Below are 111482 nucleotides of genomic sequence, written 5' to 3' on the forward strand. Positions count from 1 at the left end.
GCGCGTCTTCGACGAGGTGATGGCAGAGCGCAACCTCACGCGCGCCGCCCGCAACCTCGCGATCACCCAGCCGGCCGTGAGCAACTCGCTGCGCCGCCTGCGCGAACTGCTGGGCGACGAGCTCGTGCGGCGTTCCGGTGCGGGCGTGGAGCCCACGCCGCGTGCGCAAGCCCTCTGGCCGACCGTGCGCGACGCCTTGCGCCAGTTGCAGCACACGCTGGCGCCCGGTGAATTCGACGCCGGCACCGCCGACACGACCTTCCTGCTGGCCATGGCCGACGCCACGGCCGCCGAACTCATGCCGGGGCTGGTGAAGATTGCAGAAGAAGACGCGCCTGCCATTTCGCTGCGCGTGCTACCGCTGACCACACGCGACCCGCGCCGCATGCTGGAGCACGAAGAGGTCGACATGGCCGTCGGCTACTTTCCAGCGGTGATCGCGAGCCTGGCGGCGCGCGGCCAATCCGGGGTGGGGGTGCCGTTCGAGACCCAGCGGCTCTACCTGGGCCAATATGTATGTGTGATGCGGCGCGGCCATCCCCTGGCGGGGGCGCCGTTGACGCTCGACAGCTATTGCGCGGCGCGTCACCTGCTGGTGAGCTTTTCGGGCCGCCCCTATGGCTTCATCGACCAGACGCTGGGCGCCATGGGGCGCGAGCGGCGGATTGCGGTGACGGTGAACCAGTTCTTCACCGCCGGGCGCGTGGTCGCGAATTCAGACCTGCTGGCGGTCCTGCCGCGCCACTTCGTGAGCGTGACCGGCATCGAGGAGCAACTGGTGGTGCACGACCTGCCGTTCGACCAGCCGCCGGTGCACGTGGATGCCATCTGGCATCGGCGCGCCCAGCACGGGCATTCCCACGAGTGGCTGCGAACGGCGCTGTTGCGCTCGGCGGCCGCGGCGTTCGCGGGCTCGGTTCATGGACAGGCGTGACGTGCCCCCTTGAACCAGGTGCGCCGCTCGAGGCGGCGCGGGCCCGTCAGTTACCTGACGACGCTGAGCCAGGCGGAAGCCGCAGCACGCAGTTCTTGTGCGTGGTGCGCGCCACGGCCGGCACGGCTGTCGGCGCTTTCCATCAGCGCAGCGGCGTGGCTGGCGGGGGTCTGGGTCGGCGACGAACGGAAGAAACGGGCCACTTGGGCAAGAAGACTGAACATGACGGTGCGCGGCTTGTGGCTGCGACGGGGTTGATTAACGATGGATGTAGATTAAGGGTAATCCCTAGTAAAGCAAGCCCCAAGTTATGCATCTCACGCATGATGGGATTCACCTAGACTGATCCGACGATGAAGTTGCAACTGCTCTCCGACCTGCACCTGGAATCCCACCCGCGCTTCCATGCCGACCCGATCCCGGGTGCCGACCTGCTGGTGCTCGGCGGCGATATCGGCTCTTACCAGGAAGGCTCCCGCCTGACAGACACCGACTTCGGCCTGGGCCGCTTCTCGCCGCGCAAGGGCTGGCCGACGCCGGTGGTCTATGTGCCGGGCAACCACGAGTACGACAACCTCGATTTCGACGCCACGCATACGCGCCTGCGTGCGCTGTGCGAAGAACTCGGCATCCTCTGGCTGGAGCGCGAGACGCTGGTCATCGGGGGCATCCGCTTCATCGGCACCACGCTGTGGGCCGATTTCGACGCGCTGGTCGAGCCCCGCGACGGCCTTGCCGAGGCGCTCAAGAAGCGCGGCAAGGCGATGCGCGCGGCCGACTTCTATCTCGAGAAAATGGCGGGCACGCGAAACGGATTGCCCTTCATGGCGGCCGAAATGCGAGAGCAAGCACTCACATGCCAGGCTTGGCTGCGCGACGCGCTGGCCCAGCCCTTCGACGGCACGACGGTGGCCATCACCCATTTCGCACCCAGCCTCGCGAGCGCCGATCCGCGCTACGGCCTCACGCCCGGTACCGCGGGCTTCTGCAATTCACTCGATGAGTTGCTGCCTCACGCGCAGCTGTGGCTGCACGGCCATCTGCATTGCCCGTTCGACTATGTAAAGGACGGCTGCCGCGTGGTCGCCAATCCGCTGGGCTACCGCAGCAACGGCGAACAAGAGGGCTACCAGCCCCAGCTGCTGATCGAGGTCCGCTGACCGGCTGCTTCGCCCGTCAGGCGCTGCGGCCCTTCGCCACGAGGCGAATGCCGGGCATGAGTTCGGCGGCGAGTTCGGGCCGTTCGAGCGCGTAGTCGAGGTTCATGCGCGCGATCTCGACATGCTCTTCGCCGAGCGCCTGCGCCCGCGAACCCTGGCCGCGCTCGATTGCCTGCACCATCGCGTGGTGCGTGCGGTGCGCCTGCCGCATCCATTGCTGGCCCTCTTCCATCGACGACTGCATGGGCAGCATCGCGCTGGGCGCGGCAAAGGGCTGGCCGCCGAGCATGTCCATCACGCGCTTGAGCGCGAGGTTGCCGCAGCCTTCGAGGATCAGCTTGTGGAAGCGGTCGTTCATCTCGACGTACGCGGCGTAGTCGTCGATCTCCATGCTGGGCTTGTTGACGGCGCGGTCGCCCTCTTCCAGGCAGTCTTTCAAGTCGCGCAGCAACTGGCGCGACACGCCGTCTTCGGCCAGCAAACGGGCGGCAAAACCTTCGATCACCCCGCGCACGCGGATCGCGTCGGCCACTTCCTGCGAGGTGAAGCGGCGCATCTGGTAGCCGCCGCTGGGCGACTGCTCGATCAGGCCTTCGTGCTCGAGGCTGGCCAGCGCCAGGCGCACCGGCGTGCGCGAAGCCCCGAGTTTCTCGGCCAGCGGGATCTCGGCCAGCCGCTCTCCGGGCACGAATTCGCCCTTGAGGATCAGGTCGCGCAGTTGCACGAGCACGCGGGATTGTTGGGAGTCCATCGGGAGGCGCCAGGGCAGCAGGGAGAGGGATGAATGGGCGGATTCTAGGAGAAGCGCCCGCCGCTGCACGCAGCATAGCCAAACGGGCGCGTTTGTTGCATGCAGTGCAAACAGATGTGTGTCAAAAACCCACAAACACCTCAGAGCTAACCCTATATATGGCGCCTCACAGCCCCAAAACAGGGCGAGTAAGCCGATGAAAGTTTGACCTTTGTCAAAAATCACCAAGACAATGCATACAACTGCATGCAATGCCTGCAGGCCTTCTGACAAAGACCTCTCGATGGAGCCCGCACGATGATCAGCGCCGAGCAAAACGATTTCATCACCCGCGTCGGACCCGGCGCGCCCGCCGGCAAGCTGCTGCGCCGCTACTGGCAGCCGGTGGCCTTGGCCGACGAACTGGCGGGCCCGCGCCCGGTCAAGCCCGTGAAACTCATGGGCCAGGATTTCGTGCTGTTCCGCGACGAGAGCGGCCAGCTCGGCATGCTCGACCGCGACTGCCCGCACCGCGGCGCCGACCTCGCCTTCGGCCGACTGGAAAACGGCGGCATCCGCTGCGCCTTCCACGGCTGGCTGTTCGACGCCAAGGGCAACTGCCTGGAGACGCCGGCCGAGCCCGCCACCAGCAAGCTGTGCAGCCGCATCAAGCAGTCGGCCTACCCGGTGGTCGAGAAGGCCGGCGTGGTCTTCGCGTACATCGGCGAGGGCGAGCCCCCGGCCTTCCCCGACTTCGACTGCTTCGTCGCGCCCGACACCCACACCTTCGCGTTCAAGGGCCTGTTCGAATGCAACTGGCTGCAGGCGCTCGAAGTGGGCATCGACCCTGCGCACGCCTCGTACCTGCACCGCTTCTTCGAGGACGAAGACACGTCGGAAAGCTACGGCAAGCAGTTCCGCGGCGCCTCGGCCGACTCCGACATGCCCATCACCAAGGTGCTGCGCGAGTACGACCGCCCCGACATCAGCGTGGAACCCACCGACTACGGCTTCCGCCTCAAGGCGCTGCGCAAGCTCTCGGAAGACACGACCCACGTGCGCGTGACCAACGTGGTGTTCCCGCAGGCCTTCGTGATCCCGATGAGCGCCGAGATGACCATCTCGCAATGGCACGTGCCGGTCGATGACACGCACTGCTACTGGTACGCCGTGTTCACCAGCTTCACGGGCCCGGTCGACAAGCAGCAGATGCGCGACCAGCGCCTGAAGCTGTACGAGCTGCCCGACTACACCTCGCGCAAGAACAAGCGCAACAACTACGGCTTCAGCATCGAAGAGCAGCTGACCGAAACCTACACCGGCATGGGCGACGACATCAACGTGCACGACCAGTGGGCGGTGGAGTCGCAGGGCGCCATCCAGGACCGCACGCGCGAGCACCTGGGCAGCACCGACAAGGGAATCATTGCCTACCGCCGCGTGCTGGTGAAGGCCATCGAAGCCACCCTCGCCGGCGACAGCGCGCCGATGCTCATCGACGCCGCACAGGCCAGCGCCATGACCGGCCCGCCCTCGATCGACGGCATCGGCAAGGTCGTCGACGAAGCCGCCACCGAGGCCTACTGGCAGGACGCCGACCGCGCGCGCCGCCTGAAGTCCGACTGGGCCTCCGCACGGCTTGCCACCTGAGCGCACACGCGATGAACACCAACACATTCGTCGACCGCTTCGGCCTCTGGTCCGACGACCAGCATGCGCAGGCGCGCGAACTCGTGCGCCGCATCGACAGCGGCGAGGTGGACACCGTCCGCTTCGCCTGGCCCGACCAGCACGGCCTGCTGCGCGGCAAGACCCTGGTCGCGGGCGAGGCGCGCTCGGCCCTGTGGGAGGGCGTGAACCTCACCTCCACCCTGCTGGCCAAGGACACCTCGCACAAGACCGTGTTCCCCGTGTTCTCGCAGGGCGGCGGCTTCGCCATCGAGGGCCTGCAGGGCGGCGCCGACTTCACCATCGTGGCCGACCCCGCCACCTTCAAGGTGCTGCCCTGGGCGCCGCGCACCGGCTGGATTTTGTGCGACGCCTACATGGCCGACGGCCGGCCCTGCCCCTTCGCGACGCGGCAGATCCTGCAGCGCGCGGTGGCGCAGCTCGACGAACTCGGGCTGGACTTCATCGCCGGCCTCGAGGTCGAGTTCCACGTCTTCAAGCTCGAAGACGCGCGCATGGGCCTGGGCGACTCGGGCCAGCCCGGCGAACCGCCGCGCGTGTCGCTGCTGTCGCACGGCCACCAGTACCTGACCGAGCTGCGCTACGACCGCGTCGACGGCCTCATGGAGCTGCTGCGCTCGCAGCTCGTGGCGCTCGGCCTGCCGCTGCGCTCGCTCGAGATCGAGTTCGGCCCGAGCCAGTTCGAGCTCACCTTCGGGCCCACGGCCGGCGTGACGCCCGCCGACACCATGGTGCTGTTGCGCAGCGCCATCAAGCAGATCTGCCAGCGCGCCGGCCTGCATGCCACCTTCATGTGCCGCCCGAAGATCCCGAACGTGATGTCCAGCGGTTGGCACCTGCACCAGTCGCTGCGCCGCAAGAGCGATGGCGTGAATGCCTTCATGCCCGAGCCCGGCGGGCGCGACCTCAGCGAGATCGGCATGCACTACCTCGGCGGCCTGAAGGCGCACGCCTGCGGCGCGGCGGCACTGGCCAGCCCGACGATCAATGGCTACCGCCGCTACCGCCCCTTCTCGCTGGCGCCCGACCGCGCGATCTGGGCACGCGACAACCGCGGCGCGATGCTGCGCGTGCTCGGCGGCCCGGGCCAGAACGCCTCGCGCATCGAGAACCGCGTGGGCGAGCCGACGGCCAACCCGTACCTGTACCTCGCGTCGCAGCTGTTCTCGGGCCTGGACGGCATCCGCCACCAGACCGACGCCGGTCCTTCGGCCGATGCGCCGTACGAAACACCGGCCGAACAGCTGCCGCGATCGTTGAGCGACGCCCTCGCCTGCCTGCGCAAGGACGAGATGCTCAACGCACAGATGGGCAAGGTCTTCGTCGACTACCTGTGCCACATCAAGGAAGCGGAAATTGCCCGCTTCAACCTCGAAGTCTCGGAGTGGGAACACCGCGAGTACTTCGACATGTTCTGAACCCCATGCCCACGATCCACTACATCCTCAAGGACGGCACCACACGCGAGGTCGACGCCAAGGTCGGCGCCAGCGTGATGGAGACCGCCATCCGCGGCAACGTGCGCGGCATCGACGCCGAGTGCGGCGGCTGCTGCTCGTGCGCGACCTGCCACGTCTACGTCGACGACGCATTCCTCGAGCTGCTGCCGCCGCCCGACGACATGGAAAGCGCGCTGCTCGATGCCGTCGCGTCCGAGCGCCGGCCCGGTTCGCGCCTGAGTTGCCAGCTCAGCGTGAGCGCCGCGCTCGATGGCCTCACGGTGCGTGTGCCCGATACACAGGTCTGACCAGCGCGTCGGGCATCATCGCCCGCTGCCAAACATCCAGTTACAAGCCAGCGGCGCCCGCGCGGCGCATTCCACTCCCACAGAAAGGCGTTTTTTCATGACGACGACGATGACCAAGCGAACCCTCCTCTCGACCCTGCTGCTCGCCGGTTTCGGCATGGCGGGTGCGGCCCAGGCACAGACCACTGAGCCGCTGCGCATCGGCCTCATCGCGACCTACTCCGGCCCCTACGCCGACTACGGTCGCCAGTTCGACGCAGGCATCGCGCTGTACCTGAAGGAGCACGGCGGCAAGGTGGGCGGGCGCACCGTCGAGATCATCAAGAAGGACACCGCCGGCCCCGCGCCCGACGCCGCCAAGCGCATCGCGCAGGAACTCATCGTGCGCGACAAGGTGAACGTGCTCACCGGCCTGGACTTCAGCCCCAACGCGTACGCCGTGGGCGCCATCGCCACGCAGGCCAAGATCCCCACGCTGGTGATGAACGCCGCCTCTTCGGCCATCACCACCAGCTCGCCCTACGTGGCGCGCCTGTCGTTCACCGTGCAGCAGGTCACCGACCCGATGGCGCGCTACATGCTCAAGCAGGGCGTGAAGGACGCCTACACCGTGGTCGCCGACTACGCCTCGGGCGTCGATGCCGAGACCGCGTTCAAGAAGGCCTTCACCGCTGGCGGCGGCAAGGTCTCGGGCGAGGTGCGCACGCCGATGAACAACCCCGACTTCTCGGCCTACGTGCAGCGCATCAAGGACGCCAAGCCCCAGGCCGTGTTCTTCTTCTTCCCCTCGGGCGTGATGCCGCCGGCCTTCCTCAAGGTGTGGAAGGAGCGCGGCATGGAGCAGGCCGGCATCAAGCTCTTCGCCACCGGTGAAGCCACCGACGACAGCTACCTGGACGCCACCGGCGACGTGGCGCTGGGCCTGGTCACCAGCCACCACTACTCGTTCGCGCACAACTCGCCGAAGAACCAGAAGTTCGTCAAGGACTTCGCCGCCGACAACGGCACCAAGCTGCGCCCGAGCTACTTCGCCGTGACCGCCTACGACACCATGGCCGCCATCGACCTCGCACTGGCCAAGACCAAGGGCGACACCGGCGGCGACAAGTTCATGGACGCGCTCAAGGGCCTGAGCTTCGAGAGCCCGCGCGGCCCGATCGAGATCGATGCCGCCACACGCGACATCGTGCAGACCGTCTACATCCGAAAGACCGAGCGCGCCAATGGCCAGCTGGTGAACGTGGAGTTCGACAAGTTCGAGCGCGTCAAGGACCCGGCCAAGGAAGCCGCCGCCGCCAAGTAAGCCAACGCCAGCCAACGCCAGCCAACGCCAGCACGCAGCAGCAGCAAGCAGGAAATTCATGGGTATCGTGATCTTCGATGGGGTGGCCTACGGCATGCTCCTGTTTCTCATCGGCGTGGGCCTGTCCATCACGATGGGACTCATGAATTTCGTCAACCTCGCGCACGGCAGTTTCGCGATGGTGGGCGGCTACGCGGCCAGCGTGCTCATGAACCAGTGGGGCATCGGCTTCGGCCTCTCGCTGGTCGCGGCCTTCGTGGCCGCAGCGCTGGTGGGCGCGGTGCTGGAATTCGTGTTCTACCGGCGGCTGTACCGCGCGCACCCGCTGGACCAGGTGCTGCTGTCGATCGGTGTGGTGTTCGTCTCGATCGCCGCGTTCACCTACTTCTTCGGCCCGACGATGCAGCCCTTCACGCTGCCCAAGGCGCTCGAAGGCCAGGTGTCGTTGCTGGGCCTCGAAGTGGGCCGCTACCGCCTGTTCCTGATCGGCTGCGGCGTGGCCGTGCTGGTCGCGCTGCTGCTGGGCCTGGGCAAGACGCGCTACGGCGCGATGGTGCGCGCCGCGGTCGACAACCAGCGCGTGGCCGGCGGCACGGGCATCCACGTGCAGCGCCTGTTCTTTCTCACCTTCTCGCTGGGCTGCGGCCTGGCGGGCCTGGGCGGCGCGCTGAGCCTGGGCATGCTGGGGCTGGAGCCGTCGTTCCCGCTCAAGTACCTCGTCTACTTTTTGATGGTGGTGTGCGTGGGCGGTGCGGGCACCGTCACCGGGCCCTTCATTGCGGCGCTGCTGGTCGGCATCGTCGACGTGGCGGGCAAGTACTACCTGCCTGAAACGGGCGCCTTTCTCATCTACGTGTTCATGATCGTCATGCTGCTGGTGCGCCCGAACGGCATCGTCGCCAAGAAGGGGCTCGCATGAAGCCGCTGAGCCTCTCTCCCGCGCAACTGCGCGGGGCCGAAATCGCCTTCTGGCTCGCGCTCGCGTCGAGCTTCTTCCTCTTGCCCGACAAGCTCACGCTGATGAGCCAGATCATGATCTTCGGGCTCTTTGCCGTGTCGCTCGACATGGCGCTGGGCTACGCGGGCATCCTCACCGTGGGCCACGCGGCCTTCTTCGGCGCGGGCGCCTATGCGGCGGGCCTGCTCGCCAAGTACGGCTGGAGCGAGCCCTTCAGCGGCCTGCTGTTCGCGCTCGCCGTGTGCGCCCTGCTGGGCTACGTGCTGAGCTACCTCGTGGTGCGCGGCGCCGACCTCACGCGGCTGATGATCACCATCGGCGTGTGCGTGCTGCTGTTCGAGCTGGCCAACCGGCTCTCGGGCATCACGGGCGGCACCGACGGCCTGCAGGGCGTGGTGATCGCGCCCGTGCTCGGCCTGTTCGACTTCGACCTCTACGGCAAGACCGCGTTCGGCTATGCCTTCGGCGTGGTGCTCGCGATGTTCCTGCTCGTGCGGCTGGTGCTGCGCTCGCCCTTCGGCCTCGCGCTGCGCGGCATCCACGACAGCCGCAAGCGCATGACGGCCATCGGCTCGCCGGTGGAAGCGCGGCTGCGCATGGCCTACGCGATGTCGGCCGCGGTGGCCGGCGTGGCGGGCGCGCTGCTGGCGCAGACCACGCAGTTCGTCGGCATCGAGTCGATCAGCTTCAACCGCTCGGCCGAAGTGCTCATCATCCTCGTGCTCGGTGGCACCGGGCGGTTGTACGGCGGCCTCATCGGCGCCATCGTCTACATGCTGGTGCACGACTGGTTCGCCGACATGAACCCGCAGTACTGGATGTTCTGGCTCGGCATCTTCCTGATCGCGGCCGTCATGCTGGGACGCGGCGGGATCATGGGCGCGCTCTCGCGCGTGGTTCGCACGGGGAAGGCGCGATGAGTTCCACCCCCACGAACACCACGCACGCGCTGCGCACGCAGAACCTGGGCATCCGCTTCGGCGCCTTCCAGGCCGTGAGCGAGGTCAACCTGTCGCTCGAACCCGGTGCGCGGCAGGCGCTGATCGGCCCCAACGGCGCCGGCAAGACCACGCTCATCAACCTGCTCACGGGCGTGTTCAAGCCCACCAGCGGATCGATCCGCCTGGGCGAGCGCGACATCACGCGGCTGCCCGGCGACAAGCGCGCCCGCATGGGGCTGGCACGCACCTTCCAGATCAACACGCTGTTCCCCAGCCTCACGCCACTCTTGTCGGTGGTGCTCGCCATCAGCGAGCGCGAAGGCCTGGGCGCCACGTGGTGGCGGCCGCTCAAGGGCTGCACCGCCGTGTTCGACGAAGCGCATGCGCTGCTGGCCACGCTGAAGCTCGACGCCCTGGCCGACGTGCCCGTGGCCGAGCTGGCCTACGGCAAGCAGCGGCTGCTCGAGATTGCGCTGGCGCTCGCCGCCAAGCCCCGCATCCTGCTGCTCGACGAGCCCGCCGCCGGCGTGCCGGAAGACGAGAGCGGCGAACTCTTCGAAGCCATTGCGGCGCTGCCGGCCGACATCAGCGTGCTCTTCATCGAGCACGACATGAAGCTCGTGTTCCGCTTTGCGCGCCGCATCTCGGTGCTGGTGGGCGGACGCATCCTCACCGAAGGCACGCCCGCCGAGATCGGCGCCGACCCGCGCGTGCGCGAGGTCTACCTGGGAAGCTCGCACCACCATGGCTGAAATCGCCGCACTTGCCTTCGACCGCGTGACCGCCGGCTACGGCAACGCCGTGGTCCTCGACCGCCTCGATTTTTCGCTGCGGCCTGGCGAAAGCCTGGCCATCCTCGGGCGCAACGGCGTGGGCAAGACCACGCTGCTCGAAACGCTGATGGGCAACACCCGCGTGATGCAGGGCGCGATCCGCTGGCAGGGCGCCGACATCACGCGCTGGCCTTCGCACCAGCGCGTGCGCGCGGGGCTGGGCTGGGTGCCACAGGAGCGCGAGGTGTTCCCTTCGCTCACGGTGGAAGAAAACCTCACGGTGGTCGCCCGCCCGGGCAGCTGGACCTTGCAGCGCGTGTACGAATTCTTTCCGCGTCTGCGCGAACGGCGCGGCAACTACGGCAACCAGCTCTCGGGCGGCGAGCAGCAGATGCTGGCCATCGGCCGCGCGCTCATGACCAACCCGAAGCTGCTGCTGCTCGACGAGCCCATGGAAGGCCTCGCGCCGATCATCGTGGAAGAGCTGGCGGCAGCCATCCGGCGCCTGTGCGAATCGGAAGGCCTGGCCTCGATCGTGGTGGAGCAGCACCCGGTGCTGGCGCTGGACATGACGCACCAGGCGATCGTGCTGGAGCGCGGCACCGTCGTGCACGCCGGCCCGAGCGCGGCGCTGGCGGCCGACAAGGAACTGCTCGAAGGCTTGCTGGGCGTCGGCATCGCCGAGGCGCCGGCCGATTGAACCGTCAGGCCAGCAGACCGATCTTCTTGGCGCCGGCAAAGAAACGCCACGACGCCAGCCCCCCGGCGATCAGGCTCACGCCCCACGACAGCCACAGGCAGGTGTAGAGAATGAAGGCCAGGCCGACGTCCACCACGCGTGAGAGGAAGGTTGTGTCCTTCCCGAACAGCACATGGGTGCCCAGGCCCCACCACACGAAGTAGGGCAGCGCGGCCAGGCACAGGCCGTAGACGAGGGTGGCCGCCAGCGGGCCAAGGTGCTCGCGCAGCACCGCCCAACGCACGAGGAAGAACAGGGCCAAGTCCAGCAGCACCAGGGCCAGCAGGCCGAGGCCCAGGATGAGTTCGAGGGTCATGGCCGCACTGTAAGCACGCTCACCAAGAAAGGACCGTGCTGGCGACGGCGTACCGGCAGGCGCTACCGCACGCCGCAGCGCGCGGTACGCCTCACCGGCATCAGCTCAGCATCTGGCCGCGGCTGCCGATCACGGCCACGTCCACGAACTGGCCGCCTTCGCGGTTCGAACGGCCGTAGTTGATCTTCACGCCGCCCAAGTCGAAGTTCTCGATGCTCGCCATGCCGCCGAGCACGGCGGCGCGCGTCGGCGAGGGGCCGGCGCGGCGCAGGCCTTCGGCCAGCACGGCGGCGTTCATGTAGCCCTCCAGGCTGGTCAGCGAGAAGTCCTTGGTGCCGTTGGCGGTCATGTCGGCCTGGTAGCGGCGCACGATCTCGAACTTGGTCGAGTACGGCGACGGCACCACGATCACGAAGCCCAAGCCGCGTGCCAGGTCGCCCATGGCCGACAGCGCGCTGGCCGTGATCGACAGACCGTAGGCCGAGCTGCTGTTGCCCGCGCCGCGCAGCGCCTTCAAGAACACCGGCGCCGTGCCGGCCAAGCCGACCACCACCACCTGCGGCTTGGCCTTGGCGATGGCCTCGGCGGCCGGGCCGACTTCCATGCTCGTGGTGTTGGGCGTGGTGGCGATCACCGCCGGCTCCAGCTTGGCCTTGGCCAGCGCGTTCTTGAACGCCGCCAGCACCGACTGGCCCAGCGGGTCGTTCGAATGCACGAGGCCGATGCGGGTCTGGCCCAGCACGGCGGCCGTGCTCACCAGCTTGTCGACCTCCTGGTCGTAGTTGGCGCGCACCCAGAAGGTGTTGGGCGAGGTCTTCTTGCGCAGCGCGATGGTGCCGGTGATCGGGCCGACCACGGCCATGCCGGGCACCGCGTCCATCACCTCGGCGGTCTGGCGCGTGCCCAGCGGGTGCACCAGCGCGAGCACCGAGCTGTCTTTTTCGAAGGCCAGCGCGTTGGCCTTGGCCACGTCGGGCTTGAAGGTGTCGTCGGCCATCACGAGTTCGACCTTGCTGCCGTGCAGGCCGCCGGCCTTGTTCAGCGCGTTGAAGAACGCGCTGGAGCCCTGGTACAGCCCCTGGCCGTTGGCCTTTTCCACGCTGCTGTTGTCGAAGGTCGTCCCGATGCGGATCGCACGGTTCTGCGCGAACGCCGGAAATCCCAGCCCGACGCCGGCCGCGGCGGCCGTCGTGGCGGCCAGCCCGGAAAGGGCGCGGCGGCGGCTGGTGGAAAGCGGCGCGGTCGACTCGCGCGGCACGGGGACGGTCATGATCAAAGCCTCCAATAGTCGGTGACAAAAGTTCACATTTCAAACAGAAATGTAACGCACCTCGCTGGATCGGTCATGACAAACCCGAATGCCTAGAGCAACTCCTCTCCCACGATCGGCAGCAGCAGCCAGTTCTTGAAGCGCAGCCAGAGGAACTCCCCGGGTTCGTCCTCGTGCACGATGTCCCCGCCGGCATCGTCGTATTCCAGCCACTGCACGCGCCGCCCGCCGGGCGCAAGCCGCAGCCGGTAGCCCAGGTTGACGCGCTCGCCGTGCATGAGCTTGTCGTAGTCCTGCACCAGCCGCGGGCTGTCGATGAGCAGGCCCATTTCGGTGTTGACGGCAGCCGAGCGGTGGTCGAGGTTCATCGAGCCGACGAAAAAGCGCTCGTTGTCCAGGATGGCCAGCTTGGCGTGCAGCCGGCTGATCGACTTGCCGAAATCGCCGAAGCGCCCCGAACGCCCGGTGAGCGTGGGCGCGATCTCGAAGATGGTGACGCCGATCTTCAGCATGTCGGCGCGGTAGCGCTCGTAGCCCGCGTAGGCCAGCGGCTCGTCGGTGGCGCCCAGGGAGTTGGTGACCACCGTGATGCGCCCGCCGCGCTCGATGGCCGTCTTCATCATCGCCATGCCGCGTGCGCCCGGAATGAAGTACGGCGAGCCGATCTTGACCTCGTGCTTCGCCGCCTGGATCGCGCCGAGCGCGCCCTCGGTCACGCTGCCGCCGTAGGCCGCCTCGGCCTTGCGCGTGATCTTGTCGGGGTCGTCCACGAACAGCGTGGCGCTGGCCCAGTAGCGGTCGATGCGGCCGGTGGTGAGCTGCTCGCCGAGCGGCGACTTTCCCAGCACGTCGCGCTGCTGCATGGGCACGTCGGGCACGGCCGCGCGCGCCAGGGCGTCGAACCGCCGCTGGGCTTCCTCGACCGGCACGCGCCGCGGCACGATGCGCTCGATGGGCCAGGCGTGGTCGCTGTTCCAGTAGCGGTCGAAGCCCTCGGACATGCGCCGCACGATCGGGCCGCTGGAGAGCACGTCCATGTCGATGAAGTTCGCCGCCGTGCTGCGCATGAAGTACTCGTTGGCGATGTTGCGCCCGCCCGAAACCGCGAAGCTGTTGTCGGCCACCAGCAGCTTGTTGTGCATGCGGTGGTTGATGCGGCGGAAGTCGCCCAGCGACAACAGCAGCCGCGTCGGCAGCGACGCCGCGCGCGAAGGCAGCGGATTGAACAGCCGCACCTCGATGTTCGGAAAGGCCGACAGGCTGCTGAACACCTCGTCCTCGCCGCCCGCGTAGAGGTCGTCCACCAGCAGCCGCACGCGCACGCCGCGCGCGGCGGCCTCGCGCAGCTCCTTGAGAAACAGCAGGCCGACGTCGTCGTTGCTGATGAGGTAGTACTGCACGTCGAGCGACTTCTCGGCGTGCCGCGCCAGCGAGATGCGCGCGTCGAACGCGAACGCCGCCTCGGGCAGCAGCCGGAAGCCCGACAGCGGCACCGCGCTGCCTTGCGGCGCGTCCTTGGCGGCCAGCCGGCCCAGGTCGGTGTCGGCCACGTCGGTGACCGCACTCGTGAACACCGGGTGCGGTTGCGGCGACGGCAGGCTGGCGCAGCCCGCGAGCCAGGCGATGGCCAGCCCCGTCGACACCAAGGCGACGAATCGAGGGAGGCGGGAGCGCGCGGCGGCCATGGGTCGCACTGTAGCTCCGCCCTATGATCAACGGCACACACGGCAGCCAACGAAAAGAAGGAAAAAACGCGTGCTCAATGGGTTGTGGCTGGGGTTCTTCGGGATGGCGGCGCTCGCAGCGCTGGGACGCTGGCTCGTCGGCGGCGACCCGACCGTGTTCGCGGCGCTGGTCGAAAGCCTGTTCACCATGGCGCGGCTGGCCGTCGAGGTGATGGTGCTGCTGTTCGGCACGCTCACGCTGTGGCTGGGCTTCCTGCGCATCGCCGAAGCCGCGGGCCTCGTCGGCTGGCTCGCGCGCCTGCTCGGGCCGCTGTTCCGGCGCCTGATGCCGGGCGTGCCGGCCGGGCACCCCGCGCTCGGGCTCATCACGATGAACTTCGCGGCCAATGCGCTGGGGCTGGACAACGCCGCCACCCCCATCGGCCTGAAGGCCATGCGCGAGCTGCAGCGCCTGAACCCCGACCCCGTGACGGCCACCAACGCACAGATCCTGTTCCTGGTGCTCAACGCCTCGTCGCTGACCTTGCTGCCCGTCACCCTCTTCATGTACCGGGCGCAGCAGGGCGCGAGCGACCCGACGCTGGTGTTCCTGCCGATCCTGCTGGCCACCAGCGCCTCGACGCTGGTGGGCCTGCTCACGGTGGCGGTCGCGCAGCGCCTGCGGCTGTGGGACCCGGTGGTGCTGGCCTACCTCGTGCCGGGCGCGCTGCTGCTGGGCGGCTTCATGGCGCTCCTGGGCACGCTGTCGGCCGCGGCCATCGCTTCGCTGTCGTCGCTGCTGGGCAACCTCACGCTGTTCAGCGTGATCATCGTGTTCCTGGCGGCCGGCGCGATCCGGCGCGTCAAGGTCTACGAGACCTTTGTCGAAGGCGCGAAGGAAGGCTTCGACATCGCGAAGAACCTGCTGCCCTACCTCGTCGCGATGCTGTGCGCGGTGGGCGTGCTGCGCGCCTCGGGCGCCCTCGACTTCGCGCTCGACGGCCTGCGCTGGCTGGTGCAGGCGGGCGGCTGGGACGCACGCTTTGTCGACGCGATGCCGACGGCGCTCGTCAAACCCTTCTCGGGCAGCGCGGCCCGCGCGATGCTCATCGAGACCATGAAGACCCAGGGCGTCGACAGCTTCCCCGCACTCGTCGCCGCCACCATCCAGGGCAGCACCGAGACCACGTTCTACGTGCTGGCGGTGTACTTCGGGGCGGTGGGCATCCAGCGCGCGCGGCATGCGGTGGCGTGCGCGCTGCTGGCCGAACTGGCGGGCGTGGTGGCCGCCATTGCGGTCTGCTACTGGTTCTTCGGATAGCTCAGGGTCATTCAGGGCGACGCTCCCGCCGACGGGGAGCCTTGCTCCGCGAATGTCCTCCGCCCTTCGGGCTCCCCCTTGATTTCGCTGCGCAAGGCACCCCATCGACGTGAGCGTCTTCAGTGCGGTCGTTGATCGGGCCAGCACAACGACAGCGCCCTGCGTGCGCAGGACACTGGATGCTTCCCGCAGCGAAATCAAGGAGGAGGCCGCAGGCCGGGGGACATTCGCGGAGGGAAGTACCCGGTGGCCTGTGCACGCGCCCTGAACAACTACTTGCGCGGCTCCACCACCGGAAACATCAGATCGAAGTTATCGAGCATCCCGAACAGCTCCCCGAGCTTCGCGCGGTTGCCATCGATCTTCACCTGCCCCGACTGCACAGCCTCAGGAAAAGTCGTCTGCTTCAAGGTGATCGCATCGAGCGTCGCCCGGCTCAATGTGACGGTAGCGTCCGCGCCGGCAACCTGCTGGTTCTTCACATGCGTGAGCGCCGAGTTCTCCAGCGTCAGCACGAACTTCTGGTTCGAATCAGTGAAGTTCCAGTTGATCACCATCGTCTTGCCTTCGGCCTTGGCCGCATCGAGCCGCACGCCGAGGTAGTCGAAGAACAGCTCGTTGCTCACCGCCTTCAGCGTGTCGCCGTTCGCGCTGCTGCCGCCCGGGATCTTCGGCACGCCGTTGCGCAGTTCCATCGCGCCCACCAGGTAGGCGCTGCGCCAGGTGCCCGCTTCCGACTGATAGCCCAGCTGCTCCAGCGCGTCGGCGCCGAGTTCGCGTGCCGCGCGGTTCGCCGGGTCGGCGTACACCACCTGGCTCATCGCGCTCGCCACCCAGCGGTACTCGCCCTTCTTGAAATCTTCGCGGGCGCGCGCCACCACTGCGTCGGCGCCGCCCATGTACTCGACCGTCTTCTTCGCTTGCGCCACCGGCGGCAGCGGGTTCAGGTTGGCGGGGTTCGCGTCGTACCAGCCCAGGTACTTCTGGTAGACCGCCTTCGCGTTGTGGCGCAGCGTGCCGTAGTAGCCGCGCGTGGACCACTCCTGCTCCAGGCTCGCGGGCATGCGCAGCGTCTCGGCGATCTCGGGCGCCGTGTAGCCGTGGTTCAGCAGGCGCAGCGACTGGTCGTTGATGAACTTGTACATGTCGCGCTGCTTCTTCAGCAGGTCGACGATGCGCGCACGCCCTGTGGTGGGCCAGTGGTGCTGCGCGATGAGCACGTCGGTCTTGTCGCCGAAGGCCACGCGCGCTTCGTCGATGTACCTGGCCCACAGGTTGCCGTCGCGCACCTCGGCGCCGCGGATCGTGTACAGGTTGTGCATGTTGTGCGTCACGTCCTCGGCCATGTTGAGCACGCGGAACTGCGGCATGTACATGAGCATCTCGGACGGCGCCTCCGAGCCCGGCACCAGCTGGAACACGATCTGCACGCCGTCGATGGTGCGCTCCTCGGTGGTCTTCTCGATGGTCGAGGTGGGCGCGATCAGCGTCACGCTGCCGCGCGCCAGCGCCTTGCCCAGTCCCGTGTCGACCTGGCCGCGCGCGCCCGGCGGCAGCAGCGTGCCGAACTGGTACTGCGAGCGGCGGTTCATCGCGTTGCCCGCGAGGATGTTCTCGGCCACCGCCGATTCCATGAAGCCCGAAGGCGCGATCACCTGCACCTTGCCCGCCGCCACGTCGGCCTCGCTGACCACGCCCTTCACGCCGCCGAAATGGTCGGCATGGCCGTGCGTGTAGATCACCGTGCCGACCGGCTTCTTCGGGCGGTGCTGGTAATACAACTCGAGCGCGGCGCGCGCGGTCTCGGCGGCCAGCAGCGGATCGATCACGATCAGCGAGGTGTCGCCTTCGACGATGGTGATGTTCGCCAGGTCGAAGCCGCGCACCTGGTAGACCCGGTCGGTGACCTTGAACAGGCCGTGAATGGCATTGAGCTGCGCCTGGCGCCACAGGCTCGGGTTGACCGTGTCCGCCGCCTCGTTCGCCTTCAGGAAGTCGTAGGGCTTCATGTTCCAGACCGGGCGCGGGCCGCTGCCGGTCACCAGCGCGTCGGGCACGGTGCCGATGAAGCCGCGCATCGCGTCCTCGAAATCCTGCCTGTTCGCGAACGGCAGCGCCTTCGCCATGTCGGCGTTGGCCTTCAGCGTGACGGGCTCGGCCGCCTTGGGCGCCACCACCGGCTGCGCCGTGGCGGTGAAGGCACAGGCCCAGGCGACGAGGGCCAGGGAGAAACGGGTAGGCGCGGAAGCAATGCGGGTCATCGATGTCTCGGGGTTGTTGTCTGTCGAACGACGGGGCACGGAAAGGGAGCAACGGCCAATTCTCGGAAGCAAGCAACCCCTTGGCCAATGCAAAATGTGATCTTGCTTTTGAACGAAAACGCAAAATGCAGCTGCGCCACCTCCAGCACCTGATCGCCCTCGCCGAACAAGGCAGCTTCGGGCGTGCCGCGCAGGCCGTGCACCTGTCGCAACCCGCGCTGTCGCGCAGCATCGACGCGCTCGAACAGGCGCTGAAGACCCGGCTCATCGACCGCGCCTACGGCACCGTGCGCTTCACGCAGGCCGGCGAATTGGTGCTGGCGCGGGCCCGCGAGCTGGTCGCCGACGCGCGGCAGATCCAGCGCGAGGTGCAGCAGCTCGAAGGCCTCACGCTCGGCAGCCTCGACGTGGGCCTGGGCCCGTTTGCGGCCGGCCTGCTCGGGCGCGCGGCGCTGTCGCTCATGACGCAGCGCCACCCGCAGCTGCTGATGCGCATGGAAGTGGCCGACACCGTCACGCTCTGCGAGCGGCTGCACAAGCGCCAGATCGACCTGTTCATCGCCGACACCCGCGACCTGAAGAAACCGTCGGGCCTGAAGCTCGTGCGGCTGCCCAACGTGCCGGTGTCCTTCTTCGTGCGGCCCAGGCACCCGCTGCTGAAGCAACCGGCGCCGCTCACGCTCGAACAGCTCATGGACTACCCCGTGGCCGGCCCGCACCTGCCGACCGAGGTGGCGGCGTATTTCGACAAACAGATCCGCCGCACCGACCGCGGCGTGTTCAACGTGACCTGCGACGACGCCGACACGCTGCGGCACCTCGCGCTGACCGCCCACGCGGTGATCCTCGCGCCCCACGCACCCGGCCTCACGCCCGAGACCGCCGCGCTCGCGCCGCTGGCGGTGACGGGCCTGTCACGCATGCGCACCCACTACAGCCTCGTGACGCTGGCGGGCCGCACGCCCACGGCCGCCGCCACGGTCTATACCCGGCTGGTGACCGAGTTGCTCGGGCCCGCCAAGCAGGCCGCCGGGGCCTGAGCCAAAATGGCCCCTCCTCCGCCGCTCACCGCCTTGCCGTCCGTTCTCCCGTGACCACTTCCCGCCGGGCCCAGCCCCCCACCTTCTCGCCCGGCGAATTCCGCAAGGCACTCGGCATGTTCGCGACCGGCGTGACCATCGTCACCGCGCGCGCGGCCGACGGCAGCCTGGTCGGCCTCACGGCCAACTCGTTCAACTCGGTGTCGCTCGCGCCGCCGCTGGTGCTGTGGAGCCTGGCGCGCGCGGCCGCGTCGATGTCCGCGCTGCGCGCCGGCTCGCACTACGCGGTCAACATCCTGGCCGCCAACCAGAAGACGCTGGCGGAGCGCTTCGCCACCAAGAACATCGACCGCTGGGCCGACGTGGCCTACACCGAAGGCCTGGGCGGCGCGCCGGTGCTGCAGGGTGCGGCGGCGAGCTTCGAGTGCTTCAACCGCAGCCGCTACGACGAAGGCGACCACGTGATCTTCGTGGGCGAGGTGGAGCGCTGCATGCACGACCCCGACGCCTCGCCGCTGCTGTTCCACGGCGGGCGCTTCTACACCGAGCACCCGTTGTGAACCGCCCCGCGCTGCTGGCCGTCCTGCTGCTCGCCGCGCGGATTGCCACGGCGCAGGGCACGCCCGAGCCGCCATCACCATCGCCGCCGCTGCGGCAGAACTGGTTCGACGACCCCTTCTTCCAGGTCGCCGCGGGCCTGCCGGCTTGCCCCATGCCGCAGGGCCCCTACTACACCGCCGAGGAACGCCGCGCGCAGACCCACTCGCGGCTGGAGCGCGGCACCAGCTGCTGGCTCGCAGGCCAATGCACCGACAGCAACGCCTACCGCTACGACAAGCCGCTCGCGCCCAAGGTGCGCGCCGCGCTGCTGGCCGTGCCGGGCGTGCGCCGCAGCAGCGTGTGGGTCACAGTGCAGCGCCGCTGGGTCTACCTGCAGGGCTGTGTGCCCGATGCGGCCCTGGCCCGGAAGCTCGAACGCGCGGCGCGCACCGTGCCCGACGTCGAGACCGTGGTGCCCGACCTGATGGTGGGCACGCGCGGCAAGCCGCCCTACCCGCTGGCCGGGCACTGAGCGGCGCCGCACGGCCTTGGCGCCGGCGCGATACGATCATCGGATGAATTCGGCGGCCCTTCCGCCGCCCCTGCCGCCACCGATTGACCGCGAATGATCCAGCGCAAGACCCACCTCGACTCCCTGGCCATCGGCCTGCTCATCGTCTGCTGCGCGTTCTGGGGCCTGCAGCAGATCCTCATCAAGACCACCGTGACCGAGGTGCCGCCGCTGTGGCAGGCCACGGTGCGCATGGTCGGCGCGGTGGCGCTCCTGTGGCTGTGGTGCGCGGTGCGGCGCGTGCCGCTGTTCGAGCGCGACGGCACGCTGTGGCCCGGGCTGCTGGCCGGCCTGCTGTTCGCGGGCGAGTTCGCCGGCATCTACCTGGGCCTGCAGCACACCAGCGCCTCGCGGCTCACGGTGTTCCTCTACACGGCGCCCTTCTGGGTCTCGCTGCTGCTGCCGCGCTGGGTGCCGGCCGAGCGGCTGCGCGGCTTCCAGTGGCTGGGCCTGTTCATCGCCTTCGCGGGCGTGGTGCTGGCCTTCAGCGAAGGCTTCGGCCACATGAGTTCGTCGCAGCTCATCGGCGACGGCATGGCCCTGGCGGCCGGCATGCTCTGGGGCCTGACCACGCTCACGCTGCGCACCACGCGCCTGGCCACGGCCAGTGCCGAGAAAACGCTGTTCTACCAAGTGGCCGTGACCGCGGCCGTGTGCCCCCTGCTGTCGCTCGCGCTCGGCGAGCAATGGGGCTTCTCGTACTCCGCCTGGGCCTGGACCTCCATCGGCCTGCAGACGGTGGTCGGCGCCTTCGCCAGTTACCTCACGTGGATGTGGCTGCTGCGGCACTACCCGGCCACGCAGATGTCGTCCTTCACCTTTCTCACGCCGCTGTTCGCGCTGATCTTCGGCGTGGCGCTGCTGAAGGAGCCGCTCACGCTGCAGCTGGTGGTGGCGCTGATCGGCGTGGCGCTGGGCATCGTGCTGGTGAACCGGCGGCCTGCGGTACAACGCCCGGCATGAGCACGAAGACCCCGACCGGATTCCAGCCCGTCCTCGACGAGATCGTCGCCACCCTGCGCCTGCAGCTCGGCCAGGGCGGCACCGTGGCCAGCTACATCCCGGCGCTGGCGCGCATCGATGCGCGGCAGTTCGGCATCGCGCTGCGCACCTGCGACGGCGAAGAAGCCGGCGCGGGCGACTTCGAAACGCCCTTCTCGATCCAGAGCGTGTCCAAGCTCTTCACGCTCACGCTCGCCATGCAGCGCATGGGCGACGCGCTGTGGGAGCGCATCGGACGCGAGCCCTCGGGCAATCCGTTCAACTCGCTGGTGCAGCTGGAGAACGAGCAAGGCAAGCCGCGCAACCCCTTCATCAATGCCGGCGCCATCGCGGTGGCCGACCGGCTCGTGAGCCAGGCCAAAGCCAAAAGTGGCAGCGCCAAGGCCGACATCCTCGCGCTCATGAGCAGCCTGTGCGGCGAGCGCATCGACTTCGACGGCGAGGTGGCGCAATCGGAGGCCGACACGGGTTTTCGCAACGTCGCGCTGGCCAACTTCATGAAGAGCTTCGGCAAGATCGACAACGACGTGGCCGAGGTGCTCGACACCTACTTCCACCAGTGCGCACTGCGCATGAGCTGCCGCCAGCTCGCGCGCGCCGCCGCCTTCCTGTGTCGCGACGGCGCGCATCCGATTGCCGGCGAGCCCGAGGTCACGGGCGAGCGGCAGACGCGCCGCATCAATTCGCTGATGCTCACCTGCGGCACCTACGACGCGGCCGGCGACGTGGCCTTTTCGATCGGCCTGCCCTGCAAGAGCGGCGTGGGCGGCGGCATCGTCGCGGTGGTGCCCGACCAGCTCACGCTGTGCGTGTGGTCGCCGGCACTCGATGCGACCGGCAATTCGCTGCTGGGCATGAAGGCGCTGGAGATGTTCGTGGCGCGCACCGGCCTGTCGGTGTTCTGACGCGCGTTCAGGCCGCCACGGTCTGCGGCGCCACGGGCAGGCATCCCATGCCGTCGAGCGCAGCCTCCACGGCGTCTTCAAGCGGCGTGTGCGGCTCGCGCCTCAGAAAAGCCACCAGCTTCGCGTTGTCCATGGCCACGGGCGTGCGCCACAGGTAGCGCATCTCGCGCAGTTCGCGAAAGGTCGCGACGAAGGGCGAGGCCAGCGTCAGCAGCCCCCACGCAAAGGCGCGCACGGGCACCTCGGCGCCGGTGCGGCGCGCCACCACGCTGCGGATGGCGTTGCTCATGCGCGTGCCGTCGGCGTCCCAGTGGCCGGCCATGTGGAAGCGCGCGAAGGCCTCGAGCCGATCGCGCCGCGCCAGCAGCTCGACCATCGTGCGCGCCACGTCCGGCAGGTACGACCAGAGATGGCCGACGCCTGCATCTCCCGGGTAGCTCACGGCGCGCACCGGCTGCCCCGCCTTCACCAGCCCCTGCGAGAACCAGTTGTTGCCGGCCTTCGGGCCGAAGAAGTCGCCGGCGCGCACGATCAGCACGCGCGCGCCCTCGCGGCTCGCGGCCTCGAGGCGCCGCTCCATCTCGACGCGGATCGCGCCCTTGCGCGTGACGGGATGCTGCGGCGATTCTTCGGTGAGCAGCGGGAAGGCGTCGGGCCCGAAGTTGTAGACGTTGCCGGGCAGCACGAGGGTCGCGCCTTCGGCCTTGGCGGCGGCGATGCTGTGGTCGAGCATCGGCAGCACCAACTCCGACCAGCCGCGGTAGCCCGGCGGGTTGACCGCATGCACGATGACCGCGCAGCCCTTCGCGGCTCGGCGCACGGCCTGCGCATCCATCGCGTCGCCGGCCAGCCAGGTGATGCCGTCGTACTTTTCTTCGGTGGCGCCACGCTTCAGCGCGCGCACCTGCCAGCCTGCATCGCGCAGCTGGCGCGCCACCTCGCCGCCGATGCCGCCCGTGGCGCCCAGCACCAGAACCGTGTTGTCGTTGCCTGCCATGAAATGCTCCAGAAGAGTGATCGATGGACGAATTCTGGGCAGGATGGGGTTCGAATGGAATTGCCGAACATGCGCCATCAGCCATACATTTCTGTATGGCATGGAATATCAGCTGGGAGCTGTACCGCTCCTTCCTCGGCGTGCTGCGCGAGGGTTCGCTCTCGGGCGCGGCGCGCGCACTCGGCATCACGCAACCCACCGTCGGGCGCCACGTGGCGGCGCTCGAAGAAGCGCTGGGCGTGGTGCTCTTCACGCGCTCGCAGGTGGGCCTGCTGCCCACCGAAGTGGCGCTGGCGCTGCGCACGCACGCCGAGGCCATGGAAAGCACCGCCGCCTCGCTGCAGCGCGCCGCCAGCAGCCAGGGCGACGGCGTGCGCGGCGTGGTGCGGGTGTCGGTCAGCGAGGTGGTCGCGGTGGAGGTGCTGCCGCCCGTCGTGGCGCGGCTGCGCGAGGCGCACCCGGCGCTGAAAGTCGAGCTGGTGGCGACCAACCGCGTGCAGGACCTGCTGCGGCGCGAGGCCGACATCGCCGTGCGCATGGTGCGGCCCCGGCAGGCGCAGCTGGTGGCGCGCCGCATCGGGAACATCGAGCTGGGCTTTCATGCGCACACCCGCTACCTCGCGCGCCACGGCACGCCGCGCACGCCCGACGACCTGGCGGCGCATGCGCTCATCGGCTACGACCAGCCCTCGGCCTTCGTGCGCGAGGCAATCAAGTCATTCAAGGGCTTCACGCGCGACGCCTTTGCACTGCGCACCGACAGCGACCTCGCGCAGTTGGCCCTCATCCGCGCAGGTGCGGGCATCGGCGTGTGCCAGGTGGGCCTGGCGAAGCGCGACGCCGCGCTGGTGCGCCTGCTGCCGCGCGCTCTCTCACTCAAGCTCGACACCTGGGTCACGATGCACGAAGACCTGCGCCACAGCCCGCGCTGTCGCGTGGCCTTCGATGCGCTGGTCGAGGGCTTGCAACAGTACATTGGCGTGGCGGCCGCCCCCGCGCCCCGGGCGACAATGCCCCGCGCAAGACCCAAAGCTTCTCCCTGAATGACGACGACCGATTCCCCCGACCACATCCCCCTGCAGGAACCCCGCCTCTGGCGCGACGACCTCTGGACCGCCCGCATCATCAAGAACGAGGAAGACGACGGCTGGGCCGTCGAGATGACCCGCCACGGCGACCCCGAGCCCGCGCTCGTCGGCCCCTGGACCATGGGCCGCGACAAGAAGAACCCCAAGCCGCTGGACACGCCCGCCTTCCACACGCTGGTGAAGACCGCCACCGAGGTGATCCGCCGCCACGAACAGCAGCTGCACGCCACGCTCAACAAGAGCGTGACGGTCACCGCGCGCAACGACCAGCGCGTGCGCGTGGCCCTGTCGATCGTGCCCGACGAAGACAACCCCTCGGCCACGCTCACGGCGTATGACGATGCCGACGATTCGGAACTGGCGAGCGTGAACGTGTCGCCCGCGTTCCGGCTCACGACCTCGAGCGCGACCGCGTGGATCGAGTCGGACTACGCACGCCCGCGCAGCTAGCCGCCTCTGATTCACGCAGGCGCTGCGCGCGAATAGCACACGCGCCGCCCTTTCGCCAATTAGCGAAACAGCGTATGTTCACGCCGGGGTGAGACGAGAAGAATCCGCCCCAACGAGCAATCGTTCCCAGTCATACGACGCCCGCTGCCAGTGCTGCCAGCGAGGTGTCGGGCAATAAAGCCCGAATCGGTTTCACCACCGGTTCGGGCTTTTTTGTTTTTTCGGTCGCAACAACGCCTTTTCAAAACGGATGCGCGTCATCCGGTGGCGCAGCTTTGCCCGAAGAAAAAGCACTGGCAGCACAGCGCTCGTTTGCAGGGGCCGCGCGGCGGGAGGAGACACCCAAGGCGCGGTTCCGAAGGTCGGAGGTTCCTGATGACTCGCACAAAACCAAAGCAAAGGAATTTGACATGACGAACGCTTTCAACCGCCGCCAGATCGTGAAGACGGGCGGCTCGATGATCGTGCTGGGCGCCGCCGGCGGCGTGGCCGGCCTGGCCCGCGCGCAGGACGGCGCCACCGTGAAGCTCGGCCTGCTGCATTCGCTCTCGGGCACCATCGCCATCGCAGAGGCCTCGCTGGTCGATGCCGAAAAACTGGCCATCGAAGAGATCAACGCCGCCGGTGGCGTGCTGGGCAAGAAGATCGAGGCCGTGGTCGAAGACGGCGCGAGCGAGAACTCGGTGTTCGCCGAGAAGGCGCGCAAGCTGCTGGAGCGCGACAAGGTCGCGGCCATCATCGGCTGCTACACCTCGGCCTCTCGCAAGGCGCTGCTGCCGGTGCTCAACCAGGCCAAGGGCCTGCTGTTCTACCCGACCTACTACGAGGGCCAGGAGCAGGACAAGCGCGTGTTCTATCCCTCGCAGGAAGCCACGCAGTCGGTGATCGCGGCCGTGGAATGGATGGCGCGCGAGAAGGGCAAGAACTTCTTCCTCGTCGGCTCCGACTACATCTACCCGCGCACCTGCAACAAGATCGCCAAGCCCGCCATCGCCAAGGCCGGCGGCAAGGTGCTCGGCGAAGAGTACGCACCGCTGGGCCACACCGAGTTCTCGTCGATCATCAACAAGATCAAGGCCGCCAAGCCCGACTGCATCTACAGCACGGTGGTGGGCGGCTCCAACGTGGCTTTCTACAAGCAGCTGCGCGCCGCGGGCCTCGATGGCGCCAAGCAGGTGCTGCTGTCGACCGTGGTGTCCGAGAACGAGATCGACGGCATCGGCAAGGACAACGCCGCGGGCTACTACGCCTGCATGGGCTACTTTCAGAGCATCAAGTCGCCGGCCAACGAGAAGTTCGTGAAGGCCTTCAAGGCGAAGTACGGGCAGGACCGCGTGATCGGCGATCCGATGGAGGTGGCCTACAACAGCGTGTACCTCTGGAAGCTGGCGGTGGAAAAGGCCAAGTCCTTCGAGGTCGACAAGGTCACGGCCGCCGCCGCGGGCGTGGAGATCGAGGCGCCCGAAGGCACGGTGCGCGTGCACGCCACCAACCACCACGTGTGGAAGAAGGTGCGCGTGGGCCGCGCGCGGCCCGACGGGCAGTTCGACATCGTGTGGGAATCGCCGCAGCCGGTCGAGCCCAACCCCTTCCCGAAGGTCTGAACGCGATGAACTTCGACATCGCGGTGATGCAGGTGTTCAACGGCGTGAGCCTGTTCACCATCCTGCTGCTCATGGCGCTCGGGCTGGCCATCGTGTTCGGCCTGATGGGCGTCATCAACATGGCGCACGGCGAGCTGATGGCGCTGGGCGCCTACATGACCTACCTGGCGGCGCGCTTCTTCGCGCACTTCGCGCCGGGTTTCATGGACCTGTACCTGTTCGCCGCGATTCCGTTCGCGTTCGCCGTGACCTTCGCGTTCGGCTATGTGCTGGAGCGGGGCTTCATCCGCTTCTTCTACGACCGCCCGCTGGACACCCTGCTGGCCACCTGGGGCCTGAGCCTCATGCTGCAGCAGGCCTACCGCTCGATCTTTGGCGCGCAGGAAGTGAGCGTGCCGCTGGCCTCGTGGCTGGCGGGGGCATGGGAGCCCACGGCGGGCATCCAGCTGCCGCTGAACCGCATCTTCATCGTCGGGCTCACGGCCCTCGTCGCGGTCGGCGTGTACCTGCTGCTGTACCGCACGCCGTGGGGGCTGAAGGTGCGCGCGGTGACGCAGAACCGCGCCATCGCCGGTGCGGTGGGCATCGACACGCACCGCGTCGACGCGATGACCTTCGCGCTGGGCTCGGGCCTGGCGGGCATCGCGGGCGCGGTGTTCACGATGATCGGCTCGACCAACCCCGGCACGGGTCAGCTGTACATCGTCGACTCGTTCATCGTGGTGGTGTTCGGCGGCGTGCAAAGCCTCATCGGCACCGCGCTCTCGGGCTTTGCCATCGCGCAGTCGCAGACCTGGCTCGAGTACCTCATGAGCGGCTCGATGGCCAAGGCCACGATCCTGCTGCTGGTGATCGCGGTGCTGTACTTCCGGCCCAACGGCCTGTTCGCCACGCGATCGAGGAGCTGACGCATGCACGGTCTTTCTCCTCAACGCACACGCGACATCGGCGCGATGGTGGCCGTGCTGGTGCTGCTGGCCGTGGTGCTGCCGCTCACGCTCGACCCGTTCCGCCTGAACCTCATCAGCAAGTACCTGGCCTTCGCGTTCGTCGCGGTGGGCGTGGTGCTCACCTGGGGCTACGGCGGCGTGCTGAGCCTGGGCCAGGGCATGTTCTTCGGCCTGGGCGGCTACATGATGGCGATGTTCCTCAAGCTCGAAGCCTCCGCACCCGAGCTGCCGGACTTCATGGTGTGGAGCAGCGTCGAGCAGCTGCCCGCGTGGTGGCAGCCCTTCCACTCGCTGGGCTGGACGGTGGTGGGCATCCTCGTGATTCCCGCCGTGCTGGCCTACGTGTTCTCGTACGCGATCTTCAAGCGGCGCGTGAGCGGCGTGTACTTCGCGATCGTCACGCTGTCGCTCGCGCTCACGCTCACCGTGGTGGTGGTGGGCCAGCAAGGCGACACGGGGGGTGCCAACGGCATCACCGATTTCCGCACGCTGCTGGGCTGGGACATCGCCACCGACGAGGCCAAGCGCACGATGTACTTCGTCGAGGTCGCGGCCATCGCGCTGGTGATGATGGTGTCGCTCGCCATCGTGCGCAGCCGCTTCGGCAAGCTGCTGATCGCCATCCGCGACAAGGAAGACCGCGTGCGCTTCAGCGGCTACAACACGGCGCACATGAAGGCCTTCGTCTTCGCAGTGGCAGCGGTGCTGTCGGCCATCGGCGGGGCGTTCTACAGCCTGCAGGTGGGGCTGATCGCGCCGGGCGTGATCGGCGTGGTGGCCTCGGTCGAGATGGTGATCTACGCCGCGGTCGGCGGGCGGCTGTCGATCCCGGGCGCAGTGATCGGCGCGCTGTTGATCGGCTTTCTCAAGTCGTACCTTTCGGAGACCTTTCCCGAAGGCTGGCTGTACTTCCTGGGCGCCGTGTTCATCCTCGTGGTGTGGGCGATGCCGAACGGGCTTGCGGGCCTGGGCGAGAAGCTGATGCGCCGCCGTGGCACGGAGTTGGCGCCATGAACGCGACGATGACGATGCCCAACGGCGGGCTGCCTCAGGCTGCTTCGGCCGTGCCGCCGTCGAACGAACAGATCCTGCGCATCGAAGACCTCACCGTGTCCTTCGACGGCTTCAAGGCCGTGGACGGGCTCAGCCTCTCGGTCGAGCGCAACGAGCTGCGCGTGATCATCGGCCCGAACGGCGCAGGCAAGACCACGCTGCTCGACATGGTGTGCGGCAAGACCAAGCCGAGCGCGGGCCGCGTGCTGTTCAACGGCCAGGACCTCGGCCGCCTGAACGAGTACGAGATCGTGCGCGCCGGCGTGGGCCGCAAGTTCCAGACGCCCTCGGTGTACGAAGACCTCACGGTGCTGGAGAACTTCGAGATTTCGCTGCCGCGCATGCACGGCCTGCTGCAGTCGCTGACCTTTCGCCGCACGCCCGCCGTGCGCGAGCGCATCGACGCGATGGCCGAGCAGGTCTTCCTGAGCGAGCGCCTCGGCCATCGCGCCGGGCAGCTCAGCCACGGGCAGAAGCAGTGGCTCGAGATCGGGATGCTTCTGATGCAGGAGCCCGAGCTGCTGCTGCTCGACGAGCCCGTGGCCGGCATGAGCCCGCGCGAGCGCGAGCAGACGGGCGACCTGCTGCGGCGCATCTCGGCCGGCAAGTCGGTGGTCGTCATCGAGCACGACATGGACTTCGTCAAGCGCATCGCGCACCGCGTCACGGTGCTGCACCAGGGCAAGTTGCTGAGCGAAGGCACAGCCGCCGAAGTGCAGGCCGACCCGCGCGTGATCGACGTGTACCTCGGCCATTGAACGAAGGAGAAATTCACATGCTCGAAGTCTCCGAACTCAACGTGGCGTACGGCGAATCGCACGTCATCCGCGATGTGTCGCTGCGCGTCGCGCCCGACGAAGCGGTCGCCATCATGGGCCGCAACGGCATGGGCAAGACGACCTTGCTGAAGTCGCTCATCGGCTTGCTGCCCGCGCGCGGCGGCCACATCCGCCTGGGCGGCGCCGAGCTCACGAAGCTGCCCAGCTACCAGCGTGTGGCGCAGGGCCTGGCCTTCGTGCCGCAGGGGCGTATGGTGTTTCCGTTCCTCACGGTGGAGCAGAACATCCTCGCGGGTGCCGCGAGGTCGGGCCACCGCACGGTGCCCGACTACCTCTACACCTTCTTCCCCGTGCTCAAGGACATGAAGCAGCGCAAGGCCGGCAACCTCTCGGGCGGCCAGCAGCAGATGCTGGCGATTGCGCGCGCGCTCATCTCGGAGCCGAAGGTGCTGATCCTCGACGAACCCACCGAGGGCATCCAGCCTTCGATCATCAAGGAGATCGCGCAGACGCTGAACGTGCTGCGCGCCGAACGCGGCTTCGCCGTCGTGGTGTCGGAGCAGGTGCTGAGCTTCGCACTCGACCTGGCCGACCGCTTTCTCGTCATCGACCGCGGCCGCATCGTGCACGACGAAGCACGCGCGAGCCTTGACCAAGACAAGGTCCGATCCTTTCTGACCGTGTAGCCCTTCCTCTTTTTTCCTTCAACCACCCTTCAGGAGCAGCGTCATGAGACATGGTGATATTTCGAGCAGCAACGATTGCGTCGGCGTCGCGGTCGTCAACTACAAGATGCCCCGCCTTCACACCAAGGCCGAGGTGCTGGACAACGCACGCAAGATCGGCGAGATGCTGGTCGGCATGAAGCGCGGCCTGCCGGGCATGGACCTGGTGATCTTTCCCGAGTACTCCACGCACGGGATCATGTACGACGCCAAGGAGATGTACGACACCGCGTCGGCCATCCCCGGCGAGGAGACCGCGATCTTCGCGGACGCGTGCCGCCGCGCCAACGTGTGGGGCGTGTTCTCGCTCACCGGCGAACGCCACGAGGAGCACCCGAACAAGGCGCCCTACAACACGCTGATCCTCATGAACAACCAGGGCGAGATCGTCCAGAAGTACCGCAAGATCATGCCGTGGGTGCCCATCGAGGGCTGGTACCCGGGCGACTGCACGTATGTGAGCGAAGGCCCCAAGGGCATGAAGATGAGCCTCATCATCTGCGACGACGGCAACTACCCCGAGATCTGGCGCGACTGCGCGATGCGCGGCGCTGAGCTCATCATCCGCTGCCAGGGCTACATGTACCCGGCCAAGGAACAGCAGATCCTGGTGTCCAAGGCCATGGCCTTCATGAACAACACCTACGTGGCCGTGGCCAACGCGGCCGGCTTCGACGGCGTGTACTCGTACTTCGGCCACTCCGCGCTCATCGGCTTCGACGGCCGCACGCTCGGCGAATGCGGCGAGGAAGAGATGGGCATCAACTACGCCGAACTCTCGATGAGCCTCATCCGCGATGCGCGCAAGAACGGCCAGTCGCAGAACCACCTGTTCAAGCTCGTGCACCGCGGCTACACCGGCACCATCAACTCGGGCGACGGCGACAAGGGCGTGGCGGCCTGCCCCTACAACTTCTACACGCAGTGGATCAACGACCCCGAAGGCACGCGGGAGATGGTGGAGTCGTTCACGCGCACCACGGTCGGCACGCCCGAGTGCCCGATCGAGGGCATTCCGAACGAGCCGGCGAAGCATCGCTGAGCGACCGCACCCCGCCCCTTCAACGCAAGAAAAAGAGGTATGCCATGAGTCAGACGCATGTCGACGACACGGTACTCGGCGACGAGTACGAGCACGACCCGGTGCCGCTCTCGAAGCGGCGCAGCACCTTCTCGGTCTCGATGGTGTGGCTCGGGTTCCCGATGATCATCACGGGGGCCATGACCGGCTCCATCCTGGTGGCGGGCATGGGCTTCCGGTCCGCGCTGCTCGCGATGGTCGTGGGCAACCTGCTGATGTTCGCGTATGTCGGGGCGCTCGGCGCGCTGGGCACGGCGCGCGGCCACAACTTCGCGCTGCTGGCCAGTGCCAGCTTCGGCAAGAAGGGCTACGTGTTCGCGTCGGGCCTGCTGTCGACCTTGCTGCTGGGCTGGTACGCGGTGCAGACCGGCATCACGGGCAACCTGATGCACACGGCCTTCAAGTTCGACTACCTGACGATGACGATCGCGGCCGGCGTGCTGTACCTGGGCATCACCTTCGTCGGCATTCGCGGCCTGCACTGGATCGGCATGGTGTCGGTGCCGCTGTTCGTGGTGCTGGGAGGCTGGGTCGCACTGCATTCGGCCGGCGCTGCGGGGTGGGACAAGGTGCTCTCGTACGCCGGCACGCAGCCCGCGCTGCCGATGTCCTTCGGCATCGGGCTGACCATCGTGGTGGCGCTGTTCATCGACGCGGGCACGGTCACGGCCGACTTCAACCGCTGGGCCGCCGACCGCAAGAGCTCGCTCATCGCCACGGCCTGCGCCTTTCCCGTTGCCAACCTCGTTGCGATGCTGGTCGGCGGTGTCATGACGGCCGCACTGGCGCTGCCGCAACCGCAGCCCTTCGGCCTGGACAACATGTTCGGCTACCTGCTCGCGCAGAACGCGCCATGGCTGGCCGTGGTGGCCTTCGTGTTCCTGCTGTGCAACCTGGGCTCGGTGTGTGCGCACTGCCTCTACAACTCGGCCGTGGGCTGGTCGCGCATCGGCAACGGGCGCATGCGCGTGTTCGCCGTGGCGCTCGCCGCGGTGGGCATCGTGATTGCCGCAGCCAACGTGTGGGCGCTGTTCATTCCGTGGCTGTCGCTGCTCGGCATCCTGGTGCCGCCCATCGGCGCCGTGCTGATCGCCGACCTGTACTTCGTGCGGCCCGGCGCCGCCATCGGTGCCGACTGGCGCCCGCGCGCCTTCATCGCCTGGGGCGTGGGCTCGCTGGTGGCCTACGCCACGGAGACGATGGCGCCGCAGCTGTCGACGGCGGTGGCGGCCTTCATCGCGGCAGGCGTCTGCTACTTCGTGCTGCACATCGGCAGCGCAGCGCCGGTGGCGGCAACCGCGCCTTCCATCAAGAACTGAACACCTCCTTCGAAAGCGATCACCCCATGGACTACGACATCTTCGACCTCGGCGACGTGCCCCTGCAGCGGGGCGCGACGCTGCGCAACGCGAAGCTCGCCTACAAGACCTACGGCAAGCTCAACGCCGACAAGAGCAACGTGATCGTCTACCCGACCTGGTACTCGGGCCAGCATTACGACAACGAATGGCTGATCGGTCCGGGCATGGCGCTGGACCCCGAGAAGTACTTCATCATCGTGCCGAACATGCTGGGCAACGGCCTCTCCTCGTCGCCGAGCAACACGCCCGAGCCGTACAACCTGTCGCGCTTTCCGGACATCACGCTCTACGACAACGTCACGCTGCAGCACCGGCTGGTGACGGAAAAATTCGGCATCGAACGCATCGCACTGGTGGTCGGCTGGTCGATGGGTGCGCAGCAGACCAACCAGTGGGGCAGCCTCTACCCCGACATGGTGAAACGCATCGCGCCCTTCTGCGGCTCGGCGAAGACGGCACCGCACAACATCGTGTTTCTCGAAGGCGTGAAGGCTGCGCTCCAGGCCGACGCCGCATGGAACGGCGGCTGGTACACCACGCCACCGAGCAAGGGCTTGCGCGCGGTAGGCCGCGTGTACGCGGGCTGGGGTTTGTCGCAGCCCTTCTACATGCAGGAACTGTGGCGCGAGCTGGGCTTCAGCTCGCTCGAGGACTTCCTGGTCGGCTACTGGGAAGGCTTCTTCCTGCAGAAGGACGCGAACAACCTGCTCGCGATGCTGTGGTCGTGGCAGCACGGCGACATCAGCGACAACCCGGTGTTCAAGGGCGACATCAAGAAAGCACTGGGCGCCATCCAGGCGCGCGCGATCGTGATGCCGGCCGAGCGCGACCTGTACTTTCCCGTGGCCGACAACGAATGGGAGGTGTCGCACATGCCGAACGCCGAGTGCCGCCCGATCCCGGGCGTGTGGGGCCACTTCGCGGGCGGCGGCAGCAGCCCGGTCGACACCCGCTTCATCGACGACGCTCTCAAGGAACTGCTCGCCACGCCATGAACGCCCCCGTCCACGACCCGCTCGCCAGCTACCGCATCGAGACTGAGCCCTTCTACCGGCCCGCCGGAAATGAAGTGGCGCTCTATGAACACGCCTATCGCCATCGCATGCCGCTGATCCTGAAAGGGCCGACCGGCTGCGGCAAGACGCGCTTCGTGGAGCACATGGCGTGGTCGCTCGGGCGGCCGCTGGTCACGCTCGCGTGCAACGAGGACATGACGGCCTCGGACCTCGTGGGGCGCTACCTGCTCGACGCGAACGGCACGGCTTGGCACGACGGGCCGCTGACGCTCGCGGTGCGCCACGGCGGCATCTGCTACCTCGACGAGGTGGTCGAGGCGCGGCAGGACACCACGGTGGTGATTCATCCGCTGACCGACGCGCGCCGCATCCTGCCGCTCGACAAGAAGGGCGAGCTGGTGCACGCGCACCCCGACTTTCAGCTCGTGGTGTCGTACAACCCCGGCTACCAGAGCAGCGCGAAGGACATGAAGCCGTCGACGCGCCAGCGCTTCGCGGCGCTGGAGTTCGACTACCCCGACGGCGCGCTCGAAGCGGAGATCGTTTCGCACGAAGCCGGCATTGAACCTGCGCTCGCCGCGAAGCTCGTGGCCATCGCGCATTGCTCGCGCGAGCTCAAGCACCGCGGGCTCGACGAGGGCGTGTCGACGCGCATGCTGATCTACGCGGGCGTGCTGATCCGCGACGGCGTGTCGCCGCGCGACAGCTGCGACATGACGATGACGCGCGCGCTCACCGACGACCCCGACATGGCCAGTGCGCTGCAGGGCTTTGTCGAGGCGCAGTTCGGATGAACGACGGGCACGGCGCCCTCTCGTTGCTGGCCCGCGGGCTGGCCGGCCTCGATGTCGACGTGCAGCCGCTGGCCGGAGCACGCGCTGTGCTCACGGGCCGCCGGCTGCTGTTGCCCGAGGGCGACGAGGCCGTCGTGCGCCTGCACCGGGCGATGGTGGCGCATGCGGTCGCGCACCTGCGCTACTCGACGCCCGCGCGGCCGGCGCGCACGCTCAAGCCGATGGGCATCGCCGTCGTCTCGGCCCTCGAAGATGCGCGCGTCGAGCGGCTGCTGTGCCGCGACTTTCCCGGCCTGCACGGCTGGTTCGTCGCCGCGCTGCCGCCCGCGCCCGATCCGCTGGACCTGCGCTTTGCCGCACTGGTCGCGCGCATGGACCGCATGCTGCTGCGCGCCGACACGACGGACGACAACCACTGGGTGAACAAGGCGCGCCGCCTGTTCGACGAGACCGTCGCCCGCGCGGGGCTGGAAGACTGCGACGCCTTCCGCGCCGTCGCCTCGATCCTCGCCAACGACCTCGGCCAGATGCGCGTGCGCTTCGAGCCGCAGGACTACGCCGTGCCCGCGCCCTGGCGCGACGACAACAGCTACCTGTGGGATTTCGGCGAGACCGAGACACCGCCCGACGAAGCGATCGCGCTGCAGCAGACCGGCGCGCGGCCACCGCCACCGCCGGAGGCACCGAGCGAGAGCAACGACGCGCCCCCCGAAGGCGACGCCGACATGGAGCTCGGCCGCAACACCTATCCCGAATGGGACCGCACGCAGGAGCGCCTGCGCCCCGACTGGTGCACGGTGATCGAGAAACTGCCCGCGTGGCAGGGCCTGGGGGCGGCGGGCACTTCGGGAGCGGCGGGCCATGAGCGCATCGTGCCGCTCGCCCTGCCCCGCGCGCGCCACCTCGATCGCACGCACCGCCTGCGCCGGCAGTGGGAAGGCGACGACATTGACCTCAATGCGGCCATCGAAGTGCTGGTCGATCGCCGCCTGCGCCTGCGGCCCGATGCGCGGCTGTTCATGCGCCTAGGCAAGGGCCCGCGCCCATCGAGCGTGTTGGTGCTGCTCGACCTGTCGGAATCGGCCAACGATGCGGGCCACGGCGATGGTGCTGTTTCACTGCTCGACCTGGAAAAACAGGCCGCGCTGCTGCTCGCCGCTTCGAACGCGCGCGGCATCGACCGGCTTGCCATCCACGGCTTCTCGTCGAACACGCGCGCCGAGGTGTATTACTACCGCCTGCTCGAATTCGGTCAGCCGCTCGCTGCGCCCTCGCGCGCCATGATCGGCGCGGTGCGCGGGCGCTACTCGACGCGCATGGGCGCCGCGCTGCGCCATGCGGCATCGCACCTGCAGGCCGAGCCGGCGGGGCCGCGCGCGATCCTGCTGGTGACCGACGGTGCGCCGTCGGACATCGACGTGCACGACCCGAAGTACCTCATCGAAGACGCCCGCCAGGCCGTGGCCGAGGCGCGCGATGCCGGCGTGCGCAGCGCCTGCATCGCGGTAGACGGCGCGGCCGATGCGTATGTGCGGCGCATCTTCGGCTGGCGCAACTATTGCATCGCCGACGATGCGCGCAGCCTGCCCGCACGGCTGGCCCGCATGAGCACGCGGCTGGCCGCCGCCCATTGACCGAACGACGGAAGAAAGACACGGAGGAGCACACAATGAGGGCCTACACATCCAGGAGACACCCCAGTGGCTGACAGGGACCCTCTTCGCGTCGGCATTCTGTATTCCGAGACCGGCGTCACCTCGACCATCGGCCTGTCGCAGCTGCAGGGCGCGCTGCTGGCCATCGAGGAGATCAACGCGGTCGGTGGCGTCGACGGCCGCGAGCTCGTGGGCGTGCGCTACGACCCGCAATCGGACCCCGTGCGCTACGCCCACCTGGCCGAAAAGCTCATCGTTCAGGACCGCGTGAACGTGATCTTCGGCTGCTACATGTCGAGCAGCCGCAAGGCCGTGATCCCGGTGATCGAGAAGTGGAACAAGCTGCTGTTCTACCCCACGCTGTACGAAGGCTTCGAGTACTCGGGCAACGTGATCTACACCGGCGCGGCGCCCAACCAGAACAGCGTGCAGCTGGCCGAGTTCATGACCACGAACTTCGGTTCGCGCGTGTACCTGATCGGCTCCGACTACATCTACCCCTACGAGTCGAACCGCATCATGGGCGAGCTGGTGATGCAGCGCCCCGGCAGCGAGAAACTCGGCGAGCGCTACGTGGCACTCGACGCCACCGAGAAGGATTACCGCGCGATCATGGACGACATCCGCGACAAGCGGCCCGACTTCATCTTCTCGACGGTGGTGGGCGACTCCACCGCCAGCCTGTACCGCGCGTATGCCGAGGCGGGCTTCGACCCGAAGACGATGCCCATCTCGAGCCTCACGACCTCGGAGGCCGAGATCTCGCAGATGGGCCCCGGCGTGGCCACGGGCCACTTCACGGCGGCGCCGTATTTCCAGTCGATCGACTCGCCCGCCAACCAGCGCTGCCTGGCGCGGCTGCGTGCGCGCTTCGGCGACGGCTGCGTGCCCAACCTGTGCTGGGAAGCGTCGTACTTCCAGATGCACATCTTCGCCAACGCCTTCCGGCAGGCGGGCACGGACGGCATCGCGGAGATCCTGCCGCACATCCTGGGCAGCGAGTTCGATGCGCCGCAGGGCCGCGTGAAGATCGACCCGACGAACCACCACACCTGCCTGTATCCGCGCATCGGCCGGGTCGATGCGCACGGCCAGTTCACCATCGTGCGGCAGGCGACGCGCGCGGTGTACCCGGACCCTTACCTGGTCACGCACTCGCTGGGCGACTGGACGGCGCGGCTCGATACGCTGGAGCTGTAGGAGCTGACCGTGGACAGCAGCACAGCCCCCAAGCGACACACCCTGCGGGTGACGCCACCGCAGCTCAAGGAGCTGCGGCTGCTGAAGATCGCGGTGATCCACCCCGACGACGCAGACGGCCGGCAGCTCACCCAGCAACTGCAGCGCATCGGCTGCCAGGTGCAGGCCTTCTGGCCGCCCGTGCAGCACCTGCCCGAGGGCATCGACGTGGCCTTCATGGCCGTGCTGCCCGACTTCATCAACCTGCGTTTCGAGTGGACCCAGAGCGAGGACGCACCCGCCGTCATCGCGGTCGTCACGTACGAGAACCCGACCATCGTCGAGGCCGTGCTCGAGATCGGCGCCAAGGCGGTGCTGCCGTCGCCGGTGCGCTCGTTCGGCTTGCTCTCGGCACTCGTGGTCGCGCGCGAGGCGCACAAGGAAAGCCGTTCGCTCGCGCGGCGCCTGCGCAAGACCGAAGCCAAGCTGCTCGGCGTGCGGCAGCTGGCCGAGGCCAAGTCCATCCTCATGAAGACGCACGACGTGTCGGAAGGCCAGGCGCACGACCTGATCCGCGAACAGGCCATGAGCAAGCGCACCACCATGGAAGACATTGCCGCGGCCATCGTCAACGCCAACGAGATTCTTTCGCTCGGCGCGCGCGGCAACAAGCCCGGACCGGGCTGAACGAACTCAGAGCTGGCGAAAGCCCGTCAGCACCTTCAGCACGCTCTGCGTGGCACCGTCGAGCACCGCATGCTGGCGGTGCGCAATGCCCACGCGCCGCGTGAGCTTGGGCGTCACCGGCACGATCTGCATGCGGTCGTTGCGCGCCATGTCGGTGGACTTCTGCAGCGGCAACAGCGCAGCGCCATAGCCCGCCGCCACGAGGCTGCGGATGGCGGCGTCGTAGTTGAGTTCGATGCGCGCACGCGGCGCAAAGCCGGCGGCGGCAAACCACTCCATCGTGAGGCGGTACATGTGCGTGGTCGCCTCGTTGAAGATCAGCGGCTGCGCCGCCAGCCACGCCGGCGTGACGCGCTTCGGTGCCTTCCAGCGCTGCGGCACGAACGCCATCATGGGCTGCTCGCACCACGGCGTGACCACGATGCCGCGCACCGGCGGCTGCGGGATGGCGACCAGGCCGATGTCGAGCGTGCCCGCCGCGAGCCGCTCCATGGCCTCGTACGAGCCGCGGATGCTCACCTCGACGTCGATGCCCGCGTGCTCCGCGCCCAGCGCCTCGAGCACCTGCGGCAACAGGTCGACCAGCACGCCGGTCGAGGTGCCCAGCCGCACGCGGCCCGTGCGGCCTTCGGCCTGGCGCTTGACGGCGTCCACCGCGTCGTCGGTGTCGCGCAGCAGCTTGCGCCCGCGCTCCACCAGCGCCGCACCGGCCGGCGTGGGCAGCACGCGGCGGCTGCCGCGCACCACCAACGGTGCGCCCAGGCGCGATTCGAGTTCGCTGATGTGCAGGCTCACCGTCGGCTGCGCGAGGTGCAACGCCTTGGCCGCGGCCGAGAAGGTGCCCAGGTCGGCAATGGCGATGAGCGTACGCAGTTGGTCGAGGTTGAGCTGTCTCATCAGGAATACTGATTGAAGGTGTCAGAAATCTCAACTTCCACAATAGCACGCGCCGCCCGAAGATGAGCGCTCCCCTACCAGGAGCCCACCGTGACCGCGCCGAAGCCACCGTCTTTTCATCAACGCCTGCTGCACGCCCTGCACGACTGGCGCCGCCGCGCCGTGACACGCCGCCGCGCCCGCGACGACGTGCAACTGTTGGCCGGCATGAGCGACCACGACCTGCGTGACCTGGGCATCGGCCGCAGCGAAGTGCCCGAGCTGCTCGACAGGCACCGCTACTGATTCACCGAAACGCGCGTGCGGTTTCTTCAGGGACCGCATGCGATTTGAGGTTCAATCCAGGGCGTGCCTTCCTCTGCCACCCCTGCCCTTCTCTCCATCGAACTCACCTCCCCGCAGTCCGTCAACGGACGGCGCGCGGCCTTCCAGTCGCTGTGGCTGCTGGTGCGCATGCAGCACGCCCATGCCCACGGCGGCGGCAGCGGCGTCGTGCGGCTGGCCGACCTGCGCGGCGAGGTGTCCGACGCCAGCACGCTGCGCATGGTCGTGAGCCGCGCGTTCCGCGACTTCAAGGCCTGGGGCCTCGAGGTCGGCTGGGGCGAAGACCTGCAGCGCGAGCCGCGCTTTCTCAACGCCGAGCGGCGCAGCCAGGGTCCGTTCTGGCTGCCGGCTTCTGAAGCGAAGCGCCTGCGCCTGCTCGTGGACAACCGCCCGGCCACCGCCGCCGAGGTGGCGTCGTTCCTCGGCCTGCGCTCGCGCAAGGCGCAGGCCGCCGGCACGGTGACACCGCCCGACGCCGTGCACCTGCAGGACGCCGCCTTCTGGAAACAGCTGGTCGCTTCGCAGCAGGCCGCGCGGCAGGGCCGGCTGATGTCGCCGGTGGCGGGCGGCAACGGCAGCGCGCTCGAGTCCATCCGACTGGCCGGCACGCTGGCCGCCAGCGATTTCCAGCGCGCGCTGGTCACGCTCAACGAAGCCATGCTGTGGCGCCGGCTCGGCGACAACGAGCAGGCACGCCGCCGGCTGCAGGCGCTCAAGAAGCAGCGGCTCGCGCACCACGTGGCCGGCAACGACTACCTGGGCGCGATGGAGTGCATCGTCTCGGCCTGGTGCGCCTACACCGCGCGCGACCTGCCACTGGCGCAGTCGCTGCTGGGCGGCATGGCCGAAGACCCGGCGCGCGCGCTGGTGCTGCGCCACCACCCCGACGTGCGCTTCGAGTGGTGCAACCTGTGGGCGCTGGCCTGCCGCTCGCGCGCTCTTGCGCTGGCCGCCGACGACCGCTCGGCCGCTGCGGCGCTCGCCGAAGAATCTTTGCAGCGCTTCGGCGAGGCGCTGGCGGCGGCTTTCGAGTCGCACTCCTTCGACGCCGCGCAGCACGTCGCGGCCAACATGGGCATGGCCGCGTGGCTGTTCGACCGCGTGGGCCTGGGCGATCTGCCGGCGCTCGCGCACGATGGCCACCGCGCCGACACCACGCGCCGCGCGGTGCAATGGATCGCCTTCAGCGAATGGCTGTGCGGCCACACCGACGGCCAGGGCCGCTCGGCATGGAACGCGATCTACCTGATGCGCATCGCACGCGGCCACTGCAAGCCAGAGACGCAACCCACGCTCGCGCAGTTCCGCGCACAGAAGCCGCTCGACCCGGCCGCAGTCTCGAAGCTCGCGGGCCCGCTCGCCGATGCCTTCGACGCCGCCAACTGGCCCGCGCGCTGGGTCGACGTGGCGCAGGCGCGGCTGGCCGACCACCAGGCCGGGCGACGCCGCTACCCCGGGCTGCAGCAGGGCAGCCTGCTGTTCGAGCACGCGTGGTACGCGGCGCATGCGGGCGACCTGAAAGCGGCCGAGCACTCGCTGGGCCTGCTGCGCGAGGTGCTGCCGCAGCTGGTGCCGAGCGACCGCGCCTACTTCACCGAGTCGTGGAACGATGCGCTGCCTGCGGAGCTGGTGCTGGAGGCGAAGCCGCCGCGGCGGCCGTCGGCCCCTCGGAAGAAGGCGCGCTGAGCGCCTGCTGCACGCGCTCGCGCAGCACCGGCAACATATCGCGCTCGAACCACGGGTGGTGCTGGAACCACGCGGTGTTGCGCGGTGACGGATGCGGCAGCGGGATGAAGCGCGGCGCGTAGTCAGCAAAGGCCTCGACGGTTTCCGTCACACCGCCGCGCGCGGTCTTGCCGAGGAAGTGGCGCTGTGCGTACTGGCCTATGAGCAAGGTCAATTCGATGTGCGGCATCTGCGCCAGCAGGCGGTTGTGCCACAGCGGCGCGCATTCCTTGCGCGGCGGCAGGTCGCCGCTGGTGCCGCGGCCCGGGTAGCAGTAGCCCATCGGCATGATCGCGACGCGCGCCGCGTCGTAGAACACTTCGCGGTCGATGCCGAGCCAGCGGCGCAGCTGGTCGCCGCTCTTGTCGTTCCACGGCACGCCGGTCTGGTGCACCGTGAGGCTGGGCGCCTGGCCGACGATCAGCAGCCGCGCGCTCGCACTGGCCTGCACGATCGGGCGCGGCCCGAGCGGCAAATGCGCCTCGCACGCACGGCAGGCGCGGATCTCGGCGAGCAGCGCATCCACGGTGCTGACAACTAATCTGCGAACGGGCGGAAGAAGGCGTTCAGCTCGATGCCCGGCGTGGCATCGGCAAAGCCGTCGAAGCGCCCTTGCTCGGCCAGCGTGCGCGCGGCGCGGATGAAGCCGCCCCAGGCCGCGCGGGCCATGCCGCCGCCCACGCTCACGCGTCGCACGCCGAGCGCGGCGATGTCCGCCATCGTGAGTTCGCTGGTCGCGCCGACCAACAGGTTGACCGGCTTGGGCGCAACGGCGGCCACCACGGCCGCGATCTGCTCGCGCGTCTTGATGCCGGGCGCGTAGAGGCAGTCGGCGCCGGCCTCGGCGTACGCACGCAAGCGCGCGATGGTGTCGTCGAGATCGGGTCGGTTGGCAAAGAAGTTCTCGGCGCGGCCCACGAGCAGCGTGTCGCCGCCCGCCGCGTCGATGGCCCGGCGCGCGGCGCGCAGCCGCTCGACCGCGACGTCGATGGGAAACAGCGGATCGTCGGGGTTGCCCGTCGAATCCTCGATCGACAGACCCGCCACGCCGGTCTCGACCGCGAGCCGCACGCTCTCGGCCACGCCCTGTGCATCGGCGGCAAAGCCGTTCTCGAAGTCGGCGTTCACCGGCAGGTCGGTGGCGGCCACGAGTTCACGCAGGTGCGCAAGGATCTGGTCGCGCGACAGCGCCCCGTCGGCATGGCCTTGCGACCACGCGAAGCCGGAGCTGGTGGTGGCCAGCGCTTTGTAGCCCAGGCCTTCGAGGTAGCGCGCGCTGCCCGTGTCCCAGGGGTTCGGAATGACGAAGCAGCCTTGTGCGTGGAGGGCACGGAAGGCGGCGCGTTTTTCGGCGACGGTGCGGGTCATGGGGCCTCGGCTTTCTGTGTTCAAGACAGTGAGCCGGTCATTCTGACGCAGCGGGCTCAGCACTCCACCACGTTCACCGCAAGCCCCCCCAGCGAGGTCTCCTTGTACGTGGACTTCATGTCCTCGCCGGTTTGCTTCATGGTGCGGATCACGGCGTCGAGCGAGACGTAGTGGCTGCCGTTGCCGCGCAGCGCCATGCGCGAGGCGTTGATGGCCTTCACGGCCCCCATCGCATTGCGTTCCACGCAGGGAATCTGCACCATGCCGCCGACCGGGTCGCAGGTGAGGCCCAGGTTGTGCTCCATGCCGATCTCGGCCGCGTTCTCGACCTGCGCGGGCGTGGCGCCGAGCACGGCGGCGAGCGCGCCCGCTGCCATCGAGCAGGCCACGCCGACCTCGCCCTGGCAGCCGACCTCGGCGCCCGAGATGGAGGCGTTGGTCTTGTAGAGCATGCCGATGGCGGCAGCGGTGAGCAGGAAGTCGACGATGCCTTCGTCGCTCGCCTGCGGCACGAAGCGCTGGTAGTAGTGCATCACGGCGGGCACCACGCCGGCCGCGCCGTTGGTGGGCGCGGTGACGACACGGCCGCCGGCCGCGTTCTCTTCGTTCACCGCCATCGCGAAGGCGTTGACCCAGTCCATGGCCGCGAGCGGATCGGCGGCGCCGGCCTGCGCCAGCAGCTCGCGGTGCAGCTCGGGCGCACGACGCCGCATGCGCAGCGGGCCGGGCAGCGCGTGCGCGGCCAGCGGGTTGTCGATGCCGAAGCCGCGCTGCACGCACTGCTGCATCACGCCCCAGATGCGCAGCAGGCCCGCGCGCACCTCGGCCTCGGGCCGCCACACGCATTCGTTGCGCATCACCAGCGTGGCGACGGAGATGCCGTGCGCATGGCACTGCGCCATGAGTTCGTCGCCGGTGGTGAAGGGATGCGGCACAGCGGCTGCGGCGGCTACCGTTTGCGCCACCGCCTGCCCGCCTTCGACGACGAAGCCGCCGCCGACCGAGAAGTAGGTGCCTTCGGCGAGCACGGCGCCGTCGGCCGCGAAGGCCGTGAAGCGCATGGCGTTCGGGTGCTCGGGCAGCGACTCTTCGCCGCGAAAGGCGATGTCGCGCACGCGGTCGAAGGCGATGGGCGTGGTGCCCAGCAGGCTCAGCTGGCCGCTGCGGCGCAGCGCGTCCAGGCGCGGCTGCACGGTCTCGGGCCGCACGGTGTCGGGGGCGTCGCCGAAGAGCCCGAGGATCACGCCCTGGTCGGTCGCGTGGCCGTGGCCGGTGGCGCCGAGCGAGCCGAACAGGTCGACGTGCAGCCGTGCCGCCTGCGCGAGCAGGCCGCGCCGCTCGAGCGATTGCGCGAACAGCAGCGCGGCGCGCATCGGCCCGACGGTGTGCGAACTCGACGGCCCGATGCCGATCTTGAAGATGTCGAAGGCGGAGAGCATCAGCGCATCATGCGACCGGAAGCTGCTGTTTGACCAGCGCGACCCAGTAGGCCGCACCGAGCGGCAGGATGTTGTCGTTGAAGTCGTAGTAGGGGTTGTGCACGTTCGGGTCGTTCGGGCCCTCGCCCGCGCCGATGCCGATGTAGGCGCCGGGGCGCTTCTGCAGCATGAAGGCGAAGTCTTCCGAGCCCATGGCCGGCGGGATGTCGGTGTGCACCTGCTCGATGTCGACCAGGCTGGCCGCCGCCGCGATGGCTGCGTCGGTCTCGGCCGGCGTGTTGACCACGCCGGGGTAGCCGCGGCGGTACTCCAGCGCCACCTTGGCGCCGTGCGTGGCGGCCACGCCGTCGCAGATCTGCTGCATCGCCGCCTGGGTCTTGTCCTGGATGCCGGCGTCGAGCGTGCGCACGGTGCCGCGCAGCACCACGGTCTCGGGAATGACGTTCCACGTGTCGCCACCGTGGATCTGCGTGACGCTGACCACGGCCGCGTCGGTGGCGCCGGTGCGGCGGCTCACGATGGTCTGCAGCGCGTTGATGAGCTGGGCCGAGATCACCACCGAGTCGATGCCGGTCTCGGGCATGGCGCCGTGGCTGCCCTTGCCGGTGATGACGATCTCGAAGGTGTCGAGAAAGGCCGTCATCGTGCCCTTGCGGATCGCGAAGCGCCCGCGCGGCAGGCTCGGAAAGTTGTGCATGCCGTAGACGGCGTCGGCCGGGAACTGGTCGAACAGGCCCTCTTCCACCATCACCCGACCGCCGCCTTCGTTTTCTTCGGCAGGCTGGAACACGAAGTGCACCGTGCCTTTGAAGGGCTTGTGGCGCGACAGGTGCTCGGCCGCACCCAGCAGCATGGCCGTGTGGCCGTCGTGGCCGCAGGCGTGCATCTTGCCGACGCATTTGGAGGCATGCGCCTGCGTGCCGAGCTCCTGCATGTTGAGCGCGTCGAGGTCGGCGCGCAGCGCGATGCTGGGGCCGTCGCCGTTCTTCAGCGTGCCGACCACGCCGGTGCCGGCCAGGCCGCGGTGCACGGGCAGGCCCATGAGCATCAGCGCATTGGCCACCACGTTGGCCGTGCGGTGTTCCTCGAAGGCGGTCTCGGGGTTCGCGTGGATGTCGCGGCGCCAGCTGAGCATGCGGGCGCGGGTGTCTTCGGCAATCTCGGGGTCGCGGTACATGGCGTGAATCTCTCGTGGGATGGAATCAGTGGAAGAACTCAGCGATGAACGTGGCGCCGAGGAAGGTGCCGGCCGTCGCGGTGAGCGACACCACCACGATGCGCCAGCCGAGGCGGCGGAACACGGGCAGGTCTTTCGCGACCGAGAAGCCGGCCAGCGCCAGCACCGGCGTGGTGAAGGCCAAGAAGTTGAGCTTGGCGGTGATCGCGATCAGCGCGTCGGAGAACGGGAACAGGCCCGGGATGCCGACCACGGTGGCCACCACCGACAGCACCAGCACCATCGGCAGGCGGGGCACGAAGCGCTTGATGGCTTCGACGGCACCGGCGATCGCCACCACGGCGAGCACGCCTTCGAGCGACACCAGCACCGGCACCTTGTAGGTCACGGCATTGCCGATGAGCACGCCGCCGCCCACCACCAGCCAGGCCAGCAGCGTGTCGCGCAGCGAGGTCGGCGCGGCGTGGGCCACGTCGGCGCTCGAGACGTTCGCGCCCCCGTCCACGCCCGCGCCTTGCTGCGCACCGTGCTTCGAGAAGCGGCCCAGCACCGGCTCCAGCTTGCCGTAGAGCCACGAGCACAGCGGCAGCGACAGGAACAGCGTGAAGTAGAAGCCGGCCACGGTGGTCAGCAGGTTCGATGCGGCGGCAATCGCCGTGAGCTGCGGCAGCATCTCTGGCGGGCTCTGCGCGGCGATGGCGCCCAGCGCCGCCGCCATCAGGCTGCCCGAGCCCACGCCGGCGCCCATGGCCAGCGAGCGCGGGTCGAAGATGTGCAGGCTGGCGATGAAGCCCGCGAGCACCGCGATGAAGAGCGCGCCCAACACGGTGCCGGTGATGTACTCGGCCAGCACCCCGCGGCCTTCGGGCGAGGCCATGCCGTACTTCTCTCCGATGATCACGAGGTTGCCCTCTCGGCCCACCGAGAAGGTGGCGCCCACGGCCTCGCGCTTGATGCCAAGCAACAGCGCCAGCGGCAGGCCCAGCGCCAGGGTGCCCAGCGCATGACCGAACTCCTGGAACAGCAGCGCCCAGCCGGCCTGCTTCACCTGCGGCAGCGCGGCGCCGACCGTGAGGCCCAGCTTCACCACGAACAGCAGCAGGCCCGCGTTGAGCAGGCCGCCGGCCAGCGACTGCTGCGCCGTCGCCACGCGCACCACGCCCGGCACGCGCCGGTGCGCGATGCCCCAGGCGGCGGCCATGAGCAGCGCCCACAGCATCGGCAGCAGCACCACCTTGCCGGGGCCGACGCTGAACTGCGTCGGGCCGATGAGCTCGGCCACGGCCACGAGGACCAGGGTGACGACGAGGAGCTTGAGTTTGCCGGCGGCGCTGGAAGGCGCTACGGCTGCAATCGTGGAGGCAGCGGAGGTCATGGGTGGGCGTTTTCGAGGGGTGCCGGCGAGTTTCGGCCTGCGAGCCTCTTGCATCAATGACCGCAAATAAGGATATTCGTTGCATTGAATGCAACACTCGGAGACGACCGCCATGGACGACAAGCTCGACACCCGCCGGGTGCGCTACTTCATGCAGGTGCTCGACAGCGGCTCGGTGCGCGGTGCGGCCGACGTGCTCGACATGGACCCGTCGGCCGTGAGCCGCGCCATCGGCATCCTGGAGACCGAGTGCGGCCTGCCGCTGCTGGAGCGCCACGGACGCGGCGTGGTGCCCACCGACGCGGGCCAGCTGCTGGCCGGCTACGTGCGAAGGCAGCAGGGGCAGAAGCAGCACCTGCTGGCGCAGATGGACAGCATCCGCAAGATCGAGAGCGGCCACATCGACATCGTGGCCGGCGAAGGCTATGTGGACTGGCTCATGCGGCACAGCCTGCGCATCTTCATGGCCGGCCACCCGAAGATCACCGTGAACCTCGACGTGGCCAGCACCGACGAGATCGTGCGCCGCGTGATCGAGGAGCGTGCGCACATCGGCATGCTGTTCCAGCCGCCGAAGGACGAGCGGCTCACCTCGCACCAGTCGCACGCGCAGCCGATCCAGGCCATGGTGCTGGGCTCGCACCCGCTCGCGCAGCTCGGGCGCCCGCTGAAGCTGGCCGACCTCCTGCCCTACCCCGGCGCCACGCTGCACCGCAACTTCGGCGTGCGCCAGCACATCGAGGCGGCCGAGATCAGCGAGGGCGTGCGACTGCCCGCGCTGCTGACCACCACCTCGTTCAGCGCGCTGGGCCACTTCGTGTCGGCGGGCCTGGGCTACACGCTGGGCACGCGCATCTCGCTCACGCCCAACGCCGACCATCCGGCGCTGGTCGAGCTGCCGATGAAAAACCCGCTGCTGTCGCAGGGCCGCTCGCACATCGTGTCGCGGCACGGCCGCCTGTTGCCGCCGGCCGCGGCGACGCTGCTGCGGCAGGTGGTGGCGGACATGAAGCGCTATGCCGATTCGATCGCGGGCACGGGCACCAGCAAGCCCCGCGCGAGCACGCGCGGTCGCGGCGCGACGGGTTGAAGGGCATGGGGCCTTGCGTTGCGTGCGCGCACGGTTCGGTGTTCTGATCGGACCCCATGTCCTACCTCGCTCCCCTCTTCATTCACCTGCTGTGCGCCGCCTTCTGGGTCGGCGGCATGGCCGTCATGCACTTCGCGGTGCGCCCCGCCGCCGTCGCCACGCTGGAGCCGCCGCTGCGCCTGCGCATGATGGCCGCGACGCTGCGGCGCTTCTTCATCGGCGTGGACGCATCCGTCACGCTGCTGTTCGTGACCGGCATCGGCTTGATCCACGCGACCGGCGGCTTTCGCGCCGTGCACTGGCGCGTCGAAGCCATGATGGGCATTGCGCTCGTCATGGCGGCGATCTATGTCTACATCCGCGCCTCGGTGTTCCGCGCCATGCGCCGCGCGGTGGAGGACAGCGCCTGGCCTGTGGCGGCCGCACGGCTCAACACCGTGCGCCAACTGGTGACGCTGAACCTCGCGCTGGGCGTGGTGGTGTTCGCGGTGGCGGTGATAGGGCGCGGCGCTTAGGCCGCAGGACCCTTCAGTTCCACGCCGTTGCCATCGGGATCTTCGAGGTAGATCGAAGGCCCATTGCCCTCGGCCCCGAAGTTGTTCTGCACCTCACCCTGCACCGGCACGCCGTGCCGCGCCATGCGCGCACGGATCGCCGCTTCGTCGAAGGGTTCGATGCGCAAGCAGAGGTGATCGACGTTGCGCCCCTCGCGCCCGGCCAGCGCGCCGCCCTGGCTGCCCAGCTTGCCATCGTGCGTGACAAGGTCGATGAGGCTGCTGCCGGCGCGCAGGTGCACGAGGCCGAGGTCGTCGCGACGCTTCTCGAGCGTGCAGCCGAGCACGTCGCAATAGAAGGCCATGGACCGCGCGGCATCGCGCACGCGCAGCACGACGTGATCGATGCGCAGCACCGCGAACGGAGCTGCATCGACTGAAGCTTCAGGAGAAGACGGAGCGGGCGGGCGCGTCATGCCCGCCAGTGTGTCAGACCACCCCGGCGGCGCGCAATGCCTCGAAGCGCGTGGCGTCGACGCCCATCTCGGCCAGTACCTCTTGCGTGTGCTGTCCGAGCGCGGGCGGCGCACGGCGCAGCACCGGCGGCGTGGCCGTGAGGCGCAGCGGGCTCGCCACGCCGGTGATGCTGGCGATGCCGTCGCCCGCATCGCGCGGCAGCGTGACGGCGAGGCCGCGCGCCTTGACCTGCGCGTCGTCGAAGGCCTGCGCGATGTCGTTGATGGGGCCGCAGGGCACGGCCTTGTCTTCGAGCAGCGCCACCCAGTCGGCGGTGGTGCGGGTGCGCGTGAGTTCTTCGAGCATCGGGATCAGCACGCCGCGGTGTTTCACGCGCAGCGTGTTGGTCGCAAAGCGTTCGTCGGCGGCCCACCCGGCGTGGCCGGCGGCTTCGCAGAAGCGCGCGAACTGGCCGTTGTTGCCGATGGCCAGCAGCATCGAACCGTCTTGCGTCGGAAAGTCTTGATACGGCGCGAGGCTCGGGTGCGTGTTGCCCTGGCGGCCCGGCGCCTTGCCGGTGTTGAGGAAAGCGCTCGCCTGGTTGGCGAGGATGGCCATGCCCACGTCGAGCAGCGCCATGTCGATGTGCTGGCCTTCGCCGGTGCGGTCGCGCACCTGCAGCGCCGCAAGGATGGCGGTGCTGGCGTACACGCCCGTGAACAGGTCGGTGAGCGCCACGCCCACGCGCAGGGGGCCGCCGCCGGGTTCGCCGTCGGGGCGGCCGGTGATGCTCATCATGCCGGTCATGGCCTGGATCATCAGGTCGTAGCCCGCGCGCTCGGCGTAGGGGCCGTCGTGGCCGAAGCCGGTCACGCTGCAATAGATGAGGCGCGGGTTGGCCGCGCGCAGGCTGTCCTGGTCGAGGCCGTACTGCTTGAGGCCGCCGGTCTTGAAGTTCTCGACCACGATGTCGGCCTGCGCCGCCATCTGCTGCAGCAGCGCCTGCCCCTCGGGCGTGGCCATGTCGATGGTGACCGAGCGCTTGTTGCGGTTGCAGGACGTGAAGTAGCTGGCCTGGTCGGTGTCGTGGCCGTTCGCGTCCTTCACGAACGGCGGGCCCCAGGTGCGCGTGTCGTCGCCGACGCCGGGGCGTTCGATCTTGACGACGTCGGCGCCCAGGTCCGCGAGGATCTGCGTGCACCACGGGCCCGCGAGCACGCGGGACAGATCGAGGACCTTGATGCCGTCGAGTGCTGCGGGCTTGGTGGTCATGCGTCGGGTCAGTTCGCGAAAGCGGCAATACCGGTGATGGCGCGGCCCAGGATGAGCGCATGAATGTCGTGCGTGCCTTCGTAGGTGTTCACCACTTCGAGGTTCACCAGGTGGCGTGCCACGCCGAACTCGTCGCTGATGCCGTTGCCGCCCATCATGTCGCGCGCCATGCGGGCGATGTCCAGCGACTTGCCGCAGTTGTTGCGCTTCATGATCGAAGTGATCTCGACGGCGGCGATGCCTTCGTCCTTCATGCGGCCCAGGCGCAGGCTGCCTTGCAGGCCCAGCGTGATCTCGGTCTGCATGTCGGCCAGCTTCTTCTGGATGAGCTGGTTGGCGGCGAGCGGGCGGCCGAACTGCTTGCGGTCCAGCGTGTACTGGCGGGCGCGGTGCCAGCAGTCTTCGGCGGCGCCGATCGCGCCCCACGAGATGCCGTAGCGGGCGCTGTTCAGGCAGGTGAACGGGCCCTTGAGGCCTTGCACTTCGGGGAAAGCGTTTTCTTCGGGGCAGAACACGCCGTCCATCACGATTTCACCGGTGATGCTGGCGCGCAGGCCGACCTTGCCGTGGATGGCGGGAGCGCTCAGGCCCTTCATGCCCTTCTCGAGCACGAAGCCGCGGATCGGGCCGACGGTGCCGCTTTCGCTGACTTCCTTGGCCCACACGACGAACACGTCGGCGATGGGCGAGTTGCTGATCCACATCTTCGAGCCGCTGATCGCGTAGCCGCCCGGCACCTTCTTGGCGCGCGTGGCCATGCTGCCGGGGTCGGAGCCGTGGTCAGGTTCGGTCAGGCCGAAGCAACCGATAAATTCGCCGGTGGCGAGCTTGGGCAGGTACTTCTGCTTTTGCGCTTCGGTGCCGAATTCGAAGATCGGCACCATCACCAGCGAACTCTGCACGCTGGCCATCGAGCGGTAGCCCGAATCGACGCGCTCGACTTCGCGGGCGATCAGGCCGTAGGCCACGTAGTTCAGGCCGGGGCCGCCGTACTGCTCGGGGATCGTCGGGCCGAGCAGGCCGAGCGCGCCCATTTCGCGAAAGATCGCGGGGTCGGTTTCGCCGCTGCGGAAGCCTTCGATGACGCGGGGCGCCAGGCGCTCCTGGCAGTAGGCGTTGGCCGCGTCGCGGATCATGCGTTCTTCGTCGGTCAGTTGCTGGTCGAGAAGAAAGGGGTCGTCCCAGTGGAATTGCGCTTTGGCGGCCATGTGGATGTCTCCGGAAAAGGAAGAAGAAACAAAAGAAGGGGAATGCGGTCGATCGTAGCCACGCAGGGGGCCCGGCGCAAACGATGAATCCTCACCCAGATATGCGCATGACGCACATCTTGAGAGACATCTTGTTGATTTACAGGCGAAACCACCTCGCCAGTCATACACTCCCGGCATACATGCGCCGCAAGATCCCCCCCCTGCAAACCCTCGTGTGCTTCGACGCCGCCGCGCGCCACGAGAGCTACACCCGCGCCGCCCAGGAACTGGCGCTCACGCAGAGCGCGGTGTCGCGCCAGGTGGGGTCGCTCGAGGCCTTCCTGGGCGTGGCGCTGTTCCGCCGCACGCGGCACGGCGTGGCGCTGACGGCCAGCGGCGCAGCCTACGCGCGCCAGATCGCCCGCCGCCTGGAGGCCATGGAACGCGACACGCTCGACGCCATGGCGCACCAGGGCGAAGGCGGTTCGCTGTCGCTGGCCGCAGTGCCCACCTTCGCCACGCGCTGGCTCGTGCCGCGCCTGCGCGGTTTTGCAGCACTGCAGCCCGACGTGGTGGTGCACATCGAGACGCGCACCCGTCCCTTCCTGTTCGCCGATGCGGAGTTCGACGCTGCGCTGTACGCGGGCACGCCCGCGCAGGTCGAGAACTGGGCTGGCACGCGCGCTGTGTTGCTGATGCACGAAGACGTGGTGCCCGTGTGCAGCCCGTCGCTGCTGCCCGATGGCCAGGCCGTGTCACCCGACGCCATCGCGCAGATGCCGCTGCTGCAGCAGAGCACGCGCCCCGACGGCTGGCGCCAGTGGTTCGACGCGCAACAGATCGACGCGCCCAACGCACGCGGCGGCCCGCGCTATGAGTTGTTCTCGATCCTCGCTGCTGCAGCGTCGCACGGCCTGGGCGTGGCGCTCATGCCGACCATGCTGGTGGCCGACGAGCTGGCGCGTGGCGAGCTGGTGGTGGCCTGCCCGCGGCCCTTGTCGGGTGAGCGCAATTACTACCTGGTGACGCCGGAGCGGGCGGACCAGCGGCCGTTGTTGAAGTTGTTCAGTGATTGGTTGTTGGGGCAGGCGCGGGAGGGGTGATTCAGGCCTTGGCCGGCCGCGCACCCTCTTGCGCATACGCCTGAATCAACGCCGGGAAGGCCGCGAACTCCGGCAGCTTGCCGAAGCTGTGCACCGCCGGCGTCGTCGCCCAGGGCAGCTTCTCGTCGGTCCAGGTTTCGGCGAAGGGCACGACCCATTCGTGCCGGTCCAGCATGGTGGGGCGCAGGTTGACGAACTCGTCCATGCCTTCGGTGCGGGTGAACATCCAGCTCTTGCAGTGCGGACAGAAGAAGTGATGCGAATCGCCGTGCAGGCCGCCGATGACGGGGTCGCCCAACACCACCTCGAAGCCCGGCGTCGGGATGGCCAACGACAGCGAGAACGCGCTGGCGCTCATGCGCTGGCAACCGGTGCAATGGCAGGCCATCGCCAGCAGCGGCGGTGCAGTGATGCGCAGGCGCACCTGGCCGCAGCGGCAGCCGCCACTCCACGGGAGTTGCCAGTCGCTGGCGGTGTCTTGAGGGGTGGGGTTCTGGGTGCTCATGGAAGGCTTTCGGGCTGGGTCTTCGGGATGATCGCTCAAGCCGGGCCTGCTCCACCGAAACCCGCGTCCGAAAACGGCGAGCCCTCACGCATCAGCAGCGCGACACTGCCCCCATGACCTCCCCGTCCCTCCCGCGTCGAAGCCCTCGACTGGCCCCGCATCGACGCCGACCTCGCCACACGCGGTTGCGCCGCGAGCGGCGCGCTCTTCACGCCGAAGGAATGCGCGGCGCTCGCCGCGATGTACGAACAGCCGCAGTATTTCCGCAGCCGCGTGGTCATGCAGCGCCATGGCTTCGGCCAGGGCGAGTACCAGTACTTTGCGAACCCGCTGCCGTCCAAGCTCGTGGCGTTTCGCAGCGCGCTGTACGAGCGCCTCGCGCCGCTGGCCAATGCATGGGCCACTGCGATGGGCCAGCCGGCCGACTATCCGCCGGACCACGCGGCCTACCTCGACCGCTGCCATGCGGCGGGCCAACTGCGCCCCACGCCGCTGCTGCTGCGTTACGACGAAGGCGACTACAACTGCCTGCACCAGGACCTGTACGGCGACCTGCAATTTCCGCTGCAGCTCACGGTGCTGTTGAGCCGGCCCGGTGAAGACTTCAAGGGTGGCGAGTTCGTGCTGACCGAGCAGCGCCCGCGCATGCAGTCGCGCGCCGAGGTGGTGCCGCTCGCACAAGGCGAGGCGGTGATCTTTGCGGTGAACCAGCGGCCCGTGGCCGGCACGCGCGGCAGCTACCGCGTGACGATGCGCCATGGCGTGAGCCGCGTGCGCAGCGGGCGGCGCCACACGCTGGGCCTGATCTTTCACGACGCACGTTGACTAAAACGAACGCCCGTTCGTAAGCAAGCCCTCGGGCGCAGCAACTTGGCACCGAGCGTGCAAAGTTGCACATATGTACCAAATACAAGCGAAAATCCCGCGCGCATCCGGGGGATTGCCAGGATGGCCGGCGCACACGATCGGCCCCGCAACCCCCTCCGGACGCCGGACCACGACCTCGTGATGAGGAGCCGGGGTCCGTTCCGCGTTGTCGTCAGGGAGCTGTATGTACAAGAAATCGTCCGGGCCTCCGGATGCGGCGGGTCGCCCGTCTTTCGCGCACGTCACCACGCCGTTGCCACCGTCTCCGTCACCCTCTTCCGCTGAAATCCCACCGCCCCGGCGACCCCGTCGCTTCCGGGTCGATGTCGGGTCCATCGTCAGTGCCGTGGCGCTGGCGCAGTCGCTGCTGCTGGTGACGCTGGGCTACTGGGGTTCGCAGCGGCTGGTGACGACGATCGGCACCTCCGCGCACAAGTCGAACCACGACCGCATCGAGGACAAGGTGCTGGCCTTCCTGTCCAAGGCCGAGTCGGCGGTCGGCGCGATCGGCAGCTCGCCGAGCCTCACGCCGGCTGGCGAGAACGTCGAGCGCACGGCCGAGCTTTTGTGGACGCTGCTGCAGCAATCGCCCGAGCTCGACAGCGTCTACGTGGCGAACGTCGAGGGCAAGATGCTGATGGCGCTGCGCTACCCGGTGCCGGCCATCCGCCACATCGCGCGCAGCGCCGACTTCACCACCGAGACGTGGCAATACAAGCTGCCGCTGGGCTCCGAGGCCGATGTGCAGCAGCGCTTTGCCACGCAGCGCGTCGAGGCCTACCGCAGCAACTACAACCCGACGCAGCGCAGCTGGTTCGTGCAGGCGCGCAAGACGCAGGCACCGGTCTGGACCAGCCCCTATGTGTTCGCCGCCGCGCAAGAACTCGGCGTGACCTACGCCCTGCCGAGCCAGCGCCGCCAGGCCGAGGGCAGCCCGCAGGCGATGGTGGTGGCGGGCGATGTCTCGCTGGGCCGGCTGTCGGAGTTCGTGCGGCTGTTCAGCCGCAACGGCAACGGCAACAGCGCGCTGCTGAGCGCCGACCACAAGGTGCTCGCGCGCAGCGACATGCCGGGCGTGCTGCACACGCTGGAGGCGCCCACGGGCGCACTCGGCGCGCTCGATGCACAGATGACGGCCGACGGCATCGCCGGCAGCAGCGGTGACAGGGCCTTCGCGTTCAGCCACGAAGGCAAGCGCTACCTGGTGCAGGCCTCGCGCATTCCTGCGACGGGCTGGCAGCTGGTGAGCTGGGTGCCCGAAGACGTGCTGCTGGGTGGCCTGCGCCGCGCAGTGGCGTGGTCGCTGCTGCTGGCGCTGGTGTTCCTGGGACTCGCGCTGTACATGTCGCTGAAGCTGTCGAAGCTGGTGACGGCACCGGTCGAGAACCTCTCGCGCATCGCGCACCGCATCGGCCGCCTCGAGCTCGACGACCTGCCGCGCGAACCCAGCCGCGTGCTCGAAATCCAGCACCTCGACCAGGCGCTCGACGATTCGGCGCGCAGCCTCAAGGCCTTCAGCAAGTTCGTGCCGGTGGACGTGATCAACCAGCTGGTGGCGCAGGGCCACGCGCTCGCACCCAATGGCTCGCCGCGCCAGGTGACGGTGATGTTCACCGACGTGGAAGGCTTCACGTCGATTTCCGAATCGATCGCGGCCGACGTGCTGGTGCGCCAGCTGACCGAGTACTTCAACCTCGCGGCCGATGTGTTCGCGCGCCACGGCGGCGTGATCGACAAGTTCATCGGCGACGGCATCATGGTCCTGTGGGGCGCGCCGGCCGACCTGGAAGACGCCGAGTACAAGGCCTGCCGCGCCGCGCTGGAGCTGCACGACGAAATGCACGCACTCAACCGGCAGTGGGCCGAACAGGGCCTGCCCGAGTTCCGCACGAACATCGGCATCCACACGGGCGTGGTGGTGGCGGGGGTGCTGGGGTCGAACGACCGGCTGTCTTACACGGCGTTCGGTGACGTGGTGAACGTGGCGAGCCGCATCGAAGGCGCGAACCGCCAGCTGGGCACGCGCATGCTGATTTCAGAGGCCACCTTCGCGGCCCTGAACGGGCGGCTGGCCACGCGTCGCATCGAAGAGCTGGTGGAGCTGCGCGGCCGGCAGACGCGCATGGTGCTCCACGAATTGCTGACCTGACCAGGACCGATCCGCGCGAGCATCGTGTCGCGCGGGTGGGTCGATCAGCGCGAGGGGCGCGGCGGCGGCGGTGGCGTGGTCGCGCGCACCAGCATCAGGTTGGCGGTGGTGCCGTTGCCTTGCGTGAGCACCGCGTATTGCGTGTCGTTGATGAACAGCAGCTGCTCGCCACGTGTGATGCGCGCCGCCACGGCGTAGCGCATGCGCGGATCGATGCGGGCGGCATCCACGCTGAGTTCGAAGGCGAAGGGCGGCTGCTTGCCGTTGGCGGGAATGCGCTGTTCGGCGAGCACGACCGAGGGCGCGTCCATGCGCGACACGTCGAGCAGTTGCACGCGCACTTCGGCTGCAGGGTCGAGCGCGATGCGTTCGCGGTAGGCCACGGTGCCCGTCACGCGCAGCGGCGCGGCGCCCGGTTTGGGCGTCGCCGGCGTGCCCGAGGAAGCGCAGGCGCTCAGGACGGAGGCTCCGGCAATCGCGGAGAGCATGAGGAGGCTGGTGCGTCTTTTCATCGCCCCATTATGCGGAGGCACGCTCCGCGGCGAAAGCGACATACCAATCCAGGCTGCCGGGGTTTGCCATCGCCTCGCGGTTGACCACCTTCTCGATCGGCTGGCCCAGCAGCAGCTTCTTGATCGGCAGCTCTTGCTTCTTGCCCGACAGCGTGCGCGGAATCTCGGCCACCTGGAAGATGTCGTTGGGCACGAAGCGCGGCGACAGCGAGGTCTTGATCGCGTTGTTGATGCGCGTGCGCATGGCATCGTCGAGCGCCACGCCGGGGCGCAGCACCACGAACAGCGGCATGTAGCTGTCGCGGCCCAGGTATTCGAGGTCGACCACCATCGAGTCGAGCACCTCGGGCAGGCCTTCGACCGCGCTGTAGATTTCGCTCGTGCCCATGCGCAGGCCCTGGCGGTTGATGGTGGCGTCGCTGCGGCCGTAGATGATGCAGCCGCCATCAGTGCCGATCTTGATCCAGTCGCCGTGGCGCCACACGCCGGGGTAGGTGTCGAAGTAGCTCGACACATAGCGTGCGTTGCCTTCGTCGCCCCAGAAGTACAGCGGCATCGACGGAATGGGCTGCGTGCACACCAGTTCGCCGACTTCGCCGATGACCGGTTGGCCCTGCTCGTTCCAGGCTTCCACTGCGTGGCCGAGTTCGCGGCACTGCATCTGCCCCGGCACTTCGGGCAGCTCGCGGTTGCCGCCGACGAAGGCACCGCAGAAGTCGGTGCCGCCGGAAATGTTGCACCACCACACGCCGGTCGAGCCCGCATCGAGGATCTGTTGCGAGCCCCAGCGCTGCACCTCGTCGGGCAGCGGCGAGCCGGTGCTGCCAAGTGCGCGCACGCGCGACAGATCACCGCAGTCTTTGGCGACGAGCCCCGCCTTCATGCAGTTGGTGAAGTAGGCCGCGCCCGCGCCGAAGAAGGTGACGCGGTGCTTGGCGACGAAGCGCCACAGCACGCCCCAGTCGGGCTTCTCCTTGCTGCCCGCCGGGTTGCCGTCGTAGATGCAGATGGTCGCGCCGAAGGCCAGGCCCGAGAGCTGCGAGTTCCACATCACCCAGCCCGTGGAGCTGTACCAGTGGTAGCGCTCGCCGAGGTTGTTGGCGCCGTAGCTCGCGCCCACGTCGTTGTGCAGGCCGCAGGCGTGCATGGTCAGCAGGATGCCGCCCTGCCCGTGCACGATGGGCTTGGGCAGGCCCGTGGTGCCGCTCGAATAGACGATCCAGATCGGGTGATCGAAAGGCAGCCACTCGGGCTCGAAGGCCGCGACCTCGGCGTCGTCGCGCGCAATGGCCTGCTGCCATTCGACGTCGTGCGCCACCGCGTTCGCAGCAAAGGGCGTCTGCACGAGCAGCAGCTTCTGCACGCTCGGCAGCTGGCCGCGCAGCTCCTGCAGCACCGTGCTGCGATCGAGCGGCTTGCCGCCGTAGTGCACGCCGTCGACCGCGATGAGCAGCGTGGGTTCGATCTGGCGGAAGCGGTCGGCCACGGCGGCCGTGCCCATGTCGGGCGCGCACACGCTCCACACCGCGCCGATGCTGGAGCACGCCAGAAACGCCACCATGGTCTCGGGCACGTTCGGCATGTAGGCGGCCACGCGGTCGCCGCGGCGCACGCCGAGCGACTTCAGCGTGAGCGCCACCGCGGCCACCTGGCGGCGCAGCTCGGGCCACGACAGGTCGCGCACCTCGCCGCGTTCGTTGTCGCTCACGATGGCGGGCAGGCCGGCCGCATGGGCCGCGTCGGCGTGGCGCAGCACCTCGCGCGTGTAGTTGACCTGCGCACCGGGGAACCAGCGCGCGCCGGGCATGCGCCGTTCGGCGAGCACCGCGGTGTGGGGCGTGGGCGAGTGCAGGCCGGCGTAGTCCCAGATGCTCTGCCAGAAGGCATCGAGGTCGGTGACGGACCAGCGCCACAGCGCGTCGTAGCTGTCGAAGGCCAAGCCGCGCGTGTCGCGCAGCCAGTTCTGATAGAGGCGGATCTGGGGGATGTTGGGAGCGGGCATGCCACGAGCGTAGCGCCGCGAACGGCCGTGCTCAATGAGGGTTGACCTCAGGGTTTGTACGCGTGTTCAACATTTTTGTACAGCCGTTCAATACGCCCCATGAACGCTCGCACACCGACGGTCCGCAAACGCAGCGCCACTCAGGCAGCACGTACCTCAGGCGTCCCGACCGTCGCACCCGAGCCCGCGCGACCCGACCGCCGGCAGGCGATCCTGCTGGCGGCCGAGAAGCTCTTTGCGCAGCACGGCTACCACGCGGTGACGATCCGCCAGATCGCCGAGGAAGCCGGCGTGCCGCTCGCGCTGGTGGGCTACTACTTCGGCCCGAAGCACGAGCTGTTCCACGCAATCTTCGAACACTGGAGCCACACCATCGAGGAACGGCTCGCGCGCCTCGCGGCCGTGACCATCGACCCCGACGATGCGCGCACGCTGCCGCGCATCATCGAAGCCTTCACCGCGCCCGTGCTGGCGCTGCGCGCGAGCACCGAGGGCGAGTACTACGCACTGCTGGTGGCGCGCGAGCTGTACCACGCGACCGAGGAAGCCGACCGCGTGCTGCGCGGCTACTTCGACCCGCTCGCCGAGGCCTACATCGATGCACTGCATGTGGCGCTGCCGCACGCCACGCACGGCCAGGTCGCGTGGGGCTACCAGTTCGCGCTCGGCGCGCTGTTGCACCACCTGAATGACAGCCGCATCGAACGGCTCTCGCGCGGCGAGAACCGGCGCGCCGACCCGGCCGTGGCGCCGATGCTCGTGAACTTCATCGTCGGCGGCCTGCGCGCCGCGCTGCCCCGGCCCAAAGCCGCTTCGAAGGTTGCGCCGAAGGCCGTCGCCGCCAAGCCCTCACGCACGAAAAAGACCATTCCCAGGAGACCCCAGCCATGATGAAAAGACGCACCCTGCTGTCGGCGCTCGCGGCCGCATCGGCCACCGCCTCGTTGCCTTCGCGCGCACAGCAGGCGCACCCGAAGATTGTGTTCGGCTACACGGCGGTGACCGACTTCGCCTCGGTCTTCGTGGCGGCCGAAGAGGGCTACTTCAAGAAGCGCAGCCTTGATGTAGAGCTGAAGTTCATTCCGCTGAACTCCACCATTCCGGCGGCGCTGCAGTCCGACTCGCTGCAGATCGGCGGGCCCACGCCTTCGGTGTTTTTGCAGGCGGTGGACGGCGGGCTCGACCTCGTGCTGGTGGCCGGCGGCGGCCTCACCTCGAAGACGATCACGGGCTTCGGCCTCGTGGCGCGCGCGGGCTCGGGCATCAAGAGCCCGCAGGACTGCGTGGGCAAGAAGATCGGCGTGCCGGGGCTCGGCGCCTTCCTGCACGTGACCTTCCGCGCGTGGCTGAAGGACAGCGGCGTCGACTACCGCAAGGTCAACTTCATCGAGGCCGCGTTCCCGCAGCATGCCGACCTGCTGCGCGGCGGCTCGGTCGATGCGGTGGTGTCGGCCGACCCGTTCATGAGCCGCATCACCGAGAGCGGCGCGGGCTATGTGGCCTCGTACTACTCGACCTTCCTGCCCGAGAACAACCAGACCATCGTGCACGCGGCCAAGCGCGAGTGGGTGGCGAAGAACCCTGCCACGGCGCGCGCCTTCCGCGAGGCGCTGGTCGAATCCGCGACCTTCATGCAGCAGCCGAAGAACGACGCCAAGGTGCGCGCGGCCATCGGCAAGTACATCAAGCTGCCGGCCGAGGTGCTCGCCAAGGTGCAGGTCTCGCCACCCGGCCCGGTCGTCACTGACAAGCAACTGGGCTACTGGACCGGACTCATGAAGGAGCAGGACATGCTCAAGACGAGCATCGACGTTGCGAAGCTGATCGCCAAGTGAGCGCGGTCGCCGATTCCTTCCTGCGTTTCGACGGTGTCGCGATCCGCCTCGGCGGGCGCGAGATCCTGTCACCCACCTCGTTCGACGTGGCGCGCGGCGAGTTCGTCTGCATCGTCGGCCCGAGCGGCTGCGGCAAGACCACGCTGCTGCGCGCAGCCAGCGGCCTTGTCACGGCGAGTGCCGGCGAGGTGCGACGCAAGGGCGTGCCGATGACGGCGCCCTCGCGCGAAGTGGCCTTCGTGTTCCAGGACTACGGCCGCGCGCTGCTGCCGTGGCGCACGGTCGAAGGCAACGTGAGCCTCGCGCTCGAAGCGGCCGGCGTGCCCACGGCTGAGTGCGCGCCGCGCATTGCCGACGTGCTCGGCAAGGTCGGGCTTGCGAAGCACGCGCACAAGTTTCCGGTGCAGCTGTCGGGCGGCATGCAGCAGCGCGCACAGATTGCCCGCTGCCTCGCGCAGAAGCCCGAGCTGATGATGATGGACGAGCCTTTCGGCGCGCTCGACGCGCTCACGCGCCAGAGCCTGCAGGACGAGCTCGCGCGGCTGGTGCGCGACGACGGGCTCACGGTGCTCTTCGTCACGCACGACCTGGAAGAAGCCATCTACCTCGGCGACCGCGTGATCGCACTGCAGGCCAACCCCGGACCGGGGCGGCCGAGCCTCGCGCGGATGATCGACGTGAAGATTCCGCGCCCGCGCGACCAGCTGACGACCAAGGAGCATCCGGACTACCTGCAGTTGCGGCGTGAGCTGTTCGCTTTCATCGAGCAGGGCCATGACTGAAAGCCGCCTCTTTCGCTGGCTGCGGCCGTGGGTGTTTCCCGCGGTGCTGGTCGGCGCCTTCGAGTGGTACGCGCGGCGCGCGGCAGCGTTGGGCAGCGATGCGCTCGCGCCACCGAGCGCGGCGGCCAAGGCCTTCGTCGGCGCGGCGATGGATGGCTCGCTCTGGCAGGCCACGGGCTTCACGCTGGGCACAGCGGCGCTCGGCCTGCTGCTGGGCGCGGTGCTCGGCATTGCGCTCGGCCTGGTGCTCGGTCTCTCGCGCCGCGCGGCGCAGCTGGGCTCCGTCTCCATCGAGGTATTGCGCCCCGTGCCTTCGGTTGCGCTGATCCCGCTCGCGATGCTGGGCTTCGGTTTCGGCGTGCGCATGGAAGTGGCCATCGTCGCCTTCGCCACCTTCTGGCCGCTGCTGGTGCTGGTGCAGTCGGCCGTGCAGCAGATCGAGCCCCGGCTGCTCGAGGTGAGCCGCGTGCTCGGCCTGTCGGCGCGCGAACGTGCCTTCAAGATCGTGCTGCCGGCCATCGTGCCGCGCCTGTTCGTCGCGCTGCGCCTGGGCGTGGCGGTGGCGCTGGTGGTGGCCGTGACGGTCGAGATCGCCGCGAATCCGCACGGCATGGGCTACGCGATGATGATCGCGCAGCAGAGCTTCGACCCCGCGCTGATGCTCGCGTGGCTCGGCTGGATCGGCGTGGTGGGCTTCGCGGTCAACGCGGGCATGGTGCGGCTGCAATCCTTCGTCGCGCGCCGCATGGGGGTGCAGCCATGAACAACAACCGCAACGACCGACTCGGTCTGGGGTGGCTGGGCTCGGTGGGTGTGCTGCTCGCGCTGGTCGCGCTGTGGTGGGTGGCGAGCAACGCGGGCTGGGTCAGCCGCGTGTTCCTGCCCACGCCGCAGGCCACCTTCGCGAGCCTGCTCGAAGGGCTCAATCTCTCTGCGGGCAACGATGGCAACGGCGAACTGCTCGCCTTCACGCAGGCCACGGTGGGCCGCATGGTCGAAGGCTGGCTGCTCGCCTCGCTGTTCGGCGTGCTGCTGGGCGCGGCCATCGGCGTGTCGCCCGCAGTGCGCGCGTGGGTGCAGCCGACGCTGGAGTTCATCCGCCCGCTGCCTGCCTCGGCGCTGCTGCCGCTGGCCATTTCGATCTTCGGGCTGAACCCCGGCATGGTGCTGTTCGTGGTCGCCTTCGGCGCGATGTGGCCGGTGCTGCTGGCCACGGTGCACGGCTTCGCGGCCGTGGAGCCGCGCCTGTCGGAAGTGGCGCGCTGCCTGCAGATGTCGCGCGCCGCGTACATCTGGAAGATGGGCCTGCCCAACGCCATGCCCGACATCCTGGCCGGCATGCGGCTGGCGCTGACCATCGCGCTGATCGTCGCGGTGGTGGGCGAAATGATCGCCTCGCAAAGCGGCCTGGGCCAGGCGATTCTGCTGGCGGCGCGCGCCTTCCGCGCCAGCGACCTGTTCGCCGGCATCGTGCTGCTCGGGCTCATCGGCTTCGTGAGCAACGCGCTGCTGGCTTTTGCCGAAAAGCGCCTGCTGCGTTGGCAGCAGCCCTGATCAAGTACATCAAATCCAACACCCCACAAGGAGCCTCGCCATGCCACGCAAGTTCGTCGACCTGTCGATCTTTCTCGAAAACGACGTGCTGTCCGATCCACCGGCCTTCGCGCCGAAGATCCAGTACTTCACGCACGACAACACCTTCGAGCAGATCGAGCCTTTCTTTCCCGGCCTGAAGAAAGAAGACCTGCCCGACGGCGAAGGCTGGGCCGTGGAGCTGGTGCAGCTGTCCACGCACAACGGCACGCATCTCGATGCGCCCTATCACTTTCACTCGACGATGGACAAGGCACTGGGCGAGAAGAAGCCCGCCATCGCCATCCACGACGTACCGCTCGAATGGTGCTTCCAGCCCGGCGTGAAGCTCGACTTTCGCCACTTTGCCGACGGCTACGTGGTCACGGCCGCCGATGTCGAGGCCGAGCTCAAGCGCATCAACCACACGCTGAGCCCGCTGGAGATCGTGGTGGTCAACACGCGCGCGGGCTCGCGCTACGGCAACAACGACTACGTGTCGGCCGGCGCGGGCATGGGCTACGAAGCGACGATGTACCTGCTGGAGCGCGGCGTGCGCCTCACGGGCACCGACGCGTGGAGCTGGGACGCGCCCTTCGTGCACACCGCGAAGAAATACGGCGAGACGCAGGACGCGTCGCTGATCTGGGAAGGCCACAAGGCCGGGCGCGACATCGGCTACTGCCACATCGAGAAGCTGCACAACCTCGAGGTGCTGCCGCCCACGGGCTTCTTCATCAGCTGCTTTCCGCACAAGATCCGCGGCGCTTCGGCGGGCTGGACGCGCGCAGTGGCGATCTTCGACGACGCGCTGATGGCGTCGGTCTGAACATGATCGAACTCAACCACACGCACGACGCCAGCGCTCGCAGCTGGGTCACATCGGCCAACGTCGCAGGCAGCGACTTTCCGATCCAGAACCTGCCGTATGCGATGTTCCGTCGCATGGGCAGCCCCGAGCCGTTCCGCGGTGGCGTGGCCATCGGCGACCAGGTGCTCGACCTCGCGGCGCTGGCTGCGGGATCGCACGTCAACGGCCTCGCGCTCGATGCGGCGCGTGCAGCTGCGTTGCCCGCGCTCAACGATTTCTTCGCGCTCGGCCCGTCCGCCTGGCAGGCGCTGCGCCATGCGATCTTCGCGCTCTTGCGCAGCGATGCACCGACCGCGACGGCGGACGACCTGCAGCCCTGCCTCGTGCCGCAGGCCGAGGTCGACTACACCGTGCCCGCGCGCATCGGCGACTACACCGACTTCTACACCTCGATCGACCACGCACTGAACATCAGCCGCCTGATGAACCCCGACGGCGACGTCACGCCCAACTTCCGCTGGGTGCCGACGGCGTACCACGGGCGCGTGTCGACCATCGGCGTGAGCGGCCAGCGCTTTCACCGGCCGATGGGCCAGGCCATGGCGCCCGGCGCGAAGGCGCCGACCTACCAGGCCTGCGCGCGGCTCGACTACGAACTGGAGCTGGGCGTGTGGATCGGCCAAGGCAATGCGCAGGGCGAGGCGATTCCGCTCGAAAACGCGGAGGAACACATCTTCGGCCTCTGCCTGCTCAACGACTGGTCGGCGCGCGACATCCAGTTCTGGGAAATGGCGCCGCTCGGGCCTTTCCTCGCGAAGAACTTCGCCACCACGATCTCGCCGTGGATCGTGACGATGGAAGCGCTCGCGCCCTACCGCCAGGCATGGACGCGGCCCGCGAACGACCCGCAACCGCTCCCATACCTGGAAGGCAGCGCGAACCGCGAAGGCGGCGCGCTCGACATCCGGCTCGAGGTGTGGCTCGAAAGCGAGCAGGCGCGCGAACAGAAGACCGGGCCGTCGCGCCTGTCGGGCACGAGCTTCCGTCACCAGTACTGGAGCGTTGCGCAAATGGTGGCGCACCACACGGTGGGCGGCTGCAGCCTGAACCCGGGCGACCTGTTCGGCAGCGGCACCATCTCGGGCCCTGGCGAAGGCGAGGCCGGCGCGATCATCGAACTGACCCGCGCGGCCCAAACCCCGGTGACGCTGGCCAACGGCGAAACGCGCGGATTCCTGGAAGACGGGGATGCGGTGCTGCTGCGCGGCTGGTGCGAGAAGCCCGGCCATGCGCGCATCGGTTTCGGCGAGAGCCGGGGGACCGTGCTGCCGGCGCGAGGATGACCTCGGGGTGAAACCGCCGCGCCAATGAAAAAGGCCACCTGGTGAGGTGGCCTTTTTCATGCGATTTGGAGCGGGAAAAGAGTCTCGAACTCTCGACCTCAACCTTGGCAAGGTTGCGCTCTACCAACTGAGCTATTCCCGCGTGAGCCTCAGATTATAGGGTGGTTCTGAGCCGTTTGCCAGCCTCCACCGAAAAAATTTGAAATCAGGCCCCGAACACCAGCGCGCGGTGCATCGACACCCCGGCAAACAGCCCGTCGGCCGAGGCGAGCGTGGCGTTGGAGAAAGCCATCGCCACATCGCCCGCCGCATAGACGCCGGGCACCGTGGTCGTCTTCATCGCATCGACGCGCAATACCGGGCCGGTCGGGCCGTCGTCGAACGCGCAGCCCAGCTGTTCGGCCAGCGGACTGGTCGGCCGCGTGTGCGGCGCCACGAACAGCGCCTCGATCGGCACACGCCGCCCGTCGTCCAGGCGCACGGCCGTCAGGTCCGTCCCCTGCCCTTCGAGGCCGGCGATGCGCCCGGGCTCGAGGGTCACGCCGCGCGATTGCAGCCGGGCGCGTGCCTCGGCATCCGGCCCTTCAGCGCCATTCAGGAAGAGCGTGGTCGGGCCCCACTCGGCGATCAGCATCGCGTGGTCCGGCGGATGCGCGCTGTGAAAGAGCACGCCCAGCGGGCGATCACCGAACTCGTAGCCGTGGCAATAGGGACAGTGCAGCACGCTCTTGCCCCAGCGCTCGCCGAGCCCCGGAATGTCGGGCAGACCGTCCTGCACGCCGAAGGCCAGCAGCAGCTTGCGCGTGGAAAGCTTTTCCCCGTTGCTCAATGAAACGGTGAAGCCCTCCTCGCCATCGGCCGTTGCCACAGTCACCGTGCCCTCGACGAAAGTGACCGACGGATAGGCGAGCAGCTTGTCGCGCGCGTTGGCAATCATCTGCAGCGGCGGCATGCCGTCCTGCCCGAAGAAGCCGTGCGAGGCGTCGGCGAAGCGATTGCGCGGGGCCCCTGCGTCGACGACGCAGACCTTCCTGCGTGCGCGCGCCAGTTGCATGGCGGCGGAAAGGCCGGCAAAGCTACCGCCCACGATGAGTGCGTCATAACGCATGTGCGATGTCCTTCAGGGTGAAGCCGCCGCCCGTCATGCGGCGATGAAAGTCCTTGGAAAGATCGGCCAGCGTGATGCCGTTGAGCCGCCGCAGCAGCAGCGCCTCGGCCTCCTGGCAGGCGCCGTCGAGTGCGGCGTTCACCGCCTGCTCGACGATGCAGCCCGGGCTCTCGGCGCGGTTGCCCATGGCCAGCAGCGCGGGCGCCCCGACGGCGTTGTGGATGTCGCCCAGCGTCACCGAGCCCAGCGAGCACGACAGCACCCAGCCGCCGCCATGCCCCTTCGCCGAGCTGACGAAGCCGGCCTGTCGCAGCCCCGCCATGAGCCGGCGCACGACGACGGGGTTGGTCTGCATCGCCGCGGCGAGCGCCTCGGAGGTGATGGGTGCGTCCAGCTCGGCCATGTGCAGCAGCACGTGGAGCACGCCGGAGAGCTTGCTGTCTCGTTTCATGCAACATTATGAGTTGCATGTTTCCGACGGCATGGCGCTCGACATCCAAAAACCCCGGATCGCGCGGGGATTTGCAGACGCCGCCCTAACGCACGAGCCCCTCATTTCGCCGACGGTCGATTCCCACAGCAGCGGGCGAACGCGCCGCACATGGCGACAACCCGCCGGCCCGTGATGGTTGCCCCCGAATCGATCGAACCCCGGTCGGTTCTGGAAACCGTGACTCAGCAACGAAAGGAACTGTCACTCATGACTACACATGCAACCAACCGCATCTTCATCGGCGCCATGCTGGCGGGCCTCCTGGCCCTCGGCGCGACGGCCCAGGCGCAAGGCGTCGGGGTCGGCGTGGGGGTCAACGCCGATGTGAAGGCCTCGGGCGCGACTGGTGCGACGCAAGGCGGCGCAGCGGGTGCACGCTCGCAGACCGGTGCGTCGGCCGGTGCCAATACGAATGCCAACACCGACACCTCGACCTCCGGTGCGACCGGCGGCGTGGGCAATGCCGTCGGTGGCGTGCTCGGCACGGCCACGGGTGCGGTCGGCGGTGCCACCGGCGCCGTGGGCGGCGCGACACAGGCTGCGGGCGGTGCGACGCAGGCCGTCGGCGGTGTGACCAACACCGTCGGCAGCACCGTGAACAGCGCGACCGGTGCCGCGGGCGCGGTCGGCGGCGCGGTGAAACCGGCCACGGCCGGCGCCAAGGCGAGCGGCAAGGCGCAGGGCTCGGGCGCGGTCGACCTGCACAAGAAGTAAGCAGGTCGCACGCCGCATTGCTGCAGTGGCCGGACGCGGCTGCTGCAGCGCATCGCTTCAACGAAATCAAGCCCGCAACGCTTCGTGCGTTGCGGGCTTGTGTCGTTAGGGGCCGGGTGCGGGCAGCTTGAAGAGGCTGGTGACTTCGGTGTCGAGCACCACCAGCGCGCGCTGGTTGAACAGCCGCCAGCGCCAGCGCAGGATGCCGAGCGTGGGGCGCTTTTCGGAGCGGCGCACTTCGATCACGTCGGCCACGAGCCGCAGCGCATCGCCAGGTCGCACCGGGTTCGGCCAGCGCACGTGCTCGAGCCCGGGCGAGGCGAACGATTCGGAGCCGGCCAGTGCGGCCTCGACCACCAGCCGCATCGCGATCGAACAGGTGTGCCAGCCGCTGGCGATGAGGCCGCCGAAGGGGCTTTCGGCAGCGGCCTCGGCGTCGGTGTGGAACCACTGCGGGTCGTAGGCCCGCGCGAACTGCAGCAGCTCGGCTTCGGTGAGCACATAAGGCCCGGCCTCGATGACCTGGCCTGCATGGAAGTCGGCGAACAGCATTCGCCGCAGCTTAGTACGTTTCGAGGTGGAGTCGGCCTTCGCGCTTCAGTGCGGCGCCCACGGTGTCCCAGTCGAGCCCCGCTTCTTTCGCCACGTCGCACAGTGCGAGCACTACGCCCTCTTCCATGCTCTTGAGGCCGCACACATAGAAATGGCTCGCGCCGTCTTTCAGCAGCGCGGCCAGGTCGGCGGCGCGTTCGCGCATCAGGTCCTGCACGTAGCGCTTGGGTTGCCCCGCCGTGCGCGAGAACGCGAAGTTGATGTCGATGAAGTCCTTGGGCAGCGACTGCAGCGGGCCGAAGTACGGCAGCTCCTGCTGCGTGCGCGCGCCGAAGAACAGCATGAGCTTGCCGCCTTCGAACTTGCCGCTCTTGCGCAGGCGCCGGCGCCATTCGGTCATGGCGCGCATCGGTGCACTGCCGGTGCCGGTGCAGATCATCACGATGTGCGACTTGGGATGGTTCGGCATCAGGAACGACGAACCGAAGGGGCCCACCACCTGCACCGTGTCGCCCACCTTGAGGTCGCACACGTAGTTGGAGCACACGCCGCGCACCGGGTCGCCTTCGTGGTCCTCGGTGACGCGCTTCACGGTGAGCGAGACGTTGTTGTAGCCGGGCCGCTCGCCGTTGCGCGGGCTGGCCACCGAGTACTGGCGCGCATGGTGGCGCTTGCCGATGGCATCGACGCCCGGCGGCACGATGCCGATCGACTGGCCCTCGAGCACGGGGAACGGCACCACGCCGAAGTCGAGCACGATGTGGTGCGTCTCGCTGTCGAAGCCGGCCTCGGTGCAGTTGAAGTTGCCCACCACGGTGGCGGTGGTCGGGGTCTTCGGCGGGAACAGGTTGGTGTACGCGTGCGCGGCCGACCAGGGCGGCACGCTGGCACCGTACTGCGCGGAGTTGAAGACCGGCTCGGTGGCTTCGGCCGCAGCCTGGGCCTGCGTCTGCGCGGGCGCTTCTGCAGCCTCGGCGGAAGCACCGGACACGCCGGCGGCTTCGAGTTCTTCGGGCGAGAGTTCTGCGGGGAGCTCTTCCCACGTGAGCTGCTCTTCGATGGTGTACGCACGCACCAAAGGCATGGTGCGCCAGTTGTCGATCGAGCCCGTGGGGCACGGCGAGATGCAGGCCATGCAGCCGTTGCAGACGTCCGCACGCACAACGTAGTTGTTGTCGTCGTGCGTGATCGCGTTCACGGGGCAGGTCGCCTCGCAGGTGTTGCAGCGGATGCAGATCTCGGGGTCGATCAGGTGCTGCTTGATGATCCCGGCTTCAACGACCATGTCCATGTTGTTCTCTCCTGAAAGCCCTCCCCTTCCGGGGAGGGTTGGGTGGGGCCAGCGGCGTTTGTCGTGGTCACGCTGCTGTGCCCCATCCCAGCCTTCCCCAGCGGGGAAGGAGCAATACCGAAATCCCGGATCAACCGAAACGCACGTACTCGAAATCGACAGGCTGGCGGTTGATGCCCATCACCGGCGGTGCAATCCAGCCTGCGAACTTGCCCGGCTCGATCACGCGGCCCATCAACGATGCCACGAAAGCGAAGTCTTCGGAACTCGGCAGCCATTCGTCGCGCTTGGCGGCCCATTCGACCTCGCTCACCACGCGGCCCTCGGGCGACATCTTGATGCCGGCGAGCGCGCCGATCTGGCGGTTGAAGGCCTTGTGCGGCACGACCAGACGCGTCGGAATGCCGGCCTTCTCGAGCACCTTGTTCCAGCGGCCGACGCCGGACACCGAGTCCTTGATGAAGTCGTCGCGCAGCACTTCGTTCAGTGCGTTGAGCATCGGCACGTCCTTCTCGACGAGCTGGCCGTCGCGCACTTCGAGCACCTTGTAGGTCTGGCCTTTGAGCACGTGGTCGTCGTCGCGCTTGCCTTCTTCGTAGCGGCCCTTCAGGCCCGAGCTGTAGAAGATGGCGGCGTTGCTCGACTGGTCGGCGCCGAACAGATCGATGGTCACCGAGTAGTGGAAGTTCAGGTAGCGCTGGATGGTGCCCAGGTCGATGCAGCCGGCGGCGCGGATCTTCTGCGCGTCGTCGGTCTTGAGCTCGTTCATGACCTGTGCGGTGCGCGCGATGACGCGCGACACGCCGCTCTCGCCCACGAACATGTGGTGCGCTTCTTCGGTCAGCATGAACTTCGTGGTGCGCGCCAGCGGGTCGAACGCACTCTCGGCCAGCGCGGCCAGCTGGAACTTGCCGTCGCGGTCGGTGAAGTAGGTGAACATGAAGAACGCGAGCCAGTCGGGCGTCTTCTCGTTGAAGGCGCCCAGGATGCGCGGGTTGTTGGCGTCGCCCGAGGTGCGCTGCAGCAGCGCGTCGGCCTCTTCGCGGCCGTCGCGGCCGAAGTGCTTCTGCAGCAGGTAGACCATGGCCCACAGGTGGCGGCCTTCTTCGACGTTGATCTGGAACAGATTGCGCAGGTCGTACATCGACGGCGCCGTGAGGCCCAGGTGGCGCTGCTGCTCGACCGACGCGGGCTCGGTGTCGCCCTGCGTGACGATGATGCGGCGCAGGTTGGCGCGGTGTTCGCCGGGCACGTCCTGCCAGACCTTCTCGCCCTTGTGGTCGCCGAAGTGCACTTCGCGGTTGGCATCGCCCGGGTTCAGGAAGATGCCCCAGCGGTAGTCGCGCATCTTCACGTGGCCGAACTGCGCCCAGCCCTGCGGGTCGACGCTCACGGCCGTGCGCAGGTACACGTCATGGTTGGTCGAGCCTTCGGGGCCCACGTCGTCCCACCAGTTGATGAAGTTGGGTTGCCAGCCTTCGAGCGCGCGCTGCAGCGTGCGGTCTTCGCCGAGGTTGACGTTGTTGGGGATCTTCTCGCTGTAGTTGATCGTGCTCATCGTTGTTCCTTGGGTTGTGCGGACTGCTGCTCTGTGCTCAAACGCGGTTCAAGTCGAAGCCGGCTTTTTGACCGGTGCCGTAGACCTTCAATGCGCCCTTTTCGCCGACGGCGTTGGGGCGGTTGAAGATCCAGTTCTGCCAGGCCGTGAGGCGGCCGAAAATGCGGGTGGCCATGTTCTCCTTGCTCGCGAAGCGCAGGTTGGCTTCGAGGCCGGTGAGTGCGTCGGGCGACATGGCGGCGCGCTCTTCGATGGCGATGCGGATCTCGTCGTCCCAGTCGATGTCGTCGGGCGCGGCGGTCACGAGGCCGAGCTTCACGGCCTCGTCGGCGTCGAGCGCCTGGCCGGCGGCGGCGCGCGCAGCTTCGAGCGGCGCGGTCTCTTCATAGAAGCGGCGCTGCAGGCGGCTCTGGTCGTTCACCATCGGGAAGAAGCCGAAGTTGAATTCGTTGAGCGTGAGCTTCGGTGCGCGCGCGGCGTCGTCGGGCAGCGCGAGCATGTAGCTGCGGTCGGCCGCAAAAGCCAGCTCGGCCAGCGTGCCGGCGAAGCACGAGCCGGCCTCGACCAGCGCGAAGAGGCTGCGCGACGACACATCGAGGCGCGCCAGCGTGCGACGCAGGCCGCCGATGGTTTCGCGCACCAGCCAGTGGTCTTTGTTGGCGAACATCACGGCGTCCGATGCGAGCACGGCGGCGGCGTCGCCTTCGGTCTTGAGCAGCCAGGTGCCGACGTCGAGTTCGTTGGTGCGCAGGTTGAGGATGGCGTCGTCGAGCTCGCGGCACACGGCCAGCGGCCACCACGCGGCGCCTGCGGCTTCGATGCCGGCGATGTAGGCCGGCTGCGCACCGGTGGGCGCCTTCACGGTGATCGTCGCGGTGCGCTTGCTGCGGTCGATCTGCACGTTGACGTTGGCATACGCGATGCCGTCGGCGCTGTCGGTGCGCTCGACGCGGGTCAGGGCCACGCCCTTGGCGCCGGCCGGACGGTCGCTGCCGGCGGCGAGCTGCGTGGCGCGTTCCTGCACGGCGGCGGGAAACTGCGCGGGCTTGGCCACGGCATCGACCAGGCGCCAGTCGACCGCGCGCTGGCCGCGCACGCCTTCGACGCTGGTGCAGAAGATGTCGGCGAGGTCGTGGCGCACATGGCGCTTGTCGGTCACGCGGGTCAGGCCGCCGGTGCCGGGCAGCACGCCGAGCAGCGGCACTTCGGGCAGCGAGACCGACGAGGAGCGGTCGTCCACCAGCAAGATTTCGTCGCAGGCCAGCGCCAGCTCGTAGCCGCCGCCGGCGCAGGCGCCGTTCACGGCCGCGAGGAACTTCAGGCCCGAGTGCTTGGAGGTGTCTTCCATGCCGTTGCGCGTCTCGTTGGTGAACTTGCAGAAGTTCACCTTCCAGGCGTGGCTCGACACGCCCAGCATGAAGATGTTGGCGCCCGAGCAGAAGATGCGGTCCTTGCCGCTGGTGACGATCACGCTGCGCACTTCGGGGTGCTCGAAGCGGATGCGGTTGAGCGCGTCGTTCAGCTCGATGTCCACGCCCAGGTCATAGCTGTTGAGCTTGAGCTTGTAGCCGGGGCGAATGCCGCCGTCTTCCGCGATGTCGAGCGTGAGGCGCGCAATGGCGCCGTCGAAGCTCAGCGACCAGTGGCGGTACTGGGCAGGTTCGATGCGGTAGTCGACGCGCTGGGGCGCCTGGAGCGTGGTGTCGGTCATGCGGAAGTCTCCTGTGGGGCTGTGTTCAGAAAACCGTGAACAGGAATAATAATGCACTTCCTTGTTCCGATGACATGCATCATGCTGCATGCAAACAGGCAAGTCAATGCCTGTTGTGCTTTTTTTCAGATGCAGCGGCCTAGACCAGGCCTATGGATTGGCGGGCGACCGCGCGCAGCGCCTGGAAGCTCTGCTGCAGCGTCTTCCCACTCGTGTCCACCGACAGATCGGCCTTCGAATAGAAAGCGGCGCGCCCGTTCAGGATGCGGCGCAGGTCTTCCATGGCTTCCTTGCTGGCGGCCATCGGGCGGGTGTCGCCTTGAGCGGCCACGCGGCCCATGTGCTCCTCGGGCGCGGCCTGCAGCCACACGGTGGTGCAGTGGGCCAGCAGTTCGTTGAAGGTGGCCGGGTCGGACACGATGCCGCCGGGCGTGGCAATGACCACCTCGCTGTAGATCTGCACCGCTTCTTCGAGCGCGCGGCGTTCGTAGCGGCGGTAGGCGTTGGTGCCGTACAGGTCGTGGATTTCGCGCACGCTGCAACCCGCGAGCTTCTCGATCTCGCGGCTCAGTTCGATGAACGGAATCTCCAGGTCCTCGGCCAGCATCTGCCCCAGCGTCGACTTGCCCGCGCCGCGCAGCCCCACGAGCGCGATGCGCCGGTGCCGCGCCGGATCGACCGAGGCCGTGCCCAGCATCTCGCCGAGCGCCACGCGCACGCGGCGCAGGTCGGCCTCGCTGCGGTGCTCCAGCAGTTCGCGGATCAGCAGCCACTCGGGCGAACTGGTCGTCACGTCGCCCACCAGCTCGGCCAGCGAGCAGTGCAGCGCCCCGGCCACCTGCTGCAGCACCAAGATCGATGCGTTGCCGATGCCGTATTCCAGGTTCGCCAGGTGGCGCTCCGACACGTCGGCCGACAAGGCCACGGCCTTGCGCGTGAGGCCGCGCTGCGCGCGCAGGTTGCGCACGCGGTCGCCCAGTGCCACCAGCAGCGGGTTCTTGGCCTCCCCGGCCACGGCGGCGCTGTTGCTATTGCTATTGCCTGGGCCGCCCTCGGGCGCGGTGGCCAGCACCGCGTCTACATGCTCGTTCATGCCATTCCTCGTTCTTCGCCGGGATTGTGCGCGCTCAGGGTAAACACCATAGATGCACTATATTGCTTGACACCTGTTGTCTCGCTGCTTATTGTTCGATCACACGCAAGATACTGCACGCGCAGCCTTCCTGCAAGAAGTCGATAGTTCATCCGTTCGAGGCCCACGATGTCCGACACCTCCACGCCCGCCACCGGCAAGGCGGCATTTCACCAGCTGATCGCCGGCCTGACCGCCGAGATCGCCGGCCAGCCGCTCGACGACACGCTGGACCAGTGGCTCAACGCCACCTACGGCGCCGGCAGCGCCCGCTTTGCGCAACTGCGCCAGGCCTGCATCGGCGGCGTTGCCGAAGGCTGGCTGTGCGAGCGCGAAGGCGGCGGCATCAAGTACGGCCGCGTGTTCAAGGCCGAAGACGCGCTGCACCGCTTCTCGGTCGACGTGGTCGACATGCAGGACCTCGCCGGCCCGCATCACACGCACCCGAACGGCGAGATCGACCTGATCATGCCGCTGGACGACACCCCCGCCGCCACCTTCGACGGACGGCCCGCGGGCTGGTGCGTCTACGGGCCCGGCACCGCACACCGCCCGACCGTGGCCCAGGGCCGCGCACTCGTCCTCTACCTGCTGCCCGAAGGGCAGATCAAGTTCACTCCATGACCGACCTTCTCGCCAACCACGTCGCCGGCCGCTGGCAAAGCGGCACGGGCGCCGGCACGCCCCTGTTCGACCCGGTGCTCGGCACCGAACTCGCGCGCGTCGACGCCACCGGCCTCGACCTGCCCGAAGCCTTCAGCTTCGCCCGCGCACAGGGCGGCCGCGCGCTGCGCGCCCTCACCTACCGCCAACGCGCCGGCCTGCTCGCAGCCATCGTGAAGGTGCTGCAGGCGAACCGCGACGCCTACTACGAGATCGCCACCGCGAACTGCGGCACGGTGAAGAACGACTCGGCCGTCGACATCGACGGCGCGATCTTCACGCTCGGCCAGTACGCGAAGTGGGGCGACGCGCTCGGCGACGTGCGTGCACTGCGCGACGGCGACGCCGTGAAGCTCGGCAAGGAGCCCGTGTTCCAGTCGCAGCACCTGCAGGTGCCGACGCACGGCGTGGCGTTGTTCATCAACGCCTTCAATTTCCCCTCGTGGGGCCTGTGGGAAAAGGCCGCGCCCGCGTTGCTGTCGGGCGTGCCCGTGATCGTGAAGCCCGCCACGGCCACCGCCTGGCTCACGCAGCGCATGGTGAAGGACGTGGTCGATGCGGGCGTGCTGCCGGCCGGCGCGCTGTCGGTCATCTGCGGCGGCTCGGCCGGTCTGATGGACCAGCTGCAGCCCTTCGACGTGGTCTCGTTCACCGGCTCGGCCGAGACGGCCGCCCTCATCCGTTCGCACCCGGCCGTGGCCGAGCGCTCGGTGCGCGTGAACATCGAGGCCGACAGCCTCAACAGCGCCCTGCTGCTGCCCGGCGCCGCGCCCGGCAGCGAGGCCTTCAACCTCCTCGTGCGCGAAGTGGTGCGCGAGATGACGGTCAAGTCGGGCCAGAAGTGCACCGCCATCCGCCGCATCCTGGTGCCGGCCGAGGTGTACGACACCGCCGCCGAAGCCATCGGCGCCAAGCTCGCGGGCGTGACCGTCGGCAACCCGCGCAACGAGAACGTGCGCATGGGTTCGCTCGTGAGCCGCGCGCAGCTGAACGCCGTGCGCGACGGCCTCGACGCCCTGGCCGCGCAGACCACCGTGCTGCACGACAGCAGCAACAAGCCCCTCATCGACGCCGACCCGGCCGTGGCCGCCTGCATCGGCCCCGTGCTGCTGGGCGCGCGCGACGCCGATGCCGCACAGCGCGTGCACGACGTGGAAGTGTTCGGCCCGGTCGCCACGCTGCTGCCCTACAACGACCTCGTGCACGGCATCGCGCTCGCACACCGGGGCCAGGGCTCACTCGTCACCTCGCTGTACGGCAGCGACGATGCCGCTCTGGCGCAGGCCGCGCTGTCGGTCGCACCGAGCCACGGCCGCGTGCACGTCATCACGCCCGAGGTCGCGCAAGCCCACACCGGCCACGGCAACGTGATGCCGATGTCGATGCACGGCGGCCCCGGCCGCGCGGGCGGCGGCGCCGAACTGGGCGGCCTGCGCGCGCTCGACTTCTATCACCGCAAGAGCGCGGTGCAGGCGAGCCCCGGCGTGCTCGCCGCCCTCGGCCTCTAGAGCCAGCCACGCACAGGCCCCAAGGAGACAACACGATGAGCAGCCTGCCCGCACGATTCAACTTTGCCGAACACCTGTTCGCCCTCAACCGCGGCCGCGCCGAGCGCACCGCCTACATCGACGACCGCGGCACGCTGCGCTACGGCCAACTCGAAGACCGCGCGCGGCGCCTGGCCGCCGCGTTGAAAGCCGCGGGCCTGCGCCGCGAAGAGCGCGTGCTGCTGCTCATGCTCGACGGCAACGACTGGCCCGTGAGCTTTCTGGGTTGCCTCTACGCGGGCATCGTGCCCGTGGCCGTGAACACGCTGCTCACGCCCGACGACTACGCCTACATGCTCGACCACAGCCGCGCACAGGCCGTGCTGGTGTCGGGCGCGCTGCTGCCGACCTTGCAGGATGCGATGGCGCGCGGCGGCCATGAAGTGCAGACGCTGTTCGTGTCGCAACCGACGGGCGCATTGCCCGAGGGCGCGCACGAGTTTGAAGCCGCACTCGCCGCCGTCGAGCCACAGCCCGCACCCGCGCTCACCGCGTCGGACGACCCCGGCTTCTGGCTCTATTCCTCCGGCTCCACCGGCAAGCCCAAGGGCACGGTGCACACGCACGCCAACCTGTGGTGGACCGCCGAGCTCTACGGCAAGCCCGTGCTCGGCCTCACCGAAGACGACGTGTGCTTCTCGGCCGCCAAGATGTACTTCGCGTACGGCCTGGGCAATGCGCTGACCTTCCCGCTGTCGGTCGGCGCGACCGTCGTGCTGATGGCCGAGCGCCCCACGCCCGATGCCACCTTCCGCCGCTGGACCGAACACCAACCCACCGTGTTCTTCGGCGCCCCAACCGGCTTCGCAGGCATGCTCGCGTCGCCGAAGCTGCCGGCGCGCGATGCGGTCGCACTGCGCATGTGCTCGTCGGCCGGCGAAGCGCTGCCAGGCGAGATCGCGCAGCGCTTCAAGGCGCACTTCGGCTGCGAAATCATCGACGGCATCGGCTCCACCGAGATGCTGCACATCTTTATCTCCAACCGCCCCGGCGACGTGCGCTACGGCACCACGGGCAAGCCGGTGGACGGCTACGAGGTCGAGTTGCGCGGCGAAGACGGCCACCCCGTGCCCGACGGCGAAGTGGGCGACCTGTACATCCGCGGCCCGAGCTCGGCGCTCATGTACTGGTGCAATCGTGAGAAGTCGCGCGACACCTTCCAGGGCGGCTGGACCAAGAGCGGCGACAAGTACACGCGCGACACCGACGGCTACTTCACCTATGCGGGCCGCAGCGACGACATGCTCAAGGTCAGCGGGATCTATGTGTCGCCCTTCGAGGTCGAGGCCACGCTGATGCAGCACCCCGCCGTGCTCGAGGCTGCGGTGATCGGGAAGGACGATGCGGATGGGCTGACGAAGACCAAGGCGTTCGTGGTGCTGAAGGATGGCGCTGTCGTTTCTGAGGACGAACTCAAGGCCTTCGTGAAGGAGCGGCTGGCGCCTTACAAGTACCCGCGCTTTCTGGAGTTCGTGAGCGAGCTGCCGAAGACGGCCACCGGCAAGATCCAGCGCTTTCGGTTGCGTGAACGCGAGAAGCAGGCATGAGCATGCGGTCCCCGTTTTTCTCCCTCCCCTCCCGGGGGAGGGTTGGGGTGGGGGCATCGGCCTCCACACACGCACAGCCTTTGCAAGCGCCGCGAGCCCCCATCCCAGCCTTCCCCCGGAAGGGGAAGGAGCAACAGCCGGGAGCCATGCGATGAGCACCACCACCTTCGCCACCATCGACTGGCGCGGCCGTCCCATCCGCATCGAGTGCCAGTGGATCGCCCCCGAGCGCGGCGCCGACACCCCGCTCATCGTCTTCCTGCACGAAGGCCTGGGCTCCGTCGCGATGTGGAAGGACTTCCCCGCCCAGGTCTGCGAAGCCGCCCACGCGCGCGGCCTCGTGTTCTCGCGCCCCGGCTACGGCCGCTCCACGCCGCGCGCCGACGACGAAATCTGGGACGTCGACTTCATGCACCGCCAGGCGCACGAGGTGCTGCCCGCGCTGTTCGCCGCACTGAAGCTCGGCGACGAGAAACCCTGGCTGTTCGGCCACAGCGACGGTGGCTCGATCTCTCTGCTGTATGCCGCGCGCTTCCCCGACAAGGTCGAAGGCCTCGTGGTGCTCGCGCCGCACCTCTTCGTGGAAGACAAGACCGTCGCGAACATCGAAATCGCGCGCACCGCGTACCGCACGACCGATCTACCCGCCAAGCTCGGCCGCTACCACGACAGCGCCGACTCGGCCTTCTGGGGCTGGAACCGCATCTGGCTGCACCCGCCCTTTCGCGACTGGAACATCGAGGCCGAGCTGGCCACCATCCGCTGCCCCGTGCTCGCGGTGCAGGGCATCGACGACGAATACGGCACGCTCGCGCAGATCCGCGACATCGCACCGCGCGTCAGTGGGACATGCGAGCTGCTCGAAATCCCTGAATGCGGGCATTCCCCGCATCGCGATCAGCCGGATCGTGTCATCGTCGCGACCGCTTCTTTCATCACCAACAACAGGAGACAGACACCATGACGAACCTTCGCACCGCGCGCCTGGCGCTCACGGCCATCGCCCTCGCCGCACTGGCCACTGCTGCCGGCGCACAGGGCACGGGCAAGCTCAAGGTCGGCCTGATGCTGCCCTACAGCGGCACCTACACCGCCCTGGGCGTGGCCATTGAAAACGGCTTCAAGCTCTACGTGGAACAGCAGGGCGGCAAGCTCGCGGGCCGCGAGATCGAATACTTCAAGGTCGACGACGAGTCCGACCCCGCCAAGGCCACCGACAACGTCAACAAGCTCATCAAGCGCGACAACGTCGACGTGATCGTCGGCACCGTGCACTCGGGCGTGGCCATGGCCATGGCCAAGGCCGCCAAGGAAAGCGGCACCGTGCTCATCGTGCCGAACGCCGGCGCCGACGCGGTGACGGGCCCCATGTGCGCGCCCAACATCTTCCGCAGCTCGTTCAGCAACTGGCAGCCGGCTTTCGCCATGGGCGAAGTGGCGGCCAAGCAGCAGGGCAAGAAGAAGGTCATGACCATCACCTGGAAGTACGCGGCCGGCGAAGAGTCGGTCAACGGCTTCAAGGAAGGCTTCGAGAAGAACGGCGGCAAGGTCGACAAGCAGCTCACCCTGCCCTTCCCCAACGTGGAGTTCCAGGCGCTGCTGACCGAGATCGCGGCGGCCAAGCCCGATGCGGTGTACGCCTTCTTCGCAGGCGGCGGCGCGGTGAAGTTCGTCAAGGACTACCAGGCCGCGGGCCTGAACAAGACCATCCCGCTGTACGGCCCCGGCTTCCTGACCGACGGCACGCTCGACGCACAGGGCGAATCGGCGCAAGGCATGCTCACCACGCTGCACTACGCCGACGGCCTGAACACCCCGCGCGACAACGCCTTCCGCGTGGCCTATGCCAAGTCGTTCAAGCTGCAGCCCGACGTGTACGCGGTGCAGGGCTACGACGCCGCGCAGATGCTGGGCGTGGGCCTGAATGCCACCAAGGGCGACATCTCGAAGAAGGCCGAGTTCACGGGCGCGATCGAGAAGGCGAAGATCGACAGCCCGCGCGGCACCTTCACGATGAGCAAGTCGCACAACCCGGTGCAGGACATCTATCTGCGCAAGGTTGAAGGCAAGGAAAACAAGCTGGTGAGCACGGCCATCAAGGGCCTGTCTGACCCCGCTCGCGGCTGCCGGATGTAAGCCTGGCTCTCCCCCAGGCTTCGCGCACTTCGTGTCGCTACGCCAACCCCCTCACCGGGGGCGACACCTGCGGCCCGGCAAAGCCGGTTCCGCGGTGTCTGGCGCACTGCCTCCCTCCCTCAACGATCCCGCTCAGAGAGAACCTCCAACGTGGATTTCGGAACCTTCTTAGTGCAGTGCCTGAACTCCGTTCAGTACGGCCTGCTGCTCTTTCTCGTGGCCTCGGGGCTGACGCTGATCTTCGGGATCATGGGCGTCATCAACCTCGCGCACGGGAGCTTCTACATGATCGGCGCCTACCTGGCGTTCTCGCTGGCGCCGCTGTTCGGCGACCAGTTTCTGCTGATGCTGGTGGCCGGCGTGGTGCTGGCCGCGATCTTCGGCTACGTGCTGGAGTGGGCCTTCTTCAGCTACCTCTACCAGCGCGACCACCTGCAGCAGGTGCTCATGACCTACGGGCTCATCCTGGTGTTCGAGGAACTGCGCTCCATCTTCGTGGGCAACGACGTGCACGGCGTGAAGGTGCCCGCGTGGCTCGACGGCAGCTTCGCGCTGGGCAACGTCATGAGCTACCCGTGGTATCGCCTCTTTGCCTCGGCCGCCTGCATCGTGCTGGCCGCGGGCCTGTACTACGTGGTGAACCGCACGCGCCTGGGCATGATGATCCGCGCCGGCGCGAGCAACCGCGACATGGTGCGCGGCCTGGGCATCGACGTGAAGCGGCTGTACCGCATCGTGTTCGCGGCCGGCGTGGCGCTGGCGGCACTGGCCGGCATGATCGCCGCGCCGATGTCCTCGGTGTACCCGAACATGGGCGCGAGCGTGCTCATCATCTGCTTCGTGCTGGTGGTGATCGGCGGCATCGGCTCGATCACCGGGGCGCTCGTGGCCTCGCTGCTGGTGGGCTTCGTCGACACCTTCGGCAAGGTGTTCTTCGCCGACCTGGCGGGCATCGGCATCTACCTGCTGATGGCCATCGTGCTGATCTGGAAGCCCGAAGGCTTGATGGGGAGGCGGCCATGAGCCCCGTGGTTGCGTCTGTGTCTGCACCTTCGTCGCCGCGGCGTGGTGCCTTCGTCGTGCCCGTGGGGTGCGCCATCGCCCTCGCCGTGGCCGGTCCGCTGCTGGGCAACTACGCGTCGGACTTCATCGTCAAGGTGATGATCCTGTCGATCTTTGCGCTCAGCCTGGAGCTGCTGGTGGGCATGACCGGGCTCGTGAGCCTGGGCCATGCAGCCTTCTACGGCATCGGTGCGTACGTCACCGTGCTGGCCTCGGGCAACGAGGGCGGCAACTTCGCGGTGCTGCTGGTGCTGTCGATGGGCGCAGCGGCGCTGTATGCGCTGTTCGTCGGCGCGCTGAGCCTGCGCACGCGCGGCGTGTACTTCATCATGGTCACGCTGGCCTTTGCGCAGATGGCGTTCTTCGTGTTCCACGACACCAAGGTCGGCGGCGGCAGCGACGGCATCTACCTGTACGTGCGCCCGGCCCTCGGCGCGCTCGACATGGAAAACCGCAGCGTGCTGTTCTACGTGGTGCTCGCCTCGCTGGTGTTCACCTACGGCCTGCTCGCGCTGGTGCGCCGCTCGCGCTTCGGCGCGGCGCTCGCGGGCATCCGCGTGAACGAGCAGCGCATGCGCGCCGCGGGCTTCCCGGTGTACGGCTACAAGCTCGCGGCCTTCGTGCTCGCGGGCGCACTGGCCGGGCTCGCGGGCTTCCTGCTGGCCTCGCGCGACGGCGTGGTCAATCCCGAGCTGATGGCCTGGCACAACTCGGGCGAGGTGCTGCTGATGGTGATCCTGGGCGGCCTCGGCCACCTGCGCGGCGCGGTGATCGGCGCGGTCGCATTCACGCTGCTGAAGGAAATCTTCTCGACGCATGCGGTGATGGGGCCGCTGGCCGACCACTGGCAGCTGACGCTGGGCATTGCGATCATCGTGTTCGTGGCGCTGTTGCCGAAGGGATTGATCGGTTTGGTGCAGCGCCTGTCGCCGAAGGGAGGCGCATGACCCCGACTTTGAATTTCTCCCTCCCCTCCCGGGGGAGGGCCGGGGTGGGGGCTGACGGCCTCCAACGCCGCGCAGCCTCGAAGGCCGCTTGCCCCCATCCCCACCTTCCCCCGGAAGGGGAAGGAGCAACACCATGAGCACCCACGCACTGCTGTCCGTCGACAAACTCACCCGCCGCTTCGGCGGCCTCACCGCCGTCAACGCCGTCACGCTCGACCTGCACATCGGCGAAGTGCATGCGGTGATCGGCACCAACGGCGCCGGCAAGTCGACGCTCATCAACATGCTCTCGGGCGAGATCGAGGCTTCCGAAGGGCGCATCGCGCTCGACGGCGTGGACATCACCGCGCGTGCGCAGTCGCGCCGCGCCCGCGACGGCGTGGGCCGCAGCTACCAGCGCACGACCATCTTTCCGGAGTTCAGCGTGCACGAGAACTGCCGCCTCGCCGCGCAGGCCGCCACGGCGAAACCGTGGGCGATCTGGCAGTCGTCGCAGCGCTGCGCCACCAGCAACGCATCGGCCGACGCCGCGCTCGACGCCGCCGGCCTCACGGCCGAGGCGCGGCGCATCGCCGGCACGCTGAGCCACGGCGCGCAACGCCAGCTCGAAGTGGCGATGTGCCTGGCCACCCACCCGCGCGTGCTGCTGCTCGACGAGCCGCTCGCCGGCATGGGCGCCGAAGAAACCGACCGCATGCTCACGCTGCTCGCGCGGCTGAAGGCCACGCACGCCATCCTGCTGGTGGAGCACGACATGGACGCCGTGTTCCGCATCGCCGACCGCATCACCGTGATGGTGAACGGCACGGTCATCGCCACGGGCGACCCACAGGAAATTCGCGAGAACCCCGAAGTGCGCACGGCCTACCTCGGCGAGGAGAACCATTGATGCCCCCACGCTCATCACTTCGTGTATTCGCTGCCCCCCGAGGGGGCGCAGGCCTCCCTTGGGGCGGCCCGGCGGGAGGCCTGAGATGCTGATCGTTCGCGACCTCAACACGTACTACGGCAACAGCCACATCCTGCGCGGCGTGCATGCCGGCATTCCAGCGGCGACCTCGGTCGGCCTGCTCGGGCGCAACGGCATGGGCAAGACCACGCTCATCCGCACGGTCATGGGCTACGTGCGCCCGGCCTCAGGCGAAGTGCAGGTCGATGGCCGCACCGTTACCGGCCTGCCGCCCGAGAAGATGGCGCGCCTGGGCATCGGCTACGTACCCGAGGGCCGCGGCATCTTTCCGAACCTGTCGGTGCGCGAGAACCTCGTGATGAGCGAACGCGCCGGCGTCGACGGCCAGCGCGCCTGGACCTTCGACCGTGTGATGGCCACCTTTCCGCGTCTGTCGGAACGGCTCTCGCACGGCGGCCAGCAACTGTCGGGCGGCGAGCAGCAGATGCTGTCGATCGGCCGCGCGCTCATGACCAACCCGCGCCTGCTGATCCTCGACGAAGCCACCGAAGGCCTCGCCCCGCTGATCGTGGCCGAGATCTGGCGCGTGATCAGCGAGATCCGCAGCACCGGCATTGCCACGCTGATCGTCGACCGCGACTACCGCAAGGTGCTCGCGCACACCGACCTGGCGGTGGTGATGGAGAAGGGGCAGATCGTGCGGCATGGCGCGTCGGCGGAGCTGCTGGCGCAGCCGAAGGTGCTGGAAGAACTGCTGGGCGTGTGAGCCTGCGTGGCGGGCCTCACCCGGTCCGCTGCGCCATCAGGAAATCGATGAACACCCGCATGCGCAGCGGCACGTGGCGCCCGTCCGGGTACAGCAGCGTGTAGGGCCGCGAACGGCCCGCGAAGGGCTTCAGCACCTCGACGAGCGCGCCGTCGGCCAGCTCCTTCTCCACGACGAAGCGGTAGGTCTGGAACAACCCGGCGCCGCTTTTCGCGAGCGTGACGCCGCCGAGCACCTCGTCGGAACAGCTGTAGGCGCTGTCCGCAAACACTTCGCGGTCCTTGCCGTTCTCCTTGAAGAGCCACGAAATGCGGCGGCCACTGCTGGGCAGTTCGAACTGGATGCACTCGTGCGCGGCAAGATCGTCCAGCGTGCGCGGGGTGCCGGCCTTGCGCAGGTATTTGCGCGTGGCGACCACGACCAAGTCCGCATCCTCGAGGTGCCGCGCAATCAGCGTGGAGTCGGGCTGGGCCCGCACGCGCACGGCCATGTCGTAACCCTCTTCCACGAAATCGATGTTGCGGTTGCTCAGGTGCACGTGCAGCCGGATGTCGGGAAAGCGTTCGCGAAACGCCGGCAGCATCGGCAGGATGCGGTGGTGGCCGTAGGTGGTCGGCACGCTGATGCGCAGCGTGCCCGAAGGCAGCGACTGCTGGCCCGTCACCTCGCGCTCGGCCTCGGCCAACTGCGCCAGCGCTTGCCGGCACTGCGCGAAGTAGACACGGCCCGCGTCGGTGAGCCGCACGCTGCGCGTGGTGCGCACGAACAGCCGCAGCCCCAGCCGCTTCTCGAGTCGCGAGATCGACCGGCTCACGGCCGCGGGCGTCACGCCGGCAGCGAGTGCCGCCGAGGTGAAGCCGCCGCTCTCCGCCGCGAGGCAGAACAACTCGATGCTGCCCAGGAGGATGTCGCCGAACTGCCGCTGCATGGATTGATTACCTCGCGTATCAAGTGAAGTGCGAGTCTAGTGATTTATCTATCGATTCGTCATCAATAAAGTTCTCCTCACGTCATCAACTTCCCTGGAGAACCGACATGCAGGACAACTCTTCCCTCACCGTGGTCATCACCGGTGCCTCGAGCGGCATCGGCCTGGGCCTTGCGCAGGCGTACCTCGCGCGCGGCTTCAACGTGGTCGCGAACGCGCGCACCGAAGAGCGGCTCGCAGCCGCCGCGAAGCAGCTCGGCAACCCGGCGCGCCTTCTCGGCGTGGCGGGCGACATCGGCCGCCGCGACACGGCGCAGCAGCTCGTCGACCGCGCCGTGGCGCGCTTCGGCCAGGTCGACGTGCTCATCAACAACGCGGGCATCTTCAACGCCAAGCCCTTCGTCGACTACACCGAAGACGAACTCGACCAGCTCGTCGCAACGAATCTCAAGGGCTTCGTCTATGCCTCGCAGGCCGCGGCAAAGCACATGGTCGCGCGCCGCCAGGGACACATCGTGAACATCACGGCGAGCATCGCGCTGCAGCCGAACCAGCAGGTGCCGGCCGTGCTGCCGGTGCTGATCAAGGGCGGCATCAATGCCGCGACGCGCGCGCTGGCGCTCGAACTCGCACCGCACAACGTCAAGGTGAATGCGGTGGCACCCGGCATCGTGGACACGCCGCTGTACACGCCCGAGCAGCACGGCTTTCTCAACGGCCTGGCGCCCGCCGGCCGCATCGCGACCGTGCAGGAGATCGCCGACGCGGTGCTCTACCTCACGAGCGCCGATTTCACGACCGGCGTGGTGCTGCCCGTGGATGGCGGCATGAGCACCGGCAAGTGGTAATCACCTCACCCATTCACCCAAGGAGCGCACCATGCCTTTCATCAACCTGAAGATCACCCGTGACGGCGTCACGCGCGAACAGAAGACCCAGGTCATTGCCGAGTTCACGGAAACGCTCGAGCGGGTGCTGAAGAAGCCGCCCGAATGGACGCACATCGTGATCGAGGAGATCGACACCGACGACTGGGGTTTCGCGGGTTTGACGACCACTGAGTACCGCAAGCGGCTGGCCGAGCGTGCGAAGCCGCCGCAGTGAAGCAACAGCGGCGGATCGGGCACCGTTGCCCTCGCTGTGAGCGGGAGTAACACGTCCGTTCCACCGGGTTTCACCTCTGTCCTGCGACAGTGCGACAGCCGAATCATGTGCGGCTGCGCAGCCCCGCACGGCCGCGCCCACCCACGCACGAGGCTGCGCATGACGTCCCTGCAATCGCGCCACATCGACAACGTCTATTCGATCGCCACCGGCACGGCGCTGCTGGCCGATCCGGCGGCGAGCCTGGTGCACAAGTCGTGGGCGCGCTGCGTGCGCGACCACGGGCTCGATCCGTCGCGGCCGACGCCCGCGCGCATCCTGCCGGCGCAGGAGGTGCGCGTGCACCAGCAGCAGCTCGAACATTTTTTGCGCGCGGCGCGGGCGGGCATGGAAGACATCTACCGCCGCGTGGCCGAGCTGGGCTACATGGTGCTGCTGACCGATGCCGAGGGCATCACGGTCGACTACATCGGCAACCCGGCCTGGGACGACCAGCTGCGCCGCGCCGGCCTGTACCTGGGCGCCGACTGGAACGAGGCGCACGCCGGCACCTGCGGCGTGGGCACCTGCCTCGTCGAGCGCCAGCCGATGACCTGCCACCAGACCGAGCACTTCGACGCGACGCACATCGCGCTCACCTGCACGACGGCGCCGCTGTTCGACCACAGCGGCAAGCTCACGGCCATCCTCGATGTGTCGGCCCTGCGCTCGCCCGAGGCGCGCGAGAGCCAGCACCTGGTGCGGCACCTCGTGTCGATGTACGCGCGGATGATCGAGGACGCCGACTTTCTGCGGCACTTTCGCGGCCACTGGATCCTGCGGCTGGGCAGTGCCTTCGGACTGGTCGACGTGGCGGGCGAAGTGATGCTGGCCTTCGACGATGGCGGCACGCTGGTGGGCGCCAACGGCGGCGCGCGCGAGGTCTTCTCGGGGCTTCGGCAGCCCCTGCTGGGCGGTGCGGTGTCGGAGCTGCTGCACCTGCCGATGGACGCGATCTGGCGCCTGGGCAATGGCGGCGCGTCGGCGCTGCCGTTTGCGCACACGGTGCTGCTGCCCGGCGGCGGCGAATACCACGCCTCGCTGATCGCGCCACGCCTGCGGCGCTCGCCAGTCACTGCGCCCGCATCGCCGGCGCCCCAGCCTTCGGACCGTTTGCCGCCGCTCGAGCGCATCGCGGGCGAGGACGATCCTGCGATGCAGCAGCTGATCGCGCAGGCGCACCGCCTGGTGGACCGCGGCATCCACGTGCTGGTCGAGGGCGAGACCGGCAGCGGCAAGGAGGTGCTGGCGCGCGCGCTGCACGGCGCGAGCCGGCGCGCGGCATTGCCCTTCGTGGCGGTGAACTGCGCGGCCATTCCCGATTCGCTGATCGAGAGCGAGCTCTTCGGCTACACGCCCGGCAGCTTCACGGGCGGACGCGCCAAGGGCATGAAGGGGCTGATCGCGCAGGCCGACCGCGGCACGCTGTTTCTCGACGAGATCGGCGACATGCCGATGGCGCTGCAGACGCGGCTGCTGCGCGTGCTGTCCGAAGGCGAGGTGCTGCCGCTGGGCGCCGAGTCGCCGCAGCGCGTGGACCTTGCCGTGGTGGCGGCCACGCACCGCGACCTGTCGGCGCTGGTCGCAGCCGGGCGCTTTCGCGAGGACCTGTACTACCGGCTGTGCGGCGCGGTGCTGAAGCTGCCGCCGCTGCGCGCGCGGCGCGACAGGCGGTACCTGATCGAAGCGATGTTCCGCGAAGAAGCGGCGGCGATGGGTTCGACCGCGCGGCTGTCGGAGGCCGCGATGCTGCGGCTGATGGCGCATGACTGGCCGGGCAACCTGCGCGAGTTGCGCAATGTGCTGCGGCTGGCGCTGGCGCTCTGCACGGGTGCGAGCATCACGCCCGAGGAACTGCGCCTGGCGCCGCATCGGCCGTCGCTCGACCACCGCGAGGCCGTGCCCGCACCTGTAGACGAAGACAGCGCCGCCGACGCCACGCGCCTGCTCGACGCATTGCAGCGCCACCGCTGGCATGTGGCGCGGGCCGCTCAGGCGCTCGGCATCAGCCGCGCCACCGCGTACCGGCACATGAAGCGCTTCGGCATCGTGGCGCCGCAGCGCGGCTGATCAGCTTCAACGCCTCAGGATCTGCTCGATCGCGCGCACGGCCGTGCCCAGGCCGTCTTCCGCGCGCATGTGTTCGCCCAATGCCTTGGCCCGCGCGCGCACCTGCGGGTCGTGCGCGAATGCGATGCCGCGCGCCAGGTCGTCGGCGCCGAACCGGGCACCCGCCACTGCGGGCGGTGCCACGCCCGCCTGCGCGAGGTGGTGCGCCCAGAACGCCTGGTCGCCCGCGAACGGCACGACCACCGAGGGCACGCCGGCGCGTGCGGCCGAGTGGCTGGTGCCCGAGCCGCCGTGGTGCACCACCAGCGCCATCTGCGGAAACAGCCAGTCGTGCGGCGTGTCGCCGATGGCGTGGAAGTTCGGCGGCAGCTGCTGCACATCGAGACCGCTCCATCCGGGATGCAGCACCGCGCGCCGGCCGGCCACGCCGTCGACGAGGGCCGCGAGCAGCCGCGCCTTGTCGAAGCCCGTCATGCTGCCGAAGCCGATGTAGACGGGCGCTTCGCCAGCCGCGAGAAAGTCGCGCAGCGCCGCCGGCGGCTCCCAGTCGGGCGCGGGCGCGAGCCACTGGCCGCACACCGACGCATTGGCGGGCCAGTCGGTGGGGCGCGGCAGCAGGCTCGGCGAGTAGCCATAAAGCGCGGGATGCGTGGTCCACAGGCGTCGCCGCGGCGGCAGGCCGCAGACCTCGGCGCGCGCGGCATTCACCGCCGGCCGGAAGGCACGCCAGAGCAGCCCGTTGACGAGGTGGTGGCTCGCGCGGTTCAGGAAGCGCGGCACGCGGGCGGGCGGCAAAAAGGGCGAGGCGAACGCGGCCGTCGGCGTGAGCGGGAACATGCCCGCGCCGATGGCGGGCACGCCGAGCGCCTCGGCCGCCGACAGGCCCACGAAGGCCGCGAGCCCCGCGCAGACGACCGCGTCGCAGCCCTGCGCGGTCTCGACGGTCTGGCGCAGCCAGGGCGTGGCGTTGGCATTGGCGATGTCTGCCAGTGCCTTGGCGGCGGCGGCCGGCTTGTCGCCCTGCGCGATGACACCGCCGAGCGCCTGCCGGATGTCGCCGGCCAGCGCCTGCGAACGCACGCCGAGCCGTTCGGCCGCGCCGAGCGTGGTCGCGTCCGCCAGCAGCACCGACGCATGGCCCGCGTCGTCGAGCGCGCGGCACAGCGCGGCGAGCGGGCGCGCGTCGCCCTCGGTGCCGTAGGTGAGCACGGCGATCTTCATGAGGCGCGCCTCCTTGCGACGGGTTTGGGGGCTGCGCGCGCGCCGCCGACGAAGAGGTCGACGACCACGGCGAACTCGTCGCGCAGCACGAGGCCGGGCAGCGTGAGCCAGCGCATCAGCGCGCCGAAGTACAGGTGATGCAGCAGGCTTGCGAGGTGCGCGGCCGACACGTCGGTGCGCAATGTGCCGGCCTGCTGGGCGGCGGCGATGAGCGCCTCGAACAGCCCCGACAGGTCGCGCGGCGTGCTGCGGTCGCCACCGCCGCCGAGTTCGCTCTCGATGTTGAGAAAACGAAAGCGGAAATAGTCGAGCAGGTAGGCCCGGTAGCGCTCGGACCATTCGGCCGAGGCATCGAGCAGGCCGGTGAGCTGCACCGTGAAACCCGCCTTCGGGTCGATCGACGCGTGCAGGCGCTGCGCATCGACCACGAGCTCGAGGTGCACCCAGTGCGCCAGGATCGCCTCCTTGGTCGGAAAGTGGTTGTAGAGCGTGCCCTTGGCCACGTCGGACTGCTGCGCGATCTGCTCCATGGTGGTCGCGTCGTAGCCCTGGGCTTCGAACAGGCGCATGGCGGTGGACGCGACGTGGTCGAGCGTCTGGGTGCGGCGGCGCTCGCGGCGGCCTGGGGGGTCTGGTTCGATCACGGTTCGTGGCCCTTGAATTTGAACGTCGTGTAATTTTATACGTCGTTCAAATTTTCATGCGCCAGCTTTTTCCGTCGCCCATGAAAAAGCCCGCGGCGCCGGTCTCGGCGCGCGGGCTTTGGAGGTCAGCGTGGGGTTACTGGACCACGCCGATGTGCAGGTAGCCGCGCGTCGGCGACGAAGGACCCCGGTTGCCGATCAGAACATCGAGCTTGGTCGAACGCATGGCGAAATACTGATGCGATGCATCCGCACGATCGAAGGCCATCCGCATGCCGTCAGGGGTGTCGGCGATGATGCTCAACGTCAACGACTTGGTGATCACCGGCCCAGCGGGCGCCGTCAGCGAATACAGCCCGGTCGACACGGTCGAGAGATTGATGTCCCCGTCCGTGGCCCAACCCGAGGCGTTGAAGTTCGCATAGGTCGCGGCGGCGGGCACACCGATGGCCATCACCTGGTTGGCCAAGGCTGTCGAGGTGCCGGCGCTCAGGTAGATCTTTTCGCCTTCCACCATGGCGATGCCGAACTTGCCGATGACCGCGCCACTGGCGTCCTTCAGCGTCCACAGACCGGCTTCCGTGTCGGCCGCGACCACCGAGGTCACCACGCTGCCGCTCGGGCAGTTCTCGATGCGATAGATCTTCTGGTCGACGCACTGCTTCATCACCGTGCCACCATCGGAAATCCGGATCTGTGCGGTCGCGGAGTTGCGGTCTGCGCTCGTGTACTCGACGCGTGCGCGGTCGTACGTGCCGTCCAGCTTGGCCTGCGTGGTGACGAAGGCGCGCGTCGCGATGAACGGCGCATTCTTGTAGGTCACCGGTGACGAGAAGGGCACGGCGAACGGGAACCCGCCGGCGAAGCTGTCCTTCAGTGGCAGGAAGGTCGCATTGTTGGGAATGCCGGGAACGCGGCTGTTGGAAAAGACCCAGCCGGTGCCGTTCGCACCGAAGGTGCCCGAGGTCTTGTCGCCTGCCGCATCGGTCACGTCGTAGGTCTTCGCATCGAAGTCGATGTGCAGCTTCTGGCGCGAGCCGTTGGCGGCGAACACCATGTAGTCGCCGTTGTCGTAGCTGCCGGTCTGGACCGCGAAGTTCACCTGCTTCGTGCGGCCTTCCGAGGCGGAGGCTTCGAGTTTGTAGCTGGCGGCGTCCGTCTTGCTGCTGTTCGCGAAGCGCGAGACCCACTGCGTGGCGCCGGTGTCGACGTCGTTGGTGAGGGTGGCCGTGCCGCCGCCACCGCTGGCGGCCCAGCCGACGCTGTCGCTCGCCTTGACCACCACTTCCTGGCCCGGCCGCACGCTGTACGTGCCCGCGCCGTCGGGGGTGGCCACGCTGCCTGCGATTTCGACGGTGAGCTTCAGCTCTGCCGCCGGGGGCGGCGTGGGTGCGGGCGCCGGAACGAATCCGATCGGCAACCCGCCGCCACCGCCTCCTCCTCCTCCACCGCCGCATCCGGCCAGTCCCAAGACCACTGCCGCGGCAAGCGCGGTTCTGATGTTTTCCCTCATGTGTCCCTCGTCCTTTGTATGGATTTTTTGTGCGCTCCCGGCGGCGCCGAAAGGCTTCACGAATGTATCGAAAGCTTTGGATTCATAACCAAAAGTTCACGCGGGAGTGGTCGCTGCACCACAGCTTTCGCGGCGCGGCGGACACCGGCACAGAAAAGTTAATTCAAAAGTTTTCTTCTTCTGTTCACTGGGATCGCCGGGCCGTCGCAACGGCGTCGCAGGTGCGTCGCACGGCGCATGCGACGCACCCGTCCATTGCGACAAACCCTCCGCCAACCCCTTGATTCTTCGTCGCCTCCCGCACGGCACGAAAGCTGCGCCACGAACCCTGCGTGCGCCTTGCCGCGCCGCGATTCGTTCAACGACACAACGGAGACATGCAATGACAGACCCGACCACCGGCCCCACCCGGGCCGCCGCCCAATGGCTGGCCGACTTCGCCGCCGCGCTCGCACGCGGCGACATCGATGCGGCCGTCTCGCGGTTCGAGGCCGACAGCTACTGGCGCGACCTCGTCGCCTTCACCTGGAACCTGCGCACGCAGGAAGGCCCCGGCGCCATCCGCGCGATGCTGCAGGCGCGCCTGGCCGACACGCAGCCCACGGCCTTTGCGCTCGAAGGCGACGCGACCGAGGCGGAGGGCGTGGTCGATGCATGGTTCACCTTCGAGACGCGCGTGGCACGCGGGCGCGGCCATGTACGTCTTCGCGACGGCAAGGCCTGGACGCTGCTCACCACCATGACCGAGCTGAAAGGCTTCGAGGAAAAGACGGGCGAGAACCGCATCAAGGGCGCCGAGCACGGCGTGCACAAGGGCCGCAAGAACTGGCTCGAGAAGCGCCGCGACGAAGAGGCTGCGCTGGGCTACACCGAGCAGCCCGAGGTCGTGATCATCGGCGGCGGCCAGGGCGGCATCGCGCTGGGGGCGCGGCTGCGCCGGCTGGGCGTGCCGACGATCATCGTGGAGCGCAATGCCAAGGCCGGCGACTCCTGGCGAAAGCGCTACAAGTCGCTGTGCCTGCACGACCCGGTCTGGTACGACCACCTGCCCTACATGCCCTTCCCCGACGACTGGCCGGTGTTCGCGCCCAAGGACAAGATCGGCGACTGGCTCGAGATGTACACGAAGATCATGGAGCTCAACTACTGGAGCTCCACGAACGCGACCAAGGCGCGCTTCGACGAGGCCACGCAGCGCTGGGAAGTGCAGGTGGAGCGCGAAGGCAAGCCCGTGACGCTGCGCCCGAAGCAGCTGGTGTTCGCGCTCGGCGTGTCGGGCTACCCGAACGTGCCGAAGGTCGCGGGCGCCGAGAACTTCCTGGGCGACCAGCACCACTCCAGCCAGCACCCGGGGCCCGAGGCCTATGCCGGCAAGAAGTGCGTGGTGCTGGGCTCGAACAATTCGGCGCACGACATCTGCGCGGCGCTGTGGGAGCACGGCGCCGACGTGACGATGGTGCAGCGCTCGTCCACGCACATCGCGCCCTCGCAGTCGCTCATGGAGCTGGCGCTGGGAGGCCTGTACTCCGAGCAGGCGCTCAAGAACGGCATCGACCACCACAAGGGCGACCTGATCTTCGCGTCGGTGCCCTACAAGATCATGCACACCTTCCACATCCCGGTGTACGAGGAGATGAAGAAGCGCGATGCCGACCTGTACGCGCGGCTGGAGAAGGCCGGCTTCCTGCTCGACTTCGGCGTGGACGGTTCGGGCCTGTTCATGAAGTACCTGCGGCGCGGCTCGGGCTACTACATCGACGTGGGCGCCTCGGAGCTGGTGGCCAACGGCAGCATCCACCTGAAGAGCGGCGTGAACATCGAGCGCGTGAATGCGCGCTCGGTCACGCTCACCGACGGCACCGAGCTGCCGGCCGACCTGCTGGTGTATGCCACAGGCTACGGCTCGATGAACGGCTGGCTCGCCGACCTGATCTCGCCCGAGATCGCCGACAAGGTCGGCAAGTGCTGGGGCCTGGGCTCCGACACGCCGAAGGACCCGGGTCCGTGGGAAGGCGAACTGCGCAACATGTGGAAGCCGACGCAGGTCGAGAACCTGTGGTTCCACGGCGGCAACCTGCACCAGTCGCGCCACTACTCGCAGTTTCTGGCGCTGCAGCTGAAGGCGCGCATGGAAGGGATTGATACGCCGGTGTACGAGCTGGCGGCATCGCACCACAAGCGCTGAGCGGGCATCGTGTTGTCCCCTCTCCCGCTTGCGGGAGAGGGCTAGGGTGAGGGCAGGTGCGATCGATGAGGCGCGGCGCTTGATCCAAGGCCGCCACCCTCACCCCAACCCTCTCCCCAAGGGGAGAGGGAGTAATTCACTCACTCCTGGATGAAGCGCCGCAGTCCTTCGAGATCGGTCACCGTGATCCCGCCGTACTCGATGTGCAGGAACCCCGCCTCCTTCAACCGGTTCAGCGCCGCATTGCAGCGCTGCCGCGACACACCCGACAGATTCGCGATCTCTTCCTGCGAGGTCTGCAGGTGCGGCTCGCTGCCCGGATGCAGCCACGGGTGGAACAGGCCGGCCAGCGCGCGCGCCACCTGGCTGTCGGCGTCGAGCAGGCGGTGCGCGGCGTAGCTGCCCATGAACCAGTGCAGCCGCTCGTTGATCTGCTGCAGCAAAAAGTGATCGAAGCCGCGCTGCGTGCGGTGCAGCCACTCGAAGGTCTCCAGCGGCAGCTGCGCCACGCGGCTGGGGCGCAGCGCGATGATGTCGGCCGAGCGTGGCACGGCGCGCAGCAGCGTGCCTTCGCCGAACCAGCTGCCCACCGACAGCCCGCCCAGCGTGACCGAGCGGCCGTCGCTGGACGTGATCGACCACTTGAGCAGACCTTCGAGCGTGCCGTACCAGTGCAGCGGCGTGTCGCCGCGCCGGCACAGCGCGGCGCCGGCCGCCACCTCGACCTCGCGCATCTCGTCGAGCACGCGCTCGCCCGCGCCCACGTCGAGCAGCGGGAACCAGGCCGAGCCTTGCAGCAGCTGGGGAATGGTCAGGGAGGCTGCGGAAATCGGCGGCTTCGTCGGGGGCATGCGGTCTTCTTTGCTTGTTACTGCGCGGCCTTGCGCTGCTGCAGCCCGGCCTGCGCCTCGTGCAGCTTCTTCTTGCGATCGGCGACCCACACGAGAGGCAGTAGTTTCATGGCGTGAACCTGGGTGCGCAGGAGGTGCAAAGGGCAACTTTAGCGCCTGCGCCGCGTAAACCCTGCCCCCGAATGTCGTCGCGATGACTGAGTCCAAACGCACGCCAAAAAATAATGGCGCGCCCCCATGAAAGACACCAGGAGTTCCCGAGCATGTCGAAGCGCAAAGTGATCGTGACCATCGCCCCCACCGGCGGCATGGCGCACAAGTCGCAGAACCCCCACCTTCCCACCCAGCCCGCCGAGATTGCCGCCGACGTGCTGCGCTGCTGGAACGCCGGCGCCAGCGTGGCGGCCATCCACGCGCGCCGCCCCGACGACGGCGCCACCTGCAATGCCGAGGTGTACCGCGACATCAACAGCCGCATCCGCGCGGCCGGCTGCGACATCGTGCTCAACAACTCCACCGGCGGCGGCGTGCACGGCGACATGGTGAAGCCGCTGGCCGGCGATCGCTGGGAGATTGCGTGGGAAGAACGCATCAAGGGCATGGACGCCGGCGCCGAGATGTGCACGCTCGACGCCACCACGCTCAACCTGAGCTTCGAGGGCAAGCAGATCCTCATGGACACGCCGATCACGCGCGGACGCGAACTCGCGGCCGGCATGAAGGCGCGCGGCATCAAGCCCGAGTGGGAGGTGTTCAGCCCCACGCACATCCTGCAGGACACGACCACGCTGATCGAGGAAGGCCATGACGACGCGCCCTACTTCATCAACCTGGTGATGAACGTGCACCGCAACTTCCAGAACGCGATGCCGTACTCGCCGCGCAACCTGCAGATGATGGTCGACACGCTGCCCCGGGGCGCCATCTTCGGCGTGAGCGGCATCGGCATGTCGCAGCTCGAAGCCAACGTGGCGGCGCTGCTGCTGGGCGGCCATGCGCGCGTGGGGCTGGAAGACAACCTCTACTTCCGCCACGGCGAGCTGGCCACCAACGTGCAGCTCACCGAGCGCATCGTGCGCGTGATCCGCGAACTCGACATGGAAGTGGCCACGCCGGCCGAGGCGCGGCAGATCATGGGCCTGCCGCGCGTGGGTGGCCCGCGGCCCGAGTTCGCACTCGGTTGAAGACAGACAACGACAACGAACGGAGACACGACACATGAACACTTCACGCACCGCACTGGCCCTCGCGCTCGGCGCCCTCTTTGCATCGGGCGCCTTCGCCCAGGTGTCCGACGACACCATCCGCATCGGCTTCATCAGCGACATGTCGGGCATCTACCGCGACTACGACGGCCCCGCCGGCGCCGAGGCGATCCGCATGGCCATCGCCGACATGGGCGGCGCCATCGACGGCAGGAAGATCGAGCTGGTCACGGCCGACCACCAGAACAAGCCCGACATCGCCGCCGCCAAGGCGCGCGAATGGTTCGACGTGACCAAGGTCGACATGCTGATCGGCGGCGTCAACTCGGGCGCGGCCATTGCCATGGCCGGCGTGGCGGCCGACAAGAAGAAGCCGTACTTCGTGGTGGGCTCGGGCGCGTCGAGCCTCACCAACGAGTACTGCTCGCCCTACACCGTGCACTACGCCTACGACACGGTGGCGATGGCACGCGGCACCGCGAGCGCAGTGGTCAAGGCCGGCGGCAAGAGCTGGTACTTCGTGGCGGCCGACTACGCCTTCGGCGCCGCGCTGCAAAGCGACGCCACCAAGACCGTGCAGGCCAGCGGCGGCACGGTGGCAGGCTCGGTAAAGCATCCGCTGGGTGCGAGCGACTTCTCGTCGTTCATGCTGCAGGCGCAAAGCTCGAAAGCGCAGGTGCTGGCATTGGCCAATGCGGGCGGCGACACGGTGAACGCGATCAAGTCGGCGGCGGAGTTCGGCCTCAGCAAGAACATGAAACTCGCCGGCATGATCATCACCATCAACGACGTGCACGCGCTGGGCCTGAAGGCCTCGCAAGGCATGTACCTCACCGACAGCTGGTACTGGAACCAGAGCCCCGAGTCGCGCGCCTGGGCGCGCCGCTTCTTCGACAAGCACAAGCGCATGCCTTCTTCTTTCCATGCCGGCGACTACTCGGCCACGCTGCAGTACCTGCAGGCCGTGAAGGCGGCAGGCAGCGACGACGCCGACAAGGTGATGGCGCAGCTGCGCAAGACGAAGTTCAACGACATGTTCGTCAAGGGCGGCTGGCTGCGCGACGACGGCCTCATGGTGCACGACATGCACCTCATGCAGGTGAAGACGCCGGCCGAGTCGAAGGAGCCGTGGGACTATTACAAGGTGATCGAGAACATCCCCGGCGAAGCCGCATGGACCACCCGGACCGAGAGCCGCTGCGCGCGGTGGAAACAAGCATGAACCCCACCACCAATGTGAAGCGCGTCGCCGTCGTCGGCACCGGCGTGATCGGCGCGAGCTGGGCCGCGTACTTCCTCGCGCAAGGGCTCGACGTGAACGCGACCGACCCCTCGCCCTTCGCCGAAGACCGGCTGCGCGCCGCCGTGGCGCAGCACTGGCCGACGCTGGAACGCTTCGGCCTCGCCGAGGGCGCCTCGGTCGATCGCCTGCGCTTTCACGACAGCCTGGAAGACGCGGTGGCCGTGGCCGACTTCGTGCAGGAGAACGGCCCCGAGCGCATGGATTTCAAGATCGACCTGTTCCGCCGCATGGACGCGGCGGCGCCGCCCGACACCATCCTCGCATCGAGCTCGTCGGGCCTGGCGATCAGCGGCGTGCAATCGGGCTGCGCGCACCCGCAGCGCGTGGTGCTGGGCCATCCGTTCAACCCGCCGCACCTGATTCCGCTGGTCGAAGTGATCGGCGGCGAACAGACCTCGGCCGAGGCCATCGCACGCACGATGGCTTTCTATGCCGCCATCGGCAAGCGGCCGATCCACGTGAAGCGCGAGGTGAAAGGCCACATCGCGAACCGGCTGCAGGCTGCGCTGTGGCGCGAGGCGTTCCACCTCGTCAACGAAGGCGTGGCGAGCGTGGCCGACATCGACACCGCCATCGCGCACGGCCCCGGCCTGCGCTGGGCCGTGATGGGGCCGTTCATGAACCTGCACCTCTCGGGCGGCGCGGGCGGCATCGCGCATTTGCTCGCGCACCTGGGCGGGCCCATCGAAGACTGGTGGAAGGACCTGGGCGCACCGTCGATGACGGACGCGTTGAAGCAGCAGGTGGTGCAAGGCGTGGCGGAAGAACTCGGCACGCGCCACACGGCCGACCTCGAGGCTGCGCGCGACACCCTGCTGTTGAACCTGATTCGCGCCAAGGCCGAGACGGGGACGCTGGATTGACATGACCGACTTTCTTCTCGACGACACGCTGATCGCCCCGCCCCGCACGACGCGCATCGACTTCGACGACGGCTCGTTCGTGCTGCGCTCGCCGACGACGCTGCAGCCGTATGCACGCTGCATCGGCGAATGGATCGAACGCTGGGCGCGCGAGACGCCCGATGCGCTGGCCTTTGCCGAGCGCGACGAATCCGGCGAAGGCTGGCGCAAGCTCGACTACCGCGCGCTGCGCGCCGCCGTCGGCGCGGTGGCGCAGGGCCTGCTCGACCTGAACCTGCCAGCGAACAAACCGGTCGTGATCCTCTCGGACAACGCCATCGACCACGCGGTGCTGATGCTCGCGACGATGCACATCGGCCGCACGGCGTGTTCGCTGTCGAGCGCCTACTCGCGCATGGCGAAAGACCCGTCGCGGCTGCACGGCATGCTGCAGGCGCTGCAGCCGGCGCTGGTCTACGCGTCCGATGCGAAGGTGTACGGCGCATCGCTTACCGGCTGCGGCATCGACGCGGTCACGGTGTTCAGCCGCAACGCCGACACGCATCCCGGCGCGATGGCTTTCGACCGATTGCTCGCGACGAAGGAAACGCCCGCCGTCATGCAGGCATTCGCCGCCGTCGGCCCCGACACGCACGCCAAGTACCTGCTGACCTCGGGCTCCACCGGCAAGCCCAAGGTGGTGATCAACACGCACCGCATGCTGTGCGCCAACCAGCAGATGATGGCGCAGACGTGGCGCTTCCTTGCGCACGAGAAGCCGGTGCTGGTCGACTGGCTGCCGTGGAGCCACACCTTCGGCGCGAACCATAACCTGCACATGGTGCTGTGCCATGGCGGCGCGCTCTACATCGACGAAGGCCGGCCCGCGCCTGGCCTCGTCGAGAAGACCGTGCGCAACCTGCGCGAGGTGAAGCCCACGCTGCTGTTCAACGTGCCGCGCGGCTTCGACATGCTGCTGCCTTTTCTCGAAGCCGACGACGCACTCGCGACCGAAGTGTTCTCGCGGTTGCGCCTGGCCTTCTACGCGGCCGCCGCGCTCGCGCCTTCAACCTGGCAGCGTCTCGAAGCGGTGGCGCGGCGCGTGCGCCCCACGCGCCCGCTGTGGCTCACGACCTCGTGGGGTGCGACCGAGACCTCGCCCGCCATCACCTCCGCGCACTGGAAGCTCGATGGCGCCGGCTGCATCGGCGCGCCGTTGCCGGGGCTGGAGCTGAAGTTCGTGCCCAACGGCGAGAAGCTGGAGATGCGCGTCAAGGGCGTCTCGGTGTTCCCCGGCTACCGCGACGCGCCGCGCGAGACCGCCGAGGCCTTCGACGCCGAGGGCTACTACCGCATCGGCGACGCCGGCTTTCTGGCGAACCCCGGCGACCCCGCGCAGGGCGTGATCTTCAACGGCCGCGTGGCGGAAGACTTCAAGCTCTCGACGGGCACCTGGGTGTCGGTGGGCACGCTGCGCGTGAAGCTGGTGTCGCTGCTGGCGCCGCATGTCCAGGACATCGTGCTCACGGGCCACGACCGCGACGCGATCGGCATGCTGGTGTTCGCCAGCCCGCAAGGCGCGGCGCTCGCGCCCGACGCACTGGCCGCGCGCATCGCCGGGGTGCTGCGTGCCCTGCGCGACGAGGGCGCGGGCTCGTCGCAATGCCCGGCCTGCGCGCTGGTGCTGGCCGAACCGCCGAGCCTCGATGCGGGCGAGATCACCGACAAGGGCTACATCAACCAGCGTGCGGTGCTCATGCGACGTGCCACCGAAGTGGCGCGGCTGCATGCATCGGACGAAGGCGACACGGACGTGATCCGCGCCATCTGAGCACGGCGGGGTTGGAGAACCCGGGATTGTTTTCTACGATGGCCGGATCGCCCCGCCACCTCAGCTTCCCGGAGACACCGCCCATGACCACCCCGCCCTGCGTGACCTTCGACGTGGACGGCCCCGTCTGCACGCTCACGCTGAACCGGCCCGACAAACGCAACGCCGTGGACGGCGTGGTCGCCGCCGCATTGCGCGCGGCCTTCGAGCGCTTCGAGGCCGACGACGCGCTGCGCGTGGCCGTGCTGACAGGCGCGGGCGGCCACTTCTGCGCGGGCGCCGACCTGGGCGCGGTCGGCGACCCCGCGCGCCGCAACGAGCTCGACCCCGAGGGCGGCGGCGCCGGCCCGATGGGCCCGACGCGCATGGCGCTGTCCAAGCCGCTGATCGCGGCGGTGAACGGCTATGCGGTCGCGGGCGGGCTCGAGCTCGCGCTGCTGGCCGACCTGCGCGTGGCCGACGACGACGCGGTGCTCGGCGTGTTCTGCCGCCGCTGGGGCGTGCCGCTGATCGACGGCGGCACCGTGCGGCTGCCGCGCCTCATCGGCATGGGACGCGCGCTCGACCTGATCCTCACGGGCCGTCCCGTTTCCGCGGCCGAGGCGCTGGCGATGGGCCTGGTGAACCGCACCACGCCGCCGGGCGGTGCGCTCGCCGCCGCACAGGAACTGGCACGGCAGATCGCTGCCTTCCCTCAGCAATGCATGCTGGCCGACCGCCGCTCCGCCTTTGAGCAATGGGATCTGCCGCTGGCCGAAGCACTGCGCCGCGAAGGCGCGCAGGGCGTGCCGATCGTCGCGGCCGAAGGCGAAGCCGGGGCCGCGCGCTTTGCCGGCGGCGCGGGCCGGCACGGCGCTTTCAAGAGTTGATTCAGGACCGGCGCCGCAGCGCGGTGCGCAGCGCCTTCGCAAAGCGCGGGTCGGCCATGGCGCCGACATTGAAGCGCGACCAGCGCGAGACCTGCGTCGAATCGACGCTGAAGATGCGCCCCGGCGCCATCACGATCTTGCGCGGCAGCAGCTCTTTCGCGAAGGCCAGCGAGTCGTCCACGCCGGGCAGCGCGGCCCAGATGTAGAGCGACTGCGGGCTGCGCGCGAAGACCTCGGCGTCCACCGTGTCGAACAGCTTCAGCGCGTCGCGCGTGGCCTCGCCCAGCCGCTGCTGCAGCCGCTTGAGGTGCCGCTGGTAGTGGCCCTCGCTCAGGATGACATCGACCGTGCGCTCGCTGTACTCCGAGCTGCTCACGTGGATCAGCGCCTTCAGGTCGGCGAGGTCGCTCGCCAGGTCGGCCCCGCAGGCGATGAAGCCCACGCGCAGCGCGGCCGAGAACGACTTGGAGAAGCTGCCGATGTAGATCGTGCGTTCGAGCTGGTCGAGCGCCGAGAGGCGCGGCAGCGCCGTGGGCTTGAAGTCGGCCAGCGGATCGTTCTCGACGATCAGCAGGTCGTACTTCTGTGCCAGCTGCAGCACGCGAAAGGCCTTGGCCGGTGAGATGTCGGAGCCCGTGGGGTTGTGCGCGAGCGACTGCGTGAAGAACAGGCGCGGCCGTTCGGCGATGAGCAGCTGCTCGAGCACGTCCAGATCAGGCCCGTCCGCCAGGCGCGGCACGGCCAGCATCTGCGCGCCCGCGAGCTTGAGCTTGCCGAACAGCGGGTAGTAGCCGGGGTCGTCCACCAGCACCTTGCCGCCGGGCGGCACGAAGTAGCGGATGACGATGTCCATCGCCTCGTTGGCGCCGTGCGTGAGCACGATCTGCCGCGGCTCGGCGCCGATGCCGAAGTCGGCCAGCTTGCGCACGAGGTGGTCGCGCAGCGGCGCATAGCCGAAGCGGCTGCCGTAGCGGAACAGCGCGCCGAGCCCCGTGCGCACGACCTTCGGGTGGTACTTGTCCAGCCGCACATCGGCGAGCCATTCGACGGGCGGAAAGCCGTCGCCCACGGCGACCGCATCGGGCTGCGTCTTGAGCTGCTCGCGCATGAGCCACACGATGTCCATCGCGCGGCCGAGGCTGCCGGCGTCTTCTTCGGCGGGCTTGGGGATGGCCGTGGCCTGCGCAAGCACGTAATAGCCCGAACCGCGCCGCGGCTCGACGAGGCCGCGCGACACCAGCAGCTCGAAGGCGGCCACCACGGTGTTCTTGGCATAGCCATGCAGCTGTGCGAGTTCGCGCAGCGAGGGCAACTTGTCGCCGGCCTTGTAGGCGCCGCTCGCGATCTGGCGCGCGAGGGTGTCGGCGAGCGAATCGGCGATCGTGGTCATGGGCTTCGACTGTGACACAGCAGGCCATGGCGGCGCACCACTGTCCGCACTGTCCCGCCAAACTGTGCCTTCCGCGGGCGGTACAGCCGGCCTAAATTGCCTGCTCCCGAATTCACCTTCCGAAGAGACACGCACCGATGGCCGCCGATTCCCGCATTCCCAATTTCCGCGCACTCACGCCCGCCCAACGCCTGGCCCACATCGCACAGGCCGCCTCGCTCACCGACGACGAAGTGGCGCTGCTCGCCCAACCCGGCGCGCTGAGCGTGGAGCGCGCCAACGGCATGGTCGAGAACGTGATCGGCACCTTCGAGCTGCCGCTGGGCGTGGCCGGCAACTTCACCGTGAACGGGCGCGACTACCTCGTGCCGATGGCGGTCGAAGAACCTTCGGTGGTTGCCGCCGCCTCGTTCATGGCCAAGCTGGCGCGCGAAGGCGGCGGCTTCGAGGCGTCGAGCACCGGCCCGCTGATGCGCGCCCAGGTGCAGGTGATCGGCATCACCGACCCGTACGGCGCGCGGCTGGCATTGCTGCGTGCGCGCGAAGAAATCCTGGCCGTGGCGAACAGCCGCGACAAGGTGCTGATCGGCCTGGGCGGCGGCTGCCGCGACATCGAGGTGCATGTGTTCGGCGACACGCCGCGCGGCGCGATGGTGGTGATGCACCTCATCGTCGACGTGCGCGACGCGATGGGCGCGAACACGGTCAATACCATGGCGGAGGCGGTGTCGCCGCTGGTCGAACAGCTCACGGGCGGCACGGTGCGCCTGCGCATCCTGTCGAACCTGGCGGACCTGCGGCTGGCGCGTGCGCGCGTGCGGCTCGCACCTTCTGTGCTGGCCACGCGCGAGCGCAGCGGCGAAGAAGTGGTCGAGGGCGTGATCGACGCCTACACCTTCGCGGCCATCGACCCCTACCGCGCGGCGACGCACAACAAGGGCATCATGAACGGCATCGATCCGGTGATCGTCGCGACCGGCAACGACTGGCGCGCGGTGGAAGCCGGCGCGCATGCATACGCCTGTCGCAGCGGGCGCTATTCCTCGCTGACCACGTGGGAGAAGGACACGAGCGGCGCGCTCGTCGGCACCATCGAGATGCCGATGCCCGTCGGCCTCGTCGGCGGCGCCACGAAGACGCATCCGCTCGCGCGGCTCGCACTGAAGATCCTCGATGTGAAGTCGGCGCAGGAACTCGGCGAAGTCGGGGTGGCCGTGGGCCTCGCGCAGAACCTCGGCGCCCTGCGCGCGCTCGCCACCGAAGGCATCCAGCGCGGCCACATGGCGCTGCATGCCCGCAACATCGCGCTCGTCGCGGGCGCGACCGGCGACGAGATCGACCACATCGCCAAGCAGATGGCCGCGGAGCACGACGTGCGCACCGACCGCGCCGTGGCGCTGCTAGACGCGCTGCGCAAAAAGTAAGCAACGCGGGAGGAGCCCGCACAACGGCCCGCGGCCGACACCGCGGCGGCTGCGCACGCGGCTGTCACACAACCACAGACGGAGACACACGACTTATGAACGCAGACAGTGCAACGCACGCCCGCTGGCGGCTGGTGGAGATATGGGGCGACACGGCCGACCTGGGCCACCTCGCGTGGTCAATCGTGATCGGCGTCGCGGTGAGTCTCACGGGCTACCTCGTCGCGAGCCGCGTACTTGCAAGCGTCGTGAGCACGCCTGAACTGGCGCGCGCCTACGCGATGCTCGCAGGCCTCGGCGGCTGCGTCGTCTCGGGGCTGATCTGCGCGAAGCTCTTCGCGCCCAAGCGTGAGGTGGTCGAAGGCACCGACCCCGATCCGCGCTGGCGCGAAGAAGTGCTGGCCGAACTGGCCGGCGAGCACGGCGACCTGGGCTCGGTGGACGACCTGCCGCCGTCGGTGGTGCGCGAGATGAAGGAACTGGAAATCTACGACCTGTTCGCGTCGTACAAGCACCGCGCAAAGAGCGCCGAAGGAGCCGCCTCGTGATCGACGCCGCCCTTCTCAACCAGATCCTCGTCGCCACCGGCATGGGCCTTGTCGGCGCCATCGTGTTCGCGGCCATCGGACTCGTCTCGGGCACCGACGAAACCACCACGCTCGCACCGCTCACGCTGCTGGTGGTGCTGCTCGGCGTGCCGCCCGAAGGCGTGTTCACCTTCTTCCTCGCGGCCGCAGTCGCCAAGCACATGACGCATGCGGTGCCCACCGCGCTGCTCGGCATTCCGGGCGACACCATGGCCACGCCGCTGCTGCAGGACGCGAACGTGCTGCGCAACCTGGGTGTGCCGCACATCGCGTTGCGCAAGATGGTGTCGGGCGCGATCATCGCGGCCTTCATCGCGGTGCCGCTGGCCGTGCTGTTCGCGGTGCTGCTCGCGCCGTACGGCGCGGCCATCACCAAGGCGGCGCCGTGGATCTTCGTGGTCGCGGCCGTGGCCATTGCCTACTTCTCGAGCGGGCGCTGGGCCTCGGTGGCCACGCTGGTGCCGTTCGTGATGGTGATCGTGGCGCTGCAGGCGCTCACCGGCAAGTACGGCGTGAAGCTCAGCATCAGCTACTTCCTGGGCATTGCCATCGGGCCGCTTGTGGCCGACCTGTTCTCGGTGATCTCGCCGGCGGCGCGTGCGCGCATGAAGCGCGACAAGGTCCGCACCTTCTCGCTCGCACCCGACGTGAAGGGCTGGACGGGCTACTTCCCGAACCCGTTCAAGGTGCTCGACCGCGCACAGGTGAAGTGGACCTTTGCGACCGCCGCGATCTCCAGCGCCACCTTCGTGTTCAGCCCGGTCGCGATGACAGTGGTGCTCGGCGAGCTGGTCGGCTCGCGCATCAAGCACGCGTACCACCGCCTCACCACCACGCTGGCCGCGCGCAATGGCGTGACCGAGGCCACCTACATCGCCGAAGCATTGATCCCGCTGATCGCCATCGGCCTGCCGCTGAGCCCCGTGGCCGCCGGCCCGGCCGCGCCGCTGTTCAATGCGCCACCGGTCTTCACCATCGATTCGGCCACGGGCCAGACCCACAACCTGCACAACCTGCTGAACCACTGGGAGTTCCTCGGCTACGGCATGCTGGCCGTGGTGCTCGCCGCGCTGGTGGCCTACCCGTTCACGATGAACTTCGCGCGCCGCGCGGCGCTGTTCGTCTCGCGCAAGGTGAGCCACGAAGCGATCATCGCGACCTTCGTCGGGCTGATCGTGGTGATCAGCGTGTGGGAAGGGCAACTGCTCGGACTGCTGGTGATCCTGACGATGGGCCTGCTCGGTGGGCTGCTGTCGCGTGCGATCGGGTTCAACACGGGTGTGCAGTTCATGGGGTACTACACGGCGGTGTTAACGGTGCCTGCGGTGATCAAGGCGTTCTCTTGATCGGTTGACGGGCGTTCAGGGCGACGCTCCCGCCGACGGGGAGCCTTGCTCCGCGAATGTCCTCCGCCTTCGGCTCCCCCTTGATTTCGCTGCGCAAGGCACCCCATCGACGTGAGCGTCTTCAGTGCGGTCGTTGATCGGGCCAGCACACCGACAGCGCCCAGTGTGCGCAGGACACTGGGTGCTTCCCGCAGCGAAATCAAGGAGGAGCCGAAGGCGGGGGACATTCGCGGAGGGAAGTACCCGGTGGCCTGCGCACACGCCCTGAACACGACGGGGAGCCAGTCAACGCTGCGACGCAGACGGCTTCGGCGCCTTCTTCTTCGCAGGCTCGTCCCCACCGAACAGCTTTTCCACCTGCTGCCCCACGCGCGCCCCAATCGCCGTGCCCACCCCCGGCAGCACCGCACTGCCAACGGCCGCCCCCGCAAGCGCGCCGCCTGTCATCGACACCTCGGGCTCGGCCACGCTGCCGCTGATCTTGAGCGGCACGCCGACCACGCCGTCGACCAGATCGACCGCCATCTCGCCCGTCATCTGGCGGTTGAAGAGTCGCAGGTTGCCGCTCGCGGTGAGCACGCCCGAGCGCGCCTTGAGGTTCGTGTAGCGCATCACGATGCCGTCTTCGGTGCCCTGAGTGTCGAGCGTGCCGGTGAGCTCGTCCAGCGCCGTGGTGCCGCCGCGGCTGATGCCGACGGTGGTCACGGCCTTGGCCAGGTCGAGGCGGGTCAGCGTGGCAGGCTGCACCGAGAAGGTGGTGCGGGTGTGCAGGCCGCGGATCAGCGCGCCCACCTCGCGGGCCTCGGCCACCAGCGAGGTGTGGCCCGAGACCTTGCCGGCCACCGCCGAGCGGCGCCCGAAGGCCTGCACCAGCCCTTCGATGTCGACCTGCCGCGGGTCGAGTTCGGCCGACACGCGCAGGCCGCGCCCCTCGGGCAGCACCTGGAGCCGCGATTCGCCGTTCCACGTGCCGCCGCCGGCGTCGATGCGGGTGCGCCAGCGGTCTTCACCGCCCTCGCGGTCCAGCCGCAGTCGCACGGGCGACGCGGCGCCGGCGCGCTCCAGGCGCAGGTTGCGGGGGCGCCAGTTGTCGTCGAAGGTCACGTCGCCGTCGTAGGCCAGCGCGATCTCGCGGCGGTCGATCCAGACCACGTCCCGCCAGCGCACGCGCTCCACCGGCACGGGCGCCAGCGCCCAGGGCGCCGGCAGCACCATGATGCGGTCGCCCTCCTGCGGCGCGGGGCCCTTGCCTCGGAAAGCGCGCACCGAGTTGCGCGGCAGCACCAGGCTTTCGAGTTCGATCTCGTCGATGGCCACCACGCGGTGCAGCAGCAGCGGCCACAGGTGCAGCCGCACGCTCAGGCGGCGCAGGGTGATCGGCTGGGGCTGGTCGGTGGCCAGCTCGGACAGCGCCAGCACGGGCACCGGCCACAGCGACCAGTGGGCGCCGCCCACGCTCAGGTCGACGCCGTAGCGCTGCGAGAAGCCGGCGGCGATGCGGGCGGCCACCTCCTCGTCGTCGGGCAGACGCGCGGCCACCACGAGCACCAGCGCGCCGAAGCCCAGCAGCAGCACCGCCACCGAGCCCAGGAGCCAGCGTCGCACCGAAGGGAAGGTCATCGGGCCAAGGTAGCACGCAAAGGCGACTGTCCCTGTCAGCCGTCGTCGCTATAGTGCCCTCGCACCCCCTGTATCTCGGAGACTCCCGCATGCGTATCTGGAAGAAAGACATCTCGGTCGAATCGCTGGCCGCCAACCACGTGGGCACGGCCGTGGCCGCCCTGGGCATCGAATTCCTGGAGGTGGGCGACGACTTCATCCGCGCCCGCGTACCGGTGGACGAGCGCACCCGCCAGCCCTACGGCATCCTGCACGGCGGCGTGTCGGTGGTGCTGGCCGAGACGCTGGGCTCCTGCGGCGCGCACTACTCGGCCCCCGAAGGCGACCGGGCCGTGGGCCTGGACATCAACGCCAACCACATCCGCTCGGCCACCAGCGGCTGGGTCATCGGCACGGCGCGCCCGGTGCACCGCGGGCGCACCACGCAGGTCTGGCAGATCGACCTGACGAACGAGGCGGGCGAGCTGACCTGCGTGTCGCGCATCACCATGGCGGTGCTGCAGCCGCGCTGAGCGCGGGCGCGCCCTGCCGGGCCCTTTTCTTCTCCTCGTTTTCTTTCTCCCGCTGGTACGTCTCTTGCGGGTGGAACCCGTGTTCAGCACGGGGTGGATCGACCACAATCTCGCCCCAGGGAGCGCGTCGACCCCCCAACACACACCAACCGAGGAGAAGAAAACACATGTTCAACTGGACTGAAAAGCCGGTGTCCACACTGGCCAATGGCGCGGTCATCGCGCCCGACGAGCGGCTGCCGTGGCTGCAAACCGGCGCCATGGGCATTCAGCACGTGATCGCCATGTTCGGCGCCACGGTGCTCGCGCCGATCCTGATGGGCTTCAACCCCAACATCGCGATCCTGATGAGCGGCATCGGCACGCTCATCTTCTACTTCGTGACCGGCGGCAAGGTTCCCAGCTACCTGGGCTCGAGCTTCGCCTTCATCGGCGTGGTGATCGCGGCCAGCGGCTATGCGGGCAAGGGGCCCAACGCCAACATCGCGGTGGCGCTGGGCGGCATCGTGGCCTGCGGGGTGGTCTACATCCTGATCGGGGCCATCGTGCAGGCGGTGGGCACGGGCTGGATCGAGCGCTTCATGCCGCCCGTGGTCACGGGCGCCGTGGTGGCGGTGATCGGGCTGAACCTGGCCAGCATTCCCATCAAGAACATGGCGCCCACCAACTTCGACGCGTGGATGCAGGCCGTGACCTTCCTGTGCGTGGGCCTGGTGGCGATGTTCACGCGCGGCATGGTGCAGCGCCTGTTGATCCTCATCGGCCTGATCCTGGCCACGCTGGTGTACGCCGCGCTCACCAACATCCTTGGCATGGGCAAGCCGGTCGACCTGAGCGGCATCGCCAATGCGGCCTGGTTCGGCCTGCCGACCTTCACGGCGCCGGTGTTCACGACCAACGCGATGCTGCTGATTGCGCCCGTGGCGATCATCCTGGTGGCGGAAAACCTCGGCCACCTGAAGGCGGTGACGGCCATGACGGGCCGCAACCTCGACCCGTACATGGGCCGCGCCTTCATCGGCGACGGCATTGCCACGGTCATCAGCGGCGCCGCGGGCGGCACGGGCGTGACCACCTACGCCGAGAACATCGGCGTGATGGCGGCCACGCGCATCTACTCGACGGCGGTGTTCGTGGTGGCGGCGGTGATTGCGCTGGTGCTGGGCTTCAGCCCCAAGTTCGGCGCGCTGATCCAGGCGATTCCGCTGCCGGTGATGGGCGGCGTGAGCATCGTGGTGTTCGGCCTGATCGCCATTGCGGGCGCCAAGATCTGGGTCGACAACAAGGTCGATTTCTCGCAGAACAAGAACCTGATCGTGGCCGCGATCACGCTGATCATCGGCACCGGCGACTTCACGCTGAAGTTCGGCGACTTCGCGCTGGGCGGCATCGGAACCGCCACTTTCGGGGCGATCATTCTTTACGCACTGCTGGGCCGTTCGCGCAACGCCTGAGGGCAGACAAAGTGAAACCTCGTGCAATAACTGTTGTGCGGGGTCAGTGAACACGGCGCCGGCCATCGGGCTTTGGCCGGCGCCCGTTAGACTCCAACGCTTTTCGCACCGACGTTCACACACGTTTTCCAATGGCCGATGTTTCCGCCGCTCGTACCAAGGCGGTTTTCGAATTCAAGAGCGCCACACTGCCGCTGATCGCAGTGATCCTCAAGACAGCCGACCTCGACGTGCTGGCCGAGGCGCTCGACGCCCAGTTGGCGGATTCGCCCGACTTCTTCGAGCAGGAGCCGGTGGTGATCGACCTCTCGATGCTGCAGGAGCTGGCGGCCGAGGCCGACACTCCCGCCCCCGAGATCGACTTTGCCGCCCTGCGCAGCCTGCTGGCGCGCCACCAGACCCAGCCGATCGCCGTGCGCGGCGGCAGCCCCGAGCAGCATGCCGCGGCGCGTGAAGCCGGCCTGTCGGTGGCCGCCATGCCCTCGGCCCCGCGCCCCGCTCGCCGGCCCCGCCCGCCGAGGCGCCTGCGGCCTCCGAGGCTCCGCAGATCGTGCGCGAGCTGCCGGTGCCGGCCAACGGCACGCTGCTGATCGACAAGCCGCTGCGCTCGGGCCAGCAGATCTACGCGCGTGGCGGCGACGTGGTGGTGACGGCCATCGTGAGCTTCGGCGCCGAAGTGATCGCCGACGGCAACGTGCATGTGTACGCGCCGCTGCGCGGCAAGGCCATTGCCGGCGCGCGCGGGAACACCGAGGCGCGGATCTTCTCGACCTGCATGGAAGCGCAGCTGGTGGCCATTGCTGGCATCTATCGCACGAACGAAGTGCCGCTGCCCGAGCCCGTGCTGGGCAAGCCCGCCCAAGTTCGCCTGGACGGCAAAAAAATAGCGATCGACGCGATTCCCTGATGAAAAACCAGGAACGCGGCAGCGCTGAGCATCAATCGACAACTGAATCGAAACAAGAAGGAATGGCGATGGCCAAAATTGTGGTGGTGACCTCGGGCAAGGGCGGCGTCGGCAAGACGACCACGAGCGCCAGCTTCGCGTCGGGCCTTGCGCTCGCCGGCAAGAAGACGGCCGTGATCGACTTCGACGTGGGCCTGCGCAATCTCGACCTGATCATGGGCTGCGAACGCCGTGTGGTGTACGACCTGATCAACGTGATCCAGGGCGAGGCCAACCTGAGCCAGGCGCTCATCAAGGACAAGCAGTGCGACAACCTGTTCGTGCTGGCCGCCTCGCAGACGCGCGACAAGGAAGCCCTGTCGCAGGAAGGCGTCGAGAAAATCCTGAACGACCTGTCGGCCATGGAGTTCGACTACATCATCTGCGACTCGCCCGCGGGCATCGAGACCGGCGCCATGATGGCCATGCACTTCGCCGACGAAGCGCTGATCGTCACCAACCCCGAAGTCTCTTCGGTGCGCGACTCGGACCGCATCCTGGGCATGCTCAGCAGCAAGACCAAGCGCGCCAAGGACGGCGGCGAGCCGATCAAGGAACACCTGCTGATCACCCGCTACAACCCGAACCGGGTGGCCGGCGGCCAGATGCTCTCGCTGGAAGACATCCAGGACATCCTGCGCATCAAGCTGATCGGCGTGATCCCGGAGTCGGAAAGCGTGCTGCACGCCTCCAACCAGGGCGTGCCCGCCATCCACGACAAGGACACCGACGTGGCCCAGGCGTACAGCGACGTGGTCGCGCGCTTCCTTGGCGAAGACAAGCCGATGCGCTTTGTCGACGCCGAGAAGCCCGGCTTCTTCAAACGGATCTTCGGGAGCAAGTAGGCATGTCGTTTCTTTCGTTCCTGCTTGGTGAGAAGAAGAAGACTGCGAGCGTCGCCAAGGAGCGCCTGCAGATCATCCTCGCTCACGAGCGCTCCAGCCTCAGCGGCAAGAAGCGCCCCGATTACCTGCCCGAGCTCCAGCGCGAGCTGGTGGCAGTGATTTCCAAGTACGTGTCGATCAACGCCGACGACATCAAGGTGCACCTGGAAACCCAGGACAACCTCGAAGTGCTGGACATCAAGATCGAACTGCCCGATCCGGTTCCGGCGCGCTGAGCGCCAGAACCCGGCAGCCGCCCTGAAGCCTCAAGGCGGACCCGCTCACTCCGGTTGGGCCGCGGGCAGGGCCTCCAGCCGCTGCGCCCACTCACGGGCCTTGTCCTCGTCGAAGAGCGGGCTGTCGGGGTCACCGTAGAACGTCTGCGCCAAAACCTCCGTGCAGGCGCGCTGGCTCTCCAGGTTCTCTTCGCAGTCATCGAGCGCGGCGCCGGTGAGCAGCCAGCGCTCGGCGGCTGCCGCGTCTTCCGGCGCGCCCTGGCCCTGAAAGCGCATCCAGCCCAGCTCGTAGCAGGCCCAGCCCTGCTGGCGCTTGGCGCTGTCTTCCGCCACCTTCTGCAGCGCGTAGAGGGCCTCGGCATACAGGACGTTCACTTCCGCTTCTGCGTGGCCTTGTTCGGCCAGCGCCCCTGCGTGCAGGCACAGCGTGCGGCCGAGCTGCATCGTGGCGCTGGTGTCGCCGGCTTCGTGGCCACGGCGGAAGTAGCCGATTGCGCGCGCCAGGTCGGACTCACCGGGTTCGCCGAGCTTGTGCGCCAGACCGAGGTTGTAGAGCGCCATGGTGTTGTTCTGCTCGGCGGCGAGTTCGTAGTGCCGCATGCCGCCTTGCAGGTCGCGCTCGCCTCCCTCGCCTTCGCACAGCATGTAGCCGAGATGGCCGTGCGTGGCGGCATCGGCGCCGTCTTCACCGCCATGGGCGATGGCCTGCAGCAGCCAGGCGCGCCCCCGGGCGGGGTCGGCGCCGAGGCCGGCCGTGTCCCAGCGCAGCATCTTCGAGAGCTCGCACATGGCCACGGGCAGGCCGTCGGGTGATGCGGTCGCGGGGGCGTCGCCGGGTTCGCGCACGCCGGCGGCACGCGCCATCCAGCGCAGGGCTTCGCGCGGGTCGGCCTCCACGCCCTCGCCGTCGCGCAGGTGGCAGGCCAGCTCGTAGGCCGCCTGCAGGTCACCGGCGGCATGGCGCGCGGCCATGTGCTCGGTGTGCGCCTGCTCGCGGCCGTCGGCGTGCAGCCAGACGTACAGGCCGGTGTCGTTGCGCACGGCCTTCACCGGCTCGCCCGCGCTCCAGCGCTTGCACAGGTCGGAGCGGACCACCGTGGACATCCAGCCGTCGGCGACGGACACCGCGGTGGAAATCCACGGGTAGGCCTGCGGATGCAGCACGGCGCCATCGGCGCGCAGCACGCCCACGGCGAGTTGCCCCTTCTCCGCCTTCGCGCTGCGCGGCACCGGATCGGCAACCAGCCAGCCGAACTCGTGCGTGCCCCAGGCCAGCGGCTGGAGCGTGCGGTGCCGGCATGGCACCAGCTCGCGGCCGGCGGCCACGTCGTAGATGCCGCGCAGCCACGGCGCGTTCTTCGCCGTGCGCCCGCCCTTGGACGCCACGCGCACCAGGTCGCGCCGGACCATGGCGTGCGCGCGCTCCTCGCCGGTCAGCGGCTCCAGGGTCTCGAAGCGGCCGTAGTCGAAGGGCACGAGCACGCGGCCCTGCCCGTCGGTGAGGCCGCACAGGCCGTCGGCGCGTTCCACGGCGAAGCGCTTCGGCCGGGCCGGCGCGCCGCGCTCGTTCGACGGATCGTTGTCTTCGCTCGTCAGGCTTTCGATCGGGTATTCCTCGAGGAGGTCGACCTGTTCGTAGACCGGCTCGATGACGACGCGGCCTTGCGCATCGAGCAGCCCGCTCTTGCCGTCGCGCGTGGCTTCGAAGCCTTCCCAGTCGTGGCGCCACTGGAGGTTTTCGAACGCGGGCGGCACGGCCCATTCGCCGTCCGCGCGCACCAGCCCCCAGCCGCCCGCGTCGGCGCGCGCGGGCGCGAGGCCGAAAGGCGTGAAGTCTTCGGCCTCTTCGAACCGCGGCGCAATCGTCCATTGGCCCTGCAGGTCGACGTACCCAATGCGCTCGCCCACGCGGGCGCGCACGCGGCCTTCGACAAAGCTCCAGACCTCGTCGACCGAGGGCGCCAGCAGCCAGCTGCCGTCGGTGCGCAGCAGGCCGACGTGGTCGCCGACCAGGGCCGTGGCGATGTCGTCCTCGAAGGCCCAGACCTCGTCGAGCTGCGGTTCGAGCAGCACGCGCGGCGCTCCGGCGTCGGCGAGCAGCAGGCCGGATTGCTCACCTTGCGAGATCCAGAGCAGGCGCGGATCGCTCCCGCCGGCGTAGCGGATGTCGTCCCACGCGGGCTCGACCACGGGGGTGCGCTGGCTGGCGCCCTCGTCGTCGTGCACCAGGCGCATCACGCCCCAGCGGCCGTCGACCTCGAAGCGCCAGAGGTCGCCGCCCAGGTGGTTGTCGTAGTCGGGGCGTTCGTCGTCGTCCTCGTCTTCTTCGGGCTCGAAGTCGGCAAAGCGCTCGTCGCGCGGCGCTTCGTAGCCGTCGAAGTACGGATGCGAGAGGCTGCCGAAGCCGAACTGCCAGGCCCAGGCCTCCCAGTCGGCGAAACGCTGGATGCCGAGCGCCGCATCCACGCCGGGGTGGTTGCCGCTGTCGATGCAGCGGCGCACCTCGGCCCACAGTTCATTGCACTCGCGGCGGTTGCGTTCGATGAAGCCTTCGCCTTCCGTGTCTCCGCCCAGCCAGGACAGTTCGTCGAGGTTGGCAGAGAAGCGCGGCGCGCTGTTGTCCGGCGTTTCGTCGATCAGTTCGGCCAGATGCAGCGCCACCGCCTCGAACTGCAGTGCGATCTGCGGCAGCGTGTGCAGCATCGGATGCCGTTCGACAAAGGCCTGCAGCTGCCGGATGCGCGCGAGCGCGGCGTGCGCGTCGCTGGCG

104 protein-coding genes, 1 tRNA gene and 1 pseudogene (2 of these 106 only partly in view) are annotated in these 111482 nt (G+C 68.4%); 71 read left to right on the forward strand and 35 right to left on the reverse strand.

All coding sequences use genetic code 11. The features are described from left to right. Positions 1-934 carry the 3' portion of a LysR family transcriptional regulator gene (locus tag GFK26_RS06220; RefSeq protein WP_153281232.1) on the forward strand. Its footprint begins 38 nt before the window's first position, so 934 of the gene's 972 nt are visible here — the last part of the coding sequence; the start codon falls outside the window, past its left edge; the stop codon is at positions 932-934. A gap of 50 nt (positions 935-984) precedes the next feature. Here the strand turns inward: GFK26_RS06220 and GFK26_RS33970 are convergent, their stop codons facing one another. Next, complete coding sequence (locus GFK26_RS33970) at positions 985-1158, reverse strand: hypothetical protein (RefSeq protein ID WP_180288618.1); 174 nt, start codon at positions 1156-1158, stop codon at positions 985-987. A gap of 129 nt (positions 1159-1287) precedes the next feature. Here GFK26_RS33970 and GFK26_RS06225 point away from each other — a divergent pair, with 129 nt between their 5' ends. After that, complete coding sequence (locus GFK26_RS06225; RefSeq protein ID WP_153281233.1) at positions 1288-2094, forward strand: metallophosphoesterase; 807 nt, start codon at positions 1288-1290, stop codon at positions 2092-2094. A 16-nt stretch (positions 2095-2110) separates the two neighbouring features. Here the strand turns inward: GFK26_RS06225 and GFK26_RS06230 are convergent, their stop codons facing one another. Beyond that, entirely contained in the window at positions 2111-2845 is a 735-nt protein-coding gene (locus GFK26_RS06230; protein WP_153281234.1) for a GntR family transcriptional regulator, read from the reverse strand. Positions 2846-3142: 297 nt separating this feature from the next. On the opposite strand from GFK26_RS06230, the gene GFK26_RS06235 reads away from it, so the two are divergent. The 8 genes from GFK26_RS06235 to GFK26_RS06270 all read left to right on the forward strand — a co-directional run bounded on the left by GFK26_RS06235 (position 3143) and on the right by GFK26_RS06270 (position 10935). After that, the gene (locus GFK26_RS06235) at positions 3143-4474 is read left to right on the forward strand and encodes an aromatic ring-hydroxylating dioxygenase subunit alpha (RefSeq protein ID WP_153281235.1); all 1332 of its coding nucleotides are present in this window, start codon (positions 3143-3145) and stop codon (positions 4472-4474) included. Between the two features lie 11 nt (positions 4475-4485). Then, positions 4486-5931: a glutamine synthetase family protein gene (locus GFK26_RS06240; RefSeq protein WP_153281236.1), complete on the forward strand. Its 1446-nt coding sequence runs from the start codon at positions 4486-4488 to the stop codon at positions 5929-5931. A gap of 5 nt (positions 5932-5936) precedes the next feature. Next, positions 5937-6260 carry a 2Fe-2S iron-sulfur cluster-binding protein gene (locus GFK26_RS06245; protein ID WP_062470484.1) on the forward strand — a complete coding sequence of 108 codons (324 nt, stop codon included), beginning with the start codon at positions 5937-5939 and terminating at the stop codon, positions 6258-6260. A gap of 97 nt (positions 6261-6357) precedes the next feature. Further along, positions 6358-7563, forward strand: a complete 1206-nt coding sequence (locus tag GFK26_RS06250) for an ABC transporter substrate-binding protein (RefSeq protein ID WP_228121930.1) — start codon at positions 6358-6360, stop codon at positions 7561-7563. A 58-nt stretch (positions 7564-7621) separates the two neighbouring features. Further along, positions 7622-8482 (forward strand): branched-chain amino acid ABC transporter permease, encoded by an 861-nt coding sequence (locus GFK26_RS06255; RefSeq protein ID WP_153281237.1) that lies wholly within the window; start codon positions 7622-7624, stop codon positions 8480-8482. Further along, complete coding sequence (locus GFK26_RS06260; RefSeq protein WP_153281238.1) at positions 8479-9441, forward strand: branched-chain amino acid ABC transporter permease; 963 nt, start codon at positions 8479-8481, stop codon at positions 9439-9441. Before GFK26_RS06255 ends, GFK26_RS06260 begins: the two co-directional genes overlap by 4 nt. Further along, positions 9438-10214, forward strand: a complete 777-nt coding sequence (locus GFK26_RS06265) for an ABC transporter ATP-binding protein (protein WP_153281239.1) — start codon at positions 9438-9440, stop codon at positions 10212-10214. The genes GFK26_RS06260 and GFK26_RS06265 overlap by 4 nt, the downstream gene beginning before the upstream one ends. Then, positions 10207-10935, forward strand: a complete 729-nt coding sequence (locus tag GFK26_RS06270) for an ABC transporter ATP-binding protein (protein WP_153281240.1) — start codon at positions 10207-10209, stop codon at positions 10933-10935. The genes GFK26_RS06265 and GFK26_RS06270 overlap by 8 nt, the downstream gene beginning before the upstream one ends. Before the next feature lie 4 nt (positions 10936-10939). Here the strand turns inward: GFK26_RS06270 and GFK26_RS06275 are convergent, their stop codons facing one another. The 3 genes from GFK26_RS06275 to GFK26_RS06285 form a co-directional block, all read right to left on the reverse strand. Then, positions 10940-11290, reverse strand: a complete 351-nt coding sequence (locus GFK26_RS06275; protein WP_153281241.1) for a hypothetical protein — start codon at positions 11288-11290, stop codon at positions 10940-10942. A gap of 100 nt (positions 11291-11390) precedes the next feature. Continuing rightward, a complete protein-coding gene (locus GFK26_RS06280) occupies positions 11391-12560 on the reverse strand; it encodes an ABC transporter substrate-binding protein (RefSeq protein WP_153281242.1) in 1170 nt (389 codons plus the stop codon). A gap of 92 nt (positions 12561-12652) precedes the next feature. Beyond that, complete coding sequence (locus GFK26_RS06285) at positions 12653-14245, reverse strand: phospholipase D family protein (protein ID WP_153281243.1); 1593 nt, start codon at positions 14243-14245, stop codon at positions 12653-12655. A 70-nt stretch (positions 14246-14315) separates the two neighbouring features. Between GFK26_RS06285 and GFK26_RS06290 the strand changes: the two genes are divergently transcribed. Beyond that, positions 14316-15545 (forward strand): nucleoside recognition domain-containing protein, encoded by a 1230-nt coding sequence (locus GFK26_RS06290; RefSeq protein WP_153281244.1) that lies wholly within the window; start codon positions 14316-14318, stop codon positions 15543-15545. Between the two features lie 272 nt (positions 15546-15817). On the opposite strand, the gene GFK26_RS06295 is transcribed toward GFK26_RS06290, so the two are convergent. Continuing rightward, complete coding sequence (locus tag GFK26_RS06295) at positions 15818-17806, reverse strand: alkyl/aryl-sulfatase (protein ID WP_153281245.1); 1989 nt, start codon at positions 17804-17806, stop codon at positions 15818-15820. A 125-nt stretch (positions 17807-17931) separates the two neighbouring features. Here GFK26_RS06295 and GFK26_RS06300 point away from each other — a divergent pair, with 125 nt between their 5' ends. From GFK26_RS06300 to GFK26_RS06320, 5 genes are all read left to right on the forward strand, one after another. After that, positions 17932-18846, forward strand: a complete 915-nt coding sequence (locus GFK26_RS06300) for a LysR family transcriptional regulator (RefSeq protein WP_153281246.1) — start codon at positions 17932-17934, stop codon at positions 18844-18846. A 50-nt stretch (positions 18847-18896) separates the two neighbouring features. Next, positions 18897-19406, forward strand: a complete 510-nt coding sequence (locus GFK26_RS06305; RefSeq protein WP_101490556.1) for a flavin reductase family protein — start codon at positions 18897-18899, stop codon at positions 19404-19406. Further along, positions 19403-19918: a BON domain-containing protein gene (locus GFK26_RS06310; RefSeq protein WP_153281247.1), complete on the forward strand. Its 516-nt coding sequence runs from the start codon at positions 19403-19405 to the stop codon at positions 19916-19918. Before GFK26_RS06305 ends, GFK26_RS06310 begins: the two co-directional genes overlap by 4 nt. A 93-nt stretch (positions 19919-20011) precedes the next feature. Then, on the forward strand, positions 20012-20920 hold the full coding sequence (locus tag GFK26_RS06315; RefSeq protein ID WP_153281248.1) for a DMT family transporter: 909 nt from the start codon (positions 20012-20014) through the stop codon (positions 20918-20920). Next, on the forward strand, positions 20917-21864 hold the full coding sequence (locus tag GFK26_RS06320; RefSeq protein WP_153281249.1) for a glutaminase: 948 nt from the start codon (positions 20917-20919) through the stop codon (positions 21862-21864). The genes GFK26_RS06315 and GFK26_RS06320 overlap by 4 nt, the downstream gene beginning before the upstream one ends. Positions 21865-21871: 7 nt before the next feature. Here GFK26_RS06320 and GFK26_RS06325 read toward each other — a convergent pair whose 3' ends face one another. Next, on the reverse strand, positions 21872-22861 hold the full coding sequence (locus GFK26_RS06325) for an NAD-dependent epimerase/dehydratase family protein (RefSeq protein ID WP_153281250.1): 990 nt from the start codon (positions 22859-22861) through the stop codon (positions 21872-21874). Positions 22862-22956: 95 nt separating this feature from the next. On the opposite strand from GFK26_RS06325, the gene GFK26_RS06330 reads away from it, so the two are divergent. The 14 genes from GFK26_RS06330 to GFK26_RS06395 all read left to right on the forward strand — a co-directional run bounded on the left by GFK26_RS06330 (position 22957) and on the right by GFK26_RS06395 (position 37283). Beyond that, a complete protein-coding gene (locus tag GFK26_RS06330) occupies positions 22957-23904 on the forward strand; it encodes a LysR family transcriptional regulator (protein ID WP_153281251.1) in 948 nt (315 codons plus the stop codon). Next, entirely contained in the window at positions 23905-24399 is a 495-nt protein-coding gene (locus GFK26_RS06335) for a hypothetical protein (protein WP_153281252.1), read from the forward strand. Between the two features lie 410 nt (positions 24400-24809). Then, entirely contained in the window at positions 24810-26003 is a 1194-nt protein-coding gene (urtA, locus tag GFK26_RS06340; RefSeq protein ID WP_153281253.1) for an urea ABC transporter substrate-binding protein, read from the forward strand. 5 nt (positions 26004-26008) lie between these two features. Continuing rightward, positions 26009-26911 carry an urea ABC transporter permease subunit UrtB gene (gene urtB / locus GFK26_RS06345; protein ID WP_153281254.1) on the forward strand — a complete coding sequence of 301 codons (903 nt, stop codon included), beginning with the start codon at positions 26009-26011 and terminating at the stop codon, positions 26909-26911. 3 nt (positions 26912-26914) lie between these two features. Then, positions 26915-27967 carry an urea ABC transporter permease subunit UrtC gene (urtC, locus tag GFK26_RS06350; protein WP_153281255.1) on the forward strand — a complete coding sequence of 351 codons (1053 nt, stop codon included), beginning with the start codon at positions 26915-26917 and terminating at the stop codon, positions 27965-27967. A gap of 14 nt (positions 27968-27981) precedes the next feature. Further along, a complete protein-coding gene (urtD, locus tag GFK26_RS06355) occupies positions 27982-28764 on the forward strand; it encodes an urea ABC transporter ATP-binding protein UrtD (protein WP_153285874.1) in 783 nt (260 codons plus the stop codon). Positions 28765-28781: 17 nt separating this feature from the next. Then, positions 28782-29471, forward strand: coding sequence for an urea ABC transporter ATP-binding subunit UrtE (urtE, locus tag GFK26_RS06360; protein ID WP_153281256.1), 690 nt, complete (start codon positions 28782-28784; stop codon positions 29469-29471). A 43-nt stretch (positions 29472-29514) separates the two neighbouring features. Continuing rightward, positions 29515-30552 (forward strand): aliphatic amidase, encoded by a 1038-nt coding sequence (locus GFK26_RS06365; RefSeq protein ID WP_101490566.1) that lies wholly within the window; start codon positions 29515-29517, stop codon positions 30550-30552. A 44-nt stretch (positions 30553-30596) separates the two neighbouring features. After that, on the forward strand, positions 30597-31910 hold the full coding sequence (locus GFK26_RS06370; RefSeq protein ID WP_153281257.1) for a purine-cytosine permease family protein: 1314 nt from the start codon (positions 30597-30599) through the stop codon (positions 31908-31910). A 26-nt stretch (positions 31911-31936) separates the two neighbouring features. Continuing rightward, the gene (locus GFK26_RS06375; RefSeq protein ID WP_153281258.1) at positions 31937-32947 is read left to right on the forward strand and encodes an alpha/beta fold hydrolase; all 1011 of its coding nucleotides are present in this window, start codon (positions 31937-31939) and stop codon (positions 32945-32947) included. Further along, positions 32944-33762, forward strand: a complete 819-nt coding sequence (locus tag GFK26_RS06380) for a CbbQ/NirQ/NorQ/GpvN family protein (RefSeq protein ID WP_153281259.1) — start codon at positions 32944-32946, stop codon at positions 33760-33762. Before GFK26_RS06375 ends, GFK26_RS06380 begins: the two co-directional genes overlap by 4 nt. Continuing rightward, on the forward strand, positions 33759-35396 hold the full coding sequence (locus tag GFK26_RS06385) for a nitric oxide reductase activation protein NorD (protein WP_153281260.1): 1638 nt from the start codon (positions 33759-33761) through the stop codon (positions 35394-35396). Before GFK26_RS06380 ends, GFK26_RS06385 begins: the two co-directional genes overlap by 4 nt. A gap of 66 nt (positions 35397-35462) precedes the next feature. Further along, positions 35463-36617, forward strand: a complete 1155-nt coding sequence (locus GFK26_RS06390) for a transporter substrate-binding domain-containing protein (RefSeq protein WP_153281261.1) — start codon at positions 35463-35465, stop codon at positions 36615-36617. Between the two features lie 9 nt (positions 36618-36626). Beyond that, positions 36627-37283 (forward strand): ANTAR domain-containing response regulator, encoded by a 657-nt coding sequence (locus tag GFK26_RS06395; RefSeq protein WP_194274039.1) that lies wholly within the window; start codon positions 36627-36629, stop codon positions 37281-37283. A gap of 6 nt (positions 37284-37289) precedes the next feature. On the opposite strand, the gene GFK26_RS06400 is transcribed toward GFK26_RS06395, so the two are convergent. Beyond that, positions 37290-38180: a LysR family transcriptional regulator gene (locus GFK26_RS06400; protein WP_153281263.1), complete on the reverse strand. Its 891-nt coding sequence runs from the start codon at positions 38178-38180 to the stop codon at positions 37290-37292. 90 nt (positions 38181-38270) lie between these two features. Here GFK26_RS06400 and GFK26_RS06405 point away from each other — a divergent pair, with 90 nt between their 5' ends. Both GFK26_RS06405 and GFK26_RS06410 read left to right on the forward strand, forming a co-directional pair. Beyond that, entirely contained in the window at positions 38271-38465 is a 195-nt protein-coding gene (locus tag GFK26_RS06405; protein ID WP_153281264.1) for a DUF1127 domain-containing protein, read from the forward strand. Between the two features lie 63 nt (positions 38466-38528). Continuing rightward, positions 38529-40190, forward strand: a complete 1662-nt coding sequence (locus tag GFK26_RS06410) for a hypothetical protein (protein WP_153281265.1) — start codon at positions 38529-38531, stop codon at positions 40188-40190. Here the strand turns inward: GFK26_RS06410 and GFK26_RS06415 are convergent. Genes GFK26_RS06415 through GFK26_RS06435 form a run of 5 tightly spaced genes read right to left on the reverse strand, consistent with a single transcriptional unit; the run spans position 40096 to position 45588 of the window. Next, positions 40096-40755 carry a uracil-DNA glycosylase family protein gene (locus GFK26_RS06415; protein WP_153281266.1) on the reverse strand — a complete coding sequence of 220 codons (660 nt, stop codon included), beginning with the start codon at positions 40753-40755 and terminating at the stop codon, positions 40096-40098. The genes GFK26_RS06410 and GFK26_RS06415 overlap by 95 nt on opposite strands. Positions 40756-40766: 11 nt before the next feature. Next, positions 40767-41597: an isocitrate lyase/PEP mutase family protein gene (locus tag GFK26_RS06420; RefSeq protein WP_153281267.1), complete on the reverse strand. Its 831-nt coding sequence runs from the start codon at positions 41595-41597 to the stop codon at positions 40767-40769. A gap of 56 nt (positions 41598-41653) precedes the next feature. Beyond that, entirely contained in the window at positions 41654-43039 is a 1386-nt protein-coding gene (locus GFK26_RS06425; protein WP_194274110.1) for an L-serine ammonia-lyase, read from the reverse strand. Between the two features lie 4 nt (positions 43040-43043). Beyond that, on the reverse strand, positions 43044-44213 hold the full coding sequence (locus GFK26_RS06430) for a M20 aminoacylase family protein (RefSeq protein WP_101490578.1): 1170 nt from the start codon (positions 44211-44213) through the stop codon (positions 43044-43046). 25 nt (positions 44214-44238) lie between these two features. Further along, positions 44239-45588, reverse strand: a complete 1350-nt coding sequence (locus GFK26_RS06435) for a DUF3100 domain-containing protein (RefSeq protein WP_194274040.1) — start codon at positions 45586-45588, stop codon at positions 44239-44241. A 112-nt stretch (positions 45589-45700) separates the two neighbouring features. Between GFK26_RS06435 and GFK26_RS06440 the strand changes: the two genes are divergently transcribed. Both GFK26_RS06440 and GFK26_RS06445 read left to right on the forward strand, forming a co-directional pair. Beyond that, the gene (locus GFK26_RS06440) at positions 45701-46678 is read left to right on the forward strand and encodes a LysR family transcriptional regulator (RefSeq protein WP_153281270.1); all 978 of its coding nucleotides are present in this window, start codon (positions 45701-45703) and stop codon (positions 46676-46678) included. A gap of 56 nt (positions 46679-46734) precedes the next feature. Next, entirely contained in the window at positions 46735-47193 is a 459-nt protein-coding gene (locus GFK26_RS06445) for a CopD family protein (RefSeq protein ID WP_153281271.1), read from the forward strand. Here the strand turns inward: GFK26_RS06445 and GFK26_RS06450 are convergent. The 3 genes from GFK26_RS06450 to GFK26_RS06460 are packed head-to-tail and all read right to left on the reverse strand — an operon-like array spanning position 47190 to position 50108. Then, positions 47190-47648, reverse strand: coding sequence for a VOC family protein (locus GFK26_RS06450; protein WP_153281272.1), 459 nt, complete (start codon positions 47646-47648; stop codon positions 47190-47192). The genes GFK26_RS06445 and GFK26_RS06450 overlap by 4 nt on opposite strands. A gap of 13 nt (positions 47649-47661) precedes the next feature. After that, positions 47662-48900 (reverse strand): CaiB/BaiF CoA transferase family protein, encoded by a 1239-nt coding sequence (locus tag GFK26_RS06455; protein WP_153281273.1) that lies wholly within the window; start codon positions 48898-48900, stop codon positions 47662-47664. Positions 48901-48908: 8 nt separating this feature from the next. Further along, positions 48909-50108, reverse strand: coding sequence for an acyl-CoA dehydrogenase (locus GFK26_RS06460; protein ID WP_153281274.1), 1200 nt, complete (start codon positions 50106-50108; stop codon positions 48909-48911). 182 nt (positions 50109-50290) lie between these two features. Between GFK26_RS06460 and GFK26_RS06465 the strand changes: the two genes are divergently transcribed. Continuing rightward, on the forward strand, positions 50291-51193 hold the full coding sequence (locus GFK26_RS06465) for a LysR substrate-binding domain-containing protein (protein ID WP_153281275.1): 903 nt from the start codon (positions 50291-50293) through the stop codon (positions 51191-51193). A 1-nt stretch (position 51194) separates the two neighbouring features. On the opposite strand, the gene GFK26_RS06470 is transcribed toward GFK26_RS06465, so the two are convergent. Continuing rightward, the gene (locus GFK26_RS06470; protein ID WP_153281276.1) at positions 51195-51698 is read right to left on the reverse strand and encodes a GFA family protein; all 504 of its coding nucleotides are present in this window, start codon (positions 51696-51698) and stop codon (positions 51195-51197) included. A 159-nt stretch (positions 51699-51857) separates the two neighbouring features. Here GFK26_RS06470 and GFK26_RS06475 point away from each other — a divergent pair, with 159 nt between their 5' ends. Together GFK26_RS06475 and GFK26_RS06480 are read left to right on the forward strand one after the other, a co-directional pair. After that, on the forward strand, positions 51858-52523 hold the full coding sequence (locus GFK26_RS06475; RefSeq protein ID WP_153281277.1) for a 2OG-Fe(II) oxygenase: 666 nt from the start codon (positions 51858-51860) through the stop codon (positions 52521-52523). Positions 52524-52749: 226 nt separating this feature from the next. Then, positions 52750-54714, forward strand: coding sequence for an adenylate/guanylate cyclase domain-containing protein (locus GFK26_RS06480; RefSeq protein ID WP_153281278.1), 1965 nt, complete (start codon positions 52750-52752; stop codon positions 54712-54714). 44 nt (positions 54715-54758) lie between these two features. Here GFK26_RS06480 and GFK26_RS06485 read toward each other — a convergent pair whose 3' ends face one another. Together GFK26_RS06485 and GFK26_RS06490 are read right to left on the reverse strand one after the other, a co-directional pair. Continuing rightward, entirely contained in the window at positions 54759-55202 is a 444-nt protein-coding gene (locus GFK26_RS06485; RefSeq protein ID WP_153281279.1) for a YbaY family lipoprotein, read from the reverse strand. A gap of 31 nt (positions 55203-55233) precedes the next feature. Then, positions 55234-57228: an acetoacetate--CoA ligase gene (locus GFK26_RS06490; RefSeq protein ID WP_153281280.1), complete on the reverse strand. Its 1995-nt coding sequence runs from the start codon at positions 57226-57228 to the stop codon at positions 55234-55236. A gap of 99 nt (positions 57229-57327) precedes the next feature. Between GFK26_RS06490 and GFK26_RS06495 the strand changes: the two genes are divergently transcribed. From GFK26_RS06495 to fahA, 7 genes are read left to right on the forward strand one after another with little or no spacing between them, the layout of a single operon-like run. Further along, on the forward strand, positions 57328-58119 hold the full coding sequence (locus GFK26_RS06495) for a TetR/AcrR family transcriptional regulator (protein WP_153281281.1): 792 nt from the start codon (positions 57328-57330) through the stop codon (positions 58117-58119). Further along, the gene (locus GFK26_RS06500; protein WP_153281282.1) at positions 58116-59063 is read left to right on the forward strand and encodes an ABC transporter substrate-binding protein; all 948 of its coding nucleotides are present in this window, start codon (positions 58116-58118) and stop codon (positions 59061-59063) included. The genes GFK26_RS06495 and GFK26_RS06500 overlap by 4 nt, the downstream gene beginning before the upstream one ends. Next, complete coding sequence (locus tag GFK26_RS06505) at positions 59060-59845, forward strand: ABC transporter ATP-binding protein (protein WP_153281283.1); 786 nt, start codon at positions 59060-59062, stop codon at positions 59843-59845. Before GFK26_RS06500 ends, GFK26_RS06505 begins: the two co-directional genes overlap by 4 nt. Beyond that, positions 59838-60608, forward strand: coding sequence for an ABC transporter permease (locus tag GFK26_RS06510; protein ID WP_153281284.1), 771 nt, complete (start codon positions 59838-59840; stop codon positions 60606-60608). Before GFK26_RS06505 ends, GFK26_RS06510 begins: the two co-directional genes overlap by 8 nt. Continuing rightward, the gene (locus GFK26_RS06515; protein WP_153281285.1) at positions 60605-61399 is read left to right on the forward strand and encodes an ABC transporter permease; all 795 of its coding nucleotides are present in this window, start codon (positions 60605-60607) and stop codon (positions 61397-61399) included. Before GFK26_RS06510 ends, GFK26_RS06515 begins: the two co-directional genes overlap by 4 nt. Positions 61400-61439: 40 nt before the next feature. Further along, on the forward strand, positions 61440-62246 hold the full coding sequence (locus GFK26_RS06520; protein WP_056574620.1) for a cyclase family protein: 807 nt from the start codon (positions 61440-61442) through the stop codon (positions 62244-62246). 2 nt (positions 62247-62248) lie between these two features. Beyond that, positions 62249-63571 (forward strand): fumarylacetoacetase, encoded by a 1323-nt coding sequence (gene fahA / locus GFK26_RS06525; RefSeq protein WP_153281286.1) that lies wholly within the window; start codon positions 62249-62251, stop codon positions 63569-63571. 66 nt (positions 63572-63637) lie between these two features. On the opposite strand, the gene GFK26_RS06530 is transcribed toward fahA, so the two are convergent. The 3 genes from GFK26_RS06530 to GFK26_RS06540 all read right to left on the reverse strand — a co-directional run bounded on the left by GFK26_RS06530 (position 63638) and on the right by GFK26_RS06540 (position 65130). After that, a tRNA-Gly gene (locus GFK26_RS06530) sits at positions 63638-63713 on the reverse strand. 63 nt (positions 63714-63776) lie between these two features. Continuing rightward, positions 63777-64679 (reverse strand): NAD(P)/FAD-dependent oxidoreductase, encoded by a 903-nt coding sequence (locus GFK26_RS06535; RefSeq protein ID WP_153281287.1) that lies wholly within the window; start codon positions 64677-64679, stop codon positions 63777-63779. Next, the gene (locus tag GFK26_RS06540; protein ID WP_153281288.1) at positions 64669-65130 is read right to left on the reverse strand and encodes an Rrf2 family transcriptional regulator; all 462 of its coding nucleotides are present in this window, start codon (positions 65128-65130) and stop codon (positions 64669-64671) included. Before GFK26_RS06540 ends, GFK26_RS06535 begins: the two co-directional genes overlap by 11 nt. A gap of 249 nt (positions 65131-65379) precedes the next feature. Between GFK26_RS06540 and GFK26_RS06545 the strand changes: the two genes are divergently transcribed. After that, a complete protein-coding gene (locus tag GFK26_RS06545; RefSeq protein ID WP_153281289.1) occupies positions 65380-65886 on the forward strand; it encodes an adhesin in 507 nt (168 codons plus the stop codon). A gap of 105 nt (positions 65887-65991) precedes the next feature. Here GFK26_RS06545 and GFK26_RS06550 read toward each other — a convergent pair whose 3' ends face one another. The 5 genes from GFK26_RS06550 to GFK26_RS06570 all read right to left on the reverse strand — a co-directional run bounded on the left by GFK26_RS06550 (position 65992) and on the right by GFK26_RS06570 (position 72091). Next, a complete protein-coding gene (locus GFK26_RS06550; RefSeq protein ID WP_153281290.1) occupies positions 65992-66438 on the reverse strand; it encodes a MaoC family dehydratase in 447 nt (148 codons plus the stop codon). Positions 66439-66448: 10 nt separating this feature from the next. After that, complete coding sequence (gene boxA, locus GFK26_RS06555) at positions 66449-67729, reverse strand: benzoyl-CoA 2,3-epoxidase subunit BoxA (RefSeq protein WP_153281291.1); 1281 nt, start codon at positions 67727-67729, stop codon at positions 66449-66451. A 130-nt stretch (positions 67730-67859) separates the two neighbouring features. Beyond that, positions 67860-69287 (reverse strand): benzoyl-CoA 2,3-epoxidase subunit BoxB, encoded by a 1428-nt coding sequence (gene boxB, locus GFK26_RS06560; RefSeq protein ID WP_153281292.1) that lies wholly within the window; start codon positions 69285-69287, stop codon positions 67860-67862. Positions 69288-69324: 37 nt separating this feature from the next. Next, the gene (boxC, locus tag GFK26_RS06565; RefSeq protein ID WP_153281293.1) at positions 69325-70998 is read right to left on the reverse strand and encodes a 2,3-epoxybenzoyl-CoA dihydrolase; all 1674 of its coding nucleotides are present in this window, start codon (positions 70996-70998) and stop codon (positions 69325-69327) included. Between the two features lie 139 nt (positions 70999-71137). Further along, on the reverse strand, positions 71138-72091 hold the full coding sequence (locus GFK26_RS06570) for a helix-turn-helix transcriptional regulator (RefSeq protein ID WP_153281294.1): 954 nt from the start codon (positions 72089-72091) through the stop codon (positions 71138-71140). A gap of 168 nt (positions 72092-72259) precedes the next feature. Between GFK26_RS06570 and GFK26_RS06575 the strand changes: the two genes are divergently transcribed. The 9 genes from GFK26_RS06575 (at position 72260) to GFK26_RS06615 (ending at position 81708) form a co-directional block, all read left to right on the forward strand. Next, positions 72260-72754 carry a DUF4863 family protein gene (locus GFK26_RS06575; RefSeq protein ID WP_153281295.1) on the forward strand — a complete coding sequence of 165 codons (495 nt, stop codon included), beginning with the start codon at positions 72260-72262 and terminating at the stop codon, positions 72752-72754. Beyond that, positions 72751-74301, forward strand: a complete 1551-nt coding sequence (locus GFK26_RS06580) for a 3,4-dehydroadipyl-CoA semialdehyde dehydrogenase (protein WP_153281296.1) — start codon at positions 72751-72753, stop codon at positions 74299-74301. Before GFK26_RS06575 ends, GFK26_RS06580 begins: the two co-directional genes overlap by 4 nt. Before the next feature lie 35 nt (positions 74302-74336). Then, positions 74337-75887 (forward strand): benzoate-CoA ligase family protein, encoded by a 1551-nt coding sequence (locus tag GFK26_RS06585; RefSeq protein ID WP_153281297.1) that lies wholly within the window; start codon positions 74337-74339, stop codon positions 75885-75887. A gap of 151 nt (positions 75888-76038) precedes the next feature. After that, positions 76039-76851, forward strand: a complete 813-nt coding sequence (locus tag GFK26_RS06590) for an alpha/beta fold hydrolase (protein WP_153281298.1) — start codon at positions 76039-76041, stop codon at positions 76849-76851. Further along, positions 76848-78023, forward strand: coding sequence for an ABC transporter substrate-binding protein (locus GFK26_RS06595; RefSeq protein ID WP_101490609.1), 1176 nt, complete (start codon positions 76848-76850; stop codon positions 78021-78023). The genes GFK26_RS06590 and GFK26_RS06595 overlap by 4 nt, the downstream gene beginning before the upstream one ends. Positions 78024-78173: 150 nt before the next feature. Beyond that, a complete protein-coding gene (locus GFK26_RS06600; RefSeq protein WP_153281299.1) occupies positions 78174-79046 on the forward strand; it encodes a branched-chain amino acid ABC transporter permease in 873 nt (290 codons plus the stop codon). Continuing rightward, positions 79043-80032 carry a branched-chain amino acid ABC transporter permease gene (locus GFK26_RS06605; protein ID WP_153281300.1) on the forward strand — a complete coding sequence of 330 codons (990 nt, stop codon included), beginning with the start codon at positions 79043-79045 and terminating at the stop codon, positions 80030-80032. The genes GFK26_RS06600 and GFK26_RS06605 overlap by 4 nt, the downstream gene beginning before the upstream one ends. Before the next feature lie 133 nt (positions 80033-80165). Next, complete coding sequence (locus GFK26_RS06610) at positions 80166-80921, forward strand: ABC transporter ATP-binding protein (protein ID WP_153281301.1); 756 nt, start codon at positions 80166-80168, stop codon at positions 80919-80921. An 85-nt stretch (positions 80922-81006) separates the two neighbouring features. Then, positions 81007-81708, forward strand: coding sequence for an ABC transporter ATP-binding protein (locus tag GFK26_RS06615; protein ID WP_153281302.1), 702 nt, complete (start codon positions 81007-81009; stop codon positions 81706-81708). A gap of 16 nt (positions 81709-81724) precedes the next feature. Here GFK26_RS06615 and GFK26_RS06620 read toward each other — a convergent pair whose 3' ends face one another. Continuing rightward, positions 81725-82636, reverse strand: coding sequence for a LysR family transcriptional regulator (locus GFK26_RS06620; protein ID WP_153281303.1), 912 nt, complete (start codon positions 82634-82636; stop codon positions 81725-81727). Positions 82637-82743: 107 nt separating this feature from the next. Here GFK26_RS06620 and GFK26_RS06625 point away from each other — a divergent pair, with 107 nt between their 5' ends. From GFK26_RS06625 to GFK26_RS06635, 3 genes are all read left to right on the forward strand, one after another. Then, positions 82744-83484 carry an SDR family NAD(P)-dependent oxidoreductase gene (locus tag GFK26_RS06625; protein WP_153281304.1) on the forward strand — a complete coding sequence of 247 codons (741 nt, stop codon included), beginning with the start codon at positions 82744-82746 and terminating at the stop codon, positions 83482-83484. A 31-nt stretch (positions 83485-83515) separates the two neighbouring features. Then, entirely contained in the window at positions 83516-83740 is a 225-nt protein-coding gene (locus GFK26_RS06630; protein WP_070061404.1) for a tautomerase family protein, read from the forward strand. Positions 83741-83899: 159 nt separating this feature from the next. Further along, the gene (locus tag GFK26_RS06635; RefSeq protein WP_153281305.1) at positions 83900-85849 is read left to right on the forward strand and encodes a sigma-54-dependent Fis family transcriptional regulator; all 1950 of its coding nucleotides are present in this window, start codon (positions 83900-83902) and stop codon (positions 85847-85849) included. A 6-nt stretch (positions 85850-85855) separates the two neighbouring features. On the opposite strand, the gene GFK26_RS06640 is transcribed toward GFK26_RS06635, so the two are convergent. The 3 genes from GFK26_RS06640 to GFK26_RS06650 form a co-directional block, all read right to left on the reverse strand. Then, complete coding sequence (locus tag GFK26_RS06640) at positions 85856-87070, reverse strand: glycosyltransferase (protein ID WP_153281306.1); 1215 nt, start codon at positions 87068-87070, stop codon at positions 85856-85858. After that, positions 87067-87714, reverse strand: coding sequence for a helix-turn-helix domain-containing protein (locus GFK26_RS06645; RefSeq protein WP_322745834.1), 648 nt, complete (start codon positions 87712-87714; stop codon positions 87067-87069). Before GFK26_RS06645 ends, GFK26_RS06640 begins: the two co-directional genes overlap by 4 nt. A 136-nt stretch (positions 87715-87850) precedes the next feature. Further along, positions 87851-89227: a hypothetical protein gene (locus GFK26_RS06650; RefSeq protein WP_153281307.1), complete on the reverse strand. Its 1377-nt coding sequence runs from the start codon at positions 89225-89227 to the stop codon at positions 87851-87853. Between the two features lie 382 nt (positions 89228-89609). Between GFK26_RS06650 and GFK26_RS06655 the strand changes: the two genes are divergently transcribed. Continuing rightward, entirely contained in the window at positions 89610-91412 is a 1803-nt protein-coding gene (locus GFK26_RS06655) for an NAD(P)/FAD-dependent oxidoreductase (RefSeq protein WP_153281308.1), read from the forward strand. Positions 91413-91552: 140 nt separating this feature from the next. Here GFK26_RS06655 and GFK26_RS06660 read toward each other — a convergent pair whose 3' ends face one another. Then, the gene (locus GFK26_RS06660; protein WP_153281309.1) at positions 91553-92263 is read right to left on the reverse strand and encodes a Crp/Fnr family transcriptional regulator; all 711 of its coding nucleotides are present in this window, start codon (positions 92261-92263) and stop codon (positions 91553-91555) included. Between the two features lie 263 nt (positions 92264-92526). On the opposite strand from GFK26_RS06660, the gene GFK26_RS06665 reads away from it, so the two are divergent. From GFK26_RS06665 to GFK26_RS06685, 5 genes are all read left to right on the forward strand, one after another. Beyond that, on the forward strand, positions 92527-93447 hold the full coding sequence (locus GFK26_RS06665; protein WP_153281310.1) for a 3-keto-5-aminohexanoate cleavage protein: 921 nt from the start codon (positions 92527-92529) through the stop codon (positions 93445-93447). 34 nt (positions 93448-93481) lie between these two features. Further along, complete coding sequence (locus GFK26_RS06670; protein ID WP_153281311.1) at positions 93482-94690, forward strand: ABC transporter substrate-binding protein; 1209 nt, start codon at positions 93482-93484, stop codon at positions 94688-94690. Then, complete coding sequence (locus tag GFK26_RS06675; protein ID WP_153281312.1) at positions 94687-95634, forward strand: 3-hydroxyacyl-CoA dehydrogenase NAD-binding domain-containing protein; 948 nt, start codon at positions 94687-94689, stop codon at positions 95632-95634. Before GFK26_RS06670 ends, GFK26_RS06675 begins: the two co-directional genes overlap by 4 nt. Before the next feature lies 1 nt (position 95635). Further along, positions 95636-97444 (forward strand): feruloyl-CoA synthase, encoded by a 1809-nt coding sequence (locus GFK26_RS06680; protein ID WP_153281313.1) that lies wholly within the window; start codon positions 95636-95638, stop codon positions 97442-97444. An 83-nt stretch (positions 97445-97527) separates the two neighbouring features. Next, a complete protein-coding gene (locus tag GFK26_RS06685; RefSeq protein ID WP_153281314.1) occupies positions 97528-98313 on the forward strand; it encodes a crotonase/enoyl-CoA hydratase family protein in 786 nt (261 codons plus the stop codon). A 1-nt stretch (position 98314) separates the two neighbouring features. On the opposite strand, the gene GFK26_RS06690 is transcribed toward GFK26_RS06685, so the two are convergent. Further along, positions 98315-99703 carry a PLP-dependent aminotransferase family protein gene (locus GFK26_RS06690; protein ID WP_194274041.1) on the reverse strand — a complete coding sequence of 463 codons (1389 nt, stop codon included), beginning with the start codon at positions 99701-99703 and terminating at the stop codon, positions 98315-98317. Between the two features lie 137 nt (positions 99704-99840). Here GFK26_RS06690 and GFK26_RS06695 point away from each other — a divergent pair, with 137 nt between their 5' ends. The 3 genes from GFK26_RS06695 to GFK26_RS06705 all read left to right on the forward strand — a co-directional run bounded on the left by GFK26_RS06695 (position 99841) and on the right by GFK26_RS06705 (position 103060). Further along, positions 99841-101127, forward strand: a complete 1287-nt coding sequence (locus GFK26_RS06695; RefSeq protein WP_153281316.1) for a hydroxymethylglutaryl-CoA reductase, degradative — start codon at positions 99841-99843, stop codon at positions 101125-101127. 95 nt (positions 101128-101222) lie between these two features. Continuing rightward, a complete protein-coding gene (locus GFK26_RS06700) occupies positions 101223-101675 on the forward strand; it encodes a hypothetical protein (RefSeq protein WP_153281317.1) in 453 nt (150 codons plus the stop codon). Next, positions 101672-103060 carry a tripartite tricarboxylate transporter permease gene (locus GFK26_RS06705; RefSeq protein WP_194274042.1) on the forward strand — a complete coding sequence of 463 codons (1389 nt, stop codon included), beginning with the start codon at positions 101672-101674 and terminating at the stop codon, positions 103058-103060. The genes GFK26_RS06700 and GFK26_RS06705 overlap by 4 nt, the downstream gene beginning before the upstream one ends. 285 nt (positions 103061-103345) lie before the next feature. Here the strand turns inward: GFK26_RS06705 and GFK26_RS06710 are convergent, their stop codons facing one another. After that, positions 103346-104680: a hypothetical protein gene (locus GFK26_RS06710; protein ID WP_153281318.1), complete on the reverse strand. Its 1335-nt coding sequence runs from the start codon at positions 104678-104680 to the stop codon at positions 103346-103348. Between the two features lie 89 nt (positions 104681-104769). Between GFK26_RS06710 and GFK26_RS06715 the strand changes: the two genes are divergently transcribed. The 5 genes and pseudogenes from GFK26_RS06715 to minE all read left to right on the forward strand — a co-directional run bounded on the left by GFK26_RS06715 (position 104770) and on the right by minE (position 108712). Further along, the gene (locus GFK26_RS06715; RefSeq protein ID WP_153281319.1) at positions 104770-105192 is read left to right on the forward strand and encodes a hotdog fold thioesterase; all 423 of its coding nucleotides are present in this window, start codon (positions 104770-104772) and stop codon (positions 105190-105192) included. A gap of 167 nt (positions 105193-105359) precedes the next feature. Further along, positions 105360-106646, forward strand: a complete 1287-nt coding sequence (locus GFK26_RS06720; RefSeq protein ID WP_153281320.1) for a solute carrier family 23 protein — start codon at positions 105360-105362, stop codon at positions 106644-106646. 131 nt (positions 106647-106777) lie between these two features. Continuing rightward, positions 106778-107553 (forward strand): annotated as a pseudogene (gene minC, locus GFK26_RS34550) (septum site-determining protein MinC). Positions 107554-107621: 68 nt separating this feature from the next. Beyond that, positions 107622-108437 carry a septum site-determining protein MinD gene (gene minD, locus GFK26_RS06730; RefSeq protein WP_095747381.1) on the forward strand — a complete coding sequence of 272 codons (816 nt, stop codon included), beginning with the start codon at positions 107622-107624 and terminating at the stop codon, positions 108435-108437. Between the two features lie 2 nt (positions 108438-108439). Continuing rightward, a complete protein-coding gene (gene minE, locus GFK26_RS06735) occupies positions 108440-108712 on the forward strand; it encodes a cell division topological specificity factor MinE (RefSeq protein ID WP_056574726.1) in 273 nt (90 codons plus the stop codon). Between the two features lie 45 nt (positions 108713-108757). On the opposite strand, the gene GFK26_RS06740 is transcribed toward minE, so the two are convergent. Continuing rightward, positions 108758-111482 carry the 3' portion of an SEL1-like repeat protein gene (locus GFK26_RS06740; protein ID WP_153281321.1) on the reverse strand. It continues 203 nt past the right edge of the window, so 2725 of the gene's 2928 nt are visible here — the last part of the coding sequence; the start codon falls outside the window, past its right edge; it ends in the stop codon at positions 108758-108760.

The organism is Variovorax paradoxus, assembly GCF_009498455.1.
Taxonomy (GTDB): domain Bacteria; phylum Pseudomonadota; class Gammaproteobacteria; order Burkholderiales; family Burkholderiaceae_C; genus Variovorax; species Variovorax paradoxus_H.

What these genes read in the sequence shown, in the direction of transcription:
- GFK26_RS33970 (WP_180288618.1), bottom strand. Translation starts at nt 1,158, where the DNA reads ATGTTCAGTCTTCTTGCCCAAGTGGCCCGTTTCTTCCGTTCGTCGCCG.
- GFK26_RS06225 (WP_153281233.1), top strand. Translation starts at nt 1,288, where the DNA reads ATGAAGTTGCAACTGCTCTCCGACCTGCACCTGGAATCCCACCCGCGC.
- GFK26_RS06230 (WP_153281234.1), bottom strand. Translation starts at nt 2,845, where the DNA reads ATGGACTCCCAACAATCCCGCGTGCTCGTGCAACTGCGCGACCTGATC.
- GFK26_RS06235 (WP_153281235.1), top strand. Translation starts at nt 3,143, where the DNA reads ATGATCAGCGCCGAGCAAAACGATTTCATCACCCGCGTCGGACCCGGC.
- GFK26_RS06240 (WP_153281236.1), top strand. Translation starts at nt 4,486, where the DNA reads ATGAACACCAACACATTCGTCGACCGCTTCGGCCTCTGGTCCGACGAC.
- GFK26_RS06245 (WP_062470484.1), top strand. Translation starts at nt 5,937, where the DNA reads ATGCCCACGATCCACTACATCCTCAAGGACGGCACCACACGCGAGGTC.
- GFK26_RS06250 (WP_228121930.1), top strand. Translation starts at nt 6,358, where the DNA reads ATGACGACGACGATGACCAAGCGAACCCTCCTCTCGACCCTGCTGCTC.
- GFK26_RS06255 (WP_153281237.1), top strand. Translation starts at nt 7,622, where the DNA reads ATGGGTATCGTGATCTTCGATGGGGTGGCCTACGGCATGCTCCTGTTT.
- GFK26_RS06260 (WP_153281238.1), top strand. Translation starts at nt 8,479, where the DNA reads ATGAAGCCGCTGAGCCTCTCTCCCGCGCAACTGCGCGGGGCCGAAATC.
- GFK26_RS06265 (WP_153281239.1), top strand. Translation starts at nt 9,438, where the DNA reads ATGAGTTCCACCCCCACGAACACCACGCACGCGCTGCGCACGCAGAAC.
- GFK26_RS06270 (WP_153281240.1), top strand. Translation starts at nt 10,207, where the DNA reads ATGGCTGAAATCGCCGCACTTGCCTTCGACCGCGTGACCGCCGGCTAC.
- GFK26_RS06275 (WP_153281241.1), bottom strand. Translation starts at nt 11,290, where the DNA reads ATGACCCTCGAACTCATCCTGGGCCTCGGCCTGCTGGCCCTGGTGCTG.
- GFK26_RS06280 (WP_153281242.1), bottom strand. Translation starts at nt 12,560, where the DNA reads ATGACCGTCCCCGTGCCGCGCGAGTCGACCGCGCCGCTTTCCACCAGC.
- GFK26_RS06285 (WP_153281243.1), bottom strand. Translation starts at nt 14,245, where the DNA reads ATGGCCGCCGCGCGCTCCCGCCTCCCTCGATTCGTCGCCTTGGTGTCG.
- GFK26_RS06295 (WP_153281245.1), bottom strand. Translation starts at nt 17,806, where the DNA reads ATGACCCGCATTGCTTCCGCGCCTACCCGTTTCTCCCTGGCCCTCGTC.
- GFK26_RS06300 (WP_153281246.1), top strand. Translation starts at nt 17,932, where the DNA reads ATGCAGCTGCGCCACCTCCAGCACCTGATCGCCCTCGCCGAACAAGGC.
- GFK26_RS06315 (WP_153281248.1), top strand. Translation starts at nt 20,012, where the DNA reads ATGATCCAGCGCAAGACCCACCTCGACTCCCTGGCCATCGGCCTGCTC.
- GFK26_RS06320 (WP_153281249.1), top strand. Translation starts at nt 20,917, where the DNA reads ATGAGCACGAAGACCCCGACCGGATTCCAGCCCGTCCTCGACGAGATC.
- GFK26_RS06325 (WP_153281250.1), bottom strand. Translation starts at nt 22,861, where the DNA reads ATGGCAGGCAACGACAACACGGTTCTGGTGCTGGGCGCCACGGGCGGC.
- GFK26_RS06330 (WP_153281251.1), top strand. Translation starts at nt 22,957, where the DNA reads ATGGCATGGAATATCAGCTGGGAGCTGTACCGCTCCTTCCTCGGCGTG.
- GFK26_RS06335 (WP_153281252.1), top strand. Translation starts at nt 23,905, where the DNA reads ATGACGACGACCGATTCCCCCGACCACATCCCCCTGCAGGAACCCCGC.
- urtA (WP_153281253.1), top strand. Translation starts at nt 24,810, where the DNA reads ATGACGAACGCTTTCAACCGCCGCCAGATCGTGAAGACGGGCGGCTCG.
- urtB (WP_153281254.1), top strand. Translation starts at nt 26,009, where the DNA reads ATGAACTTCGACATCGCGGTGATGCAGGTGTTCAACGGCGTGAGCCTG.
- urtC (WP_153281255.1), top strand. Translation starts at nt 26,915, where the DNA reads ATGCACGGTCTTTCTCCTCAACGCACACGCGACATCGGCGCGATGGTG.
- urtD (WP_153285874.1), top strand. Translation starts at nt 27,982, where the DNA reads ATGCCCAACGGCGGGCTGCCTCAGGCTGCTTCGGCCGTGCCGCCGTCG.
- urtE (WP_153281256.1), top strand. Translation starts at nt 28,782, where the DNA reads ATGCTCGAAGTCTCCGAACTCAACGTGGCGTACGGCGAATCGCACGTC.
- GFK26_RS06365 (WP_101490566.1), top strand. Translation starts at nt 29,515, where the DNA reads ATGAGACATGGTGATATTTCGAGCAGCAACGATTGCGTCGGCGTCGCG.
- GFK26_RS06370 (WP_153281257.1), top strand. Translation starts at nt 30,597, where the DNA reads ATGAGTCAGACGCATGTCGACGACACGGTACTCGGCGACGAGTACGAG.
- GFK26_RS06375 (WP_153281258.1), top strand. Translation starts at nt 31,937, where the DNA reads ATGGACTACGACATCTTCGACCTCGGCGACGTGCCCCTGCAGCGGGGC.
- GFK26_RS06380 (WP_153281259.1), top strand. Translation starts at nt 32,944, where the DNA reads ATGAACGCCCCCGTCCACGACCCGCTCGCCAGCTACCGCATCGAGACT.
- GFK26_RS06385 (WP_153281260.1), top strand. Translation starts at nt 33,759, where the DNA reads ATGAACGACGGGCACGGCGCCCTCTCGTTGCTGGCCCGCGGGCTGGCC.
- GFK26_RS06400 (WP_153281263.1), bottom strand. Translation starts at nt 38,180, where the DNA reads ATGAGACAGCTCAACCTCGACCAACTGCGTACGCTCATCGCCATTGCC.
- GFK26_RS06420 (WP_153281267.1), bottom strand. Translation starts at nt 41,597, where the DNA reads ATGACCCGCACCGTCGCCGAAAAACGCGCCGCCTTCCGTGCCCTCCAC.
- GFK26_RS06430 (WP_101490578.1), bottom strand. Translation starts at nt 44,213, where the DNA reads ATGTACCGCGACCCCGAGATTGCCGAAGACACCCGCGCCCGCATGCTC.
- GFK26_RS06435 (WP_194274040.1), bottom strand. Translation starts at nt 45,588, where the DNA reads ATGACCTCCGCTGCCTCCACGATTGCAGCCGTAGCGCCTTCCAGCGCC.
- GFK26_RS06440 (WP_153281270.1), top strand. Translation starts at nt 45,701, where the DNA reads ATGGACGACAAGCTCGACACCCGCCGGGTGCGCTACTTCATGCAGGTG.
- GFK26_RS06445 (WP_153281271.1), top strand. Translation starts at nt 46,735, where the DNA reads ATGTCCTACCTCGCTCCCCTCTTCATTCACCTGCTGTGCGCCGCCTTC.
- GFK26_RS06450 (WP_153281272.1), bottom strand. Translation starts at nt 47,648, where the DNA reads ATGACGCGCCCGCCCGCTCCGTCTTCTCCTGAAGCTTCAGTCGATGCA.
- GFK26_RS06455 (WP_153281273.1), bottom strand. Translation starts at nt 48,900, where the DNA reads ATGACCACCAAGCCCGCAGCACTCGACGGCATCAAGGTCCTCGATCTG.
- GFK26_RS06460 (WP_153281274.1), bottom strand. Translation starts at nt 50,108, where the DNA reads ATGGCCGCCAAAGCGCAATTCCACTGGGACGACCCCTTTCTTCTCGAC.
- GFK26_RS06465 (WP_153281275.1), top strand. Translation starts at nt 50,291, where the DNA reads ATGCGCCGCAAGATCCCCCCCCTGCAAACCCTCGTGTGCTTCGACGCC.
- GFK26_RS06470 (WP_153281276.1), bottom strand. Translation starts at nt 51,698, where the DNA reads ATGAGCACCCAGAACCCCACCCCTCAAGACACCGCCAGCGACTGGCAA.
- GFK26_RS06480 (WP_153281278.1), top strand. Translation starts at nt 52,750, where the DNA reads ATGTACAAGAAATCGTCCGGGCCTCCGGATGCGGCGGGTCGCCCGTCT.
- GFK26_RS06485 (WP_153281279.1), bottom strand. Translation starts at nt 55,202, where the DNA reads ATGCTCTCCGCGATTGCCGGAGCCTCCGTCCTGAGCGCCTGCGCTTCC.
- GFK26_RS06490 (WP_153281280.1), bottom strand. Translation starts at nt 57,228, where the DNA reads ATGCCCGCTCCCAACATCCCCCAGATCCGCCTCTATCAGAACTGGCTG.
- GFK26_RS06495 (WP_153281281.1), top strand. Translation starts at nt 57,328, where the DNA reads ATGAACGCTCGCACACCGACGGTCCGCAAACGCAGCGCCACTCAGGCA.
- GFK26_RS06500 (WP_153281282.1), top strand. Translation starts at nt 58,116, where the DNA reads ATGATGAAAAGACGCACCCTGCTGTCGGCGCTCGCGGCCGCATCGGCC.
- GFK26_RS06510 (WP_153281284.1), top strand. Translation starts at nt 59,838, where the DNA reads ATGACTGAAAGCCGCCTCTTTCGCTGGCTGCGGCCGTGGGTGTTTCCC.
- GFK26_RS06515 (WP_153281285.1), top strand. Translation starts at nt 60,605, where the DNA reads ATGAACAACAACCGCAACGACCGACTCGGTCTGGGGTGGCTGGGCTCG.
- GFK26_RS06520 (WP_056574620.1), top strand. Translation starts at nt 61,440, where the DNA reads ATGCCACGCAAGTTCGTCGACCTGTCGATCTTTCTCGAAAACGACGTG.
- fahA (WP_153281286.1), top strand. Translation starts at nt 62,249, where the DNA reads ATGATCGAACTCAACCACACGCACGACGCCAGCGCTCGCAGCTGGGTC.
- GFK26_RS06535 (WP_153281287.1), bottom strand. Translation starts at nt 64,679, where the DNA reads ATGCGTTATGACGCACTCATCGTGGGCGGTAGCTTTGCCGGCCTTTCC.
- GFK26_RS06540 (WP_153281288.1), bottom strand. Translation starts at nt 65,130, where the DNA reads ATGAAACGAGACAGCAAGCTCTCCGGCGTGCTCCACGTGCTGCTGCAC.
- GFK26_RS06545 (WP_153281289.1), top strand. Translation starts at nt 65,380, where the DNA reads ATGACTACACATGCAACCAACCGCATCTTCATCGGCGCCATGCTGGCG.
- GFK26_RS06550 (WP_153281290.1), bottom strand. Translation starts at nt 66,438, where the DNA reads ATGCTGTTCGCCGACTTCCATGCAGGCCAGGTCATCGAGGCCGGGCCT.
- boxA (WP_153281291.1), bottom strand. Translation starts at nt 67,729, where the DNA reads ATGGACATGGTCGTTGAAGCCGGGATCATCAAGCAGCACCTGATCGAC.
- boxB (WP_153281292.1), bottom strand. Translation starts at nt 69,287, where the DNA reads ATGAGCACGATCAACTACAGCGAGAAGATCCCCAACAACGTCAACCTC.
- boxC (WP_153281293.1), bottom strand. Translation starts at nt 70,998, where the DNA reads ATGACCGACACCACGCTCCAGGCGCCCCAGCGCGTCGACTACCGCATC.
- GFK26_RS06570 (WP_153281294.1), bottom strand. Translation starts at nt 72,091, where the DNA reads ATGAACGAGCATGTAGACGCGGTGCTGGCCACCGCGCCCGAGGGCGGC.
- GFK26_RS06575 (WP_153281295.1), top strand. Translation starts at nt 72,260, where the DNA reads ATGTCCGACACCTCCACGCCCGCCACCGGCAAGGCGGCATTTCACCAG.
- GFK26_RS06580 (WP_153281296.1), top strand. Translation starts at nt 72,751, where the DNA reads ATGACCGACCTTCTCGCCAACCACGTCGCCGGCCGCTGGCAAAGCGGC.
- GFK26_RS06585 (WP_153281297.1), top strand. Translation starts at nt 74,337, where the DNA reads ATGAGCAGCCTGCCCGCACGATTCAACTTTGCCGAACACCTGTTCGCC.
- GFK26_RS06590 (WP_153281298.1), top strand. Translation starts at nt 76,039, where the DNA reads ATGAGCACCACCACCTTCGCCACCATCGACTGGCGCGGCCGTCCCATC.
- GFK26_RS06595 (WP_101490609.1), top strand. Translation starts at nt 76,848, where the DNA reads ATGACGAACCTTCGCACCGCGCGCCTGGCGCTCACGGCCATCGCCCTC.
- GFK26_RS06605 (WP_153281300.1), top strand. Translation starts at nt 79,043, where the DNA reads ATGAGCCCCGTGGTTGCGTCTGTGTCTGCACCTTCGTCGCCGCGGCGT.
- GFK26_RS06610 (WP_153281301.1), top strand. Translation starts at nt 80,166, where the DNA reads ATGAGCACCCACGCACTGCTGTCCGTCGACAAACTCACCCGCCGCTTC.
- GFK26_RS06615 (WP_153281302.1), top strand. Translation starts at nt 81,007, where the DNA reads ATGCTGATCGTTCGCGACCTCAACACGTACTACGGCAACAGCCACATC.
- GFK26_RS06620 (WP_153281303.1), bottom strand. Translation starts at nt 82,636, where the DNA reads ATGCAGCGGCAGTTCGGCGACATCCTCCTGGGCAGCATCGAGTTGTTC.
- GFK26_RS06625 (WP_153281304.1), top strand. Translation starts at nt 82,744, where the DNA reads ATGCAGGACAACTCTTCCCTCACCGTGGTCATCACCGGTGCCTCGAGC.
- GFK26_RS06630 (WP_070061404.1), top strand. Translation starts at nt 83,516, where the DNA reads ATGCCTTTCATCAACCTGAAGATCACCCGTGACGGCGTCACGCGCGAA.
- GFK26_RS06635 (WP_153281305.1), top strand. Translation starts at nt 83,900, where the DNA reads ATGACGTCCCTGCAATCGCGCCACATCGACAACGTCTATTCGATCGCC.
- GFK26_RS06640 (WP_153281306.1), bottom strand. Translation starts at nt 87,070, where the DNA reads ATGAAGATCGCCGTGCTCACCTACGGCACCGAGGGCGACGCGCGCCCG.
- GFK26_RS06650 (WP_153281307.1), bottom strand. Translation starts at nt 89,227, where the DNA reads ATGAGGGAAAACATCAGAACCGCGCTTGCCGCGGCAGTGGTCTTGGGA.
- GFK26_RS06655 (WP_153281308.1), top strand. Translation starts at nt 89,610, where the DNA reads ATGACAGACCCGACCACCGGCCCCACCCGGGCCGCCGCCCAATGGCTG.
- GFK26_RS06660 (WP_153281309.1), bottom strand. Translation starts at nt 92,263, where the DNA reads ATGCCCCCGACGAAGCCGCCGATTTCCGCAGCCTCCCTGACCATTCCC.
- GFK26_RS06665 (WP_153281310.1), top strand. Translation starts at nt 92,527, where the DNA reads ATGTCGAAGCGCAAAGTGATCGTGACCATCGCCCCCACCGGCGGCATG.
- GFK26_RS06670 (WP_153281311.1), top strand. Translation starts at nt 93,482, where the DNA reads ATGAACACTTCACGCACCGCACTGGCCCTCGCGCTCGGCGCCCTCTTT.
- GFK26_RS06675 (WP_153281312.1), top strand. Translation starts at nt 94,687, where the DNA reads ATGAACCCCACCACCAATGTGAAGCGCGTCGCCGTCGTCGGCACCGGC.
- GFK26_RS06680 (WP_153281313.1), top strand. Translation starts at nt 95,636, where the DNA reads ATGACCGACTTTCTTCTCGACGACACGCTGATCGCCCCGCCCCGCACG.
- GFK26_RS06685 (WP_153281314.1), top strand. Translation starts at nt 97,528, where the DNA reads ATGACCACCCCGCCCTGCGTGACCTTCGACGTGGACGGCCCCGTCTGC.
- GFK26_RS06690 (WP_194274041.1), bottom strand. Translation starts at nt 99,703, where the DNA reads ATGACCACGATCGCCGATTCGCTCGCCGACACCCTCGCGCGCCAGATC.
- GFK26_RS06695 (WP_153281316.1), top strand. Translation starts at nt 99,841, where the DNA reads ATGGCCGCCGATTCCCGCATTCCCAATTTCCGCGCACTCACGCCCGCC.
- GFK26_RS06700 (WP_153281317.1), top strand. Translation starts at nt 101,223, where the DNA reads ATGAACGCAGACAGTGCAACGCACGCCCGCTGGCGGCTGGTGGAGATA.
- GFK26_RS06710 (WP_153281318.1), bottom strand. Translation starts at nt 104,680, where the DNA reads ATGACCTTCCCTTCGGTGCGACGCTGGCTCCTGGGCTCGGTGGCGGTG.
- GFK26_RS06715 (WP_153281319.1), top strand. Translation starts at nt 104,770, where the DNA reads ATGCGTATCTGGAAGAAAGACATCTCGGTCGAATCGCTGGCCGCCAAC.
- GFK26_RS06720 (WP_153281320.1), top strand. Translation starts at nt 105,360, where the DNA reads ATGTTCAACTGGACTGAAAAGCCGGTGTCCACACTGGCCAATGGCGCG.
- minD (WP_095747381.1), top strand. Translation starts at nt 107,622, where the DNA reads ATGGCCAAAATTGTGGTGGTGACCTCGGGCAAGGGCGGCGTCGGCAAG.
- minE (WP_056574726.1), top strand. Translation starts at nt 108,440, where the DNA reads ATGTCGTTTCTTTCGTTCCTGCTTGGTGAGAAGAAGAAGACTGCGAGC.